Genomic DNA, 114,283 nt, shown 5'->3' with positions numbered 1-114,283 from the left:
GCACCTGGTTGGATGGGGTCTGGCCGGTGCCCAGCGCCTGGCGCAGCAGGCCGAGCACGATGATGATGCGGGTGAAGGCGGTCAGCACCAGCAGCATCGACGGGATCAGGGTGATCGCCGTCATCAGCAACAGGGTCTGCAGCGGCAGGCTCACCGGCTGGCCGCCGATCTTGCCGACATTCACATCCGGCAGTGCGGGCACGCCCGGCACGCCGGGCGCAGCCCAGGCCAGGGCGGGCAGCGCGCACAGCAGGGCAGTCAGCAACAGCGGCAGGTAACGGGTCCAGGAGGTACGGGGGCCACGCATGTTCAGGGTTCCTTGCGCAGCCGCTGTTGCAGCAGCTGGGCGAAATTCGGGAGCTGTTTGAAATCGGGAAGGCGCGCCGGCGCCGGCGGCGGCAGGGGGTCGGGAAGCTGATGCAGCGTATTGATGCCGCCGGCCGTGACGCCCAGCAGCAGCTGGGTGCCATTGACCTCGACCACCACCACGCGCTCCTTGGCGCCGACAGTGAGGCTGGCGACCACGCGCAGCCCCTCGGCCGGGCGGAAGCCGCTGCCGGGCATGCGCTTGAGCAGCCAGCCCAGGCCGACGATCAGTGCCAGCACGCCCAGCAACGCCAGCACCGCACCGAACATGCCCGGTGCGGCGGCGGCATGCTGGCCGACCTTGACGGTCGAGGCGCCGGCCGCGATCAGCAGCCCGGCACTCAACGCAGTCTCCGGATCCGTTCGCTCGGGCTGACCACGTCGGTCAGGCGCACGCCGAAGCGATCGTTGATCACCACCACCTCGCCATGGGCGATCAGGGTGCCGTTGACGAACACGTCCAGCGATTCGCCAGCGCCGCGTTCCAGTTCCACCACCGAGCCCTGGTTGAGCTGCAGCAGGTTGCGGATCGGCAGGCGCGCGCGGCCGACTTCCAGCGACAGGGTCACCGGTACATCCAGGATCACATCCAGGTTGAGCTCGTCGCCGACGGTGGCGTCGTCCGACTGCAGCTGGGTGAACTGTGCCGGTGCCGGCTCGTTGGATTCGATATCGTTCATTGCGGGTCTTCCTGCAGTACGGGAACGCGTGGGCGGATGCCCGGGGGATGGGTGGCGGTGATCTTCACCGCGTTGAAACCATTGGCGACGCCGAACTCACCGGTGAACACCGGCACGTTTTCCACGCACAGCGGCACCTGCTTGGGCAGCTCGATCGGCAGCACGTCACCGATCTTCAACCGGGTCAGGTCGCGCAGGCTCATGCGCTTGGTAGCGAGCACGCTGGAGAGCGTGACTTCGGCGATGTTGAGCTGCTCGCGCAGCATCACGCCCCAGCTGGCGTCGCGGTCGTTGCGGTCGCTCTGGATACCGGCGTCGAGCAGCTCGCGGATCGGCTCGAGCATCGAGTAGGGAAGGGTGACGTGGATATCGCCGCCACCGCCATCGAGCTCGACATGCAGGCGGCAGACCACCACGTACTCGCGCGGCGTCACGATGTTGGCAAAGTGCGGGTTGATCTCGGAATTGATGTATTCCAGCTCCACGTCCATCACCGGCGCCCAGGCTTCCTGGAGGTCGGCGAAGGTCTGCTTGAGCAGCAGGTGGATCACGCGCATCTCGGTGGCGGTGAACTCGCGGCCTTCGATGCGGGTCGGGTAGCGGCCGTCGCCGCCGAAGAAGTTGTCCACGATCGCGAACACCAGCGTCGGCTCGAACACGATCAGCCCGGTGCCGCGCAGCGGCTTGAAGCGGATCAGGTTGAGGTTGGTCGGCACGTACAGCGAGTGCATGTAGTCATTGAACTTGATCAGCTCGATGCCGCGCACGGACAGTTCGGCCGAACGGCGGATCAGGTTGAACAGACCGATGCGCCACAGGCGCGCGAAACGCTCGTTGACCATTTCCAGGGTCGGCATGCGGCCGCGGATGATGCGGTCCTGGCTGGCGAAATCGTACGAACGCGCCTCGCCGGGCGTGGGCGCGTCGATGTCGGTCTCGACCGCACCGGAATCCACGCCGTGCAGCAGGGCATCGATCTCGTCCTGGGAAAGCAGGTCATTCATGGTCGCCCTTACTGGGTCACGAAACTGGTGAACAGCAATTCGTCGGCACCGGGCTTGCCGGTCTCGGCCTTGAGCAGCTTCTGCACTTCGGCCAGGGAACTGGCCTGCAAGCGCTCTTTGCCGGCGCGGTCGGCGATGTCGCTCGGCTCGACCTGCGAGAACAGCATCAGCAGCTTGGCGCGGATGGCCGGGGCGTGAAGCTTGATCGCTTCCATCGCGGCCGGGTCACGGCTCATCAGCTGCACTTCAACCTGCAGGTAGCGCGGGCCGTCGAAGCTGCTGTTGAGGTTGACGACGAACGGCGGCTCCAGGCCGAAGTACTGCGCCGGGGCAGGCACTGCGGATTTGCTGGCAGCCGGCTTGGTGGCCTTGTCGTCGTGCTTGGGCTGGGTGAAGTACCAGACTCCGCAACCGGCGGCGCCAGCGGCGAGCACCGCGGCCAGGGCGGTGACCAGGAGCGGACTGCGCGGCTTGGCGGCCTTGTCCTTCTCGGCGGATTTCTTGGTTTTATCGGCGGCTGCGGCCACGAGGGGAAGCTCCAGAGGATTGCTTCCTGCCTACATGCAAACGGTGTGCCTGAATGCCGGGGATCGGGTGCGTCGGGTTTCTGGCGGCGCGGCGGAGGCCGCGCCGCCGCGCCGCGCCGGGTCACGCGTAGGCGTCGACCAGGCCGCGCTGGCGGATCAACTGCGAGGGCGACAGCGTGGTCTCGGCCAGTGACGGTTCTCCGTCCTCGCCGGTCATCCCGCTGCCGGCGTTGCCACGTCCGCCGTCCGGCGCGGTCTGCTGTTGGCCCACATCGGCATGGCCAAGCTGGAAGCCCTGTTCGCCGAGCAGCTCGCGCAGGCGCGGCAGGCTGCTTTCCAGTGCGTGGCGCACATCGGCATGGGCACTGGTGAAGCTCGCATGGACCTTGTCCCCATCCAGCTGCAGGCGCACGTCGATCGGGCCGAGGTCGTTCGGGGTGATCTTGATGTGGGCGTGGCCGATCTTCTGGTCCGCCAGCCAACCGACCCGGGCGCCGACGGCATCATCGAAATCCTCACCGCCCAGGTGTGGGGTGGCGGTGGGGGAGCCGGTGAACAGGCTGGCCATCACCGGCTTGGCTTCGGTCATGCCGTGCAGGGCATGCAGCAGGGGCGTGGCCGGTGCATCCGGACCGTCGGCGGTTGCTGCGGTCAAGGCATCGGTGAAGGTCTTGAGCAGCGGGGCATCGTCGGCCGCGGCGGCGTCCGTAGTGAGGGCGGGCAGTGCGAAGCCGCCCTCGGTGGAGGGGCTGGGAGGTGCCGGCGCCGGTGCGGAACCCTCGGCCGCCTGGGCGCCCGCCGTCAACGTGGGCAAGGCCGCATTGGCGCCCGACGCCGGGCCGGCGAGGCCTGCCACGGCCGGGGTCGGCGCGGGTACCGGCAGGCCGTTCAACGCGAGGCCTGCCAGGCCCAGCGGTGGCCAGGCGGCCTCGGTGTCGTCCGCTGGCTCGGCGGCGGGCTTTTCGGCACGGGCCGATGCTGGCGTGCCGGCGTCGGCGGGAGCGGGCGTGTCCTCGGCAGTCCTGGCACCGGACGTGGCAGGACGCGTTGCTGCGTGCTTGTCCTGGCGCGATGTGTCTGTCGCCGCGTGCTTTCCGGCATCGCGGCTGCTGCCCGCCTTGCGCGGCGTATCGCTGCGCGGTGCTTCGCTGCCGGGCTTGAGCAGTGCGTCAAAGTCCCGACGGTCGCCGTTGCGGTTGTCGTTGCTGTCGGCCCGGGCACCGGAAGGCGTGCTGCCCGCGTTCTGTACCGGCGCGGCGCCGCCGAGCAGGGCGGCGGGCATCACGGGGCCCCTCCGTTCTCGCCGTCTTCGCGCTGTGACTGGCGCGAGCGACGCGCACCCAGGTCATCCATCTCGCGCTGGTCGCGGCGGTCGGTGACGACCTTTTCCTGGGCGCGGTAACTGGCGGCCAACTGTTCCAGCACCTGCTTGTCACGGCTGGCCAGCAGCAGGCGGGCGCGTTCGGCGTCGACCTTTTCGCGGTTGTTGTCCACGGTTTTGCGCTGCTGGGCGACCGCGCTGTCCAGGCGATCCAGGAATGCGCGGCGGTTTATCAGCTGGGCCGGGCTGGTGGCCGACATCTGGGCGCCGGCGTATTCCTCGGCGTAACGGCGCAGCTCATCCAGGCGCGACACATGCGTGTCGAGCGCACGCTGGCGCTCGGCCAGGTCGCGGGCGACCTCGTCTTCGTGGTCCTGGGCTCGTTTCAGCAAGGGGTCGAAGCGCTTGGATTGGATCATGGCTTAAGTCTCTGGTTCCACCAGCCGCTTGAGGGCGGCCTGACTGTGCGGCAGGTCGGCGGCCTTGCCGACGTCCTGACCGAGGAATTCAACGATGTCCGACCAGCGCTCCAGCGCTTCGTCGGTGGCCGGGTCATTACCGCGCTGGTAGGCGCCGATCGCGATCAGGTCGCGGTTGGACGAGTACGCCGACACCAGCCGTTTGAGCTTGCGGATGCGCAGGCGCCACGGTTCGTCGGCGATTTCCGTGACCACGCGGCTGACCGAGGACTCCACGTCGATGGCGGGGTACAGGCCGCTGTCGGCGACGCGGCGCGAGAGCAGGATGTGGCCGTCAAGAATCGCGCGTGCGGCATCGGCGATCGGATCCTGCGGATCATCGCCTTCGGTCAGCACGGTGTAGAACGCGGTGATCGAGCCGCGGCCCTTGGCGCCATTGCCCGCGCGTTCAACCAGTGCGGGCAGCTTGGCGAATACGGAGGGCGGATAGCCGCGGGTGGTCGGCGGCTCACCGACGGACAGGCCGATCTCGCGCTGGGCCTGGGCGAAGCGGGTCAGCGAGTCCATGAGCAACAGCACGTTCAACCCCTGGTCGCGGAACCACTCGGCGATCGCGGTGGCGCGGTAGGCACCGTGCAGGCGGGCCAGCGGCGGGCGGTCGGCCGGGGCCGCCACCACCACGGCGCGGCGCAGGCCTTCTTCGCCCAACGTGCTTTCCACGAAATCGCGGACCTCGCGGCCACGTTCGCCGATCAGGCCCACCACGATGACATCGGCGGCGGTGTAGCGGGTCATCATGCCCAGCAGGGTCGATTTACCGACACCGGAGCCTGCGAACAGGCCGACACGCTGGCCGCGACCGATCGGCAGCAGCGCGTTGATCGCACGCACGCCCACGTCCAGTGGCTGGGTGATCGGCTCGCGCGCGAGCGGGTTGATCGAGACGCCGGCCATGCCGACGGTGCCTTCGGCGCGGATCGGGCCCTTGCCATCCAGCGGCACGCCGTCGCTGTCGATCACGCGGCCGAGCAGGCCTTCGCCCACTTCCACGCCACCGCGGCCGAGCGAGGGCACAACCCGCGCATTGGGCAGCAGGCCGTGCAGTTCGGCGCTGGGCATCAGGTAGGTGCGTTCACCGGCGAAGCCGACCACTTCGGCATCGACCCAGCCGCCATCGGCAACTTCCACCTTGCAGCTGGCACCCATCGGTGCCTCGCAGCCGACCGCCTCCAGCGTCAGGCCGACCGCGCGGCGCAGCACGCCCTCGCGGATCAGGCCACGGCCGTGCGCGGTATCCGGGCGGATGTTGTCCAGCCGCGAGGCCAGCCGCAGGTTGCGGGCGGCGGTCCAATCGGCGGGTGGGGGCAGGGTATCGGTGTTCATGGGGTGGTTCCGGCTTTGCGGATGACCGCATCCAGGGCGCCGCGCAGGCGTGCATCCAGGGTGCCGTCGATGCGCACGGCCTCGGCATGCACGCGCAGGTCGCCGCGGCTCAGGCTCAGATCCGGCGTCAGGCGCTGGTTCGGGGCCAGGTTGAGCACCGGTGCCAGCGCAGCGATGTCGTCTGGATGCAGGCGGACCTCCACATCGCGGCTCGCGCCACCAACGGCATCCACCGCTTCATTGACCAGCTGCGCCAGCAGTTCCGGTTCGGCCTCGTAGGCACGCCCGACCAGGTTGCCGGCCACCCGCACTGCCAGCTCGCCGAGTGCGGCGACCACTTCGTTCTCCAGCCGCACCAGTGGCCGGCTGAAGTTGTCCAGGATGCCTTCGATCTGCGCGATCAGCCGGCGCACTTCCGCCTGGCCCTGGGCCAGCCCTTCGGCGTGCCCCTGATCGAAACCGTCTTTCTCGGCGCTGTCCTGGATCGCCTGGATTTCCTCCAGGGTCGGCAGCTGCAGCAGCGGTTCCGGCTCGTGCTCCGGGTCCGGTTCGGTGAGCTCGAACTGCTCTTCCGGCGGGGGCTCGGGCACCGCCAGCAGATCCGGGGCAAGCCAGCGCACGGCATTGTTCACAGCATGGCCTCCGCGTTGCCACCAATGGTGACCGTGCCTTCATCGGCCATGCGCTTGACGATGGCCAGGATCTCGCGCTGCGCCACTTCCACATCCGACAGGCGCACCGGGCCCCGGGCTTCCATGTCTTCAAGCAGGATTTCAGCGGCACGCTGGGACATGTTGCGGGTGATCTTGTCGCGCACCTTGATGTCGGCGCCGCGCAGGGCCAGGCCGAGGCGCTCGCCGCTGACTTCGCGCAGCACCAGCTGCAGCTCGCGGTCGTCCAGGTCCACCAGATCGTCGAACACGAACATCAGGTCCTGGATGCGGCCGCTCAGCGGGGCATCGATGCGGGCGATTTCGCCCAGGATCGCCTGGTCCTGCCCGCTGTCCATGAAGTTCAGGATGTTGGCGGCGCACTGCACGCCGCCCACGTTGGACGACTTCAGGTTCTGGTTGCCGGCGAACTGGCGCTCCATGATCTCGTTGAGTTCATTGAGCGCGTTTGGCGGAATGCCATCCAGCGTGGCGATACGCAGCAGTACGTCCACCCGGGTGCGCTCGGGCAGCAGCTTGAGCGCGTCGGCGGCCTGGTCGGTTTCCAGATGGGCCATCACGATGGCGATGATCTGCGGGTGCTCATTGCGGACCAGGTCTGCGACGGCACGCGGATCCATCCATTTCAGCGCGTCCAGGCCGGTGGTGTTGCGACCCAGCAGGATGCGGTCGATCAGGCTGCCGGCCTTTTCGGTACCCAGCGCCTGCACCAGCATGTTGCGGATGTAGTCGTCCGAGCCCACGCCCAGCGAGGTCTTGGAGCCCAGCTCGCTGCCGAACTGGTCCATGACCCGCTCGACCTGTTCGCGCGTGATGTCGGTCATGGTCGCCATGGCGATGCCGATCTTCTGGACTTCCTTGGGCTCCATGTGGCGCAGCACTTCGGCCGCGTCCAGTTCGCCCAGCGAGAGCAGCAGGACGGCGGCGCGCTGCACGCCGGTCAGCGGGGGAGGTGCATCAATCATTGGCCACCCAGCCCTTGACCACCTGGGCCACGCGCTTGGAATCGGTCTTTACAGCTTCACGCGCCATGCGCAGTCGTTCCTCGTAGGAGTCCACCGGCAATGCCAGCGGTTCATGTCCGGCCGCGTGCAGGCGTTCGCTGCCGATCGCGGGCAGGCCCTCGCCGTCATCGACCAGCTGCACATCGGCACTGTGGGGTTCCAGCGCGTCGTCCTTGGGCTTGGTCTGCCCGGTGATCGAGCGCAGCGCCGGGCGCAGCACGCCGAACACCAAGGCCAGCACCACGATCGCGCCGAGCAGCAGACGCAGTGCGTCCTGTACCTGCGGCAGCTCCCACCACTTCGGCCCTTCGACCGGGGTGACCTCACGCACGAACGGGGCATTCATCACCGAGACCGTGTCGCCACGCTCGGCATCGAAGCCGACCGCCTGCTTGACCAGCGCTTCAACGCGGGTCAGTTCGGCCGCGGAGAGGGCCTGGTCGGTCATCTTGCCGTTGGCACCGGCGCGCGGCACGTTGTCCACCAGCACCGCCACCGAGACGCGCTTGATGCGACCGGCCGGTTGGCGGGTGTGCTGCAGGGTGCGGTCCAGCTCGTAGTTGCGGGTGGCGTTCTTGGAGGTTTCCGTCGGTGCCTGCGCGGTGGCCGGGGCGGCCGCCGGGCCGGGCGGGGTGTTGCTCGCGGCGCCGGGCACGCCCTGCGGGCCGGGCACGTTGCTGCTGTTTTCGCTCATCTGCTCGCTGCGCAGCTTCTGCGGCTCGCCGTTGTAGAGCTCACGGGCTTCTTCGATCACCGAAAAATCCATGTCCACGCTGACTTCCGGGTTCACGCGGCCCGGCCCGGTCATCGGCTCGAGCAGCTCGCGGATGCGCTGGTTGAACGAGGTTTCCTGGCGGCGCACCTGTTCGAACTGCGCGGCATTCATGGCCGCTTCGCTGTTGGGGTCGGAGACGCTGAGCATGCGCCCGCTCTGGTCAACGACGGTAACGCGCTCGGGCGCCAGGTCCGGGATGCTGGCGGCGACCATGTGCACGATCGCATCGATCTGGCCGCGTTCGAGCTGCTGGCCACCGCGCAGTTCCAGCACCACCGAGGCACTGGCCACGTCGCGCTGGCGGGTGAAGGCGCTGGGCTTGGGGATGGCCAGGTGCACGCGCGAATCACGGACCGGGCGCAGCGTATTGATGGTGCGCGACAGCTCGGTTTCCAGCGAGTGCTGGTAGCGCGCGTTCTCCATGAACTGGCTGACGCCGAAGCCCGGGTCACGCTCCATCAGTTCGAAGCCCAGACGGCCGCTGTCGGTCAGGCCGGAGCCGGCCAGCTTCAGGCGGGCATCGTGCAGGTTCTTTTCCGGCACAGTGATGCCGCCGGTGGCGGGATCCAGCTGGAAAGGAATCTGCGCCGCGCGCAGCAGGTCGGTGGCCTCGGCCGTGGCCTTCTGGTCCAGCCCGGTGTACAGCGGCACCATGCCCGGCTTCTGCGACCAGAAGAACACGAACAGCCCTGCCGCCACGGCCACGGCGATCATCGCCATCAGGCCAAGCCGACGGGTGATCTGCAGGCTTTGCAGCCGGTCGAACCACTGCCCAGCCTTTTCGGTGTTCAGCGATTCTTTGGAGAGCGACAGGGCCATGCGTTTCTATCCTTACAGCGGCATGTTCATCACGTCCTGGTAAGCCTGGACGAGACGGTTGCGGACTTCCACGGTGGCGCGGAAGGCGATCTGGGACTGCTGCGAGGCGACCATGACCTTGGCCAGGTCCGCACCGGGTTCACCCAGTTCGAAGGCCTTGGCCAGTGCGCCGGATTTCTGCTGGGCGTCGTTGACGCCGGCGATGGCGCCGCGCAGCGTTTCGGTGAAGCTCGGGCCCTGGATCTCCTGGGGGGACACCAGACCCTGGATGGCATTGCTGCGCGGCAGCTCCGTCAGCGGGCTGACGGCGGGCTGCCCCATCTGGGTCTGGAAGGTGCGGATCTGAGAAAGGATCGAGGTGACGGAGTGCGACATCTGGAACGTTCCGAAGCAGGGGTGGGTTACACCGGGAGACGTTGCAAGTGCCGTGCCGAAATGGATGAGTGATTCAGTTTTGTAACGGTGGCGCGGGGTTGCGCGTCACGCAGCGCCCGAGCGCGTGGCGGCCTGACCGGTGTGGGCGACGGCGTGCCCATGCGGCGGGGTGAAGCGGCGCCGTGCCGGAGAGTCGACGCCGGAAAACCGGCGGGGCGGACGATCGTGGCAACAAAAAAGCCCGGGACATGCCCGGGCGTCTGGTTTCCGCGTGCCGGCCCGCTCAGCCGGCCAGTTCGGTCTGGTCGCGTTCGATCCCGTACTTGCGCAGCTTTTCCACCAGGGTGGTGCGGCGCAGGCCGAGCAGCTGGGCGGCATGGGCGACGACGCCCTGGGTGCGTTCCAGCGCTTCGTTGATCAGGTTCAACTCGATGCTGGCCATGTGGTTGCGCAGGTCCAGGCCGTCATCGGGCAGGGCCGGGGCGCGGGCGACCGGGCCGGTGCCGTTGTCCGTGGCCGTGCTGCCCGGTGCACCCGGGGTGTGGAAGGAGAAGCTGCGCAGGTCCAGCCGCTCATCGGCCTGGGCCGGCGCTGCTGCCGCGGGCACGGGTGCGGTAGCAGCGAAGTCGCCGCGATAGCGGGCCGGCAGATCCTGCACGCGCACGTTGCCGCTGGGGTGCAGCACGGCCAGGCGTTCCACCAGGTTGGTCAGCTCGCGCACATTGCCCGGCCATTCGTAGGCGGCCAGCGCCTGCAGGGCTTCGCCGGTGAAACGCACTTCACCGCGGCCGGTACGGGCCAGCTGCCCGGCAATGGTGGTCACCAGCGCCGGCAGGTCTTCGCTGCGCTCGCGCAGGGCCGGCACATCGATGGGAAACACGTTGAGGCGATAGAACAGATCCTCGCGGAACTTGCCGTCGGCGATACGTGACTCCAGGTCGCGGTGGGTCGCGGCGATCACGCGCACGTTGCAGCGGATGGTCTGGTTGCCACCCACGCGCTCGAAGCTGCGCTCCTGCAGCACGCGCAGCAGCTTGACCTGCATCGGCAGGCTCATGTCACCGATTTCATCGAGGAGCAGGGTGCCACCCTCGGCCATTTCGAAACGGCCCTTGCGTGCGCTCAGCGCGCCGGTGAAGGCGCCTTTTTCGTGACCGAACAGCTCGCTTTCCAGCAGATCCGGCGGAATCGCGCCGCAGTTGATCGCCACGAACGGACCATCGCGACGCGGCGAGCGCTGGTGGATGGAGCGCGACACCACTTCCTTGCCGGTGCCCGATTCACCCAGCACCAGCACGGTGGTGTCGAACGCGGCCACCTGCTCGATCATCCGGCGCAGCTGGGTGACCGCCGCACCTTCACCGGTCGGACCCTGTTCCTGCACGGCGCCGGCCTGGTGCTCGGCATCCAGGCGCTTGAGGCTGGCGCGACGCAGCAGCCCTTCCATCTGTGCATGGCGTAGCGGCGCTTCCAGCGGCCACACATTGGCTTCGTGCAGGCCGTACTGCTGGGCGAAAGCAGTGGTGTCACCGTCGATCAGCATGACCGGCGGCGGCAGCGCGCCCTTGCCCAGCCAGGCAAACAGTGCATCGCTGCGCTCGGAACCGTCCAGGCCACCGATGATCGCGGCCATCCAGTCGTTGGGGCGGTGGCGGGTAATGTCGAAATCGTTGGCGTCGGCCACCCAGCGCGGGTTGAAGTCCATGAACTCCAGCAGGGCGACGGTGCGCTCGGCGCGCACGGCGTCGTTGTCCAGTACCAGGATGCGGGATTCGCTCATGATCCGTTCCCCTTCAGGCCTTCCAGGATCGGCATCACTTCCTGGATGTAGCACAGCTTGCTGACGAAGTTGTCGGCACCGGCGCGCAGGGCATGCTCGCGGTGTTCGGCGTCATCGAAGTGGCTGGCGATGACGATGTAGGGCGCGTCATCCTGCGATTTGATCAGGCGGGTGGCCTGCAGGCCGCCCATCTCCGGCATGGCCAGGTCCATCAGCACCACCTTCGGGCGCAGCGACTCGGAGCGTTCGATCGCTTCCAGGCCATTGGCGGCGCTGCCGATCACATCGAGCCAGTCGACCTTGCGGAAGTGGCGCATGGCGGCGTTGATGAAACCTTCGTGGTCGTCGACCAGCAGGACGGTGAGCTTGTTCATGTCTTCCATTTCCTTCAGCCCACCCGGGCCAGGAGGTGCGGGGTGCTGGCATGGCTGCGGCGGCGTTCGCGCGCCGGGGCGATGTCCAGTTGTTCGCGGTATTTTGCAACGGTACGGCGGGCGATGTTCACCCCTTGGCGCGAGAGCAGGCCGGCGATCGCTTCGTCGGCCAGCGGCCGGGCGGCCGGTTCGGACTCGATCAGGCGGCGCACCATCGCTTTCACGGCCTGGCCGGAGACACTGGCACCTTCCAGGCGCACCGCGAAGAAGTGCTTCAGTTCCAGGGTGCCGCGCGGGGTCTGCAGGTACTTGCCGGTGGTGATGCGCGAGACGGTGGACTCGTGCATGCCGATTTCGTCGGCCACTTCCTTCAGCGTGAGCGGTGCCATCGCTTCTTCGCCACGGGTCAGGAAGCCGGCCTGGCGCTCGATGATCACCCGCGCGGTGCGCAGCAGCGTGTCGTAGCGCATCGACAGACCGCGGGTCAGCCAGCGGGCCTCCTGCATCATGTCGCGCAGCGGCTGTGCGGCGTCGCTGGTCTCGGCCAGCGCCTGCTCGTACCGAGGGTTGATGCTGAGGCGGCGGCTGGTGGCCGGGTTGAGTGCGACGCGCCACTGGCCATCGGCGTGCCAGGCGATCACGTCCGGGATCACCACCCCGTTGCTGTCCGGCAGCAGGCTCTCACCCGGGCGCGGCTGCAGCGAGAGGATCAGGCGGACGGCTTCATGGATGTCGGCGACTTCGGCATCCAGCTGCTTGGCCAGGGCCGGGTAGTCGTGTGCGGCCAGCGCGGCCAGGCCGTCGTCGAGCACACGCTGGGCGAGGTGGCGGGCCGGCACACGGCCGGGCAGGCAGCGCAGCTGCACGCTCAGGCATTCATGCAGGTCCTGGGCGGCCAGGCCGACCGGATCGCCGTGCAGGATCTGCTGGCGCACCGCTTCCACGCCGGCCGCATCCACATCGCAGCGCGCACTGGCCAGCAGGGTCAGCTGGGCGAGCGGGGCATCCAGATAGCCGGCGTCGTCGCAGTGCTCCAGCCAGAAACCGGCCACGGCCAGCTCGCGGGCATCCATTTCCATCGCCAGGCGCTGCAGGGCGCGCAGCTGCGGATCAGACGACTCACCGGCCGCCACGCGCTGCATGCGGTCATCGTCGCCGTCCTGCCAGCCGGCACCGGGCACGTCCCACAGGGAGGATTCCGGCAGTTCATCGAAGGCGGCCACGTCCTGGGTGGTGCTGGCCGGATCGGTGTCGGCAGCGACCGGTTCCGGCGCCTCTTCCAGTTCCAGCAGCGGGTTGGTCTCCAACGCGCGGCGGATTTCCAGTTCCAGCTGCATGCCGTCCAGCTGCAGCAGACGGATGGACTGCAGGAGCTGAGGGGTGAGGTGAAGCTGCTGACCCATCTGGGTCGACATGGAGGCTTTCAAGGTGGTTCCCCGTTCGCACCGACTCCCCGGTGCGTTATGGAACACATCTTGCTTGTGTTCCCGTACACCGGGAATCAGGGGGTTCCTGAGTCGGGTCGTCAAATGCCTGACAGCGTGTAGGGGATATCCCGACATCGGCGCGGTATTTTGACGGGCGTTGGCGCGCAGTCCTTGTCTTTCCGTGCCCAGCCTGCCGGCCGGGCTTCAAAAATCCGTCACCCTGCGTGGCGGGGAAGCCGTGTGTGCCGGAGAACCGGCGCTGATCACTCCAGCTCGTGCTGGTGCCGGGCAGCGAGCAGCACCAGGTCATTGGCGCGGCGGCAGCCCAGCGATTCCATCATCCGGGCGCGATGGGTTTCCACGGTTTTGACGCTGATGCCCAGGTCCGCGGCGATTTCCTTGTTGCTCTCGCCCTTGCCGATACGGCGCAGGATCTCGCGCTGCCGCGGCGACAGGGCTGCCACCCCAACCGGTTTTTCCCTGCCCAGCATGGGGGCGAGCATCTTGGCCGAGATCTGCGGGCTCAGGAACACCTGGCCGGCATGCGCGGCGCGCAACGCCAGTTCCAGTTCCTGCGGCGCGGCATCCTTGACCACGAAGCCGACCGCGCCACGATCCAGCGCATCGCGAACGTGCACGGCATCGTCGTGCATGGTCATCATCACCACGCGCGAGCCGGGCGTCCGCAGGAGAATGTCGCTCAGGGCTTCCAGCCCGGTACGGCCGGGAAGGGACAGGTCCATCAGGACGACATCCGGGGAATGCTGCACGCTCAGCTGCAGCGCCTGCTCGGCGTTGCTGGCCTCGGCGATGACCTCGACGTCGGCAAAGCCCTGCAGCAGACGGCTGAGGCCGGCACGGACCAGGGTGTGATCATCGACGATGAGAACGCGCACAGGCTGCTTGGGGAGCGGGGAGGCCGTCACCTTAACGGAGTGAAGGCCTACCGCCAAGCCGAATGCGTCACAGTCGGGGCCGTACGGTCAACGCAGGCGACGCGCTTCTGCGATCTGGCGGCGGTGCAGCCGGAACAGATGCCGCTCCAGGGCCATCTCCAGCGCATCGCTGAGCCCTTCGAAACTCAGCCACAGGTAATGCGCACCCGAGCCATTGGCCGCTTCGGCCACGATCACCACGGGCAGGTCGATATGGTCGGGCAGCCAATCGCAGGGCTGCAGGCGGATGACGCCCATGCTGCCCGGCGCGGCGCCGCTGCGGCTGCCCTGTTCCAGGCGGATGCCACGGCGTGACCAGCGCAGGGGGCGCAGTGGTAGGTCCTGCACACTCTGTCGGACCAGGCGGCCCAGCAGCACCATGACCAGATCGAGCTTGGCTTCCAGGCGCTGCACCTGAAGCGTGGCATCGCTGCGGTCGTCATGACCGTCATCGCTGCGGGCATCCTCCACCAGCGCCACGCTGCGCAGCAGGGTCTCGGCCGTGCCGGGGCGGATCACCGCGCTGCCGATGCGGAACTCGGCCGGCAGCGCCACTTCGCAGCTCAGCGTCTCATCGAACAGCTCGCTTTCGGCCGGGTGATGGATGGCGCTGGTGCGAAGCTCGTTCATGACAGGGATTCTGCCGTGAGATACGCCTGCGCGGCGCGAAGGGACTGGTGCCCACTATGGATGTGGCGGCTGGCCTCTTCGCGCTGCCGCATCATGAACAGCATGATGCGCTGCTGGCGGGCCTGCAGTGAGGACAGCCCCGGCACGTCGGAGAGGGCTGAAGGACCGGCTAGATAATTGCGCTGGGCGGCATCGAGCGCGTCCAGCTGCAGCCCGGCCTCATCGAAATTCTCGTCGTGCAACGCCGTTTCCAGCGCGTCGAGCCGGGCGTTCAGCGCGCCGAGCGAACTCATGGCGCGGCCTGCGCCGTGTGGCGCTGTTGCTGCGGAATGGCGTTCCAGGCCGAGTCGATCTCGCCCAGCAGTTCGAGGGCCTCGGTCAGCGCAGCCGGGTCGTTGTGCAGGTTGGCTTCGGTCAACCGGTGCATCACGTAGTCGTACAGCGAGGACAGGTTGCCGGCGATCTCGCCCCCGGCCTCATGGTCCAGCGACCCGTTGAGGTGGCCCACGATGGCGCAGACCTCGCCGATCGCCTTGCCTTTGCGCGCCTGGTCGCCGCGTTCCATGCAGGCCAGGGCGAGCCGAAGGCGTTCGCAGGCACCGGCCAGCAGCAACGCGACCAGCTTGTGCGGGTCGGCATCGGTAACCGAACTCTGCACGCCGACCTTGCGGTACTGCTCGGTGAATTGACGGTTGGAACCGTACATCAATCATGTCTCCTTCATGCGGGGCCGCGAGGTTCGCGACATCGTCGGCACCGGGTGGAGCCTGCGGGGTGTCCTGCCAGTGATATCGGCCGCGGACCGGTTCAACTTGAGTCCGCGGCCTTGATCGATCAGCCGCTGAGCTGGGACAGCTGCGAGGTGAGGCTGCTCATGGTCTGGCTCATCTTGCTCATCAGGGCATCGAGCGCGAGGAACTGCTTTTTGTAACGCTCGGACACGCCTTCCATGCGGACATCCAGCGCCTTGCGGCGCTTGTCGATATCGGTCAACGTGGTGTTGATGCTCTTGGTGCGCGAGACGAACGCGCCTTCCTTGCCGACGGTGGTGCTGACGTAGCCGTCCACCATCGCAAACAGCTTTGCTGCCGCACCGTCATCACCGGTGAAGGCCTCACGCACGGCGCCGCCCTGATTGACCAGGGCCGCGTCGAACTTGGCGGTATCCAGCACCAGGCTGCCATCGGCGTTGGGATAGGCGCGGGTCTGCAGGCCGATCTTCTTGGGATCCAGGCCGGCGGCCGAGAGGTCCTTGAGGATGCCGCCCATCATGCTGCGCAGCTGGCTGGAGGCCCCGCGCATCTGCGCATCGCCGGTCAGCGAGGAGGGCTCCTTGTTCTCGATGTCGTACTTGGTCGCGGTGTTGATTGCCGCGATGGCACCGTTGTAGGCGGTGACGAAGTCCTGCATCACCTTGCGCGCCGCGGCAACGTCGGTGGTGATGGTGACGGTGCTTTCGCCGATCTTCTTCAGGTTGAGGGTCAGCCCGGGAACGACGTCGGTGACGGTGTTCTCGCTGCTGATGACTTCCACGCCGTCGATCAGCAGCCTGGCGTCCGCAGCCGGCGTGCGTTCCGACAAGCTGTTGGCCAGGGCGGCGAGCTTGGTGTTGGATGGGTCGGCGCTGAGCTTGATCGCGTTGGCGGTACCGGACTTCTCCTGCGAGATCGACAGGTACTGGTTGTCACCGGAGGAGATCAGCGTGGCCTGCACGCCCGAGGAGCGGCCGGCCTTCTCGATCTTGGTGCGGATCGAACTGAGCGTGTCGTCCGCAGCAACGTCGATGTTCGACGTCTTCTGTTTGTCGCCGACGCCTACGGTGAGCGTCAGGGTTCCGGCGCCAAAGGTCTCGGTCTTTGGGAGATAGGTGTCGGCGATCCACTTGTTCGCGGTAGCCAGTTCCTTCACGTCGATGGCGTGGGAGCCGGCAGCGGCGGCATTGGTCCCGCTGACCGTCAAGATCTCGTCGGTACCGGATTTGCTGGCCGTGAACGTACGTGCGTCGAACGCCGTATTGGCCTTCAGTGCCTTCAATGCTGTATTCAGCGAGTCGAACGCGGATTTGACCGTGCCGATCGCCGAGAGCTGCATCTTGGCCTTGGACTGCTGCAGGTTCAGTGCATTGTCCGCCGGCTTGCGATCGGCCGCCACCAGGCTGCTGACCATGCCGGAAATATCCAGTCCTGAACCGATGCCGCCGTAACCGAAGTCCGCCACGTTGTATCTCCTGTTTGTAGCCGCTGCCGTGAAGTCGCAGGGCGATGCCATCAACGAAAGTAGCGGCCGTAGCCGCCGGGTCTTTAGAACCACGTTGATGCAGGAGTTGTGCCAGCCAGGGCGAGGACGGATTTGGCACGCCGGTTGCAGGAGCCCTGGGGCAGGGGCGGCGGTCCGCGCCCTTGATAGGTGGTCTGTAAAAAACCCCTCCTCCAATGCAGAGGAGGGGTCAGGCTACTGAAAAGCGGGGGGAGACGAAGCCACCCGGGGTGTTCAGTCAAACAAACAGCGCTGATAACAGTTCTGCCGCAGGGGCGGGCCATGGCCACGACGATGTGGCGACCGGAAGAGAGTCCGGTCCATGGCCATGGCCCGTTCCTGCGCGTGCTTTGCGATGCCTCGGGTTGCCCACGCCGCCGGCCGAAGCCGGCGGCGGGGACGATGCAGCCGTGGATCAGCGCAGCAGGCTGAGCACGTTCTGCGGCACCTGGTTGGCCTGGGCCAGCATGGCCGTACCGGCCTGCTGCAGGATCTGGGTGCGGGTCAGCTCCGCGGTTTCCTTGGCGAAATCCGTGTCCTTGATGCGGCTACGCGACGCGGACAGGTTTTCGGTCGAGGTCTGCAGGTTCGCAACCACCGAGGTGAAGCGGTTCTGGATGGCGCCGAGGTCTGCACGGGTGCTGTTGATGGAGCTCAGTGCCTTGTCGATCACGGCGATGGCCTGCTGCGCCCCGGCAACGGTGTCGATCTTGACGTCGCTCAGCAGCTTGTTACCGCCATCAGCAGGAGGGGCAGTATGAGAGGTGGCAGCAGTGATCGCAGTTGAAGTGAAAGCGCCCGCTGCAGCAGTGATCTGAATGCCGCTGAACTTGCCGTCACCGTCCAAGCTTTCCTTCACTGAGGTTAGGTTGATCGACGAGCTACCCGGAACTGCAGGAGTGATCTCGCTGCCATCATCAGGATCGATGACAGCCGGGGTGCCGGCCGTGGTCGAGACTTCGGCAAACACGCCGGTCTCACCAATCTTGGCATTGATGGCAGCGACAGCCGCCTTGTTGGCCTCGGCCAGGTCCTTGGCAGCATCCCCCGTGCTGGTAAAGGTAATTGCGCCTAGGTCGACCCCGCCAGCCGGCAGGCCGCCGCCACTGATCTTAAGGCCGGTGATCTTCGACTCCTGCCCCGCAACACCCGCAGTACCGGCAGCCAGAGTGATGGAATTGCTGTCGAACACGGTGTTACCCAGCGAGTCGGCTTTTGCGTTCACGACTTTGTCGATCGCAATCGCCTGGCCGGCGTTGGCGCCGACCTGGAACAGCTGACTGGAGAACGAGCCGTCAAGTAGCTTCGTGCCGTTGAACTCGGACTGCTTGGCGACGCGGTCGATTTCGCTGACCAGCTGGGTAACTTCCGCCTGCAGCGCCTTGCGGTCGCTAGCGGAGTTGGTGGCATTGGAGGCCTGCACGGCTAGTTCACGAACGCGCTGCAGGTTGTTGCCGATTTCGCTCAGCGAGCCTTCGGCCACCTGGGCCAGCGAGATGCCGTCGTTGGCATTGCGGATGGCCACGTCGGTACCGCGGATCTGGGTGCCGAAGCGCTCGGAGATCGCCAGGCCGGCGGCGTCGTCCTTGGCGCTGTTGATGCGCGAACCCGACGACAGGCGCTGGATCGTGGTGGCCAGGGAGCTGCCGCTGGTGCTCAGATTACGCTGAGCATTCAACGACATCGTGTTGGTGTTGATGACTTGTGCCATGGTGGTTTCCTTTGGCGGTGGTTCGAGAATCGCTTTTCATACCTGCGCCGATTCGGTCGACGCAGGTGTTCGAAGTGCGGCTTAACGCAGCAGGCTGAGCACGTTCTGCGGCACTTGGTTGGCCTGGGCCAGCATGGCTGTACCGGCCTGCTGCAGGATCTGGGTGCGGGTCAGCTCTGCGGTTTCCTTGGCGAAATCCGTGTCCTTGATGCGGCTGCGCGACGCGGACAGGTTTTCGGTCGAGGTCTGCAGGTTGGCTACCACCGAGGTGAAGCGGTTCTGGATGGCACCAAGGTCTGCGCGGGTGCTGTTGATGGAGCTCAGAGCCTTGTCGATAACTTCAATTGCCTGCTGGGCACCAGCAACGCTGTCGATGTTCACGTCTTTCAGGAGCTTGGTGCCGTCAGTCGGAATCGTGGCAGCGGTGTGTGCAGCGACAGCTGCGCTTTCAAAGTCCCCATCGCCTGCCGTGACTGCGAGTCCGGAGAACTTTCCGTCCTTGTCGACGCTCTCCTTTACGGAGGTCAGGCTGATCTTACCGGCGCCGGTTTCATCTACCTTGGCATATACGCCCGCCTCGCCAATCTTGGCGTTGATCGCCGCTACGGTGGCGGTAGTGGCTGCCTTCAGATCGTCGGCAGCAACGCCCGTACTGGTGAATTTGATCGTTCCGACATCCACGGCCGAGGCGAGCCCGCCGCCGCTGATCTTCAATCCAGTGATCTCAAGTTCCTGTCCGGCAACCGGAGCAGTACCGCCGGTCGGGACGGTCAACGTCATGGCGTTGCTGTCAAACACGCTACTGCCCAATGCGTCTGACTTTGCGTTCACAACCTTGTCAATGGCAATCGCCTGTCCGGCGTTGGCGCCGACCTGGAACAGCTGACTGGAGAACGAGCCGTCAAGCAGCTTGGTGCCGTTGAACTCGGACTGCTTGGCAACGCGGTCGATTTCGCTGACCAGCTGGGTAACTTCCGCCTGCAGGGCCTTGCGGTCGCTGGCCGAATTGGTGGCGTTGGAGGCCTGCACGGCCAGTTCGCGGACACGCTGCAGGTTGTTGCCGATTTCCGAGAGGGAGCCTTCGGCGACCTGGGCCAGCGAGATGCCGTCGTTGGCGTTGCGGATGGCCACATCAGTGCCGCGGATCTGCGTGCCGAAGCGCTCGGAGATTGCCAAGCCGGCGGCGTCGTCCTTGGCGCTGTTGATGCGCGAACCCGACGACAGGCGCTGGATCGTGGTGGCCAGGGAGCTGCCGCTGGTGCTCAGATTACGCTGAGCATTCAACGACATCGTGTTGGTGTTGATGACTTGTGCCATGAGGAAGGGTCCTTGAGCAGTTGCACGTGAGTTGGGTTAGCCGCCCCTGACGTGCTTCAGGAGCGTCGCATGTCAGCGCTGCAACAGGCTGAGCACGTTCTGGGGAACCTGGTTGGCCTGGGCCAGCATGGCGGTGCCGGCCTGCTGCAGGATCTGGGTGCGGGTCAGTTCCGCGGTTTCCTTGGCGAAATCGGTGTCGCGGATGCGGCTGCGCGAGGCCGACAGGTTCTCCGAGGAGGTCTGCAGGTTGGCCACCACCGAGGTGAATCGGTTCTGGATCGCGCCGAGGTCGGCGCGGACGCTGTTGACGGATTCCAATGCGTTATCGACGATGGACAGCGCCTGCTGGGCGTTCTCAGCGGTGGTGACGTTCAAGTCCTTGACGAAGGAAGCGGCCGCAGTCGTGAGGCTCCCACCCGTTCCGCCGGCCACCTGCTCAAGACCGATGTTTGCGAGATTTATGGCGACTGGCGTGATGCCGGCCGGCGGCGTAGCTGCGCTTGCTGCAACAGTGAAGGCCTGGCCGTCTTTAACGGAATGCAGACTGATTTTGCCGTTCTCGAGTTTGGCCATCACGCCTGTCTCGCCCAGTTTCGAGTTGATCGCAGCAGCGGTGGCTGCCACCGTCGACTCGCCGGACTTCACTGAGAAGTCGGCAATAGTGAAGCTCGTTGCAGCGGCGGCGCCCTTCGGCGTCACGGAGATCTGAAGTCCAGAGAACACGGTGTCAGCCGTCGGCTTGTCAGCGGCGATGGCCTGAGTGTTGTAGACGTCCGCAAAGGTTGCCGCGCCCAAGGAGTCGGCCTTCGCGTTGACGACGCTGTTGATGGCAATCGCCTGACCCGCATTCGCACCCACCTGGAACAACTGGCTGGTGAAGCTGCCGTCGAGCAGCTTGGTGCCGTTGAAGTCGGACTGCTTGGCGACGCGGTCGATTTCGCTGACCAGCTGGGTCACTTCGGCCTGCAGCGCCTTGCGGTCGCTGGAGGAGTTGGTGGCGTTGGAGGCCTGCACGGCCAGCTCTCGGATGCGCTGCAGGTTGTTGCCGACTTCGCTCAGCGAACCTTCGGCGACCTGGGCCAGCGAGATGCCGTCATTGGCGTTGCGGATCGCGACATCGGTGCCGCGGATCTGGGTGCCGAAGCGCTCGGAAATCGCCAGGCCGGCGGCGTCGTCTTTTGCGCTGTTGATGCGCAGGCCCGACGACAGGCGCTGGATGGTGGTAGCGAGCGAGTTGCCGCTGGTGCTCAGGTTGCGCTGAGCGTTGAGCGACATCGTATTGGTGTTGATTACCTGTGCCATGGGTCGTCTCCCTTATTGGAATCCCGGTGGTGAATGGAACGAAGCGCCGCCGTTTTTTTGTTTTTGGCTGTGTGCTTCGCTGTTGCCAAATCAATAACGGCTCTTTGTCAACAACCTTTAGGCGGAGATTTGGCTGGCATTGCCTGGGAGACGAGGCTAGGGAGGTTTCACCGCCTGAGGACGCCCCGCTAGGGGCGATGGATGGCAGCAGGGCGTGTCTTTGTGCGTGAATAGGGTCTGTGCGGGCCGGCCAGAGGGATCCGTGAGCCGCGCCCAGCGCGGCGCGAAAGCAAAAAGGCCGCGATGCTCAAAGCATCGCGGCCTTCAGGCCAACCCGGGTTGTAGGGGCGGTCAGCGGATCATGTTGAACAGCGACATCGACTGCATCTGCGAGAACAGGGTCTGAGCCGCCTGCAGGGCGGTCTTCTCCAGCTGGTACTGGCTCAGCGCGTCGGCATAGTCCAGGTCGCGCATCTGCGAGAGGGTGGTCTTGAGCGTGACCACGTTCGATTCCCGCATGTCCGAGGCGTTGTCTAGGGCCTTGAGCTGGGCGCCACCGGCGGCGCGGGAGTCGATCATCCGCTCCGAGGCGCGGGCCACGTCGCGCAGGCCGCTCTGCAGCAGGTTCTGCTGGGCCGCCTGCTGGGCAGGGGTGCCGGTATCCATCTTCAGTGCGCCGATCAGCGAATCCAGGGTGCCGAAGATATCGCGGCTTGACGCGGGGCTGACCTCGAAGATATCGCCGGCGGCAGGCGCACCCTCGATATGCAGGCGCACCCCGTTGACCACCAGGTCGTCGCCGGTCTTGAGCGTCCCGCTGGACACCACGGCGCCACCGGCGTCCAGCAGGTCATAGCTGTCGGTGCCGGTGAAGCGCACGCTGAAGCCTTCCCCGTTCCAGCTGCCGTCGCTGTCGCGGGTGATGTTGGTGAGCACGCCGCTGCCGGTGTTGCCGGCGGCGGCTTTTCCGTCCACGTGCCCGTCACCGGTGACGATGCGCATGAAGATCTCGCTGCCGGGCAGGGCGTCCTTCACGTAGGTATCCGGACCCACTTCCACTTCGCGCTGGTTCTGGTCGCCGTTGTAGACAATGCGGCCATCGACCTGGCTGAACGGTGGGCTGGCGTCATCGGTACCACCGAACAGATAGCGGCCGGTGCCGTCGGTACTGTTGGCCACCGCGAGCAGATTGCCGCGGATCGCCTCGATTTCCGTGACCATCGACTCCTTGTCGGCGGCGGCCAGGCCCGGATTGTTGGCATAGATGGTCAATTCGGTGATGCGGCCCATCATGTCGCCGACCTGGGCCAGGGCATTTTCCTGCAGGCCGAGCCGGTTCTGCACGTTGCCTGCGTTGAGCTGCATGCGGTCCAGCGACGCCAGGGTACGGTCCAGGCCGACCGCCGTGCCGGCCGAGACCGGGTCGTCCTTGGCCGACACGATCTTGCTGCCGGTGGCGATCTGGCGCTCGAGGTGATTCATCTTTGCTTGCGAAGCGAGCATCAGGGACACCGACTGATTGAACATCATGCCGGTGGAAATGCGGTTGTTCATCGCGAGACGGCTCCGAGGATGGTCTGGAACATGGTGTCGGCGGTGGAGATCAGCTGCGAGGCGGCCTGGTAGGCCTGCTGCAGGCGGAGCATGTCCGAGGCCTCTTCATCCAGGTTCACGCCGGAAATCGAGTCGCGCGCCGCCTGGGCCTGGTCGGTGATCACCTGCTGTGCCATCAGGGAATACTCGGCCGAGCGCGCAGCCGCGCCGACCTGGGTGGTCAGTCCACCCAGTGCCCCACTCAGGGTGATCGTGCCGTCATTGAAGGTCTTGGCCTGCTCGACCTTGGCCAGCAGCAGCGCATTGCTGTTGTCCGAAGAGCCGGCCGGGGTCGGCCCGATGTTGAAGGTATCCCCCTGCTTGGGTGCGCCGTCCAGCACGAAGCTCCAGCCGTTGGCGGTGATGGTCTGCCCGGCGGTGTAGGTGTTCGGGCCGACGCCATCGATCGTGTATTCGGTGGCACTGGTGAACACGATCGCCGCAGGATTGCGCAGCGCCGGGTTGCCCGCGTCGGTCACCTTGACCCCGGTGAGCTTGCCGGTGCCGGTGTTGGCCATCGCGGCGCTGCCCTTGATCGGCGCGGCGGCGGCGATGCGCGAGGTGTCGGTGATCGCCACTTCCATGCTGCCGGCCACGCCTGCGGTAGGCTGCAGCAGGAAGCGGTCGTCCTTGGCCGGCGTACCACTCATGACCAGGCTGACGCCATTGAGCACCAGCGGGTCGGCTGCGGTGCCGGTGCCGGTCATCGGGATCGTGGCGCCGGTGTCGGCGCGGGTGGCCTGCCACTGGGTGCCATCGAACTTCATCACGATGTTCTGGCCATCCAGCTTGGACAGGTCGCCGAAGCTGGCGCTCATGCTGGCCGTGCCGGTGTTGCTGCTGTTGGCAGTGATGCGTGGGTTGCCGATGGTGAAGAAGTCGCCGCCCATGTTGCCGTACAGATCCGCGCCCTGGCGGTGGACGTCGTTGAAGCTGCTGGCCATGCCGATCGCCAGCTTGCCCAGCTCGGCCTGCGCCGGGGTCAGCACGGTATTGCGGAACTCCAGCAGGCCACCGATCTGGCCGCCGAGCGTCTTGCCATCGATGGTGATCTTCTGGCCCTGGCTCTCCAGCGCCAGCTGCAGGCGCTCGGGCTGGTACGGATCGGTGACGGTGGTGACCTTGGAGGCGGTGGTGCCCACCACCAGGGCCTGGCCGCCGGCGGTGTAGACATTCATGATGCCGCCGTCCTGCATCACCGCGTTGCCGCCGGTGTAGCCGACCAGGTTGGCGATCAGCTGGTCACGGCGATCGAGCAGGTCCGGGGCCGCCGTGGCTGCGTTGCTGCCGATGGAACCGTTGAGCTGGGCGATCTCCTGGGCCAGCCGGTTGATCTCGGTGGCGCCGGCGATCAGGCCGTTGTTGACCTCGCCATTGAGGTTGTTGAGCTGGGTATTGAGCTGCTGGAAGCGGTTGGCCAGGGTCTTGCCGCTGTCCAGCACGTTCTGCCGGTCGGCGCTGCCCGAGGCGTTGGATGAGAGTCCGCTGACCGAATCGAAGAAGTTCGACCAGACCCCGGCCACGTTGGTGGAGGCGTCGGAGAACATGGCATCGACCCGGTCGGCCATCGTGGACAACTGCTTCAGGCGCGCCAGCTCACCGCTGCCATCGAGCAGGCGCGAGATGGCCAGCTGGTCCGCCACGCGGCGGACATCGGTGATGCGGGTGCCATTGCCGACGTCGCCATACCCGTAGTTCTGCGGGTTGGCGGTGGCGAAGTCCACCTTCTGGCGGCTGTAGCCAGGCGTTTTGATGTTGGCGACGTTGTGGCTGGTGGTCGCCAGGGCCCGCTGGAAAGCGAGCAGGGCGCTGGTGCCGGTGGAGAGTACGCTGGACATGGGTTACCTCAACGACGGATGACACCCAGCCCGGTCGGGCTGGCGGTGCTGGCAAAAGTGCGGCCCAGGCGCTCGCCGGCATCGCTCACCGCCGCAACGGCGCGCTCGATGGTCGGGCCGCCGGCGATCGCGGCGATCTTGGCCGCATAGGTCGGGTCGGTGGCGTAGCCGGCGCGCTGCAGGCCCTGCGCGAAGCTGCGTACGTCGCTGCCGGCCTGCAGGGCGTTCTGGTAGCGCGGGCTGGTCTTGAGCAGGCGCACGTAGTCGGCGAAGCTCTCGCCCACCGAGTTGTAGGCGCGGAAGCTTGCCGTCTCGCTGCGGCGCACACCGTTGACGTACTCGTGGGTGCCGCTGGTGGCGCGCTCACCCTGCCAGCCGTTGGCCTTGATCCCGAACAGGTTGTGCGAGCTGTCACCGCCACTGCGGCGGACCAGCTTGCGGCCCCAGCCGGTTTCCAGCGCGGCCTGGGCGACCAGCGCCTTGGCATCCACGCCCAGTTCGCGCGCGGCCTGTTGCGCATGGCCCCAGATGCTGGCAACGAAGCCGGCCGGGGTATGCGGACCAAGCTCGGCTGCGGCGGTGGAGGCGGCCAGGTTGTCGACCGCGCTGGGGCCGCTGGCCGCCGGGCGGGTCACACCGCTCCAGCGGTCATCGCCCATGGCCCAGTCGGCGCTGGCTGGGTCGCTCCCGGCGGCCGCCGCATACGGATCGCTGCGGCCGATCGCCTCATGCATCTGGCTGCTTTCACGACCGGCGATCAGGTCCAGCGCGCGTTCCATCGGCTGCAGCACGGCAGAGGGTGCCTCGCCGTTCAACTGCTGCAGCAGGTCGGCCTCGCGCGGCGCGGGCGGCGCAGCACTGGCCGGCAGCGGCATGCCACCGGCCGGTGCATTGAGGCGGTAGGCACGCAGCGCCGCGGCCGGATTGAGCGTGGTATCGACCGGCTTGGCCGCCTCGCCTTCGGCGCCGCCGAGTTGCCGCGCGATCATGCTCGACAGCCCCAGGCCGCGGCCGCGGGTCATCGCATCGGCGATCTTCTGGTCGTACATCTCGCGGAACATGGTGTTTTCGCCGGGGAACAGCGAATCGCCAAAGCTCGCCTCGCGCATGCTCTTGATCAGCATCTGCGCGAACTGGCCCTCCAGCTGGCGGGCGACCTTGTCGACCTTGGCCGGGCTGTTGGGCTGGGCGGGATTGAGTTCCAAGGCCGGTTGGATGCGCATGTCAGATCACCTCGAGTTCGGCACTGAGCGCGCCGGCCTGCTTGAGGGCTTCCAGGATGGCGATCAGATCGCCCGGGGCCGCGCCCACGGCATTCACCGCGTGCACGATTTCATCCAGGGTGGTGCCGCCGTTGAACTTGAACATGCGGCTGCCATCGTTGGTAGCGGTGATGGTCGACTGCGGCGTCACCACGGTCTGGCCGCCACTGAACGCCCCCGGCTGGCTGACGTTGGCGTTCTCGTTGATGGTCACGGTCAGCGAGCCATGGGAGATCGCCGCAGCGCCCACGCGCACCTGCGCGCCGATCACCACCGTACCGGTACGCGAATTGACCACCACCTTGGCCGGCGCACTGCCGGGGGTCAGTTCCAGGTTTTCGATACGCGCCAGCAGGCCGATGCGCGCGCCCGGATCGGACGGCGCGTTGACCGCCACGGTGACGCCATCGATCGCGCGGGCGGCGCCTTCACCGAAGGCGGTGTTCAGTGCCGCCACCATCCGCGAGACCGTGGTGAAGTCGTTCTTGTGCAGGTTCAGGGTGATGTCGCCACCGCCGCTGAACACATCCGGCAGCGCACGCTCGACGGTGGCGCCATTGGGAATGCGGCCGACGCTGGGCACGTTGACCGACACGCGCGAGCCATCCTTGCCCTGCGCACCGAAGCCGCCGACGATCAGGTTGCCCTGGGCGATGGCGTAGACCTGCCCATCGGCACCGCGCAGCGGCGCCATCAGCAGCGAGCCGCCGCGCAGCGAGACCGCGTTGCCCACCGAGGAAACGGTGATGTCGATCGGCTGGCCGGGCTTGGCGAACGGCGGCAGCTCGGCATGGATGGCCACGGCCGCCACGTTCTTCAACTGCGGATTGACGTTGGCCGGCACGTTGACGCCCAGCTCGCCCAGCAGGTTCTTCAGGCTCTGCACCGTGAAGGGCGCCTGGCTGGTGCGGTCGCCGCTGCCATCCAGGCCGACCACCAGACCGTAGCCGACCAGCGCGTTGCCACGCACGCCGCCGACCTGGGCCAGGTCCTTGATGCGTTCGGCGGAGGCGGGCGCGACCAGCGCGAACACGGCCAGCAGCGCCAGCACGGCACGCGTCGCGCCGTGCGACACCACGCGTTGCGTCACCATGTAGAGCGACGCCGCGCGTCGCTGCTTCGCCACGTGGGGGTACGCCATGCGTCGCTGCCGGAACAGGGAAAGGGAGAAGGTCATGTCAGGCTCAGTACGGCGCCAGCGCCGAGTTGAAGAAGCGGCTCAGCCAGCCCATCGCGTTGGATTGGGCGATCGCGCCACGGCCGCCGTAGACGATGCGGGCATCGGCAACGCGGCTGGAGGGAATGGTGTTGTCCGGGAAGATGTCCGCCGCGCGCACGATGCCCTGCACCTGCACCAGCTCATCGCCCCGGTTCAAGCGCAGGTTCTTGGCGCCCTGCACGACCAGGTTGCCGTTGGGCAGGCGCTGGATCACGGTGACCGTCACGCTGCCCTGCAGGCGGTTGCTCTGCGCGCTGGTGCCTTTGCCGGTGAAATCGCGCGAACCGGCGGCGCTGGCACTGAGGATGTCCTTGCCGCCGAGCGTGACCGGGGCGCCGAAGATGGTCGGCGTGCCGATGCTCAGCTCCGACTCTTTCGATGTGGAGGTGTTGGCGGTGGTCTGCGCGGTGGTGTTCTCGGTCAGCGTGATCGTGAGCAGGTCGCCCACATCGCGGGCGCGCCGGTCCGAGTAAAGCTGCAGGCCGGGGCCGGCGGCGTAGATCGCACCGGCCGTGGCCTGGGCCGAGGCCGGCATGATCGGTTCCACCGGCGCCATGGCCGGGTAGGGGCGGACATCGCCGGCGATCACGCAGCCACTCAGGGTGGCGACGATGACGGCGGCAGCGAGCAGGCAGAGGGTAGGGGCAAGACGCGACATGGCAGGTTCCCGGGTCGACCGATCAGGCGTTCTGGTTGAGGTAGCCGAGCATCGCGTCGGTGGTGGAGATCGCCTTGGCGTTCATTTCGTAGGCGCGCTGGGTTTCGATCATCGAAACCAGCTCTTCCACCACGTTGACGTTGCTGCCTTCCAGCGCGCCCTGCACCACGGTGCCCAGGCCGTTGAGGCCGGGATTGCCGTTCTGCGCCGGGCCGGAGGCGGTGGTTTCCAGGAACAGGTTTTCACCGCGGGCCTGCAGGCCGGCCGGGTTGACGAAGTCGGTCAGGGTCAGTGCGCCGATTTCCACCGAGGCGGCGTCGTCGGCCATCTTCACGCTGATCGTGCCGTCGGTGCCGATGGTCAGCGACTGCGCGCCTTCGGGAATCTGGATGCCCGGCTGCACCGGGTAGCCGCTGTTGGTGACCAGCTCGCCATCCTGGTTGCGCTGGAACGAGCCGTCGCGGGTGTAGGCCGAGGAACCGTCCGGCATCTGCACTTCAAAGAACCCGCGGCCGTTGACCATCACATCCAGTGCGCGGCCGGTCTGCTGCTGGCTGCCCTGCTCGAAGTTCTTGGCGGTGGCCACCACGCGCACGCCGGTGCCGATCTGCAGGCCGGTAGGCAGCTGCGTCTGCGCCGAGGACGCACCGCCCGGCTGACGGACCTGCTGGTACAGCAGGTCTTCGAAACTGGCACGGTCCTGCTTGAAACCGGTGGTGTTGGTGTTGGCGAGGTTGTTGGAAACCACCGACATGCGCGTCTGCTGCGCATCCAGTCCGGTCTTGGCGATCCACAATGCCTGGTTCATGGCGTCATTCCTGTGTTGTAGCGGGTGGCCGCGTGGTGCGGCCCTTGCGAAGGGCAATGCATGGCGCGTGCCAGAACGGCGCCGGGATTACGTCACGGCGCACGGTCAACCGCCCAGGCGCAGCAGGCTGTTGGCGCTGCGTGCGTTGTCATCGCCGTGCTTGATGACCTTCACCTGCATTTCGTACTGGCGCTGCAGCTGGATCATCTGCACCAGCGCACCGGCCGCATCGACGTTGCTGCCTTCCAGCTGGCCGCTTTCCAGCGACTTGCCCTGGGCCTGCACGAAGGGTTGCTGCGGGTCGTTGTTGCGCATCAGCCCATCCAGGCCGCGTTCCAGCCGTGCGTCGTCGGCCTGCACCACGCGGATGCGGCCGATGTTGGCCATCGTCTGCGGGCCTTCGCCCAGCGGGATGATCGAGATCGTGCCGTCGTTGCCGATGTCCATCGCCTGGTGCGGCGGGATCGCGATCGGGTTGCCGTTCTCATCCAGCACCGGATGGCCGCCGGCGGTCACCAGCTGGCCATTGGGCGTGATCGACAGCGCCGCACCCCGGGTATACGCCTCGCCGCCATTGGCGCCCGGTGCCTGCACGGCCAGCCAGTTGCCGGCCTGCAGGGACAGATCCAGCGGGTTGCCGGTAATCTGCTGGGCGCCCATGCGCCGGTTGAAGCCGGCATCCACGTGCAGGGCATCCACGCGCGAGGCATAGCCGGTCCCCTTGATCGGGAAGGCCTCGGTGTTGGCGAGCGCCTCCTTGAAGCCGGGGGTATCGGTGTTGGCCAGGTTGTGCGACAGCGTGCCCTGCGCCTGCAGGGAGGCGCGTGCACCGGTCATCGCGACGTAGAGTGCCTTGTCCATCGGTGTAGTCCCGTGTTGCGGTCAGTGGCTCATCAACGCAGGTTGATGATGGTCTGGGTGATCTGGTCCTGCGTGGAGACCATCTGCGAGTTGGCCTGGAAGTTGCGCTGGGCGGTGATCATGTTGACCAGCTGCTCGGTCAGGTCGACCGTGGAGGCTTCCAGCGAACCGGCCTGGATCTTGCCCAGGTTGGAGCTGTCCGGCGCACCGGTACGCGGCGTGCCCGAGGCAAAGCTTTCCGTCCACAGGTTGTTGCCCTTGGCTTCCAGGCCCTGTGCGTTGTTGAAGGTGGTCAGGGCGACCTGGCCCAGCGCCTTGTCATCGCCATTGGAGTAGCGCGCGTAGACGATGCCCTCTTCGGAGACGGTGATCTCGTTGAGCTTGCCCGCTGCATAGCCGTCCTGCTGGGTGTTGCGCAGCGCGAACTTCTCGCCGTACTGGGTCGAGCCGCTCAGGTTCAGCGACATCGACAGCACGCCGGCGCCGGTGGTCGGGGTGAATGGATCCATGACGATCTGGCCGTCGGCCGGGCTGGTCAACGCACCGCTGTCGGAGAACTGCAGCGTGGTCGGGGTACCGGCAGCCTTGCCGTCCACATAGTTGTAGACCTGCCACTCGTTCGGGTTGTCGGTCTTCACGAAGTAGGAGGTCTGGGTGTGGCTCACGCCCAGCGAGTCGTACACGGTGATGCCGCCGGTGGAGTGGTTGTAGCTGTTGGAGTCTGTCGGGTCGAAGGCGGCGACCGTCGGCTGCTTGGCGTTGGCCGGCAGGGTGAAGCTCACATCGACCTTGCCGGTCTGCCGCGGCGGGCTGTCGGTGGTCATCAGCTGCAGGTCGGTCAGGCGGCCGGCATCGAAGTTGGTGCCGTCCGCATTCGGGGCGAACACCTGCAGTCGCGCACCCTGCGGGTTGGTCACGTAACCGGCCTGGTCGGTCTGGAAATTGCCGGCGCGCGAGTACACGCGCTCACCGTTCATGGTCAGGGTGAAGAAACCTTCGCCGGAAATGGCCATGTCCAGGCTGCGCCCGGTCTGTTCGTTGTTGCCCTGCGAGAACTGCTGGGCCACGTTGGTCACCCGCACGCCGGAACCGACCGCGTTCTTTGACAGGCCATAACTGGTGGCCGAGAACAGATCGGCGAACTCCGCGCGCGACTGTTTGAAGCCGGTGGTGTTGACGTTGGCGATGTTGTTCGCGGTGACGTTCAGATCGGCATTGGCTGCGTTGATGCCGGACAACGAGACGTTGAAGCCCATGGGATGCTCCTGTGGATGCGGGTGAGGCGGCTCAGCTGATGCGGAGCACGTAGTCGATCGGGGCCGTGCCCAGACCCTTGAGGTTGAGGTACAGGCCGTCCGTGCCGACCGTGACGCTCTCCACCGGGGCCTGCACGTAGGTGTTGAGCTTGGTCTTGGTGCCGGCGGTATCGGTGTGCGAGGCGGCGATGGTGTAGGTGCCTTCGGCCATGCGGTTGCCGTTGGCATCCTTGCCGTCCCAATCGAAGGTGACTTCGCCGGAGGCCTTGGCTTCCACGCTGATCTGGTTGACCTTGACGCCGTTGGCATCGGTGATGTCCACGGTCACGAAGCCGGCGCCGGGCGCGGCGACCATGCCGGTCACATCGCCGTCCTTCTCCAGGGCCAGCTTTTCCGACGGCACCAGCACTTCGTGGCCGACCAGGGCCGCGCCGCGCAGGATCTGGTCGCTGGACATCGAATCCTGGAAGCCCTTGACCGTGTTGTTGAGGTCGGTGATGCCCTGGACCTGCGACAGCTGCGCCATCTGCGCGACCATCTGGGTGTTGTCCATCGGCTTGAGCGGATCCTGGTGCCGCAGCTGCTCGGTCATCAGGCGCATGAAATCGGCCTGGTCCAGGGTGCTCTTCTTCTTGCTGGTATCGCTGTTGGGCGCGTTCAGGCCCAGTGCGGTGTAGATGTCGCTGCTGTTCTGGCCGACGCCGGTGGTGCTGCTCATGGGAGGGGATTCCTGCGGTTAGAGGGTCAGCGACCCATGGTCAGCGTGGCCAGCGCCAGTTCCTTGGCGGTGGTCAGCATTTCCACGCCCGCCTGGTAATTGCGCGAGGTGGAGATCAGGTTGACCATCTGCGCGACCGGGTCCACGTCCGGCTGGTAGATGTAGCCATCGGCATCGGCCAGCGGGTGGCCCGGCTCGTAGCGCTGGATCGGCGCGGCGTTGCTCTGGCTGATCTCCTTGACCTGCACCGTGGTGATGTTCGGATCGTTGCGGCTGGTCACCGACTGGAAGATCGGCTCCAGCGGCTTGTAGACCGCATCGGCCGAGCCGGCGACGGTGTCGGCATTGGAGAGGTTCGAGGCGATGGTGCTCATGCGCACGGACTGCGCCTGCAGCGCGGACCCGGCGATGTCGAAGATGGGCAGATTGCTCATGGCTTACTGCCCCGTGATCGCGGTGAGCATGGAGCGCACCTTGGATTCGACGAAGCTCAGCGAGGCGCGGTACTCCAGCGCGGCGCGGCCATAGGCGGCACGTTCTGCATCCGGGTCGACGGTGTTGCCGTCGATGCTCGGCTGCACGCCTTCCTTGGCGATCTGGAACGGGTTCAATCCGTTGCCGATCTCATAATGCTGTTCGTTGGTGGTCCTCATCAGACCGTTGGCATCCAGCCCCTGGGCATTGCGCAGGGCGGCATCGAAGTCCAGGTCCTGGGCCTTGTACCCGGGGGTGTCGGCGTTGCTCAGGTTGCTGGCGATCAGCTTCATCCGCTGCTCGCGCAACGGCATGGCCTGGGCGTGGACACCCAGATAGTTCGAAATCAGATTGGGCATGACGCACTCCCACGGGACGATGCCTGGGGCAGTGCAAGCGGCGTGCCAGAGGGGGCTGCGGGCCGCTCCCCGGCGGCGTGTTCACGCCGGGGTGGATCCACGCCAGGCGTGGATGTCGTCTAGCGGCCGGGGGTCATTCCGGCCGCGCTGGGCGGCGTGTCATGCCGCCATCGCCACCTTGCGCAGGCGGTCCAGCAGGAAGTCCGCCAGCTCATGCGGGGAGTACTTGGCCACGAACGCGTTCGCGCCGACCCGTTCCACCATCGCGTTGTTGAACACGCCCGACAGGGAGGTGTGCAGCAGCACGTACAGGCCGGCCAGGCCCGGGTGACGCCGGATTTCCGTCGTCAGGGTGTAGCCGTCCATCGCCGGCATCTCGATATCGGAGATCACCATGGCGTAGCGCTCGGCCGGGTTCTCGCCCGAAGCATGGATCTGCAGGAGGTGATCCAGGGCCTGCTTGCCGTCCGAGAGCAGGGTCGCCCCGACCCCCAGCTGGTCGAGCACGCTGCGGATCTGCTGGCGGGCCACGCGCGAGTCGTCCACCACCAGCACCTGCATCGGCGGGGCATCGGGGGGCAGGGCCATGGACGGGTCCAGCACCGCTTCGCCCCGGATCTCGGCGATGTCGGCCAGCACGCTTTCCACGTCGATCACCTGGATAAGCTCGCCCTGGAAGCGGGTCACCGCCGTCAGGTAGCTCGATTCGGCGCCCAGTTCCGGTGGCGGATGGATGTCTTCCACCGCGATGTTGACGATGCGTTCCACACCACTGACCAGAAAGCCCTGGATGGAGCGGTTGAACTCGGTCACCACCAGATAGCCCGGCGCCTTGTCGGCATCGGGCTCACGCTCGGGATGGCCGATCGCCAGGCCCAGGTCCAGCACCGGCACCGAGCGGCCACGCACATCGGCCACACCGGCGAACTGGCTGGGCAGCCCGGGCACCTGGAACAGATCCGGGCGCCGCAGGACTTCCTGCACCTTGAACACGTTCACGCCAAAAAGCTGACGTCCCCCCAGCCGGAACAGCAGCAGGGCCAGACGATTGTGGCCGGCCAGGCGCGTACGCTGGTCGATGCGGTTGAGCAGGTCATGGGACATGGGCTTGGTATCGGCGGCGGTGGCGATGACTTGAGCGCGGCGTGCGCCAGGCTTCGGCACGGCCCTTGCATCGTGCTGCCCATGTTCCTTGCCCGTGGAGTGCCCATGCGTTCTCTTGTCCTTGCCGCGCTGGTGCTGGTGGCGCCCGCCTGGGCCGCCGGCGGCTGGCAACCCGTGGACAGCATCCGCCAGGCGGCGCTGGGCACCCTCCCGGCCGGCAGCGAAGGTGACACCACGCTGGATTCGGCACTGCGCCTGCCGGCGTGCGGCCAGCCGCTGGCGGCCCAGCCGACCGGCAGCAGCACCGTGGAGGTCAGCTGCCCCGATGCGGGTGGCTGGCGCCTGTTCGTGCCCGTGAAAGTGCGTCGCAACCAGACCGTGCTGATCCTCAACCGTGGCGTGGCCGCTGGAGAAACCCTCTCGGCGGCCGATATCACGACTGGCCAGCGTGATGCGGCACGGATCGCCGGTGCTGCGCTGGCCGATCCGGCCGCCGCGGTCGGTCGCGTGGCACGCAGGACCCTCAGTGCGGGCAGCCTGCTCTCGGCCAATGATCTGGTCGCGCAGCGGCTGGTGCGGCGGGGCGACAGTGTCGCGCTGGTGTCGCGGCGGGGCGGGGTGGAGGTCCGGGTAGCCGGACGCGCCATGGCCGATGCCGGCGAAAACGAGCGGGTCTCGGTCGAGAACCTGTCCTCGCGCAAGATCGTGCAGGGCACCGTCGCGGCCAGCGGTGACGTTTTAGTGACGCGCTGAACACCATTGTGAATACGCGCCACTTTCCCCGCGAAACCTGCAATATTCCCCTAAAGATGGCGTCCGCCCGGCCGTTATCCCTTGTGAACCGCATTCCCAGGACAACTCCATGAGCCAGAAAATCGACGGCAACCTCCCGGCCACCGCCCATCTGCGCAGCGTCGCTCCGGGCAACAAGCCGAGCGTCAGCACCGATGCCCCGGCCCGCCCGGTGGAAGCCGCTGACAGCCTGCGCCTGACCGGCGAAGCGACCAGCCTGCAGACCCTGCAGCGTGAACTGTCCTCGGCGCCGGCGATCGATGCCGGGCGGGTGCAGGCGGTGCGCGAAGCCCTGCAGAACGGCAGCTACAAGATCAATCCTGACGCGATCGCTTCGCGCATGCTTGAGCTGGACCAGCAGCTGCAGGGATGAAGCTGGCGATGAGCGAGCCGCTGCAGCGCCTCAGCGATGCCCTGGACGTCGAACGCCAGGCCTTGGTCGAGCATGACGTGCACGCGCTGATCCGTGCGACCGGCGCCAAACTGGAAGCGCTTCGGGCGCTCGAGGCCGCGCTGCCGGTCGGCCAGGCAGAACGCGTGCAGGAACTGGCCGAGCGCAACCACGCCAACGGTGTGCTGCTGTCGCGCCGCCGCCGCGAAGTGAACTGGGCGCTGCGCCAGCTCGGCCGCAGTGAAGAATCCTCGGCGTATGACGCCAAGGGCCAGTCGCACATCCTGCACACCCGGCGGCCCCTCGCGGTCGCCTGATCTCCCTGTCTGGCAGCCCCGGGCTGCCGATGTGAACGTCACCGCGTATATTGAGCGCCTGTTTCCAGCCGCCTCGATGTGACCGTGACCGTAACTTCCACCCTTGTCACCGCCCCGTTGCCTCCGCATCCGGTCCTGCTTGCCCTGTTCGAGCGGATCAAGGAGGGCGTGCTGCTGTTCCGCGAGGATGGCAGCGTGGCCCTGGCCAATGCCGCGGTCAGCGAGATCCTCGGCCAGGCCGAACGCGATGCCGAGCAGACGCCGGCGCAATGGCTGCGCCAGCTGCTGCCACCGGATGCCCTGGAACATGCGCGCCTCAACGGCCACTGGAACGGCAGCCTGCCGGTCGGCGAGCGCATGGTCATTGCCCATGTCTACCATCACGACGACGCTGGCCAGCGGCACTACCTGGCGTTGTTCCGGCGTATCGAGGGCCAGGAAGACTACGAGCGCGAACTGCAGCAGCGCCATGCCGAACTGCGCCAGGCCTACCTGCGCCTGAACGGCACCCAGGAAAAGCTGCTGCAGTCGGAAAAGATGGCCTCCATCGGCCAGCTCGCTGCCGGCGTGGCGCACGAGATCAACAACCCGATCGGTTACGTGCATTCCAACTTGGGCAGCCTGCAGGAATACCTGCGCAGCCTGTTCACCGTGATCGAAGCCTACGAGCGCGCGTTGCGTGCGCCGGACCCGAAAGCACTGATTCCGGAAATCGACGACATCCGTCAACGCTTCGACATCGACTTCATCAGCCGCGATCTGCCGCAGCTGATGGCCGAATCACGCGAAGGCATCGAACGGGTGACCCGGATCGTGCGTGACCTGAAGGACTTCTCGTATTCCGGCCGCGATGAATCGTGGAAGCTGGTGGACCTGCATGCGGGCCTGGAATCCACGATCAACATCATCTGGAACGAGCTCAAGTACAAGGTCGCCCTGCACCGGGAGTTCGGCCAGTTGCCGCTGGTGGAGTGCCTGCCTTCGGAATTGAACCAGGTCTACATGAACCTGCTGCTCAACGCTGGCCACGCCATCGCCGACCGCGGCACGATCCACGTCCGCACCGGTGTGGACGGCGACACGGTGTGGGTGGAATTTGAAGATACCGGCGGCGGCATCTCACCGGACCTGCGCCAGCGCATCTTCGATCCGTTCTTCACCACCAAGCCGGTTGGCAGCGGTACGGGGCTGGGCCTGTCGATCTCCTACAGCATCATCAACAAGCACCACGGCCGCATCGATCTGGAGAGCACCCCGGGCGTGGGCTCGAAGTTCCGCGTGGTGCTGCCGATCAAGCAGCCGCGCTGAGCCGGCAATGGCCGTGCCGGTCGCTGGCCGGCATTGCGGGGAGGGGCTTTCAGGCATCGCGTTCGGTTGAGCGAGAGCAGCCGACCAACGGTCGGCTCTACCTGGATATCTGGCGCGTGCAACGTAGAGCCGACCGTTGGTCGGCTGCCGCGTCAATCCGCCTCAATCCGACTCAGTCCGCGTCAACCGCCGGCAGCGCTGGCGCCGGTGCGGTGTTCGCCCGGCGCTGTTCCTCGTGCGTGCGGAATGCCTGGTGGATGTGCTTGCGCAGCTCATCATCGTTCCATGGCTTGGTCAGGAACCGGTAGATCGCACCGCGGTTGATCGCGTCGGTCACCGTGTTGAGGTCCGTGTAGCCGGACAACACCAGCCGGATCGTGTCGGGGTAGAGCATCTTCACCCGGCCCAGGAACTCGGTGCCGCTCATGTCGCTCATGCGCTGGTCGGAGAGGATCACCTGCACATCGTTGATGGCCAGCAGATCGAACGCATCGCGCACGTTGCCGGCGGCCAGGATGCGGTAGCCGTCGCGGCGGAACAGGCGCACCAGCGAGCGCAGCACGTTCTCTTCGTCGTCCAGCAGCAACAGCGTGCGGTCCGGGCGGGTCTCGGCGAAGGCCTCCGGGCGCAGGTAACGGCGGCGCAGGGTCATCCCGGCCGCGTCGGCCGACATCGGCTCGCCGAACAGATACCCCTGGAACACATCGCAGTCGTTGCGGCGCAGGAAGCCCAGCTGTGCCTGCGACTCGACGCCGTTGGCGATCACCGTCATGCCCAGCTGGTGGCCCATGGCGATGATCGCGCGCGCGATGGCAGCCTCGCGATTGCCGGCCGGCGCACTCTTGATGAAGCTGCGGTCGATCTTGAGCTTGTCCACCGGATAGCGGACCAGCGCGCTGAGGCTGGAATCGCCGGTGCCGAAGTTGTCCAGGCTCAGGCTGATGCCTTCGTTGCGCAGGTTGACCAGGGTCTCGTGGACGAAGTTGACGTTGTTGGTCAGCGCGCTTTCGTTGATCTCCAGCGTCAGCATCTGCGCCGGAACGCCGGCCGCCTGCATCAGCGACATCACCTCGGCGAAGAAGTTCGGGCGCAGCAGCTGCAGGGTGGAGACGTTCACCGCGATGGTGAAGTCATCAAACCCCTGGTCGCGCCACAGCCTGGCCTGTTTGAGTGCGCCTTCCAGCACCCAGGTGCCGATCTGCACGATGATGCCCAGCCGCTCGGCGGTACGCATGAAGCGCTCGGGCACCAGCATCCCCAGGGTGGGCGACTGCCAGCGCAGCAGTGCCTCCATCCCCACCACGTGGCCGTCGCGTGCGCTGACCAGCGGCTGGTAACGCAGCTTGAGCTCGCCGTTGGGGATCGCATCGACAATCTGGCGCGCGATGATGCTCTCGCTGTGCGCGCTGGAGGGGGTATCCACGGCGTGGATGCGCACGGCGTTGCCGCCTTCGCGGGCGGCCTGGTACAGCGCATCTTCGGCGTGGTCGAGCAGGCGCGAGACACCGGTGGCGTGTTCCGGGCACAGGCTCACGCCCAGCTTGCCGGTCATGAACAGGGTGTAGGGCAGCACCGACAGCGGCAGCTCGAGTTGCTGGCGGATTTCCTCGGCCAGGTCTTCGGGCAGTGGCATGTCGGCGGTGCGCGGCACGGCCAGCAGGAATTCATCGCTGCCGTGGCGCCACAGCTTGCCGCGGCCACGCAGGTGGTGCTGCAGGCGCTGGGCGACCAGCACCAGGGCCTGGTCGCCGACTTCGGCGCTCATGTTCTCGTTGACCGAGGCGAAGTGGTCGATGTCCACGTGCATCAGCATCAGCGGCGTGCCGCCGGACGCGGCCTCGGTCACCATCGCCTGCAGTTCGGGATTGCCCGCGCCCAGGCGGGCCGGGGCGTCCTCGATGCTGACCAGGGGCAGGGAAGGGTTCCACATGAGCTCAGTGTTCCAGTGCGTCGTGAGCCGTCGCGCCGGTGGCGCGGTACGGCAGGTAAAGGTCGATCAGGGTACCGGCGCCATGCGCCGATTCAATGCGTAATGTGCCACCCACGCTCTGCGCGCGCTCGCGCATCACGATCAGGCCCAGCCCGCGCGGGCCATCCGGGTCGAAGCCCTCGCCGTCGTCGCGGACCTGCAGGTGCAGGCCGTGGTCGTCCACATCGCGCAGATGCAGGTTCACCTGGCTCGCACGCGCATGGCGCAGCACGTTGGTCAGGCTTTCCTGGGCGATGCGGAAGCAGGCCTGTTCGATATCGCCGGCCGGGCGCCGGGGCAGGGACTGGATATCGGGCAGCAGCTCGATCGCCGCCGAGCGGAACAGCACGCCGGCCTGCCAGCGCAGCGCCGCTTCCAGCCCGAGTGCATCCAGCTGCGGCGGGCGCAGCAGGGTCGAGATGTCGCGCAGCTTGCCCACGGTCGCATCGGCCAGTTGGATGATCTGGGCCAGGTCCTCGTCGCGGCGGGCGGCGTCCTGCTCATCCTGGGCCGCATACGCGGACAGTTTCATCGCGGTGATCGCCTGGCCGATATCGTCGTGCAGATCGCGCGAGATGGCGCGGCGCTCGTCTTCCTGCAGCGAGAACAGCCGGCCGGCCATGGCCTGCAGCTCGCGGTTGCTGGTTTCCAGCGCCTCGCGGATGCGCTCGGGCTCACTGAGGTCGCGCACGATCAGCAATTTGCAGTTGCGGCCGCCATACCGCACATCGCCGACCGCCAGGCCGGCCTGGAACGCCTGGCCGTTGAAGCGGCGCATGCCGATCACCTCGCCGGCCCCGCCGTGGTGCAGCGGCAGCTGGGCGAACAGCTGGGCGCGTACGCGGGGCAGATCGTCGGCGGTCACCAGCGCGGCCAGCGGCTCGCCGAGCAGGGTGTTGTGGCCGTACCCGAACTGGGTGGCGGCGCAGGCGTTGGCGTACAGCACGTGTTCTTCGGACAGGATCACCACGCCATCGGGCAGCACCCGCACCAGCTCGCGGAACTGCTCTTCGCGCTCACGCAACAGGCGCCGCGACTGCTCGCGCTCGGTGACGTCCTGCAGGGTGCCCAGCACCCGCGGCCGCCCGGCATCGTCCTGGCCGCTCTCGGCGCGCAGGTGCACCATCAAGGCGCGCCCGTCCATCGCCAGCAGCGGCAGCAGCACATCGATCTGCACCGGTTCGCCCGAGCTCATTTCCTGCAACAGCTGTTCGCTGAGCGCGGCGGTGGCCGGATCGGCGGGCACCAGCAGTTCCTCGAAACGGTGCCAGCGCCGGGCTTCCGGCGCGCGCCGCGCCAGCAGGCGGTAGACCTGGTTGGCGTAGCGGCCCAGTCCGGTGGCCGGGTCGATCTCCCACGCGCCGATGCGCGCCATCTCGTGCGCTTCCTCCACGCGGGCCAACGCCTGGTCGCGGCGCAGCAGGGCCTGGTCTTCGCGGGTACGGTCGATCGCGATCAGCAGTCGCGCACGGCGGCCGCCGTAATCGATGAAATTGCTGCGCATCTCCATGCGCCGGGTGCTGCCATCACTCAGGCGCAGATCGGCGGTGATCACGCACAGCTGCTCGGGGTTGGCGCGGATGTGGTCCAGCTTGGCTTCGAGCAGGGCCTCGTGACCGGGCGGCCACAGCGCCGTGATCGGCATCGCGGTGAAGGTTTCCCGGCTGTAGCCGAAGAAGCCCGCCGCCGCCGGATTGACGTCCAGGATCGCCAGCGATTCCAGGTCATACACCAGGATGGGGCCGGGATTGCCTTCGAACATCTGCCGATGACGGGTTTCCGAACTCTCCAGCCGCGCATGGGTGTGCAGCACGTGCTGGGCCAGCGGCCGCAGCAGCAGATAGATCAGCGCCGCACTGGCGACCACGAAGAACGTGCCCTTGATGGTCTGCCACTGCGCCGCGGTCTGCAGGTCGCCGGCCACCACCTTGACCGCCGCATCGCTGCACAGGATCCACACCAGGGCCAGCACCAGGTAGGCCACGACCACGCGCCAGCGGTCGCGGCGCAGATCGCGGGCCAGGGGCGTGTCGTCAGCGGGTGCGGAAGGGCCTGGCAGGTGGGTCGGCATGGGGCAGGGCGGGGCCAGTCGGACAAGGCGAGCGTCATCTTACCTGCCCGGGGTGAGGATGCAGGTCGCCAGGGAACTCAATAATCCGCAATCTCCGCCGTTAACGATTGCGTTCCCCGGTTGTCGGGTGCGTTTTCGGAGTTACAGGGCGTGGACCAAGGCATTATCGCGAGTCTGCTGCAGCACCCACTGGCCTCGGCGCTGGTGATCCTCGACCGTGCCGGTCGTCCGATCGCCGCCAACCCGGCCGCGCGCGAGCACGGCCTGCCGGCAACCGTCGCCGCGTACGGCGAGGTACTGGAAGATCTGCGCCTGCTCGCCGCGGACGGCGGGCTGGTGCCCTGCCAGCTGCCCGGTGGGCCCGGTGGCCGCTTCGATGGCTGGATGCGCGCCGTGCACGATCCGGATGGGCATCTGCTGGCCTTCACCCTGAGCGTGCCCGAGCCGGTCGCCGCCTATGCCGGCAGCCGTTGGGAAGTCGCCCTGGATCATGCCGGGCATGGGCTGTGGGACTGGGACCTGCCCAGCGACAGCGTGCGCCGCTCGCGGCGTTGGGATGGTCAGCCCATCGAGGACTCCCACAGCCATGCCGAGGGCGTGAGCGCGCTGCTGGAGAACGTCCACCCGGACGACCAGCCGGCGGTGCGGCTGGCGATGGATGCGCACCTGCGCGGCGAGAGCGAGGTCTATACGGCCCAGTTCCGCGCCCGGCACCCCGATGGCGAGTGGCGCTGGGTGCTGGATCGGGGCCGGGTGGTCACCCGCACGGCCGATGGCCAGCCGCTGCGCATGGTCGGCACCCATACCGACATCCAGGCCCAGAAGCAGATGGAAGTCCAGCTGCGCGAGCAGCAGGTGCAGCTGCGCGAAGCCCAGCGCATCGCCAGCATGGGCAGCTGGTCCTGGGATCCGGAGGCGCGCCGGTTCTGGTGGTCGCCCGAGTTCCGCGTACTGCTGGGCACCGGCGAAACACCGCCGCACGGTCGCCGCCATTGGCTGCGTCAGCTCGAACCGCAGTCGCGCGGCCGGTTGCGCAATGCCTGGCGCCGGATGTGGCGCGATGGTGCGGCCACCACGCTGGAGCTGGAGCTGATCCGCGACAACGGCGCGCTGCACCTGCGCGTGTGGATGCAGCCGCTGATCGGGCCGGACGGTCGCATCCAGCGCCTGCTGGGCCAAGTCCAGAACATTACCGAACAACACCAGACCGATGCGCTGATCCGCTGGCGTACCGAGCTGCTCAACCGCGTCTCGGCCCTGGGTCGTATCGGCGGCTGCGAGATCGAGGTGGGCACCCGCCACATGCAGTGGACCGAGGAGTGCTACCGCATCCACGGGCTGCGCAAGGAGCCGATCAGCCTTGACCAGGCCCTGAGCCTGTACACCCAGGATTCGCGCGATGCGTTCGAGGCGGCGCTGGTGCGGATCGCCGAGGGGGGCCTGCCCGAGCAGCTGGACCTGTGCTTCTACCGGCAGTCCGGACTGCGCATCTGGGTCCAGGTGCTGATCGAGCTGGACCGCCGCGATGGCCTGCCGACGCGGTTCGTGGTGCTGTTCCGTGACATCACCCGCGAGCGCGAAGCCAACGAGCGCATCGAACTGCTGGCCCATTACGACCTGCTCACCGGCCTGCCCAACCGGATGCTGCTGCGCGAGCAGACCGCCGATGCCATCGAGGTGGCGCGCGATCGCGGCAGCCCGCTGGCGATGCTGTTCATCGACCTGGACGGCTTCAAGACCATCAACGACACCTTCGGCCACGCCACCGGCGATGCGCTGCTCAAGGCGGCCGCCTCGCGCCTGCACCAGAGCCTGCGCAACAACGACCTGTTCGGCCGCTTCAGCGGCGACGAGTTCATCGTCGTGCTGCGCGACCTGGCCGCGCCGGAAGATGCCGGCCATGTCGCGCGCAAACTGATCGCCTCGCTGGCCGAGCCGCTGCACCGCGGCGAGAGCACGCTGAAAGTCGGCGCCAGCGTCGGTATCGCGATGCTCGATGAGAGTCGCCAGGATTTCGAATCGCTGCTGCGCGCCGCCGATGCCGCCATGTACGCGGCCAAGGAAGCCGGGCGCAACACCTACCAGTATTACAGCCAGGACGCCCTGGCCAAGATCCAGCGCAAGCTGGAGATCGAGCACGCACTGCTCGGCGCGATCGAGCGCGAAGAATTCACCCTGGCCTACCAGCCGCTGCTGCATGCCGAGAACGACCAGCCCCCGGCGATCGAGGCGCTGCTGCGCTGGCATCGGCCCGGCATCGGCTACTGCAGCCCGGCCGAGTTCATACCGATTGCCGAGAAGTGCGGCGAGATCGTGCGGATCGGTGACTGGGTGCTGGCCGAGGCCTGCCGCCAGGCCGCTGCGTGGGACGCCGCCGGCCTGCAATTCGACCGCGTGGCGGTCAACGTGTCGGCCGTACAGCTGCGCGACCGCGGGTTCGCCGAACGCGTGATCGACATCTGCCACGCCCACGGCTGGCCGCCGCAGCGCCTGGAGCTGGAGCTGACCGAGTCCGCCCTGATCCGTGACACCGACGTGCTGCGGCACTGCTTCGAGGTGCTCGAACGCCACGGCGTGCCGCTGGCGGTCGACGACTTCGGTACCGGCTTCTCGAACCTGCACTACCTCAACCGCTTCCCGGTGGGGCGCCTGAAGATCGACCGCAGTTTCGTCCAGGGCATGCTGCACGATGCCGGCACCGCTGAGGTCACCCAGGCGATCGTGCACCTGGGCCACGCGCTGGGCATGAAGGTCGTGGCCGAAGGCGTGGAGACCGAGCAGGAAGAGGCCATGCTGCGCCGCCAGGGCTGCGATGAGATCCAGGGCTACCTGTACTCGCGCCCGCTGGCGCCGCGCGATCTGGCGCAGTGGTTGAAGCTGGGCACGCAGACGCTGCCGCGCGAGAGCTATGCCGCGGTGACGCAGAGCGTTTGAGTAAGGTCCTGCAGCGCCCCTCCGTGGGCTCTGCACAGCCCTGGGTTGCCGTCCCGTCATACGGGTCGTGCGCGACCTCGGCGCTTGCGTTGCATGTGACCTGCGCACAGCCCTCCGGCCGGGGTCCCCCTCGGTCCGGCACAGGCCATCGCCCGGCGATATCAGCGGGCACACAGATGGAAATACGATGAAGCTGCCGAACCGCCCTGGGCGTCAGTCCTGCGGCGAGTGCTGCGCTCGCCTCAACGGGTAGCGCCGTGACGGCCGCTTGCGGACGTGCGATGACGGGTAGCTGCGTTGGCGTTCACGGCGGTTGATGCCGGGCAGGCAGCGTCAGCGCGCCGCCGCATCCAGATCATCACCGCTCAGGCCAAGGTCCCAGGCCAGGCCGGCCAGGGCGGGGTCGACGGCGGAGGGCAGGGTGACGATGCCCGGCGCGGGGCGCTTGGCCAGCTGCGCGAGTTCCTGCTGGGCCAGCTGCTCCAACCGTGCGATCAGGGCGCGGCCCTGCAGCGGGGCAACCGGCGCTGCCGCAGCGGCAGGCGCTGCAACGGCGGTGACGGTCTCACTGCGCTGCACCGCCGGCTCCAGCTCGGCGGGGACAACGGATGCAACGGACAACACGGACGCGTTCAACATCGGGTAATCATCTGCAGCCAAGGCGGGTCGTGCAAGCACAACGGCCCCGGGGAAACCGGGGCCGTTGTCTGTGCCGGGGTCGGCACGGGACATCTGGATCAGAACAGCTCGACCGCGCCTGCGGCCATGCTCTGCTGGGCGACCGCCTTGTGCGGCGGGCGCTCCCACTCGGTGCGCATGTCACGCAGGCGGCTGCCGGTGCGCTGCAGGGCGGTCACGACCTCCTCGTCGAACACGCCGCCACTGCGATGCAGCAGCTCCTGCAGGGCGACGGCCTCGCGGTTGATCGCCGTCAGGCGGTCCAGGTGGGTGTGCACGCCGCCCAGGGCCTGGGTGGCGATGTCTTCGAACTGCAGGGCGCGCACGGCTTCAGCGACGCTGCTGTCGATGGCGCGACCGCATTCGGAGATCTCGCGCATGCCGTCACCGAGCGAGGCATTGATCTGGGCCACGTTCTCCAGCATCTGCGCCGCTTCGTGGCGCGCTTCGCGGGAACGGTCCATATCGCGGGAGGCCATGTGCGAGACCGTCTCGCGCACCTTGGCGATGGCGTCCTTGGAGCTGTGCGCCAGCTTGCGGATCTGCTCGTTGAAGGTGGTCGAGCGCTCGGACAGGTTGCGGACTTCGTCGGCGACCACCGCAAAGCCACGGCCGGCTTCACCGGCACGTGCGGCTTCGATGGCCGCGTTCAGGGCCAGCAGGTTGGTCTGGTCGGCGATCGACTTGACGTCCTCCAGCAGCGCGAAGATGCCATCCAGGTGCTGGGCCATCTGGTCGATGTGCTGCACGGTGTTGCTGCTCTGGCCGCTGACCTGTTCCAGCGCCTCGACCAGCTGCTCCATCCGCTGGCTGGCGTGCTGGGCGAAACGGGCCACGTCGACGCCGGCACCGCCTTCTTCGCCGGCGCGGTCGACGATGCGGGCCAGGGCCTGGCTCTGCTGGCGCGACTTGCGGTTCATCGCATCGAAGCTGCTGCCCAGGCCACCGACCGCATGACGGATCAGGTCGCGGGCACGTTCGACTTCGCCACGCGAGCCGTCGATTTCGTTGCCGACGAACGAGCGCAGCTCGGTCAGCAGCTGGTCCTGCTCGCGCATGATGCGGGCCTGCTCAGGCGAACGCTGGGTCTGGGCGCGGGCGCTCCACCAGGCAAACCCGAGCCAGCTGAGCGTCATCGTGCTCAGGATCGCCCAGCGCAGGGCGGCGGGCCACTCGAAGCCGATGGCAAAGGGAAGCAGAAGGGTCAGGACCAGGGGGGCGGCCAGGCGGATGAAGAGGCGTGAGTACATGGACGTTCTCGGGGAGGTGCACGGATGCTGTATCGGCCGTACCCCGGTTTGCTTTAGTCCTGCACCACACATTCGATCAAAAACCGCACGTCCCGGCCCCCCGGGTGGAGCCACCCGATGGGTGGCTGCCGAGCTCAGCGCAGCTGGCGCGCGACCGCTTCCAGCATCGTCTTGCGCGAGAACAGGAAGTCCCAGTACTGGCCACCGGTCTGGCGCCACAGCACCGCCGAACGGACCGCGGCCAGCAGCAGCGCGCGGATCTCGGCGACCACGCCCGCCTGGCCGAGGTAGTGCGGGTTGCCCTGGACCATCACCCGCGGCTTGAGGTTGCTGATGGTGTCCGCGTACAGGCCACCCAGTGCGGCGAGCACGTCCGGGTGGGCGCTGTCGCCCAGCTCGCCGGCCTGGGTGCGGGCGCGCTCGATCCCGGTGCTGACCTTGGCCACGATCGCGTCCTCGCGCACGAAGCGGCGCTCAAGCTGCAGCACCGACAGCGCCAGGCGCGGCAACTGCTCGTCCTGCCCCTGGCTGCTGAGGTAGTTGTGCAGCAGGCGCAGGCCGGGGGCGACATTGCTGGCGCTGCCGTAGATGTCCTGCGGGCTGGCCGCATCGATGCGGAACACGCTCTCCACCGCGGTGCGGACCACGGCGGCTTCGGAGTGGCCGGTTTCGGCGATGCGGCGCACCTGCTGCAGGGCCTGGGCGATGCCGGCCAGAGCGAGTACGCGGTCGTCGACGGAAAAACTCATGCAGCAGATACCTCGAAAGGAGAAGGGGTGGCGCGAAGGCGTTGTTCCAGCGGCGCATCGGTGGCGGCGATGACGGCGCCACCAAGGCAGACCTCATCGTCATACAACACCAGCGATTGGCCCGGGGTGACGGCACGCTGCGGGCGCGCGAAGCGCACGTCCACGGTGCCATCGTCGCGCACGGTAACGGTGCACGGCTCGTCGGGCTGGCGGTAACGGGTCTGGGCGGTGCACTCGAAGCGGCGCGCGGGCGGGGCGCCGGCGATCCAGTGGGCGGCCTCCGAATGCAGGCGGGTGGACTGCAGCCACGGGCTCTCGCGGTCCTGGTCCACGTACAGCACGTTGCTGGCCACGTCCTTGCCGACGACGTACCACGGGGCCGCCGGCCGGCCACGCACGCCACCGATGTTCAGGCCCTCGCGCTGGCCGAGCGTGAAATAGAACACGCCGGGATGTTCGGCGATCAGGGCGCCATCGGGATCGCGGATCTCGCCCGTTCTGGCCGGCAGGTAGCGGCCGAGGAACTCGCGGAAGTCGCGTTCGCCGATGAAGCAGATCCCGGTCGAATCCTTCTTGGCGTGGGTCGGCAGGCGTGCATCCCGTGCGATCCGGCGCAGGTCGTTCTTCTGCAGGTCGCCGATCGGGAACAGGGTCGCGGCCAGCTGTTCCTGGCCCAGCTGGTGCAGGAAGTAGCTCTGGTCCTTGCTGCGGTCGGCGCCGCGCAGCAGCGCCCAGCGGCCGCCCACCTGGGCGATCCGCGCGTAATGGCCGGTTGCGATGCGTTCGGCGCCAAGCTCGCGCGCGGCGTCGAGGAAATGCTTGAACTTCACTTCGCGGTTGCACAGCACGTCCGGGTTGGGCGTGCGGCCGGCGGCGTACTCGGCCAGGAAATGCTCGAACACGCCCTGCCAGTACTCGCTGGAAAAATCGCGGAAGTGGAACGGGATGCCGAGCAGGCCGCAGACTGCCACCGCATCGCGGCGGTCATCTTCGGCACGGCAGTCGCCACTGCCGTCATCGGCCCAGTTCTGCATGAACAGTCCCGCCACCGGCTCGCCCTGCTGGACCAGCCGCCAGGCCGCGACCGAGGAATCCACGCCGCCGGAGACACCGACCATGATCCGTGGGGGGCTCATGCGGCCTCCTTGACGATGGAGAGCGGGTGGCGCTGGCCGGCCAGATAGTCGGCCACCACCTGCCAGACCAGCGGGCTGCGCAGCCGGCCGGGCTCGGCCTTCAGCTCGGCCGGGGTCAGCCACACGGCCCGCAGGATCCCGGTGTCCAGCGGACGGGCGGGATCGTGCGAGACCGGCTCGGCCGCATAGGCAAAGCGCAGGAACGGCGTGCCGTCCGGGGCGGTCCACTGGTAGGTGCCGATGAAGGCGCTCAGGCGCACCGTCCAGCCGGTCTCTTCCAGCGTTTCCCGGCACGCGGCGGCGGCCAGGCTCTCGTCGGGCTCCAGGTGGCCAGCGGGCTGGTTCAGCACCTGGCGGCCGTCGATCGCCTCCTCGACCAGCAACAGACGCCCGTCACGCACCACCACGGTGGCCACGGTGACATGGGGCGTCCAGCGCGGTTCCTGCACGGCATTCACTTCAGTATTCGTCCTGCTCGGTCAGTTCGAGTTCCATGGCGTCCGCAGTGCGGATGGCCGCATCGATGGCGTCGCTGAGTTGCTCCGGGGTGGCAGTGGCATCGACCTTGACCACGAACATCGCCAGCTGGTCCTGCTTCACCCAGGCACCCATCTTGGCATCCTGCGAGTCTTCCAGCAGGCGGTTAGCGACGGCAGCGGGGAACTGCTTGCCCGGCGAATTGTAGGCCGGCGACCAGATCTCACGGATCTTGTGCTTGCCGAATTCCTCGACGGTGGAGCGCACGAAGGCCAGCTGGCTGCGGCCGTCATCCATGTCGAACACCATCTTGTAATCGCCGTCCTCGTCCACCTCGTAGGTGTACTTGAGCGTGTCCAGCGCTCGCCCGACGGCCTTGTCCGCTTCGGCCGCATGGGCGCCGGTGGCAGTGACGGCCAGCAGCAGTGCGGCAGCAATCCTTTTCATGAAATCCCTGTGAACATCTGGTTGGAGAGTGCAGATTGTGAAGGCCGCAGGGGGCAACGTCCAATCCGGCCGGGCGGGGCCCTATAATGGGGGGATGCCCCGCGAGACTTCCCACGAAACTCATCACGACCACGGCGTGCTGCTTGAGCCTGCACGTCCCGAGGTCGCGCCGCCGCCGCTGTACCAGGTGATGCTGTTGAACGACGACTACACCCCGATGGATTTCGTGGTGACGGTCCTGCAGCACTTCTTCTCGATGGACCTGGACCAGGCCACCCAGGTGATGCTCCACGTGCATACCCGCGGCCGCGGCGTGTGCGGGGTGTTCACCCGCGAGGTCGCCGAATCCAAGGTCGCCCAGGTCAATGAATTCTCGCGCATGAACCAGCACCCGCTGCTGTGCACGATGGAGAAGGCCAGCGGCTGAGCCGCCCCTGGCCCCGCCACAGGCGCGCCAGCGATCCGCCACTGTTCCAGCCATGGCGACAGACGTGCGGCCAGCCCCAGCCTAGCCGGAGCCGTCGGGTTCTCGGCATCCGCACCCACGTGAGCATCGCCAGGCTGCCGCCCGGCGGCTGCACCGGCCAGCGCTGGTCCGGGGTGGCGTCACGATGACATCACCATCACGTTGAAGCTGCCATTTCGTGGCGGCAAGTTCGTGCATGATGGAGGCCGTCGAATGGATCGGCGCGATCGGCGGAGTGCTAACGCCGTCTGAACGCACTGATCCGCTAGGGTGATGGAAATCGTGAAGGTTGGCCGCATATTGTTCCTAACTGCCGCCGGAGTTAATCATGTTCAGTAAAGACCTCGAACACACCATCGGACAGTGCTACAAGCGCGCCCGTGAGGCCCGGCATGAATTCATGACGGTGGAACACCTGCTGCTGGCACTGCTCGACAACCCGTCCGCCCAAGCCGTTCTCAAGGCCTGCGGTGCGGACGCCGAGCGCCTGCGCCAGGAACTGGAGCAGGCCATCGAGGCATCCGTCTCGCGCCTGGCCGAAGATGATGGGCGCGATACCCAGCCGACCCTGGGCTTCCAGCGCGTGCTGCAGCGCGCGGTCTACCACGTGCAGTCCTCGGGCAAGAAGGAAGTCACCGGCGCCAACGTGCTGGTCGCGATCTTCGGCGAGAAGGACTCGCATGCCGTGTACTACCTCAACCAGCAGGACGTGACCCGGCTGGACATCGTCAATTATCTCTCCCATGGCATTGCCAAGCTGGGCGAGGAGGGCGAAGTGCCGCCCGCCGCCGATGGCGAGGGCCGCGCCGAGGGTGCCGAAGGCGAGGGCAAGGGCGATGCCCTGGCCGAGTTCGCCAGCAACCTCAACGACCAGGCCCGCAACGGCAAGATCGACCCGCTGGTCGGCCGTGCCGATGAGATCGAGCGCACCATCCAGGTCCTGTGCCGCCGCCGCAAGAACAACCCGCTCTACGTGGGCGAGGCCGGCGTGGGCAAGACCGCCATTGCCGAAGGCCTGGCCAAGCGCATCGTGGAAGGGTCGGTGCCGGATGTGCTCGCCGATGCGGTGATCTACTCGCTGGACCTGGGCGCGCTGGTGGCCGGGACCAAGTACCGCGGTGATTTCGAAAAGCGCCTGAAGGGCGTGCTGACCGCGATGAAGAAGCTGCCCAACGCGGTGCTGTTCATCGATGAGATCCACACCATCATCGGTGCCGGGTCCGCCTCGGGCGGCACCATGGATGCCTCCAACCTGATCAAGCCGGCCCTGGCCTCGGGCGAGCTGCGCTGCATCGGCTCGACCACCTTCCAGGAATACCGCGGCATCTTCGAGAAGGACCGGGCGCTGGCCCGCCGCTTCCAGAAGATCGACATCGTCGAGCCGACGGTGGGCGAGACCTACGAGATCCTGCAGGGCCTCAAGCCCAAGTACGAAGCGCACCACGGCGTGACCTATGCCGATGACGCGCTGCAGGCCGCCGTGGACCTGTCGGTCAAGCACATCAACGACCGCCTGCTGCCGGACAAGGCGATCGACGTGATCGACGAGGCCGGTGCCCGCCAGCGGCTGCTGCCGGACGGCGAGCGCAAGGAGCTGATCGACATCGAGGAGATCGAGACCATCGTCGCCAAGATGGCGCGGATCCCGGCCAAGCAGGTCAGCGCCACCGACAAGGACGTGCTCCAGCATCTGGAGCGCAACCTGAAGATGGTGATCTTCGGCCAGGACCCGGCCATCGAGACGCTGTCCTCGGCGATCAAGCTGGCACGCTCGGGCCTGGCCAATCCGGAAAAGCCGATCGGCAACTTCCTGTTCTCCGGCCCGACCGGCGTAGGCAAGACCGAAGTGACCAAGCAGCTCGCGCTGCAGCTGGGCATCGAGCTGGTCCGCTTCGACATGAGCGAGTACATGGAGTCGCATTCGATCAGCCGCCTGATCGGTGCCCCTCCGGGCTATGTCGGCTTCGACCAGGGAGGCCTGCTGACCGAGAAGATCGTCAAGACCCCGCACTGCGTGCTGCTGCTGGACGAGGTGGAAAAAGCCCACCCGGACATCTTCAACATCCTGCTGCAGGTCATGGACCGCGGTGTGCTGACCGACACCAATGGCCGTGAGGCGAACTTCAAGAACGTGGTGCTGGTGATGACCACCAATGCCGGCGCGGCCCAGGCCTCGCGGCGTTCGATCGGCTTCACCCGCCAGGACCATGCCACCGACGCGATGGAGGTCATCCGCAAGAGCTTCACGCCGGAGTTCCGCAACCGTCTGGATGCGATCGTGCAGTTCCAGGCGCTGGGCTTCGAGCACATCCTGCGCGTGGTGGACAAGTTCCTGATCGAGCTGGAAATGCTGCTGCAGGAAAAGCACGTCAGCCTGTCGGCCACCCCGACCGCGCGCGACTGGCTGGCCCACCATGGCTTCGATCCGCTGATGGGTGCCCGCCCGATGGCGCGCGTGATCCAGGACAAGATCAAGCGTCCGCTGGCCGACGAGCTGCTGTTCGGCAAGCTGGTCAACGGTGGCAAGGTCAGCATCGACGTCCGCGACGACCAGCTGTTTGTCGAGACCGAGGCCGAGCCGGAGCGTCTGTTGCCGGCCACGGTGTAATCGGGTCGCAGGTGTTGTCGAGATGAATGCAAAAGCCCCCGAAAGGGGGCTTTTGTTTACGCGGGCGTGGGTGCTTGGCCGATCACTGGCGCGCGCGCGCCTTGCGTGTGAATTCCTCGGCGGTGATCGGATCAACGGCACTGATCGCGCAGCTCTGTCCATTGGTGCGCAGCTTGCTGGCCCCTGCGCCGCAGAGTTGGCCCTCCCGGCCGGGCGTGACAAAGGCGAGCTTCGGCGACATCGCGGCGCTGCTGCAGGAGCGTTCGAAACGCACCAGGTAATGCTGGTCGCCATTGCGCAGCAGCACGTCGCGGTCAGCCCCGTTGCGTACCAGCTGTTGATCCGCAGAGAGCGTGATGCAGTCGCCGGGGGCTGTGGGTTCGGCGGCCTGGGCCGACGCGGCGGCCAGACAGGTGATCAGGAGCAGGGGAGACAGGTACTTCATGGCGGGGGCCATCGGGTCATGATCCGGATTGGATCGACCGCCAGCGTGGACCGTTGCGTGCCAGGGCGAATCTGCATCAAGGCATCCTGACCGACGTCAGGGTGCACTGGGTCAGGGTGTCGCTTGGCAGGGTAAGGCCGCTGCCGGCAGAATGCCGCCCACGCGAAAAGGCCAGCACCTGGCTGGCCTTCTGGCGGGAACAACCCCCGGACCGCTTATTTCATGCGGTAGGTGATGCGACCCTTGGTCAGGTCGTACGGGGTCATTTCGACCTTGACGCGGTCGCCCGTCAGGATGCGGATGTAGTTCTTGCGCATGCGGCCGGAGATGTGGGCGATGATTTCATGCCCATTTTCCAGTCGTACGCGGAAAGTGGTGTTCGGCAGCGTCTCGCTGACGGTGCCTTCGAACTCGATGGAGTCGTCTTTCGACATGTAGTCCTGTGCAGTTCTGTAACCGGCCGAGCTGGCCTGAAGAGCGGGCATTTTACGCGCGTCGGGCGATTGATGCAAAGTTTTGGTTAAGGCCGGTCCGGATCAGCGATTTCGGCGGCGGTCAGTGTGCCGAACAAATCCACCCAATCGCCTGCGGCGGCTGGCTGTTGGACCTGTTCACGGACCAGTGCGAGAAAACGCTGCCGGGGCCAGTGCTCAGCGCCCATGCGCAGGAGATGGTCATTTTCGACCTGCGCATCGATCAGCGGCCACCCCCAGCTGGCCAGCCGATGGGCCAACCCTGCCAGGGCGACCTTGGAGCCGCCCGAGACCGCACTGAACATGCTCTCCCCAAAGAACATCCGCCCGATCGCCACCCCGTAGATGCCGCCGACCAGGGCATTGCCATCGAACACCTCCACCGAGTGCGCGAAGCCGAGACGGTGCAGGTCGACGTAGGCGTCGCGCATGTCGCGCGTGATCCAGGTGCCGTCCTGGCCCGGGCGCGGGCTGGCCGCGCAGGCATCGATCACCTGCTCGAAACAGGTGTCGGCCCGTAGCGTCCAGGTGCTCTGCCGGAGCGAGCGGCGAAAGCGGCTGGACAGGTGCACGCCGTCGGTACGGAACACCATGCGCGGGTCCGGCGACCACCACAGCAGCGGCTGGCCTTCGGAGAACCACGGAAAGATACCGCCGGCATAGGCATTGAGCAGCCGCACCGGCGAGAGGTCGCCGCCGAGCGCCAGCAGGCCATCCGGATCGCGCAGCGCGGTCTCCGCGGGCGGGAAGGGAGCGTCCGGCGCATCGTCCAGGCGCCAGGGCAGCCGGCGGGTCATGCCAGGTCGGCCTTGAACGGACTGTGCGACGCCAGTACACGTGCGTAGTGGGCGACCTCGGCGCGCTCCTGTGCGCACCACGCAACCAGTGCCTCGGCAAAGGCGGGCTCGGCGATCCAGTGCCGGCTGCGCACCCGGTGCGGCAGGAAGCCGCGCGCCAGCTTGTGCTCACCTTGGGCGCCGGGCTCGAAGCGGGCCAGTCCTTCGCGCAGGCAGTAGGCGATGCCCTGGTAGTAGCAGGTCTCGAAATGCAGGCCGGGCAGGGTGGCGCCGCCCCAGTAGCGCCCATAGAGCGTGTCTGCGCCACGCAGGCACAGCGCACCGGCGACCGGCTCGCCATCGAGCACGGCCAGGAAGATCACCAGCGCGCGCGGCATCGTGCGGGCGAGATGCTGCAGGAACGGCAGCGTCAGCGCGGGCGAGTTGCCGTACTCGGCGAAGGTCTGCAGGTAGAAGCCGTGCATGGCGCGCAGATCGGCCTCGGTCGCCTCATCGCCATGCACGATGCGATACGTGACGCCGCTGCGCGCGAGCTTGGCCCGTTCCTGGCGGATGTTCTTGCGGTGCTTGTGGTCCATCGCGCCGAGGAAGTCGTCGAAGGTCTGCCAGCCACCGGGGTTGTGCCACTGGAACTGGATGTCCTCGCGCAGCAGCCAGTCCGGGCTGAAGGCGGGGTCTTCCTCGGCGGGGTGGAAGTTGATGTGGGCCGAGGACCAGCCCAGGCGTGCCACTTCGCCCGCCAGCGATGCCAGCAGCGCGCCACGATCCTCCGTTGTGCCGGCAAGTAGACGCGGGCCGGTCACGGGCGAATACGGCACCGCGCCCAGCCACTTGGGGAAGTAGTCCAGCCCGTGCTGGGCGTACGCGTGCGCCCAGGCGTGATCGAACACGAACTCGCCGTGCGAGTTGTCCTTGAGATAACCCGGGATCGCCGCGACCAGGGTGTCCCCGTCCCACAGGGTGAAGTGGCGCGGCCGCCAGCCCCATTCGGGGCGCAGGCAACCGTGTTCTTCAAGGCCGGCGAGGAAGGCGTGCGACAGGAACGGGTTGCGGCCGTCGTGCAGGGCGTCCCAGGCGGCGGCGGGGACATCGGACAGGCGATGCAGGAAACGTGGATCGGGCATGGGCAGAGGATAGAGCAGGTGGGACGGGCGCAGGGCGGGCGGAACGTACCGGCCAGTAAAAAGGCCGGTGAATGATTCACCGGCCTTCGTGTGCTGCGCGATTCGGGCGTCAGATCAGCTCGCCTGACCCTTCGCATCCAGATAGCGCTCGGCATCCAGTGCGGCCATGCAGCCGAAGCCGGCCGAGGTGATCGCCTGACGGTAGTGCTGGTCGGCCACGTCGCCGGCGGCGAACACGCCTTCCACCGAGGTCTGGGTGGCGTTGCCGCCCAGGCCCGAGCGGATGTCCAGGTAGCCGTTGTTCATGGTCAGCTGGCCATCGAACAGGCTGGTGTTGGGGTGGTGGCCGATCGCCACGAAGAAGCCATGGGCCTCGATGTCACGGGTGCTGCCGTCCAGCGTGGACTTGACGCGCACACCGGTCACGCCGGCGTCGTTGCCCAGCACTTCGTCCACCTGGTGGTGCCACACGGTCTCGATCTTGCCGGCGGCGACCTTGGCGAACAGCTTGTCCTGCATGATCTTTTCCGCCTTGAGGGTGTCGCGGCGGTGGACCAGGTAGACCTTGCGGGCGATGTTGGACAGGTACAGGGCCTCTTCCACGGCGGTGTTGCCGCCGCCGACCACGACCACGTCCTGGTCACGGTAGAAGAAGCCGTCGCAGGTGGCGCAGGCGGACACGCCGCGGCCCTTGAAGGCCTCTTCGCTGGGGATGCCCAGGTACTTGGCGGTGGCGCCGGTGGCGATGATCAGGGCGTCGCAGGTGTACTCGGCGCTGTCGCCGATCAGCTTGAACGGGCGCTGGGAGACATCAGCGGTGTGGATGTGGTCGAAGATGACCTCGGTCTCGAAGCGCTCGGCATGCGCCTGCATGCGGGTCATCAGGTCCGGGCCCATCAGGCCGTGTGCATCTCCAGGCCAGTTGTCCACCTCGGTGGTGGTCATCAGCTGGCCGCCCTGCTGCAGGCCGGTGATCACGACGGGCTTGAGGTTGGCGCGCGCGGCGTAGACGGCGGCGGTCCAGCCGGCCGGGCCGGAACCAAGGATCAACAGGCGGGAGTGCTTGGAGTTGCTCATGTAAGCTCGCAATAGAAGGTAGGGCGGGAGTGCCGGCGCAGTGATTGCGCGGCATCCGAGCGAAGTCATAGAGTGGCGGCAGGGGCGGGGCGATTCAAGGCGCGCAGTGGAACGCGGCGACCCGCGCAGCACGACGCCCATTCCGGCGCCGGGGTTTTGACGCTGACCGTGCCGGCCAGCGGCCGGCACCTACCGGGGTGGGGTCCAGTCGTTTATTATCAAGCACTAACAGTGCATTCCCAAGGTGTGGTCTAAGGTGGCGAAACAGGTCCCGGAACGATCCAAGGCGTCCGACAGCAAGGCAGCGCCGCGCAAACCGGCCAGCGTGGACAACCCCCGTCGGCAGCGCCTGTGGCGCGACCTGGGCTTGATCGCGGTCGCCCCGGCGCTGCTGTATCTGGTCGCCAGTCTGTTCACCTATTCGGCCACCGACCCGGGCTGGTCGCATACCGGCAGCGTGGTCGCGCCGGTCCACAACATGGGTGGCCGCGCCGGTGCCTGGATCGCCGACGTGCTGCTGCAGCTGTTCGGCTACATGGCCTTCGTACTGCCGATCGTGCTGGGCGCACTGGCGTGGATCGCGATGTTCGGCCTCAAGCGCGAGGCCAAGGGCGAGCATGACCTGGACCCGGCCCTGCGCCTGGTCGGTCTGGTCGGCTTCCTGATCGCCGGTACCGGCTTCCTGCACCTGCGCCTGTTCGTCGCCGATGTGGCCCACGCCGGCGGCATCCTCGGCAAGCTGGTGGGCAGTTCGCTCAGCGTCGGTTTCGGCGCCCTGGGCGCGAATCTGTTCGTGCTGGTACTGCTGCTGGCGTCGATCACCCTGGCCACGGGCATCTCCTGGTTCGTGGTGATGGAGAAGATCGGCAACTGGGTGCTGGCGCTGCCGCCGCTGTTCAACAAGAAGAAAGAGCAGGCCACCGAGTGGCAGCAGACCCGCGCCATGCGCGAGGAGCGCCAGGAAGTGCGCAAGGTCGACGCCGAGGTCCGCGCCAAGCGCGAGCCGGTCAAGATCGAGCCGCGCCCGGAGCCGGTCCTCGAGAAAAGCGACCGGGCCAAGCGCGAGACCCAGATTCCGATGTTCCGTGGCGTCAATGGCGATGGCTCGGACGTGCCGCCGCTGGCGCTGCTGGATGATCCCAAGCCGCAGCCCAAGGGCTACGACGAGGGCACGCTGGAGACGCTCTCGCGCCAGATCGAGTTCAAGCTCAAGGATTTCCGCATCGATGCGCAGGTGGTCGGCGCCTATCCCGGCCCGGTGATCACCCGCTTCGAGATCGAACCCGCGCCGGGCATCAAGGTCAGCCAGATCAGTTCGCTGGACAAGGACATCGCGCGCGGCCTGTCGGTGAAGTCGGTGCGCGTGGTGGATGTGATCCCGGGCAAATCGGTGGTGGGTCTGGAGATCCCCAACGTCACCCGCGAGATGATCTACCTCTCCGAACTGCTGCGCTCCAAGGAATATGACAAGTCGGCCAGCGTGCTGACCCTGGCGCTGGGCAAGGACATCGCCGGCCGCCCGACCGTGGCCGACCTGGCGCGCATGCCCCACCTGCTGGTGGCCGGCACCACCGGCTCGGGCAAGTCAGTGGCGGTCAACGCGATGGTGCTGAGCCTGCTGTACAAGGCTTCGCCGAAAGACCTGCGGATGCTGATGATCGACCCGAAGATGCTCGAGCTGAGCGTCTACCAGGGCATCCCGCATCTGCTGGCGCCGGTGGTCACCGACATGAAGGAGGCCGCCAACGGCCTGCGCTGGTGCGTGGCCGAGATGGAACGCCGCTACAAGCTGATGAGCGCGGTGGGCGTGCGCAACCTGGCCGGCTTCAACAAGAAGGTCAAGGATGCCCAGGATGCCGGGCAGCCGATGATGGACCCGCTGTTCAAGCCCAATCCGGAACTTGGCGAGGCCCCGCGTCCGCTGGAGACACTGCCGTTCATCGTCATCTTCATCGACGAATTCGCCGACATGATGATGATCGTCGGCAAGAAGGTCGAAGAGCTGATCGCGCGGTTGGCGCAGAAGGCGCGTGCGGCCGGCATCCACCTGATCCTGGCCACGCAGCGCCCCTCGGTGGATGTGATCACCGGCCTGATCAAGGCCAACATCCCGACCCGCATCGGCTTCCAGGTCAGCTCCAAGATCGATTCGCGCACCATCCTCGACCAGTCCGGCGCGGAAACGCTGCTGGGCCACGGCGACATGCTGTATCTGCCGCCGGGCACGGCATTGCCGGACCGCGTGCATGGTGCGTTCGTCTCCGATGAGGAAGTGCACCGGGTGGTCGAACACCTCAAGGCCAGCGGCCCGACCGATTACATCACCGGCGTGCTGGACGAGGTGCAGATGATGGGCGATGGCGTGGTGGTCGGCCCCGGCGGACTGCCCGAGGCAGGCGGTGGTGGCGGCGACGAATCCGACCCGCTGTACGACGAAGCGCTGCGCATCGTCACCGAAACCCGTCGTGCGTCGATCTCCGGTGTGCAGCGTCGCCTGAAGATCGGCTACAACCGGGCCGCGCGCCTGATCGAAGCGATGGAGGCCGCCGGGGTGGTGAGCCCGCCGGAGCACAACGGCGATCGCAGCGTGCTGGCCCCGCCACCGCCCAAGTAAGGCCGGGCGCTCCCCGGCCGTCATTGATCGGCACCGGGCCGGCGACGTGCTCGCCGGCCGCTTCGCACAAGGAACCTGCAATGAAGCCGATGCGCTGGATGATGGTAGGTGCGCTGCTGATCGCGCCAGTGGTGTCGCAGGCCCAAGCCCAAGCCCAAGCTGCGCCCCCGGCTGCCGCGCCGGGTGGGCAGGGTGCGGGCACTGACGCGCAGGCCAGCAACAACTTCAGCTTCGTGCGCTATCGCGCCGACTACGTAGTGCGCCCCGATGCCGGCAACACCCAGACCGAAGAGTACGAGATCCTGCTCAAGACCAAATCGGCGGTCGAGCAGTTCAGCCAGGTGCGGCTGAGCTACAGCGAGAAAATGGAGACGCTGGAGGTGCTGCAGGCCTATACCCTGACCGCCGATGGCCAGCGCCGCGACGTGCCCGCCGACCGCATCTACACGCAGGAAAGCTACTCCAGCGCTGCCGCAGCGATGTATGCCGACCGCAAGGTGCGGGTGGTGGTGTTTCCGAACCTGGCGCCGGGCACGCGCGTGGTCTACCAGACCCGCCGGACCCAGAACACGCCGTACTTCCCCGGCTACTTCGGCCTGTGGGAAACCTTCAGCGTGTTCACGCCATATGACGATGCGCGCGTGACCCTCACCGCCCCGGCCAGCCTGCCGATGCAGGTGGAGCAGCGGGGCGTGCGTGGCAGTGAGAAGCCCCGGATCCGCAATGGCCAGGCGCAGTGGGAGTGGACGTACCGCCGCAGTGAGCCGCTCAAGGCGCAGAACTGGTCCGCCGCCGCCTGGGAATACAGCCCGGGCATCATGGCCAGCACGTATCGTGACTGGTCGCAGGTGGCACAGGCCTATCAGCTCAAGGGTGGCGAGGCGGCCGCGGTCACCCCGCAGATCCAGGCGTTGGCGGACCAGCTCACCCGCGGCATCACCGACCGGCGCGAGCAGGCCGCCGTGCTGTACCGCTGGGTCGCCCAGAACATCCGCTACGTGGCGGTCTACCTGGGCAACGGTGGGCTGGAGCCGAACCCGGCGCAGAGCATCCTCGACAATCACTACGGCGACTGCAAAGACCATGTAGTGATCCTGGAGGCGCTGCTGGCTGCACGGGGCATCCAGAGCACCCCGGTGCTGATCGGCGCCGGTGGCGGGCCGACCCTGCCGACCATTCCGCTGCTGGGCCGCTTCAACCACGCGATCACCTATCTCCCCGAGTTCGACCTGTATCTGGACTCGACGACCTCCTACGCGCGCTTCGGCCAACTGCCCGACGCCGATCTCGGCGCACCGGTGCTGCACACCCGCCAGGCCGTGGTGGCGCGCACCCCCGCCAACGATGCCAGCCGCAACGGCATCGGGCTGGAGGCTGATTTCCGCTTCGACGCGGCTGGCAACCTGGTCGGCCAGACCCTGCAGCAGCCCAGCGGCGTGGCCGAGATCGGCATGCGGGCCGCCTTCGCACGGCTCAACGCACAGAACCGGGCGCGGGCGGAAGAATCGATCATGGCCGCCTCCGGTTTCGATGGCAGTGGCGCGCTCACCCTGCTCGGGGATCCGCAGGACCTGACCCGTCCGTTCAACTTCCGCTACGACTTCCAGGCCAGCGACTACGTCGATTTCGCGGTTCTAGGCGGCATGGTGCTGCCCGATGCGCCGGGCGGTGAGTCGTTCCGTGACCTGTACGCCAGCACCTCGGCGCCGGACAACGCTACGCCGTTCTACTGCAACGACAGTCTGCGCGAGGAGCGCTATCGGCTCACCTTCCCGGCCAGCGTGCCGATCGTGGCGATTCCGCGCAGCCAGCAGTTTGACAATGCGGGTGGGCAGTACACGGTGGAGTGGACGCGCGAAGGGCAGGTGGTCACCGCGCGCCACCGGCTGCATCAACGCGCCGTGCGCGGGGCGGACGCGCTCTGCCAGCCGCAGGACTACGCGGCGTTCCGCGAGCTGTACCAGCAGGTCCGGCGCGGCTTCCGCGGGCAGGTGGTGTACGGCGATCTGAAGACGGTGCAGGCCGGGCCATGAGTACGCTCGGCACACCCGCTTCCAGCGCATAATGCGTCCCTGATCGCCCATTCAGGATTGAATGGGCACACTGCCTCCCATCCTTCCCATTCGCCTGGATACCCGCATGCACACCACTTTCCGCCGCTCCCTGCTTGCTGCCACCCTGGTTGTCGCCAGTGTCGGTTCGGCGTCGGCCTGGGCGGGCGCCCGTGATGAGCTCAACCGTTTCACCCAGGGTCTGAAGGGCCTGGACGGGCAGTTCAGCCAGCAGGTGTTCGACAGCAAGGGCAAGGTCAAGGAAACCACCAGCGGCCGCGTTGCGTTGTCCGCGCCGCGCCTGTTCCGCTGGGAGTACATCAAGCCGCACGAACAGTTGATCGTGGCCGATGGCAAGAAGGTCTGGGTGTATGAGCCGGACCTGGAGCAGGCCAGCGTGCGCCCGCAGGGCCAGGAAGAGCAGAACAGCCCGCTGACCGCCCTGATCAATCCGGCGCTGCTGGACAAGCAGTACGACGTCAGCGAAGAGGCGGCCGTGCGTGATGGCCTGCAGTGGCTGGCGCTGAGCCCGAAGCGTGATACCGATACCGCCTTCCAGTACGCCGCACTGGGCTTCAATGGCCAGGGCCTGGCCCGCATGGAAGTCGTGGATGCGGTTGGCCAGCGCACGGTGATCAGCTTCACTGGCTGGAAGCGCAACCCGAGCTTCGCCTCGGGCACCTTCAGCTTCACCCCGGCCAAGGGTGTGGACGTCATCGGCGAATGACGGTGTAGTGCCGGCCGCTGGCCGGCATGCCCGCTGCAATCTGCCGCGATACACTAGACACGTGGCCAGAAACCGAACGACTTTCAATGGGCCCGATCTGCTGACCGTGGATCGGGACAACATGCGTCCGCTCGCCGAGCGGATGCGCCCGCAGACGCTGGACGAGATGGTGGGCCAGAAGCGCCTGCTCGCCCCGGGCAGCGCGCTGCGCCGGGCGGTCGAGTCCGGCCATGTGCACTCGATGATCCTGTGGGGCCCGCCAGGCTGCGGCAAGACCACGCTGTCGCTGCTGCTGGCGCATTACGCCGATGCCGAGTTCCGCGCGATCTCCGCCGTGCTGTCCGGCCTGCCGGAGGTGCGCCAGGTGCTGGCCGAGGCCGCGCAGCGCTTCGTCGAGGGGCGCCGCACGGTGCTGTTCGTGGACGAGGTGCACCGCTTCAACAAGGCCCAGCAGGATGCGTTCCTGCCGCACATCGAGCGCGGCACGATCGTGTTCGTGGGCGCCACGACCGAAAACCCCTCGTTCGAACTGAACTCGGCGCTGCTGTCGCGCTGCCGCGTGCACGTGCTGGAGTCGGTGTCGCCAAGTGACATCGTCGAGGCGCTGGAACGTGCGCTGCAGGACACCGAGCGCGGTCTGGGCGCGGAGCATCTGCAGGTGGCACCCGAGGCATTGCTGGAGATCGCAACCGCAGCCGATGGTGACGTGCGCCGTGGGCTGACGCTGTTGGAGATCGCGGCTGAACTGGCCAGCGGCGACGGCGGGCGGATCAGTCCGGAGATGCTGGTGCAGGTGCTGGCCGATCGCACCCGTCGTTTCGACAAGGGCGGCGAGCAGTTCTACGACCAGATCTCGGCGCTGCACAAATCCGTGCGCAGCTCCAACCCCGATGCCGCGCTGTACTGGCTGACCCGCATGCTCGATGGCGGCTGCGATCCGTCGTACCTGGCAAGGCGCCTGACCCGGATGGCGATCGAGGACATCGGCCTGGCCGATCCGCGCGCGCAGTCGATGGCGCTGGAGGCGTGGGATATCTATGAGCGCCTGGGCAGTCCGGAAGGCGAGCTCGCCTTCGCACAGCTGGTCCTGTACCTGGCCAGCACCGCCAAATCGAACGCCGGGTATGCCGCGTTCAACAAGGCCAAACAGGAAGTGCGCGAGACCGGCACCCAGGAGGTGCCGTTGCACCTGCGCAACGCGCCGACCAAGCTGATGAAAGAGCTGGGTTACGGCAAGACCTACCAGTACGACCATGATGCCGACGGCGGGATCGCGCTGGACCAGACCGGCTTCCCCGATGCGATGGGCGAGCGCGTGTATTACGAGCCGGTGCCGCGCGGGCTGGAGATCAAGCTGAAGGAAAAGCTGGACCGCCTGCGTGCCGCGCGCGAACAGGCCCGTGCGGAGAAGGGCAGCGACTGATGGACGGCATCGGCGTCTGGTGGCAGCAGCTGGGCCTGGTGATGGCCGGCGGCGCACTGGGCGCCGCGCTGCGCTTCATGGTGGGCGATGCGATGCTGCGCCAGTTCGGCAATGGCTTTCCGTGGGGCACGCTGACGGTGAACCTGGCCGGTGCGTTCGTCGCCGGTTACGTGATGATCTGGCTGCAGAGTCGTGGCACGACGGCGCTGTACTGGCGCGCGTTGCTGATCGTCGGGATCGTGGGCGGATTGACCACGTTCTCCTCGATGATGCTCGAATCGCTGGTGTTCACCCGCACCGATCGCAGCGTGATGGTGCCGCTGTATCTGGGCGTGAGCCTCGTTGGCGGGATGCTGCTGGTGTGGGCGGGCGCGCGTGTCGCAGAGGCGTGGCGCTGACGCTTGCGTCGCAAATGCAGAAATCCACGGAAAACGCTGGATTAAAGTGATGTCTCACGATATCGTGCGCGCCCCCGTTTGCATCCTCGTCCGTCATGCGCGATGAACAAGACCCCGGAACACTGGAACTGACGCTGCCGCGCAAGCGCGGCCGTCCGCCGACCTTCGGCTACGCGATGACCGATGCACAGCGCGCCGCCCGCTACCGGGCCCGCCGCGCCGGCCAGGCTGGCCACGCCGATGTGCGCAACTGCAGCGACATGGTGCTGCTGGACAAGATCCGCGCCTCGATCACCAGCAAGGACCCGGAACTGACCGGGTTCCTGGTGCACGTGCTCTGGCAGCGCTACCCGCTGCAGCTCAAGTAAGGACAGCCTGCCACTGGCGATACAGCCTGGCGTCGTGGTCGATCGACTGGTGCGTGATCCGGATCGACTGCATGCTCAGGCCGGCGTGACGTTCTTGCTGGCGCGCTCGTGGTTGAGGAGTTCGCCAAGGCGCATCGCCAGCATCTTGACCAGCGGGTCGGCAGTGGCGCGATGGAGCAGGGCGATCTCGAACGTATCGATCGGTGGCAGGCCTTGTTCGGCGCCCAGCACGGTGTGCTCGCGGCTCAAGGCACGCGCCGGCAGCAGGCTGATGCCCATGCCATCGGCCACCGCGCCCTGGATCCCGCTCAGACTGGAACTGGTGAAGCTGATCCGCCAGCGGCGCCCGAGCGCTTCGATCGCGTCGATGATGTCATCGCGGTAGAGTCGGCGCGGCGGAAAGGTGACCAGGGGCACCGGATCCAGCCCGATGCAGCCATTGCGGGCACTGTCGATCCAGACCATGGTCTCGGGCCAGCAGGCCACCGCAGCACGGCTGTGGCGACGCTGCTTGACCAGGATCAGGTCGAGTTCGCCGTGATTGTAGCCGTGGGCCAGGTCGCGGCTGAGGCCGCTGGTGACCTCCAGCTTCACCTGGGGATGTTCGCGGTTGAAGGCGCCAAGCAGCTGGGTGGTCGCGGCGCTGACAAAGTCCTCCGGTACGCCCAGCCGCACGGTGACGGCCACCGTGGTGCCGGCCAGGGCCTCCAGCAGCTGATCGTTGAGCGCCAGCAGTTGGCGCGCGTGACCCAGGACGATCTCGCCGGCATCGGTGGGATGCACATCACGGTTGCCGCGCACCAGCAGCGGATGGCCGGCCATTTCCTCCAGCCGGCGGATCTTCTGGCTGATGGTGGATTGGGTGGAATGCAGGCGGGCGGCCGCCGTGGTGAAGCTGGCGCAATCGGCCACCATCACCATGGCGCGCAACAGGTCCAGGTCGAACAGGGCCCGATTCGGTTTTTCACTGGCAGTCATGGCGCCATTGTGAAGCGCAATGACCACGGCCGCCATGGCCATGCCCGGTGGCTACACGTCCTCGGGCGTCGGCACGACGGCGGCGACGCCTGGGGTCAGGCTGCGCGCCACCCGCTCGCCAGCCGCACGTAGCCGGTCGATCAGTGCGGGTGGCCCCAGCACCTCGAACTCCAGGTCCATGGCCAGCAGCCAATAGATCACCGAGCCCATCGGGTTGGCGCCACAGCGCAGCAGGCAGCGCTGGTCATCCACACCCTCCAGTACCCCGGCCGACGCAGGGATGCGCTGGCGCAGGGCAGCCAGGGGTGCGTGCAGGATGATCCGGGCCTCATCGGGGTACTGCCCGAGCGAGAGCGAGCGGGCCACCCACTGGCGCAGGTCGCCGTCGCCGGGGCCGGCGCGGGGCGCGAAATGCGCGCCCACCACGGGCGTACTGGTGATCCGGTCGATGCGGAAGGTGCGCCAGTCGTCGCGTGCGGGGTCCCAGGCAACCAGATACCAGCGCCGATCGGTGTGCACCACGCCTTGTGGCTCCACCTGGCGAGAACTCGGCTGACCTGTGCGGTCGATGTACTCGAAGGCCAGTTGCAGTTGGTCGCGGCAGGCAGCGGCCAGGGCGGTCAGCCGACCGGCATCGACCAACGGTCCGATCTGATCGGTGGGCAGGATCGCTGAGCGCAGTGCCTCCAGACGGGGCCGCAGGCGCGGTGGCATCGCCTGTTCAATCTTGACCAGCGCGGTGATCGCGGTCTGCTCGATCCCGCTGATGGTGCCGGCCACCGCCGTGCGCAGCGCGATTGCGGCCGCCAGCGCTTCATCGTCGTCCAGCAGCAGCGGTGGCAGGGCCCGGCCCGGGCGGAACGCGTAGCCGCCGGCGACACCGGTGCTGGCGTGGATGGGATAGCCCAGCTGGCGCAGCCGGTCGATGTCGCGGCGGAGCGTGCGTGGATGGATGCCCATGCGCTCGGCCAGCATGCCGCCGCCCCAATGCGGGCGCGATTGCAGCAGGGACAGCAGGCTCAGCAGGCGGGCGGAGGCGGTCAGCATCAGGAAAGCGTAGCAGCCATTGCGGGCGGGTTCTGTCCGCAAGGGTGGCTAGCCTTGGGGCCACGGTGCAGGACCGCTTTGGTCGCACCCCTGACCACCCTCAAGGAGTTCCAGATGTCCCTCGTCTTCTATTGGCACCCGATGTCCAGCGCCACCCCGATCGCCTGCGCCCTGGCCGAACTGGCCGTCCCTCATGAGCGGGTCAGGATCGACATCCGCGCCGGCGAGCAGCGCACGGCCGACTACCTGGCCATCAATCCCAACGGCAAGGTGCCGTGCCTGGTGGTGGATGGCACGCCGATGTTCGAAGCCCTGGCGATCCACCTGTGGCTGGGCGAGCACCACGGCGTGGCCAAGGGGCTCTGGCCGCAGGACGGTACACCGGCGCGGCTGGAGGCGATGTCGTGGTGCACGTGGGCATATGTCACCTATGGCGCGGTGATCGGGCGTGTGTGGCTGGCCACCACGGACGATGCGCTGCGCCATGCCGACCATGCCGCAGCTGGCATCCGCGCGGCCAATGAACTACTGGACGTGCTGGAGGCGCGCCTGTCGCAGCAGCCATGGATGTTGGGTGAGGCCTACTCGCTGGTAGATCTCGTGGTGGGCAAGGTGGTCGGCTACGGGACCTTCGTGGGCGCTGCCGTGGACGCGCACCCGGCCGTGGCGGCGTGGCTGGGACAGCTGCAGGCACGGCCGGTGATGCAGGGCGAGATGTGAAGCAGCATGCTCATCTGGAATGCACATGACGCGCATTCCAAAATTTAACTGGTGAATGGACCGGGCCCGACCGTAAGGTGGCCCGGTTCTCCATTTTCCGGTGCATTGCCCATGTCCCTGCGTCTTGCCCTTCCGGTGCTGCTTGCACTGGCCCCTTCCGCATTCGCGGCCGAGCAGGCCGACCTGATGATCCGGCATGCGACCGTGGTCGATGTGGAGCATGCCTCCACCGTGCCGGACCAGACCGTCGTGGTACGCGGCCAGGACATCGTGGCGATGGGCAGTGATCGTGCGATGCGCAAGGCGTGGAAGGCCCGCGAGGAGGTCAACGGCAAGGGGCGCTATCTGATCCCGGGCCTGTGGGACATGCACGTGCATTTCGGGGGCGGCCCGGAGCTCATTGAGGAGAACAAGGCGCTGCTGCCGCTGTACATCGCCCATGGCATCACGACCATCCGCGACGCCTCCGGCGATCTGCCCGACCAGGTGCTGCAGTGGCGCGGCGAGATCGCCAGCGGCCGGTTGGCCGGCCCGCAGTTGTTCACCTCGGGTGCCAAGATCGAAGGCATCAAGCCGGTCTGGAAGGGCACCATCGAAGTCGGCTCGCAGGCGGACCTGGATGCGGCGTTCGTGCGCTTGAAGCGCGACCGCGTCGACTTCGTCAAGATCACCGACAGCACCCTGACCCCGGAATTGTTCCTGGCGGCCGTGCGCGGTGCACGCGCCAACGGTCTGCGTGCATCCGGGCATATTCCGATGGCATTGACCGTGCAGCAGGCGGTCGATGCGGGCATCAGCTCGATCGAACACCTGGACTACGCCTACAAGGCGGGCGTCAACGATGAAGCCGCGATCGCCGCGGACTTCGGCGCCAAGCGCATCGATCGCGCGCAGGCCAACGCGCGCTTGGATGCGGGCTTTGACCGTGACACCGCCATGGCCGCCTATCGTGGTTTCGCGGCCAAAGGCGTGTTCGTGACGCCGACCCTCAATGGCGGGCGCATTCTGGACTTCCTGGACCAGGACGACCATCGCAACGATCCCTACCTGGCCTACATCGGCCCGAAGCTGCAGGCCACCTACGCCTGGCGCGTCGAGCGCGCGGCAAAGGCGACCCCGGCGCAGATCGACGCGCGGCACCAGGAGTACCACCAGGTCGCCGCGGTGCTGCCGATGCTGCAGCAGGCCGGCGTGACGATCATGGCCGGTACCGATGCGGGCTTCCTCAACTCGTTCAACTATCCCGGTATCGGCCTGCATGACGAGCTGTCGCTGTTCGTCAAGGAAGGGCTGACCCCGGCGCAGGCCCTGTCCGCGGCCACGCGCGCGGGCCCGGCCTGGTTCGGCACCCTGGATCGTTACGGTGCGGTCGCGCCCGGCAAGGCGGCCGACCTGGTGTTGCTGGAGCGCAATCCGCTGGAGGATATCGAGGCCACGCGCGGCATCCAGTACGTCGTGCTGCGCGGGCAGGGCTACGACCGCACGGCGCTGGATGCGCTGTTGACGCAGACCAGGGCGAAGGTCGCTGCGTGGAAGGCGGAAGCGGCGAAGGAGTGACGCCTTGGCGCGCTCATCAGAGTGGTGGGCGCGCCCGGGTCCGGGGGATACAGATCCGCGGGCGCACAGCTCGGGTGGCGTGCCGGCCTACGGCCCCGCCGGCGAAATGAACTCCAGCGTACGGCCGTCTGCCAGGCGGGCGGTCGCGCTGCGCGCCGGAAGCGGACGGCCATCCACCTGTCGTGGTTGATCGGAGAAATTCGCCACGATCACGCTGCCATCGGCAAATGTGGTCTGCTGCACCTGCCCGGCGGCATCGCGCCAGCGGAAGTCGGTCAGCGCCTGGTCGAACAAGTGCTCATGCACGGGACGGAAGAACGCGTCCAGCTGGCGCAGGTAGGCGATCCGTGACGGGGCGGTCGCCACGCTGAGGTTGAGCAGGGGCGGTACATTGTACAGCTGCTGCAGCAGCTCGGTGGTGCTGCGGCTCTCGCGGAACTTGAGGCTGTCCAGGGTCCAGTGATGGGTGCTGACCACGCTGTCGTGGAAGGCTGCCTGCAGCAAGGGCAGGCGACGGGCCGGGTTGAAGTAGAGCTGCTGGTAGCGGGGCTTGAGCCGGCTCTGTTTGAAGAAGAAGGCAGGCTGGTGCTCCGGCGCCCACGCCCCGAGGTAGTACGGCGAGTGGCGCTCGCGGCGCATCTGCGGGTCGCGCCAGCCAAACCCGGCGGTCTGCGCGCCGTGCGCGAAGACGATATGCCGGTTGACCACGGCCGAGCCGACTTCCGAGCCGACCACCAGTGCCTGGGTATCGGCCAGCCAGGCGAGGGCCGCGTTGCGGTTGGCCGCATCCTGCGCCTGCGAGGTGGGCTTGGCCGGGTCGCTGTCATCGAACAGCATGCCAGTGGCTGCGACATCCAGGAACCAGCTGTTGTAGGGCGTGGTGGCGCGCAGGTCCCGCACCCGACGTTCCATCAATGGCCGGATACAGGCTGCGTTGGTATACACCCCGCTGCCCTGGAACCCTTTGGTCCGCTGGCCATCGGGTTTCATGATTCCGCAGCGCTCGAACGCGTCCTGCCCAAGCTGGGCCGACAGCCAGGACGGATTGTCGTTGCCGTCGGGCAGGGCGGTGTCATAGGAATCGTACGGCGCCACCAAGTAGCCGGCCTGTACGCCTGCGTCCACGCCGCCCGGGCTCGCCCAGCCCGCCGTCCAGTCCGGTAGTCCCAGCCACAGGCGCGGCAGGCCCGCGGCCTGCAGGGCGCGGATCATCCGCGGCGACGCGCTGTCGCCCCGCATCGCCTCGGGCTGCAGCGCCGTGCCCAGGGTGGCATCCAGCTGGTGCCGGCGCTGCTGCATGGCCTGGGCGGTGTCACCGGGAACCTGTTCCGCCAGCGCGGCATTGATCGCGGCCACCAACACCTGTTGCACATAGGGGCCGCTGTGTGCGGCGGCCAACGCCTCCAACGCCTCGTCATCCTTCTGGATCCACGCGCGTGGCAGCAGCGCCTTCAGCGTCGCCCAGTCGCGCACGTCCTGTTCCACCAGCAGACGGTCACCCCACAGATACAGGTGGCTGGCACCGATCAACTTCTCACCGTCCGGCAATCCGGCGAGTTTGTCCTTCAGCGGCACGAAGCCGCCCTGTGCCTGCAGCCACGCCCGGTAACGTTTGGCCGGCGCCAGCCAATCCGGCGCATCCAGGCTGACGATGACGGTATACGGCTCAGACACGTTGAGCGCATTGAAGTGGTGCTCGGCGGCGACTGCGACGCCTGGCCCATCGGCGCTGAAGTGAACGGTGTTGTTGAAGGGTGTCGCGAACAGGATCGACAGCACGCGGTCCGGCCACGCCAGGCCGATCACGGGCAGGGTAAGGTCTTCGGTGGTGTTGATCTCGCCGTAGGCATCAAGCAGTTCATCCCGCCAGACGGTGTCATCGGCGGGAAGGTAGTAGCCCTCGTGCAGCGGCAGCAACAGGGCGTGCGGACCGGCGGGCAGTCGCGGCCAGTGCATGCTGCCCTCGGTGGTCCGGTTGAAGTGCATCTGCAGCGTATCGCCGACCAGCTCGGCCCGTACCTGCGTTGCATCGCCCCATCGCCATCGACCGGTAGCGGCGGTCTGCTTCAGCGCCGATACCGTGCCGGCGTCGCCCGCCGAAGAAATGCGGGTGGTGGTGCCGTCGGCCTGGGTGGCGGTCACCGCCAGCGTTGCAGGATCGATCTCGACGCGCCACGCCGGGTTGGTCAAGGTCAGGGCGTGGCTTTGCGTTGCGGGCAGCAACAGCAACAGAACAAGGAAGTACTTCATGCAGGGTCCGGGCGAAGGTGGCGTGCGGGGCGAGGCGGTCGCCGGAGAGTAAAGCGGCGGCGGTCGCCGGCGCCTGCCGCGCGTCACAGTTGATGCGCGGGGTGCTGTCACGATTCATGAAGCGTGCGGCGCGTCATGCTCGTGTCGGTGCTTCAGCCTCGTCGCACGGCGTGCTGCCTTCTCCGCTACCGCTCACCGCTCACCGCGCTGCCGTTGCGATCCGCTCGCCCAGCGCGAACGCACTGTGCAGGTGGGCCTGAGCATCACCCGTGTCGGTCTCCAGCAGCAGGGTGGACGAGAGCACCGGCGCGCCGCAGTAATCGAAGATGCCGGTGTCGATCTGGGTCTTCATAGCCTCGGTGTAGCCGCGCTTGTGCCAGGTGCGCGCATCGGCGCCCCCCAGTCCGACCAGATGGACGGACAGGTGCCCCAGTTTCTTGAGCACGCCCTGGCCGCTGCTGTCGTCATAGGCCCAGCCGCCCGTGAAGACGCGGTCGATCCAGCCCTTCATCAGCGCCGGCATGCTCCACCAGTAAACGGGAAACACCAGCACGAGTGCGTCGGCGCGATCCAGGCGGGCCTGTTCGGCCAGTACATCGGCCGGGAACGCGCTCAGGCGGTGGTGGCCGTCCAGGTCGTGCCGGGTGTAGCGGGGGTCGAAGCCCTCGGCATGGAGGTCGGCCAGTTCCACGGTCGCGCCGCGGGCGGTGGATAGGCCGTCCGCGATGCGGCGGGCGACGGCCTGGGTCAGGGCGTCGGGATGGGGGTGAGAGGTGACGATCAGGGTGTGCATGGGCGTCCAAGGGGAGGAGGTTGTATACTTTCGGTAAGTTACAAATTGTAAGTTACGATTGGTATATAGCGATGTCAAGCCCGCTCGACTCTGCCGTTCCGGTGGCGCCTCGCCGCCGCATGACCCGCGACGATCGCCTGCGCCAGTTGCTGGAGGAAGCGTGGCGGCTGGTGCGCGAGGAAGGCACCGACGCGCTGACCCTGGGGCGGCTGGCCGAGCAGGCCGGGGTGACCAAGCCGGTGGTGTATGACCATTTCGGTACGCGGGCCGGTCTGCTCGCGGCGCTGTACCAGGATTTCGATGCGCGCCAGGGCGTGGTGATGGAAGCGCGGTTTGCAGACAGCGGTCCGACGCTCGCCGAGAAGGCGCAGGTCATTGCCGATGCCTACGTCGCCTGCGTCATGAAGCAGGGGCGTGAGATTCCCGGCGTGATCGCGGCGTTGGCCGGTTCGCCCGAACTGGCACGGATCAAGCGCGAGTACGACGTCGTGTTTCTCGAGCAGTGCCGCGCGCTGCTGTCACCGTTCGCACCCTCCGGCGTGCTGGCCCAGGCGGGATTGTGGGGCATGCTGGGCGCGGCCGAAGGGCTCTCCTATGCCGCCACCACGGGCGATATCACCGCGCAGCAGGCCGTGCAGGAGCTGGCGGCGACGATCGCCGCGATGGTGACGCGTAACTGAGCGCTTTGCGCGGTGCAGGGCCATGGCGTGCGAGTGAGCGATGGCCGGACGCGTATGATGTCCCGCCCTCTTGGACTGGATGCCATGCGCGTTTTCCTGCCTGTGCTTGTACTTGCTGCCGCGATCGGCGCAGCGCTGCCCGCTGCTGCCACGACGATCTCGTTGAACGAGCGTCTCAAGGCGGCGTCGCGTATCGAGGTGAATCAGGTGCCGCCGAGCGGTGCGTCATTGCTGGGCCACGTGCAGCAGTTCCGCAACGGCGACAGCCTGATCAGCCTGGGCGAAGGCGAGGGCACGCCGGTGGTGCTGACGCTGTGCAACGGCAAGGCGCATTTCAATCTGGAGGCGGACTGGCCAGGCGCGCCCGAGGCGAAGACGCAGGAAGAGAAGCAGATGCGTGCGTACGGGATGTACATGGCGGTGATGGGCGGCATGGCGATGGTGCAGGCGGCCGCGGGCGATGCGCTGGCACTGCCCGCCCCAGGACAGACCGCTACCGTGCAGCACGAAACGCCGTGGGCCTATGGCAAGGAGCACTACGCGGTGGCGGTGACCAGTGCGACCAGTGGCGAACTGCGGATCAGGGCCACCAAGACCGGGACGACCGCCAAGGCGCCCTCCGGGCCGGATGACGTGGTCAGCACCGATGACGACCAGGCCGCGCGGTTGGCCGAGCTGGAGCCGGTGGGTACCTGGCGGGAGCTGGTGATCGGCTCGGCGCCGATGGCGGCGTCGGTGCCGGACAGCTTCCCGCTGAAGGGTTGGATGTCCGTCGCGGGCAAGGGCGGTGCGACGGTGGGTGCGGCACGCAAGGCGTCGGGCGATTGCGCGCGCTGAGCCCGTGCATGGCGACCGCGATGGCAGGGCGCTCAGCGCAACGTCAGTGATACCCATTCTCATTTGAGTTACACTGGCGGGATAGCACTGTCTCTCGCTTCGGGTTGTCATGATCGTTTCCTCCTCCCTGATCTCTTCCGTATCGCCGTGGCTGCGCACGCTGGGGGTGGCCACCGCCATCGGCATGGCCGCGTTGTCGCCTGCGGCGGCGCAGCAGCGCAATCCCGAACAGAAGGTTGGCGAGACGGTGCTGGACCAGCCGGCGCAGAGCTATCGCTTTGAACATTTCGTGCTGGACAGCCCCGACAAGGCCCGCCGCTGGCGCGTGAACATCGGTGTCCCGGCCAAGGCGACCGCTACGCCCGCCCCGGTGCTGTACATGCTGGATGGCAATGCCGCGGCGATGGTGCTGGACCAGGCCATGCTGGCCGACCTGGCCGCGCACGCCGCGCCGGTGCTGGTGTTCATCGGTTACGACAACGACCTGCGCATCGATTCGCCCGCCCGTACCCGCGATTACACCGCATGGATCGACACCGCCGACGATGAAAACGGCACGTCGCAGTCCAGTGGTGGCGGTGCGTATGCGTTTCTGGATCTGATCGAGCGCCGGATCAAGCCGGAAGTGCAGCGCCGCGCGAGCATCGATCTGCAGCAGCAGTCGCTGTGGGGCCACTCGCTCGGCGGTCTGTTCGTGGTCAGTACGCTGTATACCCGGCCGGCCGCCTTCCAGCATTACGTGTCGGCCAGCCCGTCACTGTGGTGGAGCCAGGGCGCACCGCTGGGCGACATGGAACGCCAGTTCATCGCCAACAACCAGAGCCAGCCGGCGCAGGTGACGGTGATGCTCGGCGGTGACGAGCGCACGGGCAACCGCGGTGTGCGCGACATGACCAATCCGCGCGTGGTCGCGCACCTGCGCCGCATCGGCGGCGCGACCCCGGATGCCGCGCAGCAGCTGGCCAGCCGGTTGGCGAAAGTGCCCGGCCTGACGGTGCAGTACCGCGAGTTCCCCGGCCTTGGCCATGGGCCGATGCTGCCGGCCTCGCTCAAGGCCACGCTGAGCCAGCTGTACGGCATCGCCGATCGCAGCGGCACGCCCGCGCCGGCGCCCTGATTTTTCGATACCCAGGCAGTTCCGTGGCCTTGTGCCACCGCCGCAACGGACCGCGGCCACGCCAAGGCAAGCACTGTGACAACGCGCCAACCGGCGCGCCCCCAACAGAAGGAGTCTGCTGATGTACACCCTGAAATCCCTCCCGCGTGTCGCCACCCTGGCCCTCGCGCTGTCCCTGGCCAGCCCGTCGCTGTTCGCCCAGCCTGTCTTCGATGCCCCGGCCAACGGCTTCCGCGGCGAAGTGGTCAGCCGCGGCCAGAACGTGGTGCCGGGCAGCGATGCCGAGGTGATCGGCCGTCAGTTCGTGCCGGGCCAGCAGGTCACCCTGCTGCGTGGCGAGACGGTGCTCAATGCCACCCCGTACGTGGTCGATGCCGAGGGCAACTTCAAGGGCAAGGTGGCGATTCCCTCCGATGCCGTGCCCGGCCAGCAGCCGGTGATCGTGCGTGCCAGCCAGCCGTCCGCGGCGACGGTGTTGTCGCTGCGCGTTTCGCCGAACCTGCCGCTGAGCGGCCAGCAGAACTTCAACCAGACCTCGGCCAAGCTGGTCCAGGGGCTGTATCAGTCCGCGTACAGCGCGGCCAGCAACGCGGTGTTCGTCACTGCCGCCGTCGGTCGCCCGCCGGTGACCCAGTCGCAGCTGCTCAAGCTCGACCCGAAGAGCCTGAAGGTCACCGCCAGGATCACCCCGGCTGAAGTTCCGGGTGGCAAGGGCGGTGCGGTGTTCGCGGTGTATGGCGTGGGCGTGGATGATGCCAACGGCAACGTGTGGGTCACCAACACCCGCCAGGACACCGTGGCCGTGTATCGCCAGAAGGATCTGTCGCTGGTGCGCCAGTTCGATGTCGGCGCCGTACCGCATGCCCGCGACATCGTGGTCGATGGACGTCATGGCAAGGTGTTCGCCTCGGCCGCCGGCGAGGATCATCTCTCGGTGTTCGATGCCCGCACCCTGCAGCCGCTGGAGCCGATCACCCTGGCCTCGGGCGTGGACGACAAGAAGTTCGTCCCGATGAGCCTGGTGCTGGATGAAGCGTCCGGCAAGCTGTTCACCGTCAGCATCGGCACGCCCGAAGCGGCAGTGATCGACACCACCACCGGCAAGGTGGAGAAGGTCATCGATCTGGGCAACTCGATCAGCGCCTCCGGCGTTGCCTATGATGCCGCGGCGGGTCGCCTGTACGTGGCCTCGCAGGGCACCGACAACCTGTTGATCGTCGATGTCGCCAGCGGCAAGGTGCTGCACGACGTGCCGGTCGGCGCGGGTGCGCTGAACGTGGCCTTCGAGCCCGTCTCCAAGCTGGCCTACGTGACCAATCGCGGCGCCGGCACGGTGACGGTGGTCGATGGCAACGGCAAGGTGGTCGGCAACCTGGATGGCGGCACCTTCCCGAACCATGTGCGTGAGGATGGCAAGGGCAACGTGTTTGCCGTCAACAAGTCGCGTGATGCCCAGGACCCCAAGGGCGACCGCATTACCCGCATCAGCACCCGCGCGAACTGAGTTCAGCGCACTGCGTTGCTTTGACGGCGGGGCGGACAGCCCCGCCGTTCTGATTGAAGAGGAACTGCCATGAAGTCCAATGATGTCCGCCGCAGCCTGCTGGCCCTGTCCCTGGTCGCGGTGATCGCCGGTTGCTCGAAAGAGCCCGCCGCCCCTGCCGCCGACGCCGCTGCGGCACCCGTCGCGCAGTCCGCCGAAGCACTGCCGGAGGGTTGGCAGCGCGTGGTGGGCGTGGACGTGCCGGACATCGAGGGCGCCACCCAGCAGTTGCCGGCGCAGGTCACCTCCGACGATGGCGTGGCCACGACGGTGATCGATACCTCGAAGATCATCGCCGGTGGGGATGACATCATCGCCGTGCTCGAAGCCCTTGGCCTGGATGATCAGGTGTACGCCGCGCCGCTGCGCTCGGCCACCGAGTCCGGCCGCAAGGCCCCCAAACAATTCCTGTTCAACCGCACCACCGGCGTGGAAGGCGTGTTGAGCCTGCAGGGCACCCTGTTCCTGGGCAACAGCCTGCGTCGCCATTCCGATCTGGCCGCCAAGCTGCGTGGCGCGGGCGAGGCGGCGGTGATCGTCGACGATCTGCAGCCGGCGGCCGACAAGGTGCGCAAGGTCGCCGCGGCGGTCGGCATGGCCGAGCAGGGTGAAGCGCTGGCCTCGAAGGTGCAGTCTCAGCTGGATGCGGCCAAGGCGAGTGGTGCCGCGCTGGCGTGGCATCCGCGCGTGATCCATGTTTCCGCGACCGGTGCCGGCGGGGCGCCGACGGTGGCCGGCTCGGACAGCGCCTCGGGCAAGCTGATCACGCTGGCCGGTGGCATCAACATCGGCGATGAAGCCGGCGTGGCCAACTATTCCGCTTTGAGCAATGAAGGCGTGGTGGCAGCAGCGCCCGACGTGATCCTGGTGACCGAGAACGATCTGGCCCTGTTCGGTGGCCAGGCGGGCCTGTGGCGCGCGTACCCGACGCTGCGCCAGACGCCGGCCGGCGCGGCCAACCGCGTGTGGGTGATGCCGGATGTGGAACTGAAATCGGCCAGCGTCGCTTCCGGCAGTGGCGCGGTCGCGCTGGCGGCCGCCTTCGCCACGGTGCCGCGCCCGTGAGGGCGTAAGGCATGGTGGTGTCGAGTCCTGCGCGTCGCCGTGGCGCGACGGTGTTGATCTGGGCCGCGGTCGGTCTGCTGATCGCGGTGATCGCATCCTTTGCGGTGGGTCCGTTGCGGCTCCCACCGATGGAGGTGCTGCAGGCGATCGGGGTGAAGCTGGGGCTGGTCGATCCGGCCAGCGTCAGCACCCGCGATCTGGCCGTGGTGTGGCAGCTGCGGATTCCGCGTGCCTTGCTGGGCGCGATGGTGGGCGCCGCACTGGCGATGGCCGGTGCGAGCCTGCAGGGCCTGTTCGGTAATCCGCTGGCCGACCCCGGCATTGTCGGTGTGACCCAGGGCGCTGCGCTGGGTGCGGTCTCGGCCATCGTGCTGGGTGCCGGTGCGTTCGGCGCCTGGACGTTGCCGCTGGCGGCGTTTGCCGGTGCCGGTGGCGCGATCACGCTGACCTACCTGCTGGCACGGCCGGGGCAGGGCAGCGGCACGGCGACCTTGCTGCTGGTCGGCATCGCGATCGCCGCGTTCTGCTCGGCCGTGATCGGCTTCCTGACCTATATCGCCAGCGAGAGCGAACTGCAGTCGCTGGTGTTCTGGCAGATGGGCTCGCTGGCCCAGGCCGACTGGATGGATGTGATCGCGGTGGCGCCGGTGTTCGTGATCGGCACGATCGCCCTGTTGCGCCTGGCGACGCCACTGGACATGCTCGCCCTCGGTGAGCGCCAGGCCCAGCACCTGGGCCTGGATGTAAAACGCACCCGGCTCAAGCTGATTGCCTTCAGTGCATTGCTGGTGGGCGCTGCGGTCGCCTTCGCCGGCTCGATCGGTTTCGTGGGCCTGGTCGTGCCGCACGTGGTACGTCTGCTGGTCGGTCCGGGCCATCGCTGGCTGCTGCCGGTCTCGGCCGTGGCCGGTGCCCTGCTGATCGTGGTCGCCGATACCGCCGCGCGCACGCTCGATCCGCCATCGGAGATTCCGCTGGGGCTGTTCTCGGCCGCGCTCGGCGCGCCGTTCTTCCTGTGGCTGGTGATGCGCCAGCGCCACCGGAGCGGTTCATGAGCGGGCTGTTGCAGCTGCGGTCGGTGCAGCTCAGCCGCGGCGCGCGGCGCATCCTGGATGACATCACGCTGGACTTCCTGCCCGGCTCGGTGACGGCACTGGTCGGTCCCAACGGTGCGGGCAAATCGACGCTGCTGGCGGTGGCGGCAGGTGATCTGGCGGCCGAGCAGGGTGAGGTGCTGCTGCAGGGGCAGCCGTTGGCCGCGTGGAAGGCCAAAGCGCTGGCCCGCGAGCGCGCGGTGATGCCGCAGGAGCATGCGGTCCGTTTTGCCTTCCGTGTGCACGAAGTGGTCGCGATGGGGCGCCTGCCGCATCCGCCGGACCCGGTGAAAGACGCAGCCTGCATCGCCGACGCGCTGGCGCGTGCGGACCTGCACGCCTTGATCGAGCGGGAGGTGGAGCATCTGTCCGGTGGCGAGGCGGCGCGGACGACCTTCGCCCGCGTGCTGACCCAGGACACGCCGGTGCTGCTGCTGGACGAACCCACCGCTGCACTGGATCTGCGCCATCAGGAACGCACGCTGCGCGCGGTCCGTGAACTGGCCGATGCCGGCGCCTGCGTGATCGTGGTGCTGCACGATCTGAATCTGGCCGCCGCCTATGCCGACCGGATCGTGTTGCTGGAACAGGGCCGCGTGGCGGCCGATGGCACACCGACCGAGGTGCTGACCCGTGAGCATATCGAGCGGGTCTACCAGCAACCGGTGCTGGTGCTGCGTCACCCGCAGCGTGATGTCCCGCTGGTCGTGGTGACCGATCCCTAGCGCCGGGTATTTCTCCCGGCGCGTTGAAGGGGCGACGGGCGCCGGCCAGCGGCCGGCACTACCGTTGTCGGGTGGGTCGGTTACCAGCCGAAGCGCGCGGTTGCCATCACGGTGCGGCCGCTGCCGTAGTAGCACGACGACACGCCGGTGCAGGTCGACACGAAACGCTTGTCGGACAGATTGCTGGCATTGAGTGCCAGCTGCACCTGGGTGCCACCGATCTGGCCCACGTCATAGCGGATCGCCGCATCGAACAGGGTGTAGGACGGAATCCGGTACAGGTTGGCGCTGTCGCCGTAGCTCACGCCGTTGTAGCGCGCGCCCGCCGCCAGGCTCAGGCCCCGCAGTGCGCCGGCCTGGAAGGTGTAGTCCGCCCAGAACGAGGCACTGTAATCGGGCACCATCGCCAGTTCCTTGCCCTTGTAAGGCGCCGAGCGGGTCATTTCCGAGTCCATTCGTGAGGCGGCGCCGATCAGGCTGAAGCCCTCGATCGGGGTGATCCGGCCTTCCAGTTCGATGCCGCGCACCCGTCCCTCGTCGCCCTGGATCGAGCAGGTCGCGGTGCCCGTCGCGCCGCAGTTGCGATGCGACGCCACCGGATCGTCCACGATCATGTTCTGCTGGCGCAGGTCGTACACCGACAGCGTCACCAGGCCGTCCACCGAGGCGGGCTGGTACTTCAACCCCGCCTCCCACTGCGAACCGGTCACCGGCTCGAACGCGGTCTGGGTGAAGCTGTCCAACGGCGACTTGGTCGAGGGCTGGAACGATTCGGCGTAGCTCACATACGGGGTCAGCCCGTTCTCGAATACGTACAGCACGCCCGCGCGACCGGTGAAGGCCTCGTTCTTGATCACATTGCGCCCGCCCGGCGTGGAGATGCCGGTGGCGATATTGCGGTTGGCGCTGCTGCTGTCGTCCTTGGTCCAGTCGTAGCGGCCGCCCAGGGTCATGCGCCAGTTGCCGAGCGCCAGCTGGTCCTGCAGATACACACCGCTCTGCCGGTTGATGCCGGCGGTCGGGGTTTCCGTGGTCACTGTCGGCCGGTAGGTCGAATAGACCGGATTGAAGATGTCGATCGGGCGCGGGCTGCTCATGGCACTGCGCACGCCCTCCCAATCCGCACGTTGCCAGTCCCAACCGAGCAGCACGGTGTGATCCACCGCGCCGGTGCTGAAACGGGCCTGCAGGCGGGTGTCGAACGTGTCGCCATCGGAGTCGCCGGTGCCCATCACGCCGCGACGGTTCTGGGTGCGGCCATCGGCGTTGAGCGCGCCGAAGGTGACCACGCTGCGGAACAGCGAATCGACATGGGTGCGCCGCGCGCTCTGGGTCAGCGTCAGGTGGTCGTTGAACTGGTGCTCGAACATCCAGCCGGCGGTCCACAGGGTGCGGTCGAAGGTATTCCAGTCCGGCTCGCCAATGAAGGTGCTGTTCTTCATGTAGCCCGACGCCGTCGGGTTGAGCGTGCCGGCAGCCGGCAGGAACTGGTAGGTCGAGCCGCCATCGTCCTTCTGGTACATGCCCAGCAGGGTCAGGCGGGTACGTTCGGCAAGCTGCCAGGTGTAGCTGGGGGCGAGGAACCAGTGCTGCTGTTCGGTGCGCTTGATCTGGGTCTGGCCGTCGCGATACAGGCCGACCAGGCGGAACAGGTGATCCTCGCCCGCGGTGCCGGCACCGACGTCGAAGGCGGCGCTGTACTGGCCATTCGCATCCACGCCCAGACGCAGCTGCTGCGCCTGGTCCGGCATCGGCGTCTTGCTGACCTGGTTGACCATGCCGCCGGGGGCCACCTGGCCATACATCACGGCGGACGGACCCTTGAGTACTTCCACGCGTTCCAGATTCCAGCTGTCGAACATGCTGCGGTTCCACTGGCTGCCCTGCGGCGCACGCATCCCGTCCAGGGTGACGTTGTTGGACCAGCTGCCGGCATCGAAGCCGCGGATGCGGAAGTCGTCCACGCGGTTGTCGATGCCCGAGCTTTCCAGGCTGACGCCAGCGACGTAGCGCATCGCATCGTTGAGCGACTGCACGCCGCGGGCGTCGAGCTCGGCGCGCTCGATCACCGACACCGATTGCGGGGTTTCCGCCAGGGCGGTACTGGTCTTGGTCGCGCCGCTGGTGCTGTTGGCGGCGCGATAGGCGTTGACGCGCACGGCATCCAGGTCGGTGGCGGTCTGGGCGTGCGCGGCGGGGACGAGTGCGGCGGCCAGGCAGGCCAGGGCCAGCAGGTTGGGGCGCAACCGGCGCGGATTCAGGGGCAGAGAGCAGGACATGGGCAACAACTCGACAACGCGGAGGAAGGGGCGCGAGCGCCGGCTCAATGCCTCATCGGCAGTGCCGGCGTCGCGGGCGTCGCCGAAGCGACGTATAGGCCGCCATTTTAAGGATTTGCACGGTATACGCAATTGCGACACATTCGCATGTTCGAACGGGCAGCGACCATTGTCGTCCCATCCATGGCAGGTGCGCGGACCAAGTGGTCTTCATTGTTGCGCCGATGCATCCAATGAGGGCTTGTGGCTGCCCGTCAGAGGTCTACAATGCCGGCTACACCCCAGGTGACCCCATGACTTCGATGCCGCTTCTGACGTTTTTTACCCTGACCCGCGTTTACGCGGCACGGGCGCGTCTGCCAATCGGAGTGCGAGGCTGCTGACCGGAACACCGGTCACCCTGGACCCCGAGCAGAGCGCCCACCGGGCGCTCTTTTCGTTTCCACGTACCAGAACTGTTTGAAGGAGAACGTGCCATGCACCAGATCGCCGAGCCCCAAACCTGGCCGCACGCCCGTTAGCCAACGGCGGCGTGCGGCTCCTCGATGTTGGCAGCGAGACCCATTCCATGAACACCCATACCCCGCACCAGACCCTTTCCCTCCGGCGCAACCTCGGCATCATTGCCCACATCGACGCCGGCAAGACCACGCTTACCGAACGCCTGCTGTGGAAAACCGGCGAGATCCATCGCGTCGGCGAAGTCCACGACGGCGCGGCGACCACCGATTTTTCGGCGATCGAGCGCGAGCGCGGCATCACCATCGGCGCGGCCGCCGTGCAGGCGCATTGGGCGCCACGCGATGAGCCGATCCATCACCTGACCCTGATCGACACCCCGGGCCATATCGATTTCGCGATCGAAGTGGAACGTTCCCTGCGCGTGCTCGACGGCGCGGTGGCGGTGTTCTCCGCCGTGGACGGCGTGCAGCCCCAGTCCGAATCGGTCTGGCGCCAGGCGCGTCGCCACGGGGTGCCGCTGGTCGCCTTCGTCAACAAGATGGACCGCACCGGTGCCTCCTTCGAGCGCGTGCTCACGCAGCTGCGCGAGAAGCTGCGCGCCACCCCGTGGGCGCTGGGCGTACCGGTCGGCACCGAAAGCCAGTTCAGCGGCTGGGTGGACCTGGTTGACCGCAGCACCGTGCAGTGGGACGACAAGGGCGGCGCCTTGCGTCACGCCTGGACGGCCGATGAGGCTGCGCAGTGGCTGCCGCAGCGCGAGGCCCTGATCGAAGCCGTGGCCGATGCCGATGACGTGCTGGCACAGGCCTGGCTGGAAGGCGAGGCGATCGACAACGCACAACTGCGCGCGGCGATCCGTCGCGGCGCGTTGGCGGGTGCGGGCGTGCCGGTACTGGCGGGCTCGGCGTTCAAGAGCAAGGGCGTGGAGACGCTGCTGGACGCGGTGGTCGACTACCTGCCTTCGCCAGTGGATCGGCCAGCGGTGGTCGCCACGGAGAACGGCACCGACGTGCGGCTGCCGCCCGACCCGGATGGCCCGCTGGCGGCGCTGCTGTTCAAGATCACGCACCAGAACCACGGTGCGCTGAGCTTCGTGCGGGTGTACTCGGGCACGCTGAAGGTGGGCGACGCACTGGCCAGCTCGCAGCACGCACACGGGCGACGCGTCAGCCGCCTGGTGCGGGTGCAGGCCGACCAGACCCACGACATCAAGCAGGCCGTGGCCGGTGACATCGTGGCGGTGCTGGGCTGGAAGGATGCGGTCAGCGGTGAAACGCTGAGTGCGCCCTCGCGCCCGCTGCTGCTCGATACGATCCAGGCGCAGCAGGCCGTGCTGGCGTGGCGGTTGACCGCGGAAAAGGCGTCCGACCTGATCCGCATCAGCCAAGGCCTGGCCAGCCTGGCGCAGGAGGATCCGTCGTTCCGTGTCGAGACCGATACGGACAGCGGTGAAACCCTGATCTGGGGCATGGGCGAGCTGCATCTGGAGGTCATGGTCGAGCGCCTGCGCACGGAGTGGGGCGTCAACATCCGCACCGGCGAGCCGCGCGTGGCCTACCAGGAAACGCCGAAGCGCGCCGTGCAGCGGGTGGAAGGCAAGGTCGCCAAGCAGACCGGTGGCCAGGGCCAGTTCGCCCAGGTACTGATCGACATCGCCCCGCGCGAGGATGGCGAGGTGACCTTCGTCGATCGCACCGTGGGCGGCGCGATTCCGCGTGGGTTCGTCAATGCGGTGGAGAAGGGCGTGCGTGCCGCACTGGGCGAAGGTCCGCTGGGGCATCCGGTGGTCGGTGTCGAGGTGACGCTGGTGGACGGACAGACTCACGTCAAGGACTCCTCGGACATGGCCTTCCATCGCGCCGGCAGTGAAGCGGTGAAAGCGGCGCTGGCCCAAGCGGGCACGCAGCTGCTGGAACCGGTGATGGAGATCGCCATCCACGCACCGTCGGGGAACGTCGGCGATGTGGTCGGCGACCTCAACCGCCGCAGTGGGCGGGTGGCCTCGATCGAGGACCAGGACGGGCAGGCCGAGGTGCTGGGTTATGCCCCGCTGGCGCGGCTTGGTGGCTATACCACGTCGCTTCGCTCGCTGACCCAGGGGCGCGCGTCCAGCGACATGCGCTTGAACGGGTATGAAGCGGCGCAGACGGCCTGACGGCCAAAGCGGAACGGAAAAGGAGCCGGGCAACCGGCTCCCTTTACCTGTCAGCGTTGGGAGTCCGCACAGCCGGATGCACACGGCCACAGATAGAATATCCAGTGCAGTGTCGCTGACGGCGTGAGCTGTCCGGCGACCGGATGACATCCTTGGAGTACCACCATGAGCAATACGCATTTCTATCCCATCGGCACGCCGGGCCAGCCCTGGGGTGACGCCGAACGCGCCCGGTGGCGCGCAGGCCAGCAGCGCCAGCGCAGCTACCACGACGATGTCGTGGCCGCGCTCGAGCGCCTGGGCGAGCGTTTCGATGTGGTGCAGTACGGGCAGCTGGACTACGCGCCGGATCATTACCCGCTGTTTGCGGTGGTCAGCCATGAGTGGGATCCGGCACTGACGACCGCGCTGGTGACCGGTGGCGTGCACGGCTACGAAACCAGCGGCGTGCATGGCGCGCTGCAGTTCCTCGATCAGAACGCCGAGGCGTATGCAGGCCGTATCAATCTGATCGTGGCGCCCTGCGTCAGCCCGTGGGGCTATGAGCGCATCCAGCGCTGGAATCCCGATGCGATCGATCCCAACCGCAGCTTCCGTGGTGATGGCCAGATCGAAGAAGCGGCGTCGCTGATGCGCTGGATGGCCGCGCGTGGCGATGACCTGCTGGTGCACCTGGACCTGCACGAAACAACCGACAGCGACCTGCATGAGTTCGATCCGGCGCGCTGCGCCCGCGATGGCATCGCCCTGGTGCCGGACATCATTCCCGATGGCTTCTACGTGATCGGCAACAGCGAAGATCCGCAGCCGGCGTTCCAGCAGGCGTTGATCGCCGCAGTGGAGAAGATCACGCACATCGCCCCGGCCGATGCCAATGGCGAGCTGATCGGCATGCCGCTGCAGTCGCCGGGCGTGGTCTGGGGCGAATCGCGTTCGATCGGCGCCTGCGCCGGCTTCACCGACGCGCTGTACGCCACCACCACCGAGGTCTACCCGGACAGCCCGCGGACGTCGCCGCAGGAATGCAACGATGCGCAGGTCGCGGCGGTATGCGCCGGCCTGGACTATGCGCTGGCGCATCCGCGCCGCTGATCCTCTCGTTGGAGGTCGCCGCCCAACGACGGGCGGCGCCTTGCTCCTGACGACGGGCTGACCTGCCAGGTCAGCTTTTCAGCCACCGCTCGCAGCCTGCGCTGCTGTCGGTCGAGCTGGCGGCCTTCGCGCAGGTTTCGGTCATCCGTGCCTGCAGCCGGGTCAGGCTTTCCGCGCCGTGATGGTCGCGGCTCCACGCCTGCAACGCACCGCCCAACCGTTCAAACCGCTGGCGGGTGCGCAGGTGGTAGCCGGCTGGCTGGGCAGCCAGATCGGCGATGACCTCGGTGGTGGCCGTCTCGATCGCCGGCGCATCGTCCGGGCTCAAGCGCAGCAGCCCCTCAACGTAGAGAACGCCCCACTGCACGCGCGTGGCCGGTCCCTGCGCACCCTGGTAGGCCTTGTGCAGCCAGGAGATGGCAGAAGCCTTGTCGCCACGTTCTTCAGCCAGTTCGGCCAGTTCGGGCATGTAGTAATAGGGTGTCTGGCTGCGCTCCAGCTCGGCCAGCAGGAGCTTCTCGGCCGCGGCATCGTTCTTGATCTGGCGGAGTACATACACGGCGGTACTGATCGTGGCCTGGCGTTCGTGTGGTGTGGTCGCGGCGGCATCGGCGGCCGCGACACGCTGCTGCGCCTTGGCCTTCAGCGCCGCTGGAATGTCCTGGTCGGGATGCTGCTGGCGCTGCAGGGCAAGCTCGGTGATGACAGTGCCGAGCCGCGCATCGGCTTTGTCGCCGAGGGCATGATCGGCGGCAGCCAGCGCGCCCAGCAGCTGCGTTCCCAGTTGCTGGGCCTGGTCCGGGGTGGAACTGGCGCGGGCCACCAGGGCAGGGCCCTGATAGCCGAGCAGGTCCCGATTGGCCCGCACTTCCGCAGGGGAGGCGAGAACGGCATCCAGCAGGGCGCGGGTGCTGTCGCGCTGCGCGGCGGTCGGCGCGTTGTCCGGCTTGCCTGCACCGAGCGCCAGCAACTCGAACCGCCGCTGCAGCGCCGGCTCGGGCGCAGCAGTGGCCAGTTGCTGCAGCAATGACGCTGCATCGCGCTCGCCCGCCAGGCGGTTGGCATCCACTTCCCAGCCGTAATCGCCGAGCACGCGCCAGTCCTCCGCGCTGACATCCTGTGGTGCCGTCAAGGCATGCTGCAGCACCTCGCTCACGGCGGTGCGACGGCTGGCAGCCAGGGTGAGGGCGCGGGTCAGGGCTGCACTGTCGTTGCCACCGGCCAGGCGGGTGAGCTCGTTGCGCTGCGGGTCAAGCACGATCAGGGTCGGATAGCCGCGCACGCCGAATCGCTCGCCCCAGGCCTGTGCGCCTTCCTCGTCCCCATCCAGATAGACGGGCACGTACTGACGGGTCAGCGCGATGAAGGCCGGATCCTTGAACAGCGTGGCCTTGAGCTGGTTGCAGGGCGGGCACCACACCGCGCCCCAGTACAGCAGCACGGGCTTGCCGCTGTCGCGCGCCTCGGCGAAGGCGTCGTCGACGTCGCCATGGCGCCAGGCGATCTCCGCAGGTGCCGGTGCGGTAGCCGCGGGCACCGCAGCGTCGGCGGGAGAGGGGGCCGGCGTGCAGGCCGGCAGCAGGGCAACCACGCCCAGCAGACCAAGGGACAGAGCAAGGCGCATCAGGACATCCAGGCAGTTGGAGAGGGCAGCAGACAGGCTCGATTGTAGGAAGCCGCGCGGCCGCGGATGGCCTGACACTGATGCAGATTACTCATGACGGCAGACCCCGCAGTGATGAGTCACGCGCCGCACGCCTGCGCCCGGTACGCGTAACCAAGCAGAACCTGCCTGCGCGGTGACCCGTGTCATGGTTTCGTCGTTGTCGATATCGCCATCGGCAAACACCACATAACGCCTGCGCATTTCTGCATTGGGGCGCGAGCGGGGTTAATGAATGTGCGATGTCCGTTCCGCCCCGAGGCGGTGACAGTCATGGCTTCCCCCACTACCCGTACGACCTTCGATGACGACAGCTCGTTCTTCCCTGCGCCCGCGATTGCTGGCGTTGGCGGTGTTGCTTGCCACCGCCTCCCCGACCCTGCATGCACAGTCCACCACCGGTGCGATCGCCGGCCAGGCGCCGCCATCGGCGCAGCGTATTTTCGTTCGCAGCGATACCGGCCTCACCCGCGAAGTGACCGTCGACGCGCGCGGTCGCTATACCATCAGCCAGCTTCCGCTGGGCCGGTATTCGGTCGAGGCGCGCGACGCCGACGGCAAGGTGCTGCAGACCCGCCAGGACGTCGCACTGACGGTTGGTACCAGTACCGAAGTATCGTTCGGCGATGTCACCCGCCTGGACGGCATCCAGGTCAGCGCGGACCGTGCCGCCGCCGCGATCGATGTGAGCAGCGTGGATTCGCGTACGGTCATCACCGCAGAGCAACTGCAGCGGCTGCCGCTGGGCCGTTCGGCCGAGGCCATCGCCCAGCTCGCACCCGGCGTGATCGGCAACAGCGGCAACGGCACCTACGCCGGCCCAACCGGCGCCCAGCTGGTCAGCTTTGGCGGTTCATCCGCAGCGGAGAACGCCTACTACATCAACGGCTTCAACAGCACCGATCCGCTGCGCGGCCTGGGCGGGCTGACCTTGCCGTACGGAAGCATCGACCAGCAGGAGATCTACACCGGTGGCTACAGCGCCAAGTACGGCCGCTCCGATGGCGGCGTGATCAATGCGGTCGGCAAGCGGGGAACGAATCAGTGGCACTTCGGCGGCCAGGCCACCTGGGAGCCGGCATCCACGCGTGCGGACAAGGACGACGTGCGTTATCCCGGCGATGGCGCGCTGTATGCGCCGGAGAGCAAGGACCGCGAATGGGTCAGCACGCAGAGCATCTATGCCGGCGGCCCGTTGATCGAAGACCGCCTGTTCTTCTTCGGCTCCTACGAGCTGGAGCGCCGTGAAGGCACGGATGTCAAGAATGTGGAGGCGACGAATTCCTATTCCCGCTACGAGTACGAGCGCCCCCGCTGGTACGCCAAGGTGGATTGGAACATCACCGACAATCACCTGCTGGAGCTGACCGGCGCCTCCAGCCGCAATGTATACCGTGGCGACATCTTCGCCTATGACTACGACACGCTTACCCGTGGCGCCCAACGTGGCAAGGACGACACCACCAAGACCGGTGGCGACCTGTGGACGGCCAAGTACACCGGCTACCTGACCGACCGGCTCACCGTCAGCGCGCAATACGGCGAAATGCGCACGGATGACTACAGCGGCAACCCGGCCTACGACGGCAGCCTGACCTACCTCAACAGCCCCAACCTGCAGAATCCGGCGTTGACCGGTGGCACGCCGATCACCAACGCGCAGACCACCTCGCTGCTGGTCAATCCGGATCGCGGAAACCGCAGCAACAACCTGCGCCTGGATGCGAACTACGTGTGGGGCGACCACAGCATCACACTCGGCATCGACAACCAGAACGCCCGCGCGTTGAACCGCGGTTCGGTCGCCTCGGCCGATGGCTACTACTGGATCTACGGGCAGTCCAACCCGAACGTGCCGATCAATACCGGCCTGGGCGTGCCGGCGACCGGTGGCATCCGCAATGGCGAGGACGGCTATTACGTACGCCAGTATGTCTACAGCGCGCTGGCTTCGGTACGGGCGTCGCAGCGGGCGCAGTACATTGAAGACAACTGGCAGGTCACCGACCGGCTGCTGCTCAATCTTGGCCTGCGGCTGGACCAGTTCACGAATTTCAACCGCGATGGCGACGCGTACATCAAGCAGACCAGCGGGCAGTGGGCGCCACGCCTGGGCTTCAGCTGGGATGTCGACGGTGACGGCCGCTTCAAGGTGTTCGGCAACGTGGGGCGCTATTACCTGGCGCTGCCGCTGAACCCGGCGTTCAACGCCGCTGGCGCGACGCTGGCCACCTCGACGTACTACACCTACGGCGGCATCGACAGCAACGGCTATCCGACAGACCTCACCCGGTTCTCCGATCCTGTTTCGGCCAACAACAACTATGGCCTGCTGCCGGATGCGAAGACCGTGGCCACCTCCGGCATCGAGCCGTCCTACCAGGATGAGTTCATCCTCGGCTTCAGCAAGGCGCTCGGCCAGGACTGGGTGTACGGGGCCAAAGCGACCTACCGCGTGCTGCGCAGCGGCGTGGACGACTACTGCGATATCGATGCGGTACTCGGCAAGGCCAGCAGCCTGGGCTACAACGTGACCAAGGACAGCAACCCGGTCAGCTGCTGGCTGATCAATCCGGGGCGCGCCAATACCTTCAACCTGGTCGATACCGGCGGCAATTACGTGACGGTTCCGCTGAGCAACGCGGAAATGGGCTTCCCGCAGTTCAAGCGCAACTACTACGCGGTGAACCTCTCGCTGGAACATCCGTTCGATGGCCGCTGGTATGCCCGCGGCGACTACACCTGGTCACGCAGTTACGGGACCACTGAAGGCCAGTTGCTCTCGGGGATCGGCCAGACGGCGGTGTCCACCACGCAGGCGTGGGACTACGCCCAGCTGATGGAGCACACCAACGGTCCACAGAGCAACGACCATACCCACCAGTTCAAGCTGCACGGCTATTACCAGCTCACCCCGGAATGGTTGGTATCGGCCAACCTGAAGGTACTCTCGGGTTCGCCGTTCAGTGCGCTGGGCTCGTACGGGCCGGACTTCGAAGACCCATCCGGCTACGGCATCGCGTATCACTTCTACAACGGCCAGCCGGCGCCTCCCGGGAGCCAGGGGCGCCTACCGTGGCTGAAGCAGCTTGACCTGGGGGTGTCCTACCGCCCGGCAGTGGCCGATGGTCGGCTGGGCTTCAACCTGGACGTGTTCAATGTGTTCAACAGCCAGGTGGCGCTGTGGAAATCGCCGTACGCCGAGCTGGATCCGGGACAGCCGGATCCGCTGTATGGCGCGGCAACCGTGCGTCAGGCGCCCCGTTCGCTGCGGGTCAGTGTGAGTTACGACTACTGAGGGACAGGGCCAGGCGGGTGGGGGAGGGAGCCCCTGCCCGCCGGCAGCCGCACCAACGCGAACGCCCCAGGGCGTGGCACGTCGTTCACGGATCCCGAGGCAGTCTGGGCCCATTCCCAGTGGAGCCTCTCATGCAGACGCAGATCCGAAACAGGGCAGGGTGGATGGCAGCCGGTTTGACGGCGCTGCTGTGTGCCTGCTCGCCGCAGGGCGAGGACGGTGCCGCACCCGTGGCGCTGCCGAGCGGCGCTGATCCGGGCGCGGCGAAGGCCGCTGATCCAGTGCCCGCCGCGGCAGCAGCCGAGCGGCCGTCACCTGTGTATGAGGAAGCGAAGCCGGGTATTGCGGTGGGTCCGGTGGCGGGAGTGCGGGTTGCGCTCGATTTCCAGCGTGACTACCTGGCCTCGCCCAGTTGGAAGCTGTTTGGACCGCCGGACAGCAAGGGGACGCCGCTGGTGGCGCTGGTGCTGGAGGGATCGGATCGGGTCACGGCCGGCGAACTGCGGATCGGCCGCAGTGCTGAAGCGAAGCAGATCACGTCCTGCCTGGAACCACCGGCCGAAGCAACGGGCCCTGCGGCATCGGCCACTGTCGATATCGGGGGCGTGCCGTTCACCCACTTCACGGCCGGTGATGCCGCCATGAGCCATTACGTCAGCGCCGGGAGCTACCGCGCAGTCCACAACGGTGCCTGCTATGCGATCGATCTGGTCGTCGCCGGCACGCGCCCGGACGTGTATGACCCGCCGCGCACGCCACCCTTCAGCCAGCAGGAAGCGGCATCCCGCTTGGCCGAGGCGCTCAAGGCCGTGTACTGGACGCAGTAACGTCGTTCACCCAGGACGCGACGGAAAGGCGAGCGTGACCTGGGCGCCGCCCAGCGCCGAGCAGCCGATGCCCAGCGTGGCCCGATGCCGTTCGGCGATCTCGGCCACGATGGCCAGGCCCAGGCCACACCCATCCCCGCTGGCATCGCCCCGCCAGAACCGTTCGGTGACCTGGCTGCGCAAAGACGGATCGATGCCCGGACCATCGTCGTTGACGCTCAGGCGCGTCTGGCCCCTTGTGGTTTCCACGCTGACCGTGATCATCCCTTCCAGTGCGCCGTAGCGCAGCGCGTTGTCGACCAGGTTGCTGATCGTCTCGCGCAGCAGCTGTGGCTCGCCCATCACCATGACGCCGGCATCGGGGCCCTCGTAGCCAAGGTCGACACCGGCGACCACGGCGCGGTCCATCAGCCGTTCCAGTTCATCGCGGGCGAGCACGGCCAGATCCACCGGGCGCATCGCCAGCATCGCGCCGGCGCTGTCTTCGGAGCGGCTCAGGATCAACAACTGATGGGTGAGATGGCGCAGTCGGGTCAGCCCACGCAACAGGCCGGCCAGCGCATCGCGCTGTGCTGCGCGATCCTGTTCACGCAGCGCGCTTTCCAGCTCGATCTGGAGGCCGGCCAGCGGCGTGCGCAGCTGGTGCGCTGCGTTGCTGATGAAGCGCTGCTGTGCGTCCTGCATCGCCGAGAGCCGGTTTACCAGCTGGTTGAAGGCATCCACCGCCGGCCACAGCTCGCGCGGCGCGGCCTCCCGTGGATCCAGTGGCGCCAACGCATCCAGGGGCGCGCTGGCCAGCCGTCGCGCGGCGCCGTTGGTGTGCCGCGCCGCTGCGCCCGTGCCCGACCACGCCAGCCATGCTGCCAGCAGCAGGATCGTGCCCTGCAGCGGGATGCTCGCCAGCAGCAGGCGATGCTCCAGGCGCAGCCGCTTGGTGCGGGTCTCGGCCACGCGGATCAGGATCGGTGCGGCAGCGCCGGGGGGTGTCATCGCGACCTGCACAACGCGCACGTCCTGCCCATCGATCACGGCATCGTAATAAGTGCGGGCCGGGCTGTCGTCGGCGCCTTCGGCCTGCAGCGCCGTGCCGCCAGGCAGGACGGCTGCACCATACAGGCGCGTGCCGTCGGCACGGGTTACCTCGCCGTAGATCCGGTCCACGGTGTCCCAGGTGAACATGCGCGAGACGGCGGGCGAGATCTCCATGTGGACGGTGTCGCCGCGGACGTCGGTCAGCTGCGCCAGCGACATGGCCGAGTCCAGCAACCAGCGGTCGTAAACCTGCTCGGCGTAGTGCCTGGCCAATACGAACGAGCCCACGGCACTGGCCAGCAGCAGCACCAGCAGCGGCAGCCACAGGCGCCGCAGCAGCACGCCACGCAGGCTGTAGGGCGCCTCAGTCATCGCAGGCTTCCAGCCGGTAGCCCAGGCCACGCAGCATGCGGATGCCAACCTTGGCGCCGGCTACCTGCAGCTTGCGGCGCAACCGGCTGACGTGGACCTCGATCACCGACAGGCTGGCGTCGTGATCCCAGCTGTAGACCGCATCAAACAGGCGCTGTTTGGCCACGATCCGGCCCGGCTGCTGCAGCAGGACTTCCATGAGCGCGAGTTCACGTGCGGTGAGTTCCAGCGGCTGTTCGCCAACGCGCAGTTCGCGGGTCCCGGTGTCCAAGCGCAGCGCGCCGAGCTGACGCAGGGCGGGGGCGGTGGACTGGCGGCGCGCAAGCGCCCGGAGACGGGCTTCAAGTTCCCCCAGCGCGAATGGCTTGGCCAGATAATCATCGCCGCCGCTGTCCAGGCCGCGGATGCGGTCCTCCACGCCGTCGCGTGCGGTGAGAATCAGCACCGGCACGCTGAAGCCGTCCTGCCGCAGCCGCGCCAGCAGCTCCAGGCCATCGATGTCCGGCAGTGACAGGTCCAGCACGACCAGGTCGTAGCTGACGCTGGCCAGCGCCGACGGCGCGGCCAGGCCGCGGGCGAGAGGGTCGCAGGCGTGACCGGCGCGGGTCAGGGCGCGCACCAGGCCATCGGCCAGTGCGGCGTCGTCTTCAATCAGCAGAATGCGCATTGCAAGGTTGACGCAAGGTTCGGGAAAGTTTGACGAAAGCGCTGCACCTTACCGTGTCGGCAATGAATACCACCACCCGATGTGCCGCGCTGATCGCGGCATTGCTGATCGCGCCTGCCACGGTCTCCGCGCTTACCCTGGCCGAGGCGGAGCGCGTCATGGCGCAGCACAATCCCGACCTGCTGGCCGCTGCGATCGAACTGCGCGGCACGCAGGGCGATGCGCAGAGCGCCGCGCGCCGGCCCAGCCCCGAGCTGAGCGTGGGCACCTCCAAGATCAGCCGCCAGGAAGGGATCGGCCCGGGCCGTTGGAAGGACAAGCGCGTGGATTCCACGCTCGGCCTGGGCTGGACGTGGGAGCGCGGCGGCAAGCGGGGCTGGCGCATGCGCCAGGCCGATGCCCTGGTCGAGGCGGCCCAGCTGAGCCTGCTCGATGGCCGCCGCCAGCAGCAGGTGGCGCTGCGGGAAGCGTACTTCGGGTTGAAGGCCGCACAGGAACTGAGCCGCATCGCCGAGGAAGATCGCCGTGCCTCGGCCGAGAGCCTGGCCGCTGCCGACCGGCAGGTCGCCACCGGCGCCATGGCGCCGATCGAGCGCGCGCGGCTTGCGGTGGATGATCTGAAAGTGGCCGATGCCGCCCGCGAGGCCGCACTGGGCCTGCGCGAGGCACGGCATGTCCTTGCGTTGCTGCTGGGCTGCGATGCGGATGAGGCACTGCATGCCGACGACGAGTGGCCACACCCAGCCTCGGCGGCAACCGCTGCGATGGCCACGCTGGACGAGCGCGTTGACCTGCGTGCGGCCGAGGCGCGGGTGATCGCCGCCGATGCCGCGCGAGCCCTGGCGCGCAGCGAACGGCGGCGCGATGTGCAGTTCGGGATCGAAGCCGAGCGCGAGCCGGCCGACATCGGCGGCGTGACATGGGGACTGTCGATGAGTGTGCCGCTGGGCGGCGCCACGCGCTGGCGCGGCGAACAGCAACGGGCGGAGGCGGACTACGACGCCGCCGTGCTGGAACGGCAAGAGCTGCGCCGCGAAGCCGCCGCTGAACTTGACCAGCTGCGGCACGCACTGGCGGCGGCCGCACAACGCCGCACCGCGTACGAACAGCTTCAGGGACCCGCGGCGCGCAAGAGCATGGAGGGTCTGGAACTGGCCTATCGCCGCGGTGCCGCCACGTTGACCGACCTGCTGGATGCGCGGCGCAGCTGGCGCGAATTCGAATCCGACCTGGTCGATGCGCGCCTGGCGCATGCCTCCGCCCTGGCGCGCTGGAACGCGGCCATCTCCGTTTCCGAAGGACATACCCCATGACGTTTTCGCGCACAGCCGGCTCGGCCCGTCTGCTTTCCTTGATCGTCGCCACTGTGCTGGCGGGTGGCTGCGCGCGCGATGCGGGCCCCGAAGCAGCGGCGGCGCCCACGGTGGAGGGCGCAACGATCCGCTTTGCCGCCGACAGCCCCCAACTGAGGGTGCTGCGCAGCGAGACCGTGACCGACGGGTCGGCGTCGGTGCTGCAGCTGCCGGCGCGCGTCACCTGGGATGACACCCGCTCAAGCATGCTGCGCTCGCCGCTGCGGGGGCAGATCGCACGCATCGAGGCGGCGCCGGGCGAGAAGATCAAGGCAGGCCAGGTCCTGGCGTGGGTGACCTCCCCCGAATTCGGGCAGGTGCAGGCGGAAGGTGCGCGAGGCGCGGCCGAGCTGCGGCAGGCGCGCAATGAACTGGCACGGGTACGTGAGCTGCATGAGGCCGGGGTTGCCTCCGGCCGCGAACTGGGCGAGGCCGAATCCGCGCTGGCCGCCAGCGAAGCCGAGCACGCGCGGCTGCAGGCACTGACCCGTGGCTTCGGCAGCCGCCGCGGCATCGACCAGCGCATGCCGCTGCGTTCGCCGATCGATGGGATCCTGGTCGAGCGCCGGATGAGCCCCGGCATGAGCGTCTCCGCCGATGCCGAGGTGCCGCTCGCCGTGGTGAGCGATCCGGACCGGCTGTGGCTGATCATCGATGTTCCCGAAGCGCTGGCCAGCCGTCTCACGCCGGGTCTGAAGGTGCGTGTGGCGCCTGGCACTGGTGAGCCCACACAGGGGGTGCTGGGCCACGTCGATGATTACATCGACACCGAGCGCCACGTGTTGCAGGCGCGTGCCGAACTGGACAACCGCGAGCGTCGCTTCAAGGCCGGGCAGTACGTGCGTGCCGAGATCACCGTGCCGATGGACGGTGGAGTATCGGTGCCGGAAGGTGCGGTGCTGCTGCTCGGGCGCGAACAGGTGGTGTTCGTGGACGAGGGCAACGGGCAGTTCGCACGACGCACCGTGCAGGCCGAGGAGCTAGGCCAGGGCCGCCTGTGGGTAGGGCAGGGCCTGCCCGCGGGGGCCCGCGTGGTAGTGGACGGCGGTCTGCTGCTGCAGCAGGTGCTCGACCAGAACGTTGGCACTGCTGACCGATCTGCCGCCACTGCCGCGGCAGGCAGGGGCGCCCCATGATCGATCGTCTGATTGCGTACTGCCTGCGCCAGCCGCTGATGGTCATGCTGGCGCTGCTGATCTTCATCGGCGCCTCGTTCGCGGCATTCCGCGAGCTGCCCGTGGAAGCCTTCCCGGACGTCTCCGATACCCAGGTCACCGTGGTGACCCTGCATCCGGGGCGCGCGGCCGAAGAGGTCGAGCGTGAGGTCACCATGCCGCTGGAAGTGGCGCTGTCGGGCATTCCGCACTCGGTGCGCGTGTTCTCGCATACCCAGTTCGGGTTGTCGATGATCATCCTGACCTTCGACGATGGCGCGGATGACTACTTCGCGCGTGCCCAGGTGATGGAGCGACTGCAGGGCGTGGATCTGCCCGAGGGCGTGCAGCCGGAGATGGAGGCGATGAGCTCGGCGGTAGGCGAGATCTACCGCTACGTGCTGCACGCGCCGCACATGAGTTCCACCGAACTGCGCACCGTGCAGGAATGGGTGATGGAGCGGCGTCTACGCACGGTGCCGGGCGTGGCCGACGTGGTCAGCTTCGGGGGGTTCGCCAGGACGTTCCAGGTCGAACCGGACCTGGGCAGGCTGCGTGATCGCGGGATCAGCCTGGAGGAATTTGCCGAGGCGCTGGAGCGGGGCAGTGCGAACGCCGGCGGCGGCTATGTGGAGCGTGGGCAGCAGCAGTATCTGATCCGCGGGGTTGGGCTGATGCGTTCGCCGGCCGACATCGGCACCGTTGTCGTGGGAGAGCGGCAAGGCACCCCCGTGCTGGTGCGCGACCTGGCCCGCATCGTCGATACCGGCCTGCCGCGACAGGGCCTGGTTGGCCAGGATGACAACGACGACGCCGTGTTCGGCATGGTGCTGATGCGCAAGGGGGAGAATCCGTCGCTGGTGCTGGATGCGCTGCACGCGCGCGTGGCCGAGATCGAGGCCAACCACCTGCCCGAGGGCGTCACGCTGGAGCCGTTCTACGATCGCTCGTGGTTGGTGTCCACCACGCTGAAAACGGTGTTCCGCAACCTGGTGGAGGGCGCGGTACTGGTGTTCCTGGTGCTGTGGCTGTTCCTCTACAACGCCCGCGCGGCGCTGATCGTGGCGGCGATGATGCCGTTGGCGCTGCTGTCCACCTTCCTCGGCCTGCACTTGTGGGGCGTGCCGGCCAACCTGCTCTCGTTGGGCGCGATGGACTTCGGCATCATCATCGATGGGGCGGTGATCGTGACCGAGCACATCGTCTCACGCATGTCGAAAATGCCGGCCGGCAGCACCCGGCGCGAGCGCATGGCCACCGTGCTGTCCGCGGCGTCGGAGGTCGGGCGGCCGACCTTCTTCTCGATGCTCATCATCATCGCCGCGCACATCCCGATCTTCACCCTGCAGCGGCAGGAAGGCCGGATGTTCGCCCCCATGGCCTATTCGGTGACGTCGGCGCTGATCGGCGCACTGATCCTTGCCCTGACCGTGGTGCCGCTGCTGTGCTTCTGGTGGCTGCGGCGCGAGCGGCTGAAGGGCGAGAACCCGGTGATGAACCGGCTGGTCGGCTGGTACCGCCCGTGGCTGGAGGGGGCGATGGCGCGGCCCCGTGCGGTGGTGCTTGCGGCAGTGGTCATGCTGGTGGTGACGCTGGCATTGGGCACGCGGTTGGGCTCGGAATTCCTGCCCGAACTGGACGAAGGCTCGATCTGGCTGACCGCCACACTCGACCCCAGCACCAGCCTGGCCGAGGCGCAGGCCCAGTCCCGGCGCATCCGTGACCTGGTGCGGACGTTGCCCGAGGTTTCGACGGTGGTGGCCAAGCTCGGTCGCCCCGAGGATGGCTCCGATGCCAAGGGCGCCAACCAGATCGAAGCGCTGGTGGCGCTCAAGCCGAGGGTCGGCAGGGATTCGTGTAAAAACGGGCCGAAAGTGAGCTAACTGCCTGTCGCAGCTGGCTTTCTTGGCCGCTCCAGAAAATCGAGGGTTGGGCAGCACTCTCCCGCCGGCACTTGGGCGCACCGCGCTATTTTCTGTTCGAGATCCCTCTCCAGCTGTCGCAGCTCGCGGATTCGTAGACGGACATCGACGAGCTTTCGCTCGGTCAGCTGACGGGTCTGCTCGCAAGAACGTTCGCCTGTGATCTCTAGCAGGCCAGCGATCTCGTCGAGGCTGAATCCCATCATCTGAGCGCGCCGGATGAACTGAAGCCGATTGACATCGTTTTCGTCGTAACGACGCACGCCTCCTATGGGTCGCTCGGGTTGACGCAGCAGCCTACGTCGCTGGTAGTAGCGCACGGTTTCGACGTGCACATCGGCCGCCGCCGCCAGCCGGCTGATCGTAAACGTGTTCGGACGCACGGCTTGACTCCGTACCTAGGTACAGAGGCTAATATGCTCTGATGCAAACAACCCCGGCCAAATCGTCTGTTCCAGCCATCGTTGGCGCGAGCATCGCCGCCATTGGCGCATCGGTCTGCTGCGTCGTGCCGCTGGTGCTGGTCCTGCTGGGCATCAGTGGCGCCTGGATCGGCACCCTGACAGCTCTCGATCCCTTGAGGCCCTGGTTCAGCGCCGCCGCCGTACTGTCCTTGGCCGTGGCGTTTTGGATGCTGTATCGACCGGCGGCACGGTGCGGTGTGGATGGCAGTTGCATCGCCCCGGACGCTCTGCGACGCAGGCGACGTTGGCTCTGGTTGGCGACAGCCCTCATCGTCCTGTTGCTGCTGTTTCCCTATTACATCGTCTGGATTCTGTAGGAGGCGCGATGCACAAGTGGATACTGGCCCTGGTGGCTGCTCTGTCGGTCGGTGCCGCTCTTGCGACGCCCGCAACCGTAGTGATGCTCGATGCTGAGAACATGACCTGTCCCGCCTGCGGCATCACCATCAGGAAGGCGCTGGAGAAGATGCCGGGCGTGGCCGATGTGAAGGTGGACACCCGGGCTGAAACAGTCACGGTGACGTTCGAATCGAGCCAGACGGATGCAGCCGGAATCGCGCGTGCAGTCACGGAAGCAGGCTTCCCGGCCAAGGTGCGGACTCGCGGTGAGTGACGTCAAGCTGGAAAGCGTCTTGACCTGCCCGGAGTGCGGCCATCGGGCGACCGATACAATGCCCATCACAGCGTGTCAATTCTTCTATGAGTGCACGGGCTGTGGAGCGGTTTTGCGTCCGCATCAAGGCGACTGCTGTGTGTTCTGCTCGTTCGGAACAGTGCCATGTCCACCGATCCAACAGAACAATCCCTGTTGTGGTTGAACCTCGGACTCCGATAATAGTTGGACAGACAGGCTGCGAGATCGACTGTGCCACCCTGGAAAGCGCGCCGCTCAACCAGCGGTGTGCATGCGAAGTGGTCGACATCCTCCGTCTGCACGAGTCGATCCGGGGTGCCTTTCCGGAGTTCACGACTGATCCCGCCGTACACGCGCACTTATTTTCACCCTATGCCTTGTTCGTTGATCGGCCCGCGTTGGAGGCCATGGGACGAGTCGCGGCGGCGGTCTTCGACGTCGCAGGAAACCCGGGATATAGCCAACGGGTCCTGCAATGGGCCCCTGACATTGCAACCCATGATCCGGGTTCGGCGGGGGGCGTCCTGGGTCTGGACTTTCACCTGACGGTCGATGGCCCGCGGCTGATCGAGGTCAACACCAATCCAGGCGGTCTGCTCCTCAATGCCTTGTTGCTCGATGCCGTGCGGTCTTGCGCGCCGCCAGCATGGGCCACCTGGACCAACGCGGCCCAAGCGCGTGATGCGGCCGTCACGGCCTGGATGGAGGATGCTCGGCAGCAATCCGGGCGCACGCCGTCGCGCCTGGCCATCGTGGACAGCACTCCGCGAGCGCAGTTCCTTTACCCCGAGTTTGTGCTGTACGCGAACGCGTTTCGGGACCATGGCGTGGACTGCGTGATCAGCGCTCCCGAGGATTTGTCGTTTGGTTCGGACGGGCTTGAGGATGCCCACGGTCGAATCGACACTGTCTACAACCGGTTGACCGATTTCGCGCTCGAGGATGCCTCGCATGCAGACATTCGTGAGGCTTACCTGGCAGGGGACGTCGCGCTGATGCCGCATCCCCGAGCACACGCGCTGTTTGCCGACAAGCGCAACCTTGCGGTGCTCGGGGACCCGGCTCTGCTCGGCGGGTTCGGGGTCGATGCGGGTTCGACGGCACTGCTGGGCCAGGTGATCCCGCCCACGGTCGAACTCGTGCCCGCGAACCGGGATGCGTTGTGGGCAGTGCGCAACGGATATTTCTTCAAGCCTGCAGCAGGGTTTGGCAGCCGTGGGAGTTATCGGGGCGACAAGTTGACCCGGCGGACTTGGGCGTCTATGGCGTCGGCGACCTACATCGCACAGGCCTTCGCGCCACCGAGCATGCGGATCGTGCATGGGGGCCAGTCCCTCAAGGCGGATGTGCGCTGCTTCGCGTCCGAGGCGGGTGTCCTGTTGTTCGCGGCCAGGCTGTACCAGGGCCAGACCACGAACATGCGCACCCCCGGTGGTGGATTCGCAGCGGTGCTCACGTCGTCACGGATCGAGGAGTGATTCCCCACCGGAGCCGACCCTTGGGGCGTGTCGTGGCTACAGCCAGGCGAGTGCCGATTCAGCCAGTTCGCGCTCCTCATCGATCGCGACGTTCCATATGCTCGGCCCGCCCCCGCGGTCGATCCGCGTGGCTCCAGCATCGTTGACGTCAGGTGCCAGCGCCAGGCCGAGCCAGGCCAGTCGCGCGACGATGCGAGCCCGCAAAACCGGCGCGCGATGGCCGATGCCGCCGGAAAAGACGACATGGTCGAGACCGCCAATTGCCGTGGCCATGGCCGCGATGGACTGCGCAATCCGGACTGCAAAGAGCTCCACGGCAAGCTGGGCCTGCGGGCCGGGATCCGTCAGCAACACGCGCATGTCGCCATGGCCGGCGATTCCGGCAAGGCCTGCACTGCGGTACAGGCCGTTTTCAAGCGCCTGCGCATCCAGGCGTTCATGCCTCAGCAGATACAGCAACGCGCCGGGATCGAGATCTCCGGAGCGGGTAGGGCTCGGGATTCCACCCAGCGGAGTGAGCGCCATGGTGGTGTCGCGGCTGCGGCCGCCCTCGACGGCGCAGACGCTGCAGCCACCCCCCAGATGCGCGAAGACAGCGCGGCCCTTCAGGATTCCAGCGTCGTGGCTGGCCACTATGCGGAGCGCGGAGGCAAAGGCGAGTCCATGGAAACCGTAGCGGCGGATGCCCAGCGCATCCCATGCTTCAGGGACAGGCAAGCGCCGGCTCCAGGGCGCGAGCGACGCGTGGAAGTCGGTGTCGAAGGCCACGCCTTGGCGCGCGTGCGGCCAACGCATGCGCGCGGCACGCGCGAAAGCGAGGGCTACCGGCTGGTGCAAGGGTGCGAACGGCACCAATGCATCCAGTTTCGCGAGCACGGTTTCGTCGAGCTCGCGGGCGTCGTGCAGGTCACCGCCATGTACGATTCGGTGCACCACCACGTCGGGGCTGGGCCACGGCTCCGACAATGCCTCGAGCAGGGTGGCAAGGCGCTCCTGCGCATCCACGCCGACTGGAATTTCGGCCCGGGAGCGCTCGAGCAGACGAGACTGCGCGCCGTGTCCCTCAGTGTTGAACAGATAGGACGCGCCCTTGAGGGTGGACGAGCCAACGTTGAGTGCAAGAAGCCGGCGCGTGGTCACAGGTGTCCCCGAATCATGTTCATGGGGACCGCACCGCCCGGCGCAACAACTGCGCATTGATTGCCACAACGACGGTGCTCAGCGACATGAGCACTGCCCCAAGCGCAGGTTGCAGCAGGATCCCCCATGCGGCGAGAACGCCAGCGGCGAGAGGGATGGCGACGATGTTGTAGCCGGCGGCCCACCACAGGTTCTGGATCATCTTGCGATAGGTGGCCTTGCTCAATTCGATGATCGCTGGCACGTCGCGCGGGTCGCTGCGCACGAGTACGACGTCGCCGGCCTCGACCGCGACGTCCGTCCCTGTGCCGATGGCGATGCCGACGTCGGACGTGAGCAGCGCCGGAGCGTCATTGACACCGTCACCCACCATCGCGACGCGCTTGCCCTGGGCCTGCAGCTCCTCGATCTTTGCCACCTTGTCCTCGGGCAATACCTCGGCGAAGACGGTGTCGATGTTGAGTTCCTTCGCGACCGCGTTTGCGACCGCCGTGGAATCACCCGTCAGCAGGACAACCTCCAGTCCTTCGTCGTGCAGCCGCTTGACCGCGTCGAACGATTCGGGACGGATGGCATCCGCGATCGCAAATACGGCGAGCACCCGGTCGCCTTCCACCAGGTAGGTTGCAGATTGACCATCGGCTGCCGCTGATTCGGCAGCCCGCCGAAGCGTCTCCGGCGGTTCGACCGCGAGCATTCTCAACAGACCCGGCCCGCCAACGTGAAGCGAGCGCTCCTCGACGACTGCGCGCACGCCGCGTCCCGGCATGGACTCGAAGTCCTGCGACATCGGAACGTCGATGCCATGTTCCTTGGCGCTGGTCATCAGCGCCTGCGCGATCGGATGTTCAGCGTCGCGCTGGACCGACGCGGCCACGCGAAGCACCTCGTCGTCGGTGAGTCCATCGGCGGCAGTGGTCTTCACGACGCGGTGCGAACCGAGCGTGAGCGTGCCTGTCTTGTCGAACACGACCGTGTTCAGCAAACGGGCCTCTTCCAGGCCGCGTCGATCGCGCACGAGCAGGCCGTTCCGTGCGCCAATCGTGGTCGAGATGGCGGTCACCAGCGGGATGGCCAAACCCAGCGCATGGGGACAGGCGATCACGAGCACGGTCACTACGCGCTCGATCGTGAAGCTCCACGGTCGACCGAGGAGTGGCCAGACAATGGCGGTAACCGCGGCGGAGACGATGGCGATGATCGTGAGGTAGAACGCCGCCCGGTCCGCCAGGGCCTGGGCGCGCGAGCGCGACGTCTGGGCCTGCTCGACGAGCCGCATGATACCCGCGAGCGCGGTCTCGTCGCCGGTTCCCGTCACCTCGACACGCAACGAGCCCTGTCCGTTGACGGTGCCGGCGATCACCCGGTCGCCCGTCGACTTGTCCATCGGCTTGGACTCGCCGGTGATCATCGCTTCGTTGACGGCGCTGGTCCCTTCCTTCACGACGCCGTCGGCGGGAATGCTCGCGCCGGGCCTGATGAGCAGCAGGTCGCCGCGCTTCAGTTCCGCGACAGGGACTTCCTTCGCGGTACCGGCCTCATCCAACCGCACCGCCATATCAGGCAGCAGCTTCGCGAGTTCCTTGAGAGCGCCCTGTGCCTGGTTGATCGAACGCATCTCGATCCAGTGGCCGAGCAACATGATCGCCACCAGCGTCGCCAGCTCCCACCACAGGTCCAAGCCCTCGACAACGCCGAGCGTGACCAACGCGCTGTAAAGGAAGGCGACGGTGATCGCAAGCGAGATCAGCGTCATCATGCCCGGCAGGCGATTTCTCAGCTCGTGGTATCCGCCGCGGAGGAACGGCGAGCCGCCGTAGAAGTACACGATCGTGCCGAACACCGCCGGGATGTACGCCGACCCCGGGAACTGTGGTGCGGTGTAGTCGAACCAATGCTGGATCATCCCGCTCCAGATCAGAGTGGGGATGGTCAGCAGCAGCGTGAGCCAGAACTTGTCGCGGAAGCTCGCCACGCTGTGGCCGGCATGCTTGTCGTGCCCGGCATGGACGTCACCTTCAGCACCCGTGCGGGGATGCGGCGGTTGCTCGCCGTGCGCCTGATGATCTTGATGATGATGATTGTGTTGCGTCATGGGTCTGCCTTCCTGGATGCACTGATGCGCCGGGCACCAGCGGGGAGATAGATCAGTGTTCTGTTACAAGTGTCCCGATCTGGCGATGGCCATCACCAGCCGCAGTGAGAGCAATCCCGCAGCAGCGAAAGCCACCATAGCCAGGAAAGGCATGTGACCGAACACTTGCGGGCCGTCGGAATGCAGGCTCAACAGCGCACCGCTTACGTACAGGCCCAAGGTGACCAGGGCCAACGCCAGCCGGTTGCCCGTGCGCGCGATTGCCTCCTGCGTGGAACTCAGGCCATGGTGGTGTACGGAGAAGGCGGGTCGTCCGTCGCTCAGTTGCGCCTGCCGCAACAGGTCGGTGGCGATCTGTGGCAGTTGGCGCGCAGTGCGGGCCAGCCGCATGGCAAGCGGCCTGTTGCCGCTGGGGCGGCTGGCTTCGGCAATGTCGGCGATCGCGGCCGCCTGCGCGGACAGCGTCCCCAGCAGGTCCAGATCCGGATCCAGCGCCCGCAGCGTGTTCTCGACCAGGAACAGCGTCCGGATCAGGGACAGCAGGTGGGCCGGAAGCCGGAAGCCAGCGCCCTGCCCAATGCGTGCCACGCGCCAGATTGCCTCGGCAATGGACCACTGCGCCAGCGGACGGCTGGCCATCTCGGCCAGGATCAGGTGGATCTCGCGCACATGCGAGCGGCGGTCGACCTGCGGCGGGAAGAAGCCCATGGCGATCGCTGCATCCAGCACGCCCTCGGCGTCGTCGGCCGCAATGGTCTCGACCATGCCGCCGAGCGCGAGCCGGGATGCAGGGTCGAGCACGCCGATCGAGCCAAAGTCATGCAGGCACAGGCGACCGTCGTCAAAGAAGAACAGATTCCCCGGGTGCGGGTCGGCATGGAAGACGCCGGCGCCGAAGAGCTGATGCACGTAGGCACCGAGCAGCGCCCTTGCCAGTGCGGGAGCGGCCGCTGTGCCGTACGCGGCCTCCAGACGGGTCCCGTGGCTTCGATCCTGCACAAGCACGTTGCGGGTGGCATACGGCTCGACGACGTGCGGCTGGGTGATGCCGGGCAGGGCATCCAGCACCTTGGCCATGCGCCGCATGTTCTGCGCCTCGTGACGCATGTCGATCTCGTCACGCAGGAATGCGCCTAGTTCGTCCACCAGTTCGAGCGGCCGGTGGCGTTTCAGTGGCGGCCAGATCCACTGGGCGACGCGCATCGTGCGCCGCAGGAGCAGCAGATCCGCCTGCACCTGGGCATGGATCCCGGGGCGGGTGATCTTGACGACCACATCGCGACCATCATGCATGCGCGCTGGATGGATCTGGGCCACTGAAGCCGCGGCCAGGGGCTTGTCATCGAAGCTGGCGAAAAGTTCGCCGACCGGCGCGCCAAACGCCTGTTCGACGATACGCATGGCCTCCTCCGCCGGGAAGGGGGGCACATCGCTGTGCAATCGCGACAACGCCTCGCGGTAGGGTGCCGGCAGCAGGTCCCAGCGCAGACTCAAGCCTTGGCCCAGCTTGACGAAGGTGGTGCCCAACCCCACCAGGGTGGTGCTGACGTATGCGGGGAGCAGGTCGGGTGCGCGCCGGCGCAGGCGCAGCACGGCGACTCCGAGCTTCAGTCCGGCCCAGGCAATCTGACCTCCGCGCCGCACTGTACCCGCCATCAGCGCGAGGTCCTGGCCGGGCGACTCACGATGCTGGCCCCGTGGCAGGGCGCAGGATCGTGGCCGGATCGCCGCGGCCATCCACTGCCGCCAGCTCCGCTTCGGACAGCAGGCTGCCACGGGACTGGCCGAGGACGTGCGCAGCCGCGTCGACCACGTGTGCCCAGGTGCTGCGGTTGGCGAACAGCAGGCCCGGCACGTCCAGCGTGCCGCCGCGGTTGACGAAGCCCAGCGCCGCGGTGGTGGCCGGGCCGGTGTCGAGCCGGCGGAGCGCGCCGAGGAAGGGCTCCGGACGGGTGTGGGTGACGAATACGCGCGGCCTGCTCACCGGGAACAGCGCCTGGACCGCGGTGTCGGAGTGCACGTACCGTGCCTCCTCCGGATCGCGCGGCGCGCGGAACCGGCCGGGCTCGGCGAGATAGACGATCGCGGCCGACACACCGCGTTCGACCAGACGCGCCTGCGCGCGGCGCACTTCCTGCAGCTGGTACGCGCCGGTGGCGACGAGCAGGATCGCCGCCGTCGCCGGATCGCCGGCCAGGCACGTCGCTCCGATCTCGGCCAGCGCCTGGGCCTGCTGCGGGGTCAGCTCATGAGGCACCGGACGCTTGGGAACGACCAGTGTGGTGACCGTGCCCCGTTGCGCGTAGGCGCGGGCGAGGGCGGCGGCAGCGCCATTGGCGTCCGGCGGGAACACCACGCGCGAAATGTCGGCCATTTCGCCCATGAGTGCCTCGGCCATGGTCGGATCCTGGTGGGACTGCTCGTTCTTCGCGTTCTCCCACGTGTGCGAGGTCAGCACCAGGGGCACGCCCAGCCAGCCGGGTGGGCGCCCGGCCTGGGCCTGGTGGCGGGCGAAGATCAGTTCCTGACGTACGGCGCCGAGCATCTTCGGTGCAAACGCCTCGTAGGTGACCACCAGGTTTAGCCCGCCCTTGTTGCCGAGCGCCGCGCAGACCACGGCTTCTTCGTTGAGCGCAGTGATGACCGCGCCGGTTGGCGATTCGGCGACGCCGGGCTCGGGCTCGTGCACCCGGTGCTTCATCGCGTCCAGGGTCCGGTCGAGCTTGTTGCTGCGCAGCTCATCGGGATTGCCCACGCGCACCCGCAGTCCCGGATTCGCCTCGGCGATGGCGACGAACTGCTCGTCGAGTGCGGTCATTGGCGAGCTCTCACCGCCGGCGCCGCGGTCGGCGATCGCCGGGACGCGGGGCGGTTCCACCTGGCGATCGGCCAGCGCATGGTCGCGCTCGCGCACCCGCTGCTGGAGATCGTGGCTGTTGAGTGCGGCAACGGCCTGCTCGAGCTCCGACGCGGCCACGAACAGCGCCGCTGCGCCTTCATTGAAGAGCGTGCGCGCCGCGGCATCCTTCGCCGGATTCCCCGGCAGCGGCAAGTTGTGCGAGGCGTTGGTCCCGGCGCCGGGGAAGCCGAAGCCCTTGACGGTTTCGGCGATGCCATAGGGCAGCCGCACGTCGGCGGGAACAGCGGCGCCCGCTTGCAGGCGCGACTCCATCACGTGGATGCCCCACGCGATGCTGGCCGGATCGCGCCCGTCCAGCGCGATCGGATCAAAGCCGTTCAATCGCAGGTGCCGGTCCAGCCACCGCTCGCCGCCCTGCTGGGTGATCTGGCTGCGCTGTTCGATGCGGCGCCCGTTGAGGATGATGATCGGGCTGACCAGTCCGCTGTCCTCGGCGCGCCACCAGCGTGGCGCCCAGTCGCTGCCACGCTGTTCCTCGAACGCACCGTCGCTGAGGAAGGCGACCAGGCGTTCATCCTTGAGCGGCGCATGCACGTACTGCAGCTCGGCAAAGCCGAGATAGCCGCCTTCCATCACGCCCCCGGCGGTGTGCGCATTGACGTGGGAGCCGAGGGGCGACGCCGGCGTTCCGTCCGGATTGAGGGTGTAGGCATAGAAGTCGCTTACGAACCGGCTCAGCCCTTCGTCGGTGCGGTCGTAACGTTCAGCGTGCCGGTCGGTCATGTTGCCAACCAGCACGTTCAGCGCGTCGATCGCGGCCACGCAGTGCCCCTGGCCCATCATCCACGCGCGGGTGACGCCATCCAGGGAATCCATCAGCAGGTAGCCGGCGTAGGCGGGCACCATGTTGAGGGACCCGCCGGTGTGGCCTTCGGGCGTGGTCTTGAAATCATCGATCCCGAGAGTCGCGCCGTCGGTACGAACGCGCTGGCTGTAGGTCATGTGCGCCACCAGCCACATGCCGGCGCTGGTGACGCGGTCGGCCGCGGCAAGCCGCTGCCATGCGGTGCCCGCATCGGGCGTACGGCCCAGGGTAACCAGCCCATCGACCATCTGGCGGACGCGCAGCTGGGTAAGCGGGTCATGTCGGATCACCCCGTAGCCGGCCGCCCAGTGGGCGAACTGGGGATCGGCCTGCCGGTGGGCGTCGGCGAGCTCAAGGATCCGCTGGCGCTCGGCGGCCGACAGCTGGTCGGCGGTGCAGCAGTTGAGATGCAGGTTCATGGGTCCTCCGGGGAATCGGTCGAAGCGGTCATCAGGCTCGATGCCGCGGCGGCGAGGTCCGCACCCAGCGCGATCGCGTTCGACGGGTGGGCAATGGTGTCGGTACTCACGATGCGGGCCAGGCCCGCTTCCCGCAGACGGGTAAAGGCATCACCGGCGAACACCGGATGGATGGCGACCAGCAACGGCGGCGGCAGCGACAATCGACGCAGGTGTGCGAGGGTTTCCAGGATCGTGTTGCCGGACGACACGATGTCGTCGATCAGGACCGGGGTGCGGCCGGACACCGCCTGCGGGTCGGGGAGGCTGACGCGCACGTCGTAGTCGCCATGGCGTTCCTTGGCCAGCACCTGGTAGGGCATGCCGCATCGGGCCGCAATGTCGGCGACCCATTGTTCACTCTCGCTGTCGGGTCCGATCAGCACCGCGTCGGGGACCGTCTCCGCGATCCAGCGGGCCACGGCTGGCGTTGCCGACACGTGGGCCGTCGGAATCCGGTACAGCGACTGCAGGCGCTCGACGCGGTGCAGGTGCGGGTCCACGGTCACCAGCCAGTCGAAGGCCTCCTCGAGGAATTGCGCGAACAGCGGCGTACTGACCGCCTCACCGGGATGGAAGCGGGTGTCCTGGCGCATATAGCCGAGGTAGGGCGCGATCAAGCCGACCGACCGCGCCCCGAATTCGCGCGCCGCCCGGGCGGCGAAGCGCAGCGGGAGGGCCATGGCATCGGCGTTGCGCAGGCTGGCCAGGATCGCCACATCGGCGCCGTCCAGTGCGTCGTCCAGGGTGACCAGCGACTCGCCATCGGGGAAGTGCCGCCAGGCCACGGGTGCAATGCGCGCCTGCAGGGGCTGGTTGATGGTGCCGGCCAACACTGCATCGGCCGGGAAGGGCATCAGCACACGGGTCATGGAACCTCTCCAAGCACAAAGGGTTGCAGCGTCGCGGCGTGCTCCAGGGCGTAGGCCAGTTCTCCCGGCGACTCCGCATGCAGGGTCATCATGGGCTGTCCGCGCTCGACCGTATCGCCGATCCGCAGACCGGTTTCGAGGCCGGCGGTGGGGGATGTCGGGGCGCCGGCCAGCTTGGCCAGTTTGGCCAGCCTGCGGTTGTCGATCGCCGCGATGCGGCCCGATGCAGGCGCCGGGACGTCGGCGGTGAACGCCGCCCGTGGCGGTTCGCGGAAGCCTCCCTGGGCCTCGCAGATCGCCAGGAACTTGGCCAGCGCCGCCCCGGAATCCAGCACGCTGCGCGCGCACTGCAGCCCGGTGCCGGCGCTGCTGCCCGGTGCCATGTCGAGCAGCGCCGCGGACAGCGCCAGCGCGCGTTCCCGAAGGTCGGCCGGGGCATCAGCGGCGTTGCGCAGCACCTTGAGCACATCGTGCGCCTCAAGCGCCGGACCGATTCCCCGACCCACCGGTTGGCTGCCGTCGGAGCGATGGATGCCCAGCTGCAGTCCAAGCGCGCCCGCGGTGTGGGCGAGCCGCGAGCCGAGGCTCTCAGCCGCAGCCTCACTTCGCACCTTGGCGGTCGGGCCTACCGGCATGTCGATCAGGACGTGGGTCGAGCCCGCCGCGATCTTCTTCGACAACACGCTGGCGACCAGTTGGCCGTCGCTGTCGAAGTCCAGCGGGCGCTGGACCCGGATCAGGATGTCGTCAGCCGGGCTCAGGCGCACGTTGCCGCCCCAGACGATGCAGCCGCCCTCGCGCTCCACTACCCGGCGCATCGCCGCCAGATCGAGCGCCACCGGTGCCATGACCTCCATGGTGTCGGCGGTGCCCGCGGGCGACGTGATCGCGCGCGACGAGGTCTTCGGAATGCGGTAGCCAAGCGCGGCCACGATGGCCACCACGATTGGCGTGGTGCGATTGCCCGGCAGGCCGCCCACGCAGTGTTTGTCCAGCACCGGCCCTTCGCCCCAGTCCAGGCGCTGGCCCACGGAGATCATGGCCCGCGTCAGCGCGGTCGTCTCCGCATGGTCCAGGCGGTCGCCCGCGCTGGCCGTGACGAACGCGGCAAGCTCCAGGTCCGACAGCCTGCTTTCCATCACGTCCTGCACGAGGGCGAGGTACTGCGCGTCGTCCAGCCGTGCCCCGAACACCTTGGCGCGGAGCGCGCCTGCCGACGCCGCGGGTTCCGCGTGCCGAACCCGGGCCAGTGCATCCGGCATGGGTTCGAGGAGCGTCCACGCGACCTCCGACAGCGCCACCTCGTCAAGTCCCAGCCTGTCGTCGACGACCACGTTCAGCGTCGCCACCAGCGTGCGCGTGCCCACGTCCAGCCTCACGCGCGTCATCGCGGCAAAGCCTTCCGAGCGGCAGACTTCACAGTCGCGATGCATGTAGACCACCGGTTGCTGGTAGGTGTCGATCCCGGCACGGGTGACGCGCAGCCGGGTGTGGCCTGCGGCCTGCCCGGTCATCGCGCATCCCCCAGGCCAACACGCTCCAGGTGCTCCGGCACGCGCGCATGCCAGCCCAGCTCGCGCTCTACGCGTCCGCGCAGCGTATCGGCCGCATCCGGTTCGCCATGGGTGAGGTAGACCATGCGCGGGGCGGACGGCGCGGTGCGCATCCAGTCCAGCAGCTCCCCGGCGTCGGCGTGGCCGGAGAAGCCTTCCAGCTGCACCACTTCGGCGCGGATGGAAATTTCCCGGCCGAACATGCGCAACGTGCGCTTTCCTGCCGCCAGCGCGGCGCCGCGTGTTCCGCCGGCCTGGTAACCCGCGAGCAGGATTGCGTTGCGGTCGTCTGATCCGAACGCCTCGATGTGGTGCAGCACGCGCCCGCCGGTGATCATGCCGCTGGCCGAGATGATGATCATCGGGCCGCGCTGTCGGTTGAGCGCCTTCGACTCTTCTACAGTGTTGACGAAGGTGGCCACGTCGAACATCCGCTGGCAGTCCTCGTCGGACACGTGGTGCTCGGAATGGTGGGCGTGGTAGTGCCGGGTCGCGTTGATTGCCATCGGGCTGTTGAGGTAGACCGGCACGCGAGGGATGTCCTTGCGCTCGCGCAACCGGGCGATATGCAGCATGAGCGCCTGGGCGCGACCGATGGCAAAGGCCGGAATGACGATTACGCCCCCACGGGCAGCGACGCGGCGGATGATGGGGGCCAGCTCCGCCTCCTGGTCGATCGGAACGTGTTCCCGATTGCCATATGTGGATTCGCAGACCAGTACGTCACAGGCGGGCAGGGGCGTCGGCGGATTCATCAGCGACTCCTGTTGCCGGCCCAGGTCGCCACTGAAGTGCAGGCGCTGGCCTTGCACGTCCAGGCTGACGTGGGCGGCGCCCAGGATATGGCCGGCGGGATGGAAACGGACTGTGAAGCCGGGCGCGACCTCGATGTCCCGCTCGTAGTCATTCCCCTTGAGCTGCTTCAGGCTGCGACGGGCGTCGTCTTCTGTGTAGAGCGGTCGCGGCTCCTTGTGCTTCGAGTAGCCCTTGCGTGCGGCGTACTTCGCCTCCTCTTCGAGCAGGTGTCCGCTATCGGGGAGCAGCAGGCCACACAGGGCGACGCTGCCGTGGGTGCAGTGGATCCGCCCGCGGAACCCCTGTTTGACCAGTGCGGGCAGGTAGCCCGAATGATCCAGGTGGGCGTGGGTCAGGACGACCGCGTCGATCGAAGACGGCTCAACGGGAAACGGAGCCCAGTTGCGTTCGCGCAGTTGCTTGTAGCCCTGGAACAGGCCGCAGTCGACCAGCACGCGCTGGCCATTGGCCTCGACCAGGTAGCGCGAGCCGGTGACGGTGCCCGCGGCGCCGAGGAACTGGAGAGTGGGACTGGTTGCGTTGTTCATGGGTGCTCCGGTGGGTTGGCGGCTACGCCGCGGTTTCGAGAGAGGAAGGCGTGGGGTCGCCTGCGGTACGTGGGACCAGCCGCACGCGGCGCAGCAGCAAGGCGTTGACGGCGACGATCACCGAACTTCCCGACATGGAGAGCGCGGCGATTTCGGGCGACAGCACGAAGGGATAAAGCACCCCGGCTGCAAGCGGGAAGGCCAGGACGTTGTAACCCACGGCCCAGCCCAGGTTCTGGTGCATCTTGCGCAGGGTGGCGTGGGCGATGGTGGTCGCGCGAACGACGTCATAGGGGTCGCTATGCATGAGCACGACGTCCGCGCTTTCGATCGCGACGTCGGTGCCGGCGCCGATCGCAAAGCCCACGTCGGCCTGGGTGAGCGCCGGTGCGTCGTTGATGCCGTCGCCCACCATGCCGACCTTGAGGCCCTGCGACTGCAGCTTGATGACCTCATCGGCCTTGCCGCCCGGCAGCACGTCGGCCAGCACGATGTCGATTCCCAGGTCCTGCGCCACGCGCTCGGCCGTGGGGCGGTTGTCGCCGGTGATCATCGCCACTTTGATGTTGCGCCGATGCAGCTCGTCAATGGCGGCGCGCGAGGTCTCCCGGATCGCGTCGGCAATCGCGAAGAAGCCTGCGAGCTGGCCACCCACCCCGGCATAGATCACCGTGCGGCCGGCGCCGGTGAGGCGCGCGGCCTCTGCTTCCAGTACGGAGAGGTCGATGCCGTGTTCAACCATCAGAATCCGGTTGCCCAGGAGCACTTGGACCCCTGCGACCATGCCGGTGGCGCCCTGGCCGTCGATGTTGGTGAACGCCGTAGCGCGGTCAGCCACCGGTCCGGCGCGTTTGAGGATGGCCTGTGCCAGCGGGTGCTCGGAGTGCGCTTCGACCGCGGCGGCCGAGGCCAGCAATCGCTCCTGCGTCCAGCCCGGCGCGACCGCCATGTCGACCACCTCGGGGGCGCCGACCGTCAGGGTACCGGTCTTGTCGAAGATCACCACGTCCAGGCGTGCGCTCTTCTCGATCGATTCGGCATGCTTGAAGAGGATGCCGTGGCGTGCGCCCAGGCCCGTGCCGATCATGATCGCCATCGGCGTCGCCAACCCGAGCGCGTCGGGGCAGGCGATTACGAAGACGGTGATCGTCAGCGTCAGCGCGAACATGAGCGGTTGTCCGAGCCACCAGAACCAGACCGCGAACGTCAGCAGTCCGATCACGACCGCGGCCAGCACCAGCCACTGCGAGGCGCGGTCGGCGAGCAGCTGCGCGGGCGCCTTGGAGTTTTGCGCGGTCTGGACCAGCTTGATGATCTGCGCCAGTGCCGTGTCGCTACCGATCTTGGTGGCTGTGTAGGCAAATGCGCCGCTCTTGTTGATCGATCCGCCGACGACGGACTCTCCGGGATCCTTGCGCACCGGCATCGACTCGCCGGTCAGCATGGATTCGTCGACCTGGGAGCTGCCTTCGGTGACGGTGCCGTCGACCGGAATCTTGGCCCCGGGCCGCACCACTACGATGTCGCCGACCAGCACTTCCGCAGTGGGGATCTCGATTTCCTGCCCCTCGCGCCGGACGATCGCGCGGGGTGGGGACAGCTTCAGCAGCGCTTTCATGGCGTCCGAGGCGCCGGCGCGAGCCCGCATCTCGAGCCAGTGGCCAAGCAGGACGAAGGTCAGCAAGACGGCTGAGGCCTCGTAGAAGTTCGGCCCGTCGAAGAAGAACGTCGACGCGATGCTGAAACCGTAACCCGTGCCCACGCTGAGGAGCACCAATACCGCCATGTCGAGTACGCCGCGCCGCAGGGAGCGGATCGCCGCACTGAAGAATGGCCAGCCCGGATACAGCACGGCGCCGGTCGCCAGCAGGAACAACCAGACGTTCTCGCGCAGTCCGAACGGCACCGGCGGCGGCTCCATCAGGCCGCCCATGGGCGACCACACGAACACCGGGATCGCGAAGGCGAGGGCGACCAGGAAGCGGCGGCCCATGTCGCGCGCCGCGGCGTGCAGATCGCTGCCGTGGTTCATGCCCGCATGGGCGTCGTGGCCCCCGGCATCCGTGGCGTCATCGCCGTGGCCGGCGTGGGCGTCAGCGGGGCGCTCTGCGGCCAATTCCTGTCCGTGCCCGGCATGGGCAGCATGGGCGTGCGCGCCTGCGGCGGGGTCGGCATCAGGCATCGGCGCGATGCATTGGAAGCCGCAGTCGCGGATCGCGGTGGCGACCGCGCCCGCCGACAGGCGGGCCGGGTCGTAGGACACCTGCAGGGTCGCGGTAGCGAAGTTCGCGCTGGTGGCGTTGACTCCAGGCAGCGCGGCCACGGCCTTCTCCAGCGTGCGCGCGCAGCCGGTGCTCACCATGTCGCCGATGGGCCAGGTGCGCGTGCGCACCGTGGGTTCGTGGACCTGCATCATCGGGCTTCTCCTTGGGATGGGGCGGGGCCGCGCCGGCGTCGGGGGATGAAGGCCGGCACTTCCTGCATGTAGCGGACGTAGTCGTCGCCGAAGCGGCTCAAGCAGTCTTTTTCCTCACGGCGCGCCAGTCGGGCATAGGCCCACACGAGCACCGGATAGCTGGCGAGCGTGAGCAGCGTGGGCCACTGCAGCAGGAAGCCGGTCAGCACGAGCACGAAGGCGACGTACTGCGGGTGACGCATGCGCGCATACACGCCCTCGCGGGCGAGCCGGCCTTCACGCTGTGCCCGATACAGCACCGGCCAGGCGGCCGCCAGCAGCCAGAAGCCGCCGCCGATCAGGACGAAGCTTGCGATGTGGAATGGGCCGAAATGCGGGTTGGCGCGCCAGCCGAACCACATCTCCAGCAGATGGCCCGCGTCATGGCTGAGCCAGTCCACCTGCGGATAGTTGGCGCTGAGCCAGCCGCCCAGGACGTACAGCGTCAGCGGGAAGCCATACATTTCCGCGAACAGGGCCACGACGAAGGCGGAGAACATCCCGAACCCCCGCCAGTCCCACCGGGTCAACGGCTTGTAGAAGCTCCACGCGAAGAAGATGAAGAACGCGGCGTTGATGGCGGCCAGGAGCCAGAGTCCGTAGCCAGAGTCAGGTGCATGCATGTCAGTGCCCTCCGGTCGAGGTGTCGGATGTCTCGTCGGTCTGTGCCTGCTTGCGACGGCCGTCATCACCACCACCGGTGGGGGCATCGGCATTTCTGTCTTGCCCGTGGCCTCCATGACCGCCATGTCCCTTGTGCATGAACACATGCATGAGCGGGCACAACAGCAGGATGGCCAGCGGCAACCAGCGGAGCGTTCCGGCGAGGTGGGCGCGATGCTCGACGCCCAGATAGAACACGGCCAGCGCGAGGAAGGTCCAGAAGACCCAACGTCGGGGCCCGGACGTGGCGGGAGAGCGGGGGACAGTCATGGCAGATTCTCCTGAGTGAGGCGGCGCCCGAGGAGTCGTCGCGGGGTGGACTTGACGAACTTGCCGCCTTCTGTCGCGGCAACGGCTTCGATCAATGCGCAGACATCGTCGCCAGTCGGAATGGAGTCCGGCAGCGTTGCCCAAGCGTGGGTGGCATGCTCCATCCGTTCGTGCATGGTCAGCAGCCTGTCCAGTTGTTGGCGGGTGTCGTGGAGCCTGCGTCGGATGATGTCCCTCACGAACGGGCAGGGACTGTGTCGCAGGAGGCTGTGGCGGATGATTTCCTCGATTTCAGCCAGCGTGAAGCCAAGTTGTTGCGCCGTACGAATGAAGTGCAGGCGCTGGAGTTCCGAGGCTGAAAACAGCTGATAACCGCTCTCGGTATGCGCGGCCGCTCGCAGCAGGCCACGCCGCAGATAGTTGCGCACTACATGCACCGTGACATCGCCCTGCTGTGCCAGCTGGCGTAGCGTCATCAGAGGCGGCGTTGATTCGTCTTTGGACGTCATTGGCGCACTCCCGGAAAGGTGTTGATCACGCTAAGCCTGTGTCTCGCACACAGGTCAAGCTCGACTGACGCGATTCCATCAATCACAAGGCGTTCCGTGCTTCCGCGGCGACAACGACGGCCCGCGTATGCGCGCACCGCCTTTGCCCACGCGCGTTGAAAGAGGGCCGCATCACGGCACTTCCACGGGCAGCGCGGTGGGCGCCGAAGCCTTTCTGGCCAGCTGTCGCTGCTTGATCAACGAGTACAGCGCAGGGATCACGACCAGCGTCAGCACCGTCGACGAAACCATGCCACCCACCATCGGCGCGGCGATGCGGCGCATGACCTCCGAGCCGGTGCCGCTGCTCCACATGATCGGCAGCAGGCCGGCCATGATCGCGACCACGGTCATCATTTTCGGGCGCACGCGGTCGACCGCGCCTTCGATGATCGCCTCGCGGAGGTCGCGTGCATCCAGAGAGCGGCCTTCGGCCCGACACTGCGCGGCACGCGCCTCGAGCGCGTGGTCGAGGTAGATCAGCATCACCACGCCGGTTTCCGCGGCGACGCCGGCCAGCGCGATGAAGCCCACGATCACGGCGACGCTGACGTTGTAATCGAGCATCCACATCAGCCAGACGCCGCCGACCAGCGCGAACGGCACCGACAGCATCACGATCAACGACTCGGTGACGCGGCGGAAGTTGAGGTACAGCAGCAGGAAGATCAGCGCCAGCGTCACCGGGATGACGACGCGCATCTTTTCGGCGGCGCGCTGCATGTACTCGTACTGCCCGCTCCAGGTCACGTAGTAGCCGGGTGGGAACTGCACCTGCTCGGCAACGGCCTGCTGTGCCGCCTCCACGTAGCGGCCCAGGTCGCTCTCGCGCGTGTCGACGTAGATGTAGGCCGCCAGCATGGCGTTCTCGGTGCGGATGCTCGGCGCCCCTTTGTTGACCTCAATCCGCGCCAACTCGCCGAGGGGCACCTGGGCGCCGCCGGGGACCGGAACCAGGACCTGGGTCCCGATGCGGTGCGGGTCGTCACGCAGCTCGCGTGGATAGCGCACGATCGCGCTGAAGCGCTCGCGGCCCTGGAGGATGGTGGTGACCATCTCGCCGCCCAGGGCGGCCGCCACCACGTCCTGCACCTCGCCCAGGGTCACGCCGTACTGGGCCAGGCGGCCCAGGTCCGGGGTGATGTCCAGATAGTAGGCCCCGGTCAGGCGCTCGGCGAACGCACTGGTCGTTCCGGGCACCCCGCGCACGACCCCTTCGATCTCGGTTGCCAAGGCGCCCAACTGCTCCAGGTCGTTGCCGAAGAGCTTGATGCCCACCGGCGTGCGGATGCCGGTGGCCAGCATGTCGGTCCGCGCCTTGATCGGCATCGTCCACGAGTTGGCTACGCCGGGGAACTTCAGCGCTGTGTCCATCTCGGCGATGAGCTTGTCGGTGGTCATGCCGTCGCGCCACTTGTCCTCGGGCTTGAGGTTGATGACCGTCTCGAACATCTCCAGCGGCGCCGGGTCGGTCGCTGTCAAGGCACGACCGGCCTTGCCGAAGACCGACTCCACCTCCGGGAAGCCCTTGATGATCCGGTCCTGCTGCTGCAGCAGCTCTGAGGCCTTGGTCACCGACATGCCGGGG

General features: G+C 67.3%; 102 protein-coding genes (2 of these 102 cut by a window edge). 33 read left to right on the top strand and 69 right to left on the bottom strand.

Features of this window, described 5'->3' with window-relative positions; translation table 11 throughout:
• The 35 genes from fliP to NJD74_RS14785 form a co-directional block, all read right to left on the bottom strand.
• Positions 1-307, bottom strand: the beginning of a protein-coding gene (gene fliP, locus NJD74_RS14955) for a flagellar type III secretion system pore protein FliP (RefSeq protein WP_019184808.1). The gene continues 476 nt to the left of window position 1, outside the view; the window shows 307 of its 783 coding nt (coding positions 1-307); it begins with the start codon at positions 305-307; the stop codon falls past the left edge of the window.
• Between the two features lie 2 nt (positions 308-309).
• Entirely contained in the window at positions 310-711 is a 402-nt protein-coding gene (fliO, locus tag NJD74_RS14950; protein WP_019184807.1) for a flagellar biosynthetic protein FliO, read from the bottom strand.
• Positions 708-1,046 carry a flagellar motor switch protein FliN gene (gene fliN, locus NJD74_RS14945; RefSeq protein ID WP_019184806.1) on the bottom strand — a complete coding sequence of 113 codons (339 nt, stop codon included), beginning with the start codon at positions 1,044-1,046 and terminating at the stop codon, positions 708-710. Before fliN ends, fliO begins: the two co-directional genes overlap by 4 nt.
• A complete protein-coding gene (fliM, locus tag NJD74_RS14940; RefSeq protein WP_019184805.1) occupies positions 1,043-2,050 on the bottom strand; it encodes a flagellar motor switch protein FliM in 1,008 nt (335 codons plus the stop codon). The genes fliN and fliM overlap by 4 nt, the downstream gene beginning before the upstream one ends.
• A gap of 8 nt (positions 2,051-2,058) precedes the next feature.
• Positions 2,059-2,577, bottom strand: coding sequence for a flagellar basal body-associated FliL family protein (locus tag NJD74_RS14935; protein ID WP_319624487.1), 519 nt, complete (start codon positions 2,575-2,577; stop codon positions 2,059-2,061).
• 121 nt (positions 2,578-2,698) lie between these two features.
• Positions 2,699-3,859 (bottom strand): flagellar hook-length control protein FliK, encoded by a 1,161-nt coding sequence (locus NJD74_RS14930; protein ID WP_319624486.1) that lies wholly within the window; start codon positions 3,857-3,859, stop codon positions 2,699-2,701.
• Positions 3,859-4,317 (bottom strand): flagellar export protein FliJ, encoded by a 459-nt coding sequence (fliJ, locus tag NJD74_RS14925; RefSeq protein WP_102788461.1) that lies wholly within the window; start codon positions 4,315-4,317, stop codon positions 3,859-3,861. The genes NJD74_RS14930 and fliJ overlap by 1 nt, the downstream gene beginning before the upstream one ends.
• 3 nt (positions 4,318-4,320) lie before the next feature.
• Positions 4,321-5,700 carry a FliI/YscN family ATPase gene (locus NJD74_RS14920; protein WP_102788462.1) on the bottom strand — a complete coding sequence of 460 codons (1,380 nt, stop codon included), beginning with the start codon at positions 5,698-5,700 and terminating at the stop codon, positions 4,321-4,323.
• Positions 5,697-6,332, bottom strand: a complete 636-nt coding sequence (locus tag NJD74_RS14915) for a FliH/SctL family protein (RefSeq protein WP_088435059.1) — start codon at positions 6,330-6,332, stop codon at positions 5,697-5,699. The genes NJD74_RS14920 and NJD74_RS14915 overlap by 4 nt, the downstream gene beginning before the upstream one ends.
• Positions 6,329-7,315, bottom strand: a complete 987-nt coding sequence (fliG, locus tag NJD74_RS14910) for a flagellar motor switch protein FliG (protein WP_026070041.1) — start codon at positions 7,313-7,315, stop codon at positions 6,329-6,331. Before fliG ends, NJD74_RS14915 begins: the two co-directional genes overlap by 4 nt.
• Positions 7,316-7,328: 13 nt before the next feature.
• The gene (fliF, locus tag NJD74_RS14905) at positions 7,329-8,969 is read right to left on the bottom strand and encodes a flagellar basal-body MS-ring/collar protein FliF (RefSeq protein WP_019184798.1); all 1,641 of its coding nucleotides are present in this window, start codon (positions 8,967-8,969) and stop codon (positions 7,329-7,331) included.
• Positions 8,970-8,981: 12 nt separating this feature from the next.
• Complete coding sequence (gene fliE, locus NJD74_RS14900) at positions 8,982-9,344, bottom strand: flagellar hook-basal body complex protein FliE (protein ID WP_070427326.1); 363 nt, start codon at positions 9,342-9,344, stop codon at positions 8,982-8,984.
• Between the two features lie 283 nt (positions 9,345-9,627).
• Positions 9,628-11,124: a sigma-54 dependent transcriptional regulator gene (locus NJD74_RS14895; RefSeq protein WP_319624485.1), complete on the bottom strand. Its 1,497-nt coding sequence runs from the start codon at positions 11,122-11,124 to the stop codon at positions 9,628-9,630.
• Positions 11,121-11,498 (bottom strand): response regulator transcription factor, encoded by a 378-nt coding sequence (locus NJD74_RS14890; RefSeq protein WP_319624484.1) that lies wholly within the window; start codon positions 11,496-11,498, stop codon positions 11,121-11,123. Before NJD74_RS14890 ends, NJD74_RS14895 begins: the two co-directional genes overlap by 4 nt.
• Positions 11,499-11,512: 14 nt before the next feature.
• Complete coding sequence (rpoN, locus tag NJD74_RS14885; protein ID WP_319624483.1) at positions 11,513-12,925, bottom strand: RNA polymerase factor sigma-54; 1,413 nt, start codon at positions 12,923-12,925, stop codon at positions 11,513-11,515.
• 263 nt (positions 12,926-13,188) lie between these two features.
• Positions 13,189-13,821, bottom strand: a complete 633-nt coding sequence (locus NJD74_RS14880; RefSeq protein ID WP_026070039.1) for a response regulator transcription factor — start codon at positions 13,819-13,821, stop codon at positions 13,189-13,191.
• A gap of 87 nt (positions 13,822-13,908) precedes the next feature.
• Positions 13,909-14,490 (bottom strand): PilZ domain-containing protein, encoded by a 582-nt coding sequence (locus NJD74_RS14875; protein ID WP_319624482.1) that lies wholly within the window; start codon positions 14,488-14,490, stop codon positions 13,909-13,911.
• Positions 14,487-14,783 (bottom strand): hypothetical protein, encoded by a 297-nt coding sequence (locus tag NJD74_RS14870; protein WP_070427330.1) that lies wholly within the window; start codon positions 14,781-14,783, stop codon positions 14,487-14,489. Before NJD74_RS14870 ends, NJD74_RS14875 begins: the two co-directional genes overlap by 4 nt.
• A complete protein-coding gene (gene fliS / locus NJD74_RS14865; protein ID WP_319624481.1) occupies positions 14,780-15,196 on the bottom strand; it encodes a flagellar export chaperone FliS in 417 nt (138 codons plus the stop codon). Before fliS ends, NJD74_RS14870 begins: the two co-directional genes overlap by 4 nt.
• Positions 15,197-15,324: 128 nt before the next feature.
• Complete coding sequence (gene fliD, locus NJD74_RS14860; protein ID WP_319624480.1) at positions 15,325-16,707, bottom strand: flagellar filament capping protein FliD; 1,383 nt, start codon at positions 16,705-16,707, stop codon at positions 15,325-15,327.
• Positions 16,708-17,161: 454 nt separating this feature from the next.
• Positions 17,162-18,457: a flagellin gene (locus tag NJD74_RS14855; protein WP_319624479.1), complete on the bottom strand. Its 1,296-nt coding sequence runs from the start codon at positions 18,455-18,457 to the stop codon at positions 17,162-17,164.
• A gap of 81 nt (positions 18,458-18,538) precedes the next feature.
• A complete protein-coding gene (locus tag NJD74_RS14850; protein ID WP_319624478.1) occupies positions 18,539-19,774 on the bottom strand; it encodes a flagellin in 1,236 nt (411 codons plus the stop codon).
• 72 nt (positions 19,775-19,846) lie between these two features.
• Positions 19,847-21,076, bottom strand: a complete 1,230-nt coding sequence (locus tag NJD74_RS14845; RefSeq protein WP_319624477.1) for a flagellin — start codon at positions 21,074-21,076, stop codon at positions 19,847-19,849.
• 351 nt (positions 21,077-21,427) lie between these two features.
• Positions 21,428-22,630, bottom strand: a complete 1,203-nt coding sequence (gene flgL / locus NJD74_RS14840; RefSeq protein ID WP_319624476.1) for a flagellar hook-associated protein FlgL — start codon at positions 22,628-22,630, stop codon at positions 21,428-21,430.
• Positions 22,627-24,507, bottom strand: coding sequence for a flagellar hook-associated protein FlgK (gene flgK / locus NJD74_RS14835; protein ID WP_319624475.1), 1,881 nt, complete (start codon positions 24,505-24,507; stop codon positions 22,627-22,629). Before flgK ends, flgL begins: the two co-directional genes overlap by 4 nt.
• Positions 24,508-24,515: 8 nt before the next feature.
• Complete coding sequence (locus tag NJD74_RS14830; RefSeq protein WP_319624474.1) at positions 24,516-25,730, bottom strand: glucosaminidase domain-containing protein; 1,215 nt, start codon at positions 25,728-25,730, stop codon at positions 24,516-24,518.
• Between the two features lies 1 nt (position 25,731).
• Positions 25,732-26,862 carry a flagellar basal body P-ring protein FlgI gene (locus tag NJD74_RS14825; protein WP_319624527.1) on the bottom strand — a complete coding sequence of 377 codons (1,131 nt, stop codon included), beginning with the start codon at positions 26,860-26,862 and terminating at the stop codon, positions 25,732-25,734.
• A 91-nt stretch (positions 26,863-26,953) separates the two neighbouring features.
• The gene (gene flgH, locus NJD74_RS14820; RefSeq protein WP_319624473.1) at positions 26,954-27,646 is read right to left on the bottom strand and encodes a flagellar basal body L-ring protein FlgH; all 693 of its coding nucleotides are present in this window, start codon (positions 27,644-27,646) and stop codon (positions 26,954-26,956) included.
• A gap of 22 nt (positions 27,647-27,668) precedes the next feature.
• Positions 27,669-28,454, bottom strand: a complete 786-nt coding sequence (gene flgG, locus NJD74_RS14815; protein WP_319624472.1) for a flagellar basal-body rod protein FlgG — start codon at positions 28,452-28,454, stop codon at positions 27,669-27,671.
• Positions 28,455-28,559: 105 nt separating this feature from the next.
• A complete protein-coding gene (locus NJD74_RS14810) occupies positions 28,560-29,315 on the bottom strand; it encodes a flagellar basal body rod protein FlgF (RefSeq protein WP_019184779.1) in 756 nt (251 codons plus the stop codon).
• A gap of 32 nt (positions 29,316-29,347) precedes the next feature.
• Positions 29,348-30,571, bottom strand: coding sequence for a flagellar hook protein FlgE (gene flgE / locus NJD74_RS14805; protein WP_319624471.1), 1,224 nt, complete (start codon positions 30,569-30,571; stop codon positions 29,348-29,350).
• Positions 30,572-30,602: 31 nt separating this feature from the next.
• Positions 30,603-31,289, bottom strand: coding sequence for a flagellar hook capping FlgD N-terminal domain-containing protein (locus NJD74_RS14800; RefSeq protein WP_019184777.1), 687 nt, complete (start codon positions 31,287-31,289; stop codon positions 30,603-30,605).
• Between the two features lie 26 nt (positions 31,290-31,315).
• The gene (gene flgC / locus NJD74_RS14795; RefSeq protein WP_019184776.1) at positions 31,316-31,723 is read right to left on the bottom strand and encodes a flagellar basal body rod protein FlgC; all 408 of its coding nucleotides are present in this window, start codon (positions 31,721-31,723) and stop codon (positions 31,316-31,318) included.
• A 3-nt stretch (positions 31,724-31,726) separates the two neighbouring features.
• Positions 31,727-32,122 carry a flagellar basal body rod protein FlgB gene (gene flgB, locus NJD74_RS14790; RefSeq protein ID WP_019184775.1) on the bottom strand — a complete coding sequence of 132 codons (396 nt, stop codon included), beginning with the start codon at positions 32,120-32,122 and terminating at the stop codon, positions 31,727-31,729.
• Positions 32,123-32,281: 159 nt separating this feature from the next.
• Complete coding sequence (locus tag NJD74_RS14785; RefSeq protein ID WP_070471614.1) at positions 32,282-33,226, bottom strand: chemotaxis protein; 945 nt, start codon at positions 33,224-33,226, stop codon at positions 32,282-32,284.
• A 105-nt stretch (positions 33,227-33,331) separates the two neighbouring features.
• Between NJD74_RS14785 and flgA the strand changes: the two genes are divergently transcribed.
• The 4 genes from flgA to NJD74_RS14765 all read left to right on the top strand — a co-directional run bounded on the left by flgA (position 33,332) and on the right by NJD74_RS14765 (position 36,034).
• Positions 33,332-33,979 (top strand): flagellar basal body P-ring formation chaperone FlgA, encoded by a 648-nt coding sequence (flgA, locus tag NJD74_RS14780; protein WP_102788471.1) that lies wholly within the window; start codon positions 33,332-33,334, stop codon positions 33,977-33,979.
• 109 nt (positions 33,980-34,088) lie between these two features.
• Positions 34,089-34,391, top strand: a complete 303-nt coding sequence (flgM, locus tag NJD74_RS14775; protein ID WP_019184772.1) for a flagellar biosynthesis anti-sigma factor FlgM — start codon at positions 34,089-34,091, stop codon at positions 34,389-34,391.
• Positions 34,392-34,393: 2 nt separating this feature from the next.
• Positions 34,394-34,726 carry a hypothetical protein gene (locus NJD74_RS14770; RefSeq protein WP_026070037.1) on the top strand — a complete coding sequence of 111 codons (333 nt, stop codon included), beginning with the start codon at positions 34,394-34,396 and terminating at the stop codon, positions 34,724-34,726.
• 84 nt (positions 34,727-34,810) lie between these two features.
• Positions 34,811-36,034, top strand: coding sequence for an ATP-binding protein (locus tag NJD74_RS14765; protein WP_026070036.1), 1,224 nt, complete (start codon positions 34,811-34,813; stop codon positions 36,032-36,034).
• A 172-nt stretch (positions 36,035-36,206) separates the two neighbouring features.
• Here NJD74_RS14765 and NJD74_RS14760 read toward each other — a convergent pair whose 3' ends face one another.
• Together NJD74_RS14760 and NJD74_RS14755 are read right to left on the bottom strand one after the other, a co-directional pair.
• Positions 36,207-37,964 (bottom strand): EAL domain-containing protein, encoded by a 1,758-nt coding sequence (locus NJD74_RS14760; protein ID WP_019184769.1) that lies wholly within the window; start codon positions 37,962-37,964, stop codon positions 36,207-36,209.
• 4 nt (positions 37,965-37,968) lie between these two features.
• A complete protein-coding gene (locus NJD74_RS14755; RefSeq protein WP_102788472.1) occupies positions 37,969-40,074 on the bottom strand; it encodes a PAS domain S-box protein in 2,106 nt (701 codons plus the stop codon).
• Positions 40,075-40,224: 150 nt separating this feature from the next.
• On the opposite strand from NJD74_RS14755, the gene NJD74_RS14750 reads away from it, so the two are divergent.
• Entirely contained in the window at positions 40,225-43,008 is a 2,784-nt protein-coding gene (locus NJD74_RS14750) for a bifunctional diguanylate cyclase/phosphodiesterase (protein WP_102788473.1), read from the top strand.
• 333 nt (positions 43,009-43,341) lie between these two features.
• Here NJD74_RS14750 and NJD74_RS14745 read toward each other — a convergent pair whose 3' ends face one another.
• The 6 genes from NJD74_RS14745 to NJD74_RS14720 all read right to left on the bottom strand — a co-directional run bounded on the left by NJD74_RS14745 (position 43,342) and on the right by NJD74_RS14720 (position 47,745).
• Positions 43,342-43,647: a hypothetical protein gene (locus tag NJD74_RS14745; RefSeq protein WP_070427348.1), complete on the bottom strand. Its 306-nt coding sequence runs from the start codon at positions 43,645-43,647 to the stop codon at positions 43,342-43,344.
• A 98-nt stretch (positions 43,648-43,745) separates the two neighbouring features.
• Positions 43,746-44,936, bottom strand: coding sequence for a methyl-accepting chemotaxis protein (locus tag NJD74_RS14740; protein ID WP_019184765.1), 1,191 nt, complete (start codon positions 44,934-44,936; stop codon positions 43,746-43,748).
• A 134-nt stretch (positions 44,937-45,070) separates the two neighbouring features.
• Entirely contained in the window at positions 45,071-45,685 is a 615-nt protein-coding gene (gene hflD, locus NJD74_RS14735; protein WP_070471586.1) for a high frequency lysogenization protein HflD, read from the bottom strand.
• Entirely contained in the window at positions 45,682-46,821 is a 1,140-nt protein-coding gene (gene mnmA, locus NJD74_RS14730; RefSeq protein ID WP_070471585.1) for a tRNA 2-thiouridine(34) synthase MnmA, read from the bottom strand. The genes hflD and mnmA overlap by 4 nt, the downstream gene beginning before the upstream one ends.
• Positions 46,818-47,279, bottom strand: a complete 462-nt coding sequence (locus NJD74_RS14725; protein WP_070427351.1) for an NUDIX hydrolase — start codon at positions 47,277-47,279, stop codon at positions 46,818-46,820. The genes mnmA and NJD74_RS14725 overlap by 4 nt, the downstream gene beginning before the upstream one ends.
• Before the next feature lies 1 nt (position 47,280).
• A complete protein-coding gene (locus NJD74_RS14720; protein WP_319624470.1) occupies positions 47,281-47,745 on the bottom strand; it encodes a YbjN domain-containing protein in 465 nt (154 codons plus the stop codon).
• 94 nt (positions 47,746-47,839) lie between these two features.
• Here NJD74_RS14720 and clpS point away from each other — a divergent pair, with 94 nt between their 5' ends.
• A complete protein-coding gene (gene clpS / locus NJD74_RS14715; protein WP_019184760.1) occupies positions 47,840-48,172 on the top strand; it encodes an ATP-dependent Clp protease adapter ClpS in 333 nt (110 codons plus the stop codon).
• Between the two features lie 367 nt (positions 48,173-48,539).
• A complete protein-coding gene (gene clpA, locus NJD74_RS14710; protein WP_070471583.1) occupies positions 48,540-50,819 on the top strand; it encodes an ATP-dependent Clp protease ATP-binding subunit ClpA in 2,280 nt (759 codons plus the stop codon).
• A gap of 82 nt (positions 50,820-50,901) precedes the next feature.
• Here the strand turns inward: clpA and NJD74_RS14705 are convergent, their stop codons facing one another.
• The 5 genes from NJD74_RS14705 to trxB form a co-directional block, all read right to left on the bottom strand.
• A complete protein-coding gene (locus tag NJD74_RS14705; protein WP_070471582.1) occupies positions 50,902-51,264 on the bottom strand; it encodes a hypothetical protein in 363 nt (120 codons plus the stop codon).
• 215 nt (positions 51,265-51,479) lie between these two features.
• Complete coding sequence (gene infA, locus NJD74_RS14700) at positions 51,480-51,698, bottom strand: translation initiation factor IF-1 (protein WP_005409596.1); 219 nt, start codon at positions 51,696-51,698, stop codon at positions 51,480-51,482.
• Between the two features lie 86 nt (positions 51,699-51,784).
• Complete coding sequence (gene aat / locus NJD74_RS14695) at positions 51,785-52,534, bottom strand: leucyl/phenylalanyl-tRNA--protein transferase (protein WP_319624469.1); 750 nt, start codon at positions 52,532-52,534, stop codon at positions 51,785-51,787.
• The gene (locus NJD74_RS14690) at positions 52,531-53,658 is read right to left on the bottom strand and encodes a GNAT family N-acetyltransferase (RefSeq protein ID WP_319624468.1); all 1,128 of its coding nucleotides are present in this window, start codon (positions 53,656-53,658) and stop codon (positions 52,531-52,533) included. Before NJD74_RS14690 ends, aat begins: the two co-directional genes overlap by 4 nt.
• 114 nt (positions 53,659-53,772) lie before the next feature.
• Positions 53,773-54,735: a thioredoxin-disulfide reductase gene (gene trxB / locus NJD74_RS14685; protein ID WP_102788476.1), complete on the bottom strand. Its 963-nt coding sequence runs from the start codon at positions 54,733-54,735 to the stop codon at positions 53,773-53,775.
• Between the two features lie 256 nt (positions 54,736-54,991).
• Here trxB and NJD74_RS14680 point away from each other — a divergent pair, with 256 nt between their 5' ends.
• The 6 genes from NJD74_RS14680 to NJD74_RS14655 all read left to right on the top strand — a co-directional run bounded on the left by NJD74_RS14680 (position 54,992) and on the right by NJD74_RS14655 (position 62,316).
• The gene (locus tag NJD74_RS14680) at positions 54,992-57,349 is read left to right on the top strand and encodes a DNA translocase FtsK (RefSeq protein WP_046272445.1); all 2,358 of its coding nucleotides are present in this window, start codon (positions 54,992-54,994) and stop codon (positions 57,347-57,349) included.
• 80 nt (positions 57,350-57,429) lie between these two features.
• Positions 57,430-59,382, top strand: coding sequence for a DUF3857 domain-containing protein (locus tag NJD74_RS14675; protein WP_319624467.1), 1,953 nt, complete (start codon positions 57,430-57,432; stop codon positions 59,380-59,382).
• Positions 59,383-59,488: 106 nt separating this feature from the next.
• Positions 59,489-60,127 carry an outer membrane lipoprotein chaperone LolA gene (gene lolA / locus NJD74_RS14670; protein ID WP_070471577.1) on the top strand — a complete coding sequence of 213 codons (639 nt, stop codon included), beginning with the start codon at positions 59,489-59,491 and terminating at the stop codon, positions 60,125-60,127.
• Positions 60,128-60,248: 121 nt separating this feature from the next.
• Complete coding sequence (locus tag NJD74_RS14665) at positions 60,249-61,550, top strand: replication-associated recombination protein A (RefSeq protein WP_254427790.1); 1,302 nt, start codon at positions 60,249-60,251, stop codon at positions 61,548-61,550.
• Positions 61,550-61,948, top strand: a complete 399-nt coding sequence (crcB, locus tag NJD74_RS14660) for a fluoride efflux transporter CrcB (protein ID WP_319624466.1) — start codon at positions 61,550-61,552, stop codon at positions 61,946-61,948. Before NJD74_RS14665 ends, crcB begins: the two co-directional genes overlap by 1 nt.
• Positions 61,949-62,043: 95 nt before the next feature.
• The gene (locus NJD74_RS14655; protein WP_019184750.1) at positions 62,044-62,316 is read left to right on the top strand and encodes a hypothetical protein; all 273 of its coding nucleotides are present in this window, start codon (positions 62,044-62,046) and stop codon (positions 62,314-62,316) included.
• Positions 62,317-62,391: 75 nt separating this feature from the next.
• Here the strand turns inward: NJD74_RS14655 and NJD74_RS14650 are convergent, their stop codons facing one another.
• Both NJD74_RS14650 and NJD74_RS14645 read right to left on the bottom strand, forming a co-directional pair.
• A complete protein-coding gene (locus NJD74_RS14650; RefSeq protein WP_319624465.1) occupies positions 62,392-63,294 on the bottom strand; it encodes a LysR substrate-binding domain-containing protein in 903 nt (300 codons plus the stop codon).
• Between the two features lie 51 nt (positions 63,295-63,345).
• Entirely contained in the window at positions 63,346-64,383 is a 1,038-nt protein-coding gene (locus NJD74_RS14645; RefSeq protein WP_319624464.1) for a YafY family protein, read from the bottom strand.
• A 72-nt stretch (positions 64,384-64,455) separates the two neighbouring features.
• Here NJD74_RS14645 and NJD74_RS14640 point away from each other — a divergent pair, with 72 nt between their 5' ends.
• On the top strand, positions 64,456-65,061 hold the full coding sequence (locus NJD74_RS14640; protein WP_102788515.1) for a glutathione S-transferase family protein: 606 nt from the start codon (positions 64,456-64,458) through the stop codon (positions 65,059-65,061).
• 111 nt (positions 65,062-65,172) lie between these two features.
• A complete protein-coding gene (locus NJD74_RS14635; RefSeq protein WP_070471572.1) occupies positions 65,173-66,618 on the top strand; it encodes an amidohydrolase family protein in 1,446 nt (481 codons plus the stop codon).
• An 87-nt stretch (positions 66,619-66,705) separates the two neighbouring features.
• On the opposite strand, the gene NJD74_RS14630 is transcribed toward NJD74_RS14635, so the two are convergent.
• Entirely contained in the window at positions 66,706-68,868 is a 2,163-nt protein-coding gene (locus tag NJD74_RS14630) for a glycoside hydrolase (protein ID WP_319624463.1), read from the bottom strand.
• A 199-nt stretch (positions 68,869-69,067) separates the two neighbouring features.
• Positions 69,068-69,661: an NAD(P)H-dependent oxidoreductase gene (locus tag NJD74_RS14625; RefSeq protein WP_319624462.1), complete on the bottom strand. Its 594-nt coding sequence runs from the start codon at positions 69,659-69,661 to the stop codon at positions 69,068-69,070.
• Positions 69,662-69,780: 119 nt separating this feature from the next.
• On the opposite strand from NJD74_RS14625, the gene NJD74_RS14620 reads away from it, so the two are divergent.
• From NJD74_RS14620 to NJD74_RS14590, 7 genes are all read left to right on the top strand, one after another.
• On the top strand, positions 69,781-70,341 hold the full coding sequence (locus NJD74_RS14620) for a TetR/AcrR family transcriptional regulator (RefSeq protein ID WP_319624461.1): 561 nt from the start codon (positions 69,781-69,783) through the stop codon (positions 70,339-70,341).
• Between the two features lie 57 nt (positions 70,342-70,398).
• The gene (locus NJD74_RS14615; RefSeq protein ID WP_319624460.1) at positions 70,399-71,178 is read left to right on the top strand and encodes a hypothetical protein; all 780 of its coding nucleotides are present in this window, start codon (positions 70,399-70,401) and stop codon (positions 71,176-71,178) included.
• A 109-nt stretch (positions 71,179-71,287) separates the two neighbouring features.
• Positions 71,288-72,295: an alpha/beta hydrolase-fold protein gene (locus tag NJD74_RS14610; protein ID WP_319624459.1), complete on the top strand. Its 1,008-nt coding sequence runs from the start codon at positions 71,288-71,290 to the stop codon at positions 72,293-72,295.
• A 121-nt stretch (positions 72,296-72,416) separates the two neighbouring features.
• Positions 72,417-73,799: an ATP-binding protein gene (locus NJD74_RS14605; protein WP_046272436.1), complete on the top strand. Its 1,383-nt coding sequence runs from the start codon at positions 72,417-72,419 to the stop codon at positions 73,797-73,799.
• Positions 73,800-73,868: 69 nt separating this feature from the next.
• On the top strand, positions 73,869-74,903 hold the full coding sequence (locus tag NJD74_RS14600) for an ABC transporter substrate-binding protein (protein ID WP_083298739.1): 1,035 nt from the start codon (positions 73,869-73,871) through the stop codon (positions 74,901-74,903).
• 11 nt (positions 74,904-74,914) lie between these two features.
• On the top strand, positions 74,915-75,958 hold the full coding sequence (locus tag NJD74_RS14595; RefSeq protein ID WP_102788484.1) for an iron ABC transporter permease: 1,044 nt from the start codon (positions 74,915-74,917) through the stop codon (positions 75,956-75,958).
• The gene (locus tag NJD74_RS14590; protein WP_319624458.1) at positions 75,955-76,722 is read left to right on the top strand and encodes a heme ABC transporter ATP-binding protein; all 768 of its coding nucleotides are present in this window, start codon (positions 75,955-75,957) and stop codon (positions 76,720-76,722) included. The genes NJD74_RS14595 and NJD74_RS14590 overlap by 4 nt, the downstream gene beginning before the upstream one ends.
• An 80-nt stretch (positions 76,723-76,802) precedes the next feature.
• Here NJD74_RS14590 and NJD74_RS14585 read toward each other — a convergent pair whose 3' ends face one another.
• Positions 76,803-79,001 carry a TonB-dependent siderophore receptor gene (locus NJD74_RS14585; protein WP_319624457.1) on the bottom strand — a complete coding sequence of 733 codons (2,199 nt, stop codon included), beginning with the start codon at positions 78,999-79,001 and terminating at the stop codon, positions 76,803-76,805.
• A 568-nt stretch (positions 79,002-79,569) separates the two neighbouring features.
• Here NJD74_RS14585 and fusA point away from each other — a divergent pair.
• Both fusA and NJD74_RS14575 read left to right on the top strand, forming a co-directional pair.
• Positions 79,570-81,618 (top strand): elongation factor G, encoded by a 2,049-nt coding sequence (fusA, locus tag NJD74_RS14580; protein WP_319624456.1) that lies wholly within the window; start codon positions 79,570-79,572, stop codon positions 81,616-81,618.
• Positions 81,619-81,783: 165 nt separating this feature from the next.
• Complete coding sequence (locus tag NJD74_RS14575) at positions 81,784-82,710, top strand: M14 family metallocarboxypeptidase (protein WP_319624455.1); 927 nt, start codon at positions 81,784-81,786, stop codon at positions 82,708-82,710.
• A gap of 70 nt (positions 82,711-82,780) precedes the next feature.
• Here NJD74_RS14575 and NJD74_RS14570 read toward each other — a convergent pair whose 3' ends face one another.
• Positions 82,781-84,334 carry a thioredoxin family protein gene (locus NJD74_RS14570; RefSeq protein ID WP_319624454.1) on the bottom strand — a complete coding sequence of 518 codons (1,554 nt, stop codon included), beginning with the start codon at positions 84,332-84,334 and terminating at the stop codon, positions 82,781-82,783.
• A gap of 343 nt (positions 84,335-84,677) precedes the next feature.
• On the opposite strand from NJD74_RS14570, the gene NJD74_RS14565 reads away from it, so the two are divergent.
• The gene (locus NJD74_RS14565) at positions 84,678-87,671 is read left to right on the top strand and encodes a TonB-dependent receptor (RefSeq protein ID WP_319624453.1); all 2,994 of its coding nucleotides are present in this window, start codon (positions 84,678-84,680) and stop codon (positions 87,669-87,671) included.
• Positions 87,672-87,835: 164 nt separating this feature from the next.
• The gene (locus NJD74_RS14560; protein WP_319624452.1) at positions 87,836-88,498 is read left to right on the top strand and encodes a hypothetical protein; all 663 of its coding nucleotides are present in this window, start codon (positions 87,836-87,838) and stop codon (positions 88,496-88,498) included.
• A 6-nt stretch (positions 88,499-88,504) separates the two neighbouring features.
• Here NJD74_RS14560 and NJD74_RS14555 read toward each other — a convergent pair whose 3' ends face one another.
• Together NJD74_RS14555 and NJD74_RS14550 are read right to left on the bottom strand one after the other, a co-directional pair.
• The gene (locus NJD74_RS14555; RefSeq protein ID WP_319624451.1) at positions 88,505-89,902 is read right to left on the bottom strand and encodes a sensor histidine kinase; all 1,398 of its coding nucleotides are present in this window, start codon (positions 89,900-89,902) and stop codon (positions 88,505-88,507) included.
• Positions 89,895-90,569 (bottom strand): response regulator, encoded by a 675-nt coding sequence (locus NJD74_RS14550; RefSeq protein WP_070471562.1) that lies wholly within the window; start codon positions 90,567-90,569, stop codon positions 89,895-89,897. The genes NJD74_RS14555 and NJD74_RS14550 overlap by 8 nt, the downstream gene beginning before the upstream one ends.
• Positions 90,570-90,631: 62 nt before the next feature.
• Here NJD74_RS14550 and NJD74_RS14545 point away from each other — a divergent pair, with 62 nt between their 5' ends.
• From NJD74_RS14545 to NJD74_RS14535, 3 genes are read left to right on the top strand one after another with little or no spacing between them, the layout of a single operon-like run.
• Positions 90,632-91,882 (top strand): TolC family protein, encoded by a 1,251-nt coding sequence (locus NJD74_RS14545; RefSeq protein ID WP_102788491.1) that lies wholly within the window; start codon positions 90,632-90,634, stop codon positions 91,880-91,882.
• Complete coding sequence (locus NJD74_RS14540) at positions 91,879-93,057, top strand: efflux RND transporter periplasmic adaptor subunit (protein WP_319624450.1); 1,179 nt, start codon at positions 91,879-91,881, stop codon at positions 93,055-93,057. The genes NJD74_RS14545 and NJD74_RS14540 overlap by 4 nt, the downstream gene beginning before the upstream one ends.
• On the top strand, positions 93,054-94,958 hold the full coding sequence (locus tag NJD74_RS14535; RefSeq protein ID WP_319624449.1) for an efflux RND transporter permease subunit: 1,905 nt from the start codon (positions 93,054-93,056) through the stop codon (positions 94,956-94,958). Before NJD74_RS14540 ends, NJD74_RS14535 begins: the two co-directional genes overlap by 4 nt.
• Here NJD74_RS14535 and NJD74_RS14530 read toward each other — a convergent pair.
• On the bottom strand, positions 94,955-95,380 hold the full coding sequence (locus tag NJD74_RS14530; RefSeq protein WP_043766636.1) for a MerR family transcriptional regulator: 426 nt from the start codon (positions 95,378-95,380) through the stop codon (positions 94,955-94,957). The two genes, NJD74_RS14535 and NJD74_RS14530, sit on opposite strands and share 4 nt — an antisense overlap.
• A 41-nt stretch (positions 95,381-95,421) precedes the next feature.
• Between NJD74_RS14530 and NJD74_RS14525 the strand changes: the two genes are divergently transcribed.
• The 4 genes from NJD74_RS14525 to NJD74_RS14510 all read left to right on the top strand — a co-directional run bounded on the left by NJD74_RS14525 (position 95,422) and on the right by NJD74_RS14510 (position 97,573).
• On the top strand, positions 95,422-95,778 hold the full coding sequence (locus tag NJD74_RS14525) for a mercuric transporter MerT family protein (RefSeq protein ID WP_017355168.1): 357 nt from the start codon (positions 95,422-95,424) through the stop codon (positions 95,776-95,778).
• A gap of 8 nt (positions 95,779-95,786) precedes the next feature.
• Positions 95,787-96,074, top strand: coding sequence for a heavy-metal-associated domain-containing protein (locus tag NJD74_RS14520; RefSeq protein WP_319624448.1), 288 nt, complete (start codon positions 95,787-95,789; stop codon positions 96,072-96,074).
• The gene (locus NJD74_RS14515) at positions 96,067-96,279 is read left to right on the top strand and encodes a GDCCVxC domain-containing (seleno)protein (RefSeq protein WP_319624447.1); all 213 of its coding nucleotides are present in this window, start codon (positions 96,067-96,069) and stop codon (positions 96,277-96,279) included. The genes NJD74_RS14520 and NJD74_RS14515 overlap by 8 nt, the downstream gene beginning before the upstream one ends.
• A gap of 94 nt (positions 96,280-96,373) precedes the next feature.
• A complete protein-coding gene (locus NJD74_RS14510; RefSeq protein ID WP_017355170.1) occupies positions 96,374-97,573 on the top strand; it encodes a hypothetical protein in 1,200 nt (399 codons plus the stop codon).
• 36 nt (positions 97,574-97,609) lie between these two features.
• Here the strand turns inward: NJD74_RS14510 and NJD74_RS14505 are convergent, their stop codons facing one another.
• From NJD74_RS14505 to NJD74_RS14450, 12 genes are all read right to left on the bottom strand, one after another.
• Positions 97,610-98,713, bottom strand: coding sequence for an acetate/propionate family kinase (locus NJD74_RS14505; protein WP_036196077.1), 1,104 nt, complete (start codon positions 98,711-98,713; stop codon positions 97,610-97,612).
• A gap of 19 nt (positions 98,714-98,732) precedes the next feature.
• Positions 98,733-100,808, bottom strand: coding sequence for a heavy metal translocating P-type ATPase (locus NJD74_RS14500; protein WP_082316348.1), 2,076 nt, complete (start codon positions 100,806-100,808; stop codon positions 98,733-98,735).
• Between the two features lie 63 nt (positions 100,809-100,871).
• Complete coding sequence (locus NJD74_RS14495) at positions 100,872-102,401, bottom strand: AarF/UbiB family protein (protein ID WP_319624446.1); 1,530 nt, start codon at positions 102,399-102,401, stop codon at positions 100,872-100,874.
• A gap of 88 nt (positions 102,402-102,489) precedes the next feature.
• Positions 102,490-104,952, bottom strand: a complete 2,463-nt coding sequence (locus NJD74_RS14490; protein WP_319624445.1) for a xylulose 5-phosphate 3-epimerase — start codon at positions 104,950-104,952, stop codon at positions 102,490-102,492.
• On the bottom strand, positions 104,949-105,863 hold the full coding sequence (locus NJD74_RS14485) for a ribose-phosphate diphosphokinase (RefSeq protein WP_319624444.1): 915 nt from the start codon (positions 105,861-105,863) through the stop codon (positions 104,949-104,951). Before NJD74_RS14485 ends, NJD74_RS14490 begins: the two co-directional genes overlap by 4 nt.
• The gene (locus NJD74_RS14480) at positions 105,860-107,377 is read right to left on the bottom strand and encodes a thymidine phosphorylase family protein (RefSeq protein WP_319624443.1); all 1,518 of its coding nucleotides are present in this window, start codon (positions 107,375-107,377) and stop codon (positions 105,860-105,862) included. The genes NJD74_RS14485 and NJD74_RS14480 overlap by 4 nt, the downstream gene beginning before the upstream one ends.
• Positions 107,374-108,759: an MBL fold metallo-hydrolase gene (locus tag NJD74_RS14475; RefSeq protein ID WP_319624442.1), complete on the bottom strand. Its 1,386-nt coding sequence runs from the start codon at positions 108,757-108,759 to the stop codon at positions 107,374-107,376. The genes NJD74_RS14480 and NJD74_RS14475 overlap by 4 nt, the downstream gene beginning before the upstream one ends.
• A gap of 22 nt (positions 108,760-108,781) precedes the next feature.
• Positions 108,782-111,175 carry a heavy metal translocating P-type ATPase gene (locus tag NJD74_RS14470; protein WP_319624441.1) on the bottom strand — a complete coding sequence of 798 codons (2,394 nt, stop codon included), beginning with the start codon at positions 111,173-111,175 and terminating at the stop codon, positions 108,782-108,784.
• Positions 111,172-111,837, bottom strand: coding sequence for an isoprenylcysteine carboxylmethyltransferase family protein (locus NJD74_RS14465; RefSeq protein ID WP_319624440.1), 666 nt, complete (start codon positions 111,835-111,837; stop codon positions 111,172-111,174). Before NJD74_RS14465 ends, NJD74_RS14470 begins: the two co-directional genes overlap by 4 nt.
• Before the next feature lies 1 nt (position 111,838).
• A complete protein-coding gene (locus NJD74_RS14460) occupies positions 111,839-112,147 on the bottom strand; it encodes a DUF2933 domain-containing protein (protein ID WP_129135904.1) in 309 nt (102 codons plus the stop codon).
• Positions 112,144-112,656 (bottom strand): MerR family transcriptional regulator, encoded by a 513-nt coding sequence (locus NJD74_RS14455; RefSeq protein WP_319624439.1) that lies wholly within the window; start codon positions 112,654-112,656, stop codon positions 112,144-112,146. Before NJD74_RS14455 ends, NJD74_RS14460 begins: the two co-directional genes overlap by 4 nt.
• Before the next feature lie 171 nt (positions 112,657-112,827).
• Positions 112,828-114,283, bottom strand: the 3' portion of a protein-coding gene (locus NJD74_RS14450) for a CusA/CzcA family heavy metal efflux RND transporter (RefSeq protein WP_319624438.1). 1,697 nt of this gene lie beyond the right edge of the window; only the last 1,456 of its 3,153 coding nucleotides appear in the window; the start codon falls outside the window, past its right edge; its stop codon occupies positions 112,828-112,830.

The sequence above is a fragment of the Stenotrophomonas sp. RG-453 genome (genome assembly GCF_033843685.1).
In the GTDB taxonomy this organism is placed as follows: domain Bacteria; phylum Pseudomonadota; class Gammaproteobacteria; order Xanthomonadales; family Xanthomonadaceae; genus Stenotrophomonas; species Stenotrophomonas bentonitica_A.
The sequence above is the reverse complement of the archived record's forward strand: the minus strand, read 5'-3'. Positions and strand labels throughout refer to the sequence as shown.

Excerpts from the sequence above, each read along its gene's own strand:
- fliN (WP_019184806.1), bottom strand. The coding sequence starts at position 1,046 with ATGAACGATATCGAATCCAACGAGCCGGCACCGGCACAGTTCACCCAG.
- fliM (WP_019184805.1), bottom strand. The coding sequence starts at position 2,050 with ATGAATGACCTGCTTTCCCAGGACGAGATCGATGCCCTGCTGCACGGC.
- NJD74_RS14930 (WP_319624486.1), bottom strand. The coding sequence starts at position 3,859 with ATGCCCGCCGCCCTGCTCGGCGGCGCCGCGCCGGTACAGAACGCGGGC.
- fliJ (WP_102788461.1), bottom strand. The coding sequence starts at position 4,317 with ATGATCCAATCCAAGCGCTTCGACCCCTTGCTGAAACGAGCCCAGGAC.
- NJD74_RS14920 (WP_102788462.1), bottom strand. The coding sequence starts at position 5,700 with ATGAACACCGATACCCTGCCCCCACCCGCCGATTGGACCGCCGCCCGC.
- fliF (WP_019184798.1), bottom strand. The coding sequence starts at position 8,969 with ATGGCCCTGTCGCTCTCCAAAGAATCGCTGAACACCGAAAAGGCTGGG.
- fliE (WP_070427326.1), bottom strand. The coding sequence starts at position 9,344 with ATGTCGCACTCCGTCACCTCGATCCTTTCTCAGATCCGCACCTTCCAG.
- NJD74_RS14895 (WP_319624485.1), bottom strand. The coding sequence starts at position 11,124 with ATGAGCGAATCCCGCATCCTGGTACTGGACAACGACGCCGTGCGCGCC.
- NJD74_RS14890 (WP_319624484.1), bottom strand. The coding sequence starts at position 11,498 with ATGAACAAGCTCACCGTCCTGCTGGTCGACGACCACGAAGGTTTCATC.
- NJD74_RS14875 (WP_319624482.1), bottom strand. The coding sequence starts at position 14,490 with ATGAACGAGCTTCGCACCAGCGCCATCCATCACCCGGCCGAAAGCGAG.
- NJD74_RS14870 (WP_070427330.1), bottom strand. The coding sequence starts at position 14,783 with ATGAGTTCGCTCGGCGCGCTGAACGCCCGGCTCGACGCGCTGGAAACG.
- fliS (WP_319624481.1), bottom strand. The coding sequence starts at position 15,196 with ATGTACGGTTCCAACCGTCAATTCACCGAGCAGTACCGCAAGGTCGGC.
- NJD74_RS14855 (WP_319624479.1), bottom strand. The coding sequence starts at position 18,457 with ATGGCACAAGTCATCAACACCAACACGATGTCGTTGAATGCTCAGCGT.
- NJD74_RS14850 (WP_319624478.1), bottom strand. The coding sequence starts at position 19,774 with ATGGCACAAGTCATCAACACCAACACGATGTCGTTGAATGCTCAGCGT.
- NJD74_RS14845 (WP_319624477.1), bottom strand. The coding sequence starts at position 21,076 with ATGGCACAGGTAATCAACACCAATACGATGTCGCTCAACGCTCAGCGC.
- flgL (WP_319624476.1), bottom strand. The coding sequence starts at position 22,630 with ATGAACAACCGCATTTCCACCGGCATGATGTTCAATCAGTCGGTGTCC.
- flgK (WP_319624475.1), bottom strand. The coding sequence starts at position 24,507 with ATGTCCAGCGTACTCTCCACCGGCACCAGCGCCCTGCTCGCTTTCCAG.
- NJD74_RS14830 (WP_319624474.1), bottom strand. The coding sequence starts at position 25,730 with ATGCGCATCCAACCGGCCTTGGAACTCAATCCCGCCCAGCCCAACAGC.
- NJD74_RS14825 (WP_319624527.1), bottom strand. The coding sequence starts at position 26,862 with ATGGTGACGCAACGCGTGGTGTCGCACGGCGCGACGCGTGCCGTGCTG.
- flgH (WP_319624473.1), bottom strand. The coding sequence starts at position 27,646 with ATGTCGCGTCTTGCCCCTACCCTCTGCCTGCTCGCTGCCGCCGTCATC.
- flgG (WP_319624472.1), bottom strand. The coding sequence starts at position 28,454 with ATGAACCAGGCATTGTGGATCGCCAAGACCGGACTGGATGCGCAGCAG.
- NJD74_RS14810 (WP_019184779.1), bottom strand. The coding sequence starts at position 29,315 with ATGGACAAGGCACTCTACGTCGCGATGACCGGTGCACGCGCCTCCCTG.
- flgE (WP_319624471.1), bottom strand. The coding sequence starts at position 30,571 with ATGGGCTTCAACGTCTCGTTGTCCGGCATCAACGCAGCCAATGCCGAT.
- NJD74_RS14800 (WP_019184777.1), bottom strand. The coding sequence starts at position 31,289 with ATGAGCAGCACCACCGGCGTCGGCCAGAACAGCAGCGACATCTACACC.
- flgC (WP_019184776.1), bottom strand. The coding sequence starts at position 31,723 with ATGAGCAATCTGCCCATCTTCGACATCGCCGGGTCCGCGCTGCAGGCG.
- flgB (WP_019184775.1), bottom strand. The coding sequence starts at position 32,122 with ATGCCCAATCTGATTTCGAACTATCTGGGTGTCCACGCCCAGGCCATG.
- NJD74_RS14785 (WP_070471614.1), bottom strand. The coding sequence starts at position 33,226 with ATGTCCCATGACCTGCTCAACCGCATCGACCAGCGTACGCGCCTGGCC.
- flgA (WP_102788471.1), top strand. The coding sequence starts at position 33,332 with ATGCGTTCTCTTGTCCTTGCCGCGCTGGTGCTGGTGGCGCCCGCCTGG.
- flgM (WP_019184772.1), top strand. The coding sequence starts at position 34,089 with ATGAGCCAGAAAATCGACGGCAACCTCCCGGCCACCGCCCATCTGCGC.
- NJD74_RS14760 (WP_019184769.1), bottom strand. The coding sequence starts at position 37,964 with ATGTGGAACCCTTCCCTGCCCCTGGTCAGCATCGAGGACGCCCCGGCC.
- NJD74_RS14755 (WP_102788472.1), bottom strand. The coding sequence starts at position 40,074 with ATGCCGACCCACCTGCCAGGCCCTTCCGCACCCGCTGACGACACGCCC.
- NJD74_RS14745 (WP_070427348.1), bottom strand. The coding sequence starts at position 43,647 with ATGTTGAACGCGTCCGTGTTGTCCGTTGCATCCGTTGTCCCCGCCGAG.
- NJD74_RS14740 (WP_019184765.1), bottom strand. The coding sequence starts at position 44,936 with ATGTACTCACGCCTCTTCATCCGCCTGGCCGCCCCCCTGGTCCTGACC.
- hflD (WP_070471586.1), bottom strand. The coding sequence starts at position 45,685 with ATGAGTTTTTCCGTCGACGACCGCGTACTCGCTCTGGCCGGCATCGCC.
- mnmA (WP_070471585.1), bottom strand. The coding sequence starts at position 46,821 with ATGAGCCCCCCACGGATCATGGTCGGTGTCTCCGGCGGCGTGGATTCC.
- NJD74_RS14720 (WP_319624470.1), bottom strand. The coding sequence starts at position 47,745 with ATGAAAAGGATTGCTGCCGCACTGCTGCTGGCCGTCACTGCCACCGGC.
- clpS (WP_019184760.1), top strand. The coding sequence starts at position 47,840 with ATGCCCCGCGAGACTTCCCACGAAACTCATCACGACCACGGCGTGCTG.
- clpA (WP_070471583.1), top strand. The coding sequence starts at position 48,540 with ATGTTCAGTAAAGACCTCGAACACACCATCGGACAGTGCTACAAGCGC.
- NJD74_RS14705 (WP_070471582.1), bottom strand. The coding sequence starts at position 51,264 with ATGAAGTACCTGTCTCCCCTGCTCCTGATCACCTGTCTGGCCGCCGCG.
- infA (WP_005409596.1), bottom strand. The coding sequence starts at position 51,698 with ATGTCGAAAGACGACTCCATCGAGTTCGAAGGCACCGTCAGCGAGACG.
- aat (WP_319624469.1), bottom strand. The coding sequence starts at position 52,534 with ATGACCCGCCGGCTGCCCTGGCGCCTGGACGATGCGCCGGACGCTCCC.
- NJD74_RS14690 (WP_319624468.1), bottom strand. The coding sequence starts at position 53,658 with ATGCCCGATCCACGTTTCCTGCATCGCCTGTCCGATGTCCCCGCCGCC.
- trxB (WP_102788476.1), bottom strand. The coding sequence starts at position 54,735 with ATGAGCAACTCCAAGCACTCCCGCCTGTTGATCCTTGGTTCCGGCCCG.
- NJD74_RS14675 (WP_319624467.1), top strand. The coding sequence starts at position 57,430 with ATGAAGCCGATGCGCTGGATGATGGTAGGTGCGCTGCTGATCGCGCCA.
- lolA (WP_070471577.1), top strand. The coding sequence starts at position 59,489 with ATGCACACCACTTTCCGCCGCTCCCTGCTTGCTGCCACCCTGGTTGTC.
- NJD74_RS14665 (WP_254427790.1), top strand. The coding sequence starts at position 60,249 with ATGCGTCCGCTCGCCGAGCGGATGCGCCCGCAGACGCTGGACGAGATG.
- crcB (WP_319624466.1), top strand. The coding sequence starts at position 61,550 with ATGGACGGCATCGGCGTCTGGTGGCAGCAGCTGGGCCTGGTGATGGCC.
- NJD74_RS14655 (WP_019184750.1), top strand. The coding sequence starts at position 62,044 with ATGCGCGATGAACAAGACCCCGGAACACTGGAACTGACGCTGCCGCGC.
- NJD74_RS14650 (WP_319624465.1), bottom strand. The coding sequence starts at position 63,294 with ATGACTGCCAGTGAAAAACCGAATCGGGCCCTGTTCGACCTGGACCTG.
- NJD74_RS14640 (WP_102788515.1), top strand. The coding sequence starts at position 64,456 with ATGTCCCTCGTCTTCTATTGGCACCCGATGTCCAGCGCCACCCCGATC.
- NJD74_RS14635 (WP_070471572.1), top strand. The coding sequence starts at position 65,173 with ATGTCCCTGCGTCTTGCCCTTCCGGTGCTGCTTGCACTGGCCCCTTCC.
- NJD74_RS14630 (WP_319624463.1), bottom strand. The coding sequence starts at position 68,868 with ATGAAGTACTTCCTTGTTCTGTTGCTGTTGCTGCCCGCAACGCAAAGC.
- NJD74_RS14625 (WP_319624462.1), bottom strand. The coding sequence starts at position 69,661 with ATGCACACCCTGATCGTCACCTCTCACCCCCATCCCGACGCCCTGACC.
- NJD74_RS14620 (WP_319624461.1), top strand. The coding sequence starts at position 69,781 with ATGACCCGCGACGATCGCCTGCGCCAGTTGCTGGAGGAAGCGTGGCGG.
- NJD74_RS14615 (WP_319624460.1), top strand. The coding sequence starts at position 70,399 with ATGTCCCGCCCTCTTGGACTGGATGCCATGCGCGTTTTCCTGCCTGTG.
- NJD74_RS14610 (WP_319624459.1), top strand. The coding sequence starts at position 71,288 with ATGATCGTTTCCTCCTCCCTGATCTCTTCCGTATCGCCGTGGCTGCGC.
- NJD74_RS14605 (WP_046272436.1), top strand. The coding sequence starts at position 72,417 with ATGTACACCCTGAAATCCCTCCCGCGTGTCGCCACCCTGGCCCTCGCG.
- NJD74_RS14600 (WP_083298739.1), top strand. The coding sequence starts at position 73,869 with ATGAAGTCCAATGATGTCCGCCGCAGCCTGCTGGCCCTGTCCCTGGTC.
- NJD74_RS14595 (WP_102788484.1), top strand. The coding sequence starts at position 74,915 with ATGGTGGTGTCGAGTCCTGCGCGTCGCCGTGGCGCGACGGTGTTGATC.
- NJD74_RS14590 (WP_319624458.1), top strand. The coding sequence starts at position 75,955 with ATGAGCGGGCTGTTGCAGCTGCGGTCGGTGCAGCTCAGCCGCGGCGCG.
- NJD74_RS14585 (WP_319624457.1), bottom strand. The coding sequence starts at position 79,001 with ATGTCCTGCTCTCTGCCCCTGAATCCGCGCCGGTTGCGCCCCAACCTG.
- fusA (WP_319624456.1), top strand. The coding sequence starts at position 79,570 with ATGAACACCCATACCCCGCACCAGACCCTTTCCCTCCGGCGCAACCTC.
- NJD74_RS14575 (WP_319624455.1), top strand. The coding sequence starts at position 81,784 with ATGAGCAATACGCATTTCTATCCCATCGGCACGCCGGGCCAGCCCTGG.
- NJD74_RS14570 (WP_319624454.1), bottom strand. The coding sequence starts at position 84,334 with ATGCGCCTTGCTCTGTCCCTTGGTCTGCTGGGCGTGGTTGCCCTGCTG.
- NJD74_RS14565 (WP_319624453.1), top strand. The coding sequence starts at position 84,678 with ATGACGACAGCTCGTTCTTCCCTGCGCCCGCGATTGCTGGCGTTGGCG.
- NJD74_RS14560 (WP_319624452.1), top strand. The coding sequence starts at position 87,836 with ATGGCAGCCGGTTTGACGGCGCTGCTGTGTGCCTGCTCGCCGCAGGGC.
- NJD74_RS14555 (WP_319624451.1), bottom strand. The coding sequence starts at position 89,902 with ATGACTGAGGCGCCCTACAGCCTGCGTGGCGTGCTGCTGCGGCGCCTG.
- NJD74_RS14550 (WP_070471562.1), bottom strand. The coding sequence starts at position 90,569 with ATGCGCATTCTGCTGATTGAAGACGACGCCGCACTGGCCGATGGCCTG.
- NJD74_RS14545 (WP_102788491.1), top strand. The coding sequence starts at position 90,632 with ATGAATACCACCACCCGATGTGCCGCGCTGATCGCGGCATTGCTGATC.
- NJD74_RS14540 (WP_319624450.1), top strand. The coding sequence starts at position 91,879 with ATGACGTTTTCGCGCACAGCCGGCTCGGCCCGTCTGCTTTCCTTGATC.
- NJD74_RS14535 (WP_319624449.1), top strand. The coding sequence starts at position 93,054 with ATGATCGATCGTCTGATTGCGTACTGCCTGCGCCAGCCGCTGATGGTC.
- NJD74_RS14525 (WP_017355168.1), top strand. The coding sequence starts at position 95,422 with ATGCAAACAACCCCGGCCAAATCGTCTGTTCCAGCCATCGTTGGCGCG.
- NJD74_RS14520 (WP_319624448.1), top strand. The coding sequence starts at position 95,787 with ATGCACAAGTGGATACTGGCCCTGGTGGCTGCTCTGTCGGTCGGTGCC.
- NJD74_RS14500 (WP_082316348.1), bottom strand. The coding sequence starts at position 100,808 with ATGACGCAACACAATCATCATCATCAAGATCATCAGGCGCACGGCGAG.
- NJD74_RS14490 (WP_319624445.1), bottom strand. The coding sequence starts at position 104,952 with ATGAACCTGCATCTCAACTGCTGCACCGCCGACCAGCTGTCGGCCGCC.
- NJD74_RS14485 (WP_319624444.1), bottom strand. The coding sequence starts at position 105,863 with ATGACCCGTGTGCTGATGCCCTTCCCGGCCGATGCAGTGTTGGCCGGC.
- NJD74_RS14480 (WP_319624443.1), bottom strand. The coding sequence starts at position 107,377 with ATGACCGGGCAGGCCGCAGGCCACACCCGGCTGCGCGTCACCCGTGCC.
- NJD74_RS14475 (WP_319624442.1), bottom strand. The coding sequence starts at position 108,759 with ATGAACAACGCAACCAGTCCCACTCTCCAGTTCCTCGGCGCCGCGGGC.
- NJD74_RS14470 (WP_319624441.1), bottom strand. The coding sequence starts at position 111,175 with ATGATGCAGGTCCACGAACCCACGGTGCGCACGCGCACCTGGCCCATC.
- NJD74_RS14465 (WP_319624440.1), bottom strand. The coding sequence starts at position 111,837 with ATGCATGCACCTGACTCTGGCTACGGACTCTGGCTCCTGGCCGCCATC.
- NJD74_RS14460 (WP_129135904.1), bottom strand. The coding sequence starts at position 112,147 with ATGACTGTCCCCCGCTCTCCCGCCACGTCCGGGCCCCGACGTTGGGTC.
- NJD74_RS14455 (WP_319624439.1), bottom strand. The coding sequence starts at position 112,656 with ATGACGTCCAAAGACGAATCAACGCCGCCTCTGATGACGCTACGCCAG.